The organism is Streptomyces sp. NPDC033174 (assembly GCF_055577795.1).
On record NZ_JBVIPQ010000013.1, the window covers coordinates 1 to 115,343 of the forward strand.

Genomic DNA, 115,343 nt, shown 5'->3' on the forward strand with positions numbered 1-115,343 from the left:
ACGCATGACAGAGCTATCCGAGCTGTTGTCTCAGTAACTTGCAGCATCGCAGGTCAGAGATCTATCTCTATCGCAACAAGAATGAGAACTCACACTCGGAACGCATGGTCGACCAGCTCGCCTCCCGCGCCCTGACCCGCGGTACCGAACGGCGGCGTATCCACGTCCGGCCCGCCGGCGCGGCCGGCCCGGAGAACGGGGACATGCCCGAGGAGAGCAGCGAGGCGCAGCAGGAGGTCGACCGGGTCGCCTCTGTCGTGGTCAACTTCGCCTCCCCCCGCGGCGCCGCCGACATCGCCGCCCTCACACGCTGCCGGGTCATCCGGCCCCAGTCCCTGGTCTGGCTCGAGGGTTATCAGGCCCTGGTTCGGTGGCGTGCCGAGAACGGGATTACCGGCCTGTACGCCGTGCCCTATGACGTCGAGACCGAGGCCGGCGTGACGAAGGGCTATCCCCTGGGCCGGTGGGTGCACCAGCAGCGCAAGGCACTGCGTGCCGGCGAACTCGACCCCCACCGCAAAAACCTCCTGGACGACGCCGGGATGGTGTGGGAACCCGGCGACGAAGCGTGGGAGAACAAACTCGCCGCGTTCCGCTTCTATCGGCGCGCGCACGGGCACCTCGCACCCCGGCAGGACGCCGTCTGGGGCGAGGGCGAGGCGATGGTGCCCATCGGGCAGCACATGGCCAACCTGCGCCGCAAAGACGGCCTCGGCAAGGACCCGCAGCGCGCGGAGACCCGGGCCGAGCAGTTGGCGGAGATCGACCCGGACTGGAACTGCCCCTGGCCACTCGACTGGCAACGCCACCACCGCGTCCTCGCGGACCTGGTCGACGCCGACGGCCACCTGCCCGACATCCAGCCCGGGGTGCTGTTCGAGGGCGACGACATCGGACGATGGCTGGGGCGGCAGAAAAACCCGGGTACCTGGGCGCAGCTGTCGACCGAGCAGCAGGAACGGCTGACCACCCTGGGCATCAAGCCGTTTGAGACCCCGTCTCCCGCCCCGGCAGCCAAACGCACGACGAAGGGCCAGAGCAAGGCGCAGCAGGCGTTCCAGCGTGGCCTGACAGCCCTCACCCAGTGGGTGGAGCGGGAAGGCGCCCACCGGTCTGTGCCGAGGGGGCACGCCGAGGAGATCTCGGTCGACGGCGAAGTGGGGCCGGTGACCGTAAAGCTGGGCGTATGGGTATCGAACACAAAATCGAGGCGAGACAAGCTCGCCCAGGAGCAGCTGGATGCGCTGCGGAAGCTGGGCATCGACTGGGCGTGACACCGCCGCCCGGTCATTGAGCCGGACCGTACGAGACCCCGGAGCCGAGAGGGCCCGGGGTCTCGTACGTGTGGCTGCAACACGGTGGTGCAACACCGGCCCTAGAAGCCAGATGCGGCACGAACTGACAGGTCAGGGGTGCGACACGGCTCGGGTGTTGCATCAGGTACCCAAAGGCCCGGCTACCAGTGACAGGGGATGGCAACCCGGGCTTCCGCCAGGACCAAGATCAGCCTTGGGCTGACTGCGGCACTCGAGACGGACCGGCGGGTGGGCGGTCAAGGAGCGTGGCGAAGAAGCCGGCGAGCAGGGGCTGAGCGCGGTCGCGGTCGCGGAGTTCGTCGTGGCCGAACCGAAACACCTCGTATCCGCCAAATTTCAGGTCGCGGTCGCCAGCCATGGTTGCGGCGTATTTCGCGCTGTCGGGTTCGGTGCCGCCGTTCCGGGTGAAGTGCTGCATGCCGTCGACCTCCAGCACCACACGCCGATTCCCCGGGAGCAGCATGAGGAAGTCCATCCGCAGGTTCTGCATGGCGTGCACGCCGCGTTCGCGAAGGGTCTTGGGGTCCCAGTGCAGCCAGATCTCCGGCAGGAGGGCGGGCACGTCGTTCAAGTGGTCCCGGTTGGCATGGTGGTAGTGCCAGAACAGATTCTTCTGTCCTGGGGAGTTTGGTGGCAGTGAAGTCTCCATACGGCTGTAGAGAGCCCGCGCCGCCTGCTCCTCATCAGTGATATGCCGGGTTTCGTGCCACCAGGACAAGAGGTGCCGCCAGAGCAGGCACTCCTTGCCGACGGGGCGGTCGTAGACCAGCACCTCGTCGGCGCGTTCGGCTACCTCGATGTCGTTGTCGAGGGCGCTGGCGAAGCGGATGTCGGGCTTGCCCAGGGTGGCGAAGATGAGGTTGCGCGGTCGGCGTGCGGTGCCGCGACCGTGCTCGACCAGGCGCAGCTCGCCGCGCTCGCCGAGCTGGGCGTCGACTGGGCGCGGTAGAAGGCCGGTGCCCCTCGCGCTGGCCCCAGTCAGCCAGCGCGAGGGGCTGTGGTCTACCGCCGGAAGCCTCGTCGAGGGTCCCTGATGCTGCGGTTGTCGAACGGGTCGAACCAGGCGGCCTCCCGAAGGTCGCCAACGCCCATGAACTGGTTCGCGGAGTGGTCGGGATCCTCTATGCCGGTGAACTTGGAGTGGAAGAGCATCAGGACGTCGTGGTCCTGGAACAGCAGATCGGAGCACCCGTCCCAGCTGTAGTCGTCCTCGTGTTCCGGGAGGTTGTTGTGGTCGTCCTCTGCGGGGCGGTCTTCCAGGTAGGTCGGGGCGTCTTCGATGGCCAGGTGCAGGGCCATCTCCTCCGCGGTGGAGGTGGGGTTGGGCCAGTTTCCCTTCGCGAGGTCGCCGGCCAGGTCGTCGAAGGCGCGCGCCATCCGACGACGCCAGCGGTGGTCGGCCGTCCAGGTGAGCGGGGGCAGCCGGTCGAAGACCCCCCAGGTTGCGGAGTCAGCGTCTGACAGGAACTGGTCCCCCAGACGCTGCGCGTCGTCGTAAGCCTGATCCGCGAGGACGACCAGTGCGGTGTGAAGTACGTCTGCCGTTCGGGGCGTGAGCTGCCATCCGCACTCCTCGCAGTCCTCGTCCTCGCCCTTGCACGGGCAGTCCCGGGTGGCGAAGAGCGCTGCGAAGTTCGGTGTCTGGTCTTCGGCTGCGGGCCGGGTCTGCTGGCCTCGCAGGCGCCAGCCGTGAGTGAACCGGGTGATGACCGGCGCCGCGCTCCAGTCAGCCAGCTCATCCCCGTCTTCGGCGCGCAGAAGCTCCGCGGAGCTCTGCTCTTCCACCGTCTGGGTTCCGGCGACATCCGGGTCCTCGGTGAGGGTCATCACGGCACCGATCAGGTCGCGTGGATCGTCATCACCGAGTTCGGATGCCGGCAGCGGCTCCCAGCCACGGTCGACAGCAGCCCGCAGGAGAGCGTCCTCGTCGGTGACGTGGAACTCGTGCAGGTGCGCGATCCGCACGACTTTTCCCGGCAGGTCCTTCAGCCGCGGGTGCCCCACCGGTCCGGACGGCACGTCGGAGACTGCTTGGTCTTCGGACGGGTCCGGGTCGGGTACCAGGAACAGGGTGCCGGGTTGTGCCTGCCAGGTACCGGACGCGGCTTGGACGACGGCCTGGCGCAGCGAGCCGGCCGGGGCGTCGGGCATCTCGGCTGTGAGGGCCTTCAGTTCGTCTTCGACGGCGGTGGCGTCACGCCAGGCCAGGACTCGACGCAGAAGGCCCACCGCTTCGAAGGCATGGTCGGGGTCCTTGCAGGTGAGGACGGCTGTCAGGGAGCTGGGGCCGTTGTCGTGGGCGAGCAGGGCCACCCGGCTCTTGCTGGATGTGTGCTCACACAGGAAATCGATCGCACGGGCTACGGGCAGCGATGAAGGCATCGCGGGACTCCAAAGGAGGAGGGCGCGCGCCGAACTGGGCGGCACACGCGCACGCGGCAGGAAGCCCGCTGGTGGACACGGTACGAACGCGTCCCCGGACGGTGACAAGAAGACTCGAGGAGCCGGCTGGTGCCCCCGCTACGAACGAAGACCCGGACTCGGCTGCCCCGACCCTACCCAAAACCGACGACGCCCACCCCGCGAATGCGCAGAAACCGCCAACCCCCGCCATACGGTTCCCCGGCCCCTGCCCGCTCTCCACCGATCACGGGCCGGGTCGCCGGGCAGCCGTGGACCGAAGCGGTCGACTTCATCGAGGTCCCGCAGCTCATGCGGCACCTGAGTGTCGCCTGCTTCATCGTCCTGGCGTATCTCACAGGCATGCGGCCCGGTGAGGTGATGGGCCTGGAGAGCGGCTGCTGCCTCGAACCGCCATCGCCGGGGCGGCACCTGATCTACGGCCGAGTGTTCAAGGGTGTCCACGACCAGGACGGCAACCACTACTCCGCCGGGCAGGTGCGGGAGGTCCCCTGGGTTGCCATTCCACCGGTGGTTGCCGCGATCCGCGTACTGGAACGCATCGCCCCGGAGGGGCTCCTCTTCGACAGCGCCCTCCACGCCATCCCACGCGGACGCGTCTCCACCGGCCGGGTCATCGGCTTCGAGGCGATACGCAACCGGATCGAAGACTTCATCGCATGGGCCTCCGGCCTCGCCGTGCGCCTGGACCGTCCCCGTGAAGTCATCCCCCACGATCCGTTCGGGGCGCTGGGCGTGGCACGCTTCCGCCGGTCGCTGGCCTGGCACATCGCCCGCCGACCGGGAGGCCTGGTGGCCCTGGCCGTCCAGTACGGGCACCTGCGCACCGCGGTGAGCGCCGGCTACGCCGCGCGCGGCCACGGCGGCATCCACGAGCTGCTCGACATCGAAACCGCCCGGGCAACCGCCGACACCCTCACCACCCTCCACGACGACCTCGCCGCCGGAACCGGGATCTCAGGGCCGGCCGCCCGGCGAGCGATCCACGCTGCCGCCTAGGCCCCCACGTTCGCCGGGTCCATCCGCACGCACCGCCAAGCCCGGGACATCCTGGGAAACCCGGCCCTGACCGTCTACGACAACCCGCACTCGTTCCTGATGTGCGTCTACAACCGCGACCGCGCCCTGTGCCATCGGCTCGATGTCACCGACGCCCCGAGCCTCGACCGATGCCAGCCAACCTGCGCAAACATCGCGCGCACCGACCACCACGCCGACGAACTCGTGCAGCACGCACAGGAGTTGGAGATACAAGCCGCCTCGGAGGCAGTGCCCGGCCCGTTCGCCGACCGGCTCACCCGGCGCGCCGACCATCTCCGCGACCTGGCCGACCGACACCACCACGCCCGCATCGACCTCCGGGAGCCGACGTCATGAGCCCCGCCCCGGACGAGCGCGACCACATCCGTGCCGCGATGGACCGCATCCTGGGCGGAACGCCCGAGCGCTCCAACGGCGCGCTGACGATCGTCGCCCTCGCACTCGAAGCCCGTGTCCCGCGCAACGCACTCACCCAGCGGCACACCGACCTGAAGAACGACTTCTACGACAAGGTCCGCGCCCGCGGCGGCACCCCGGACAGCGAACAGCGCCTACGCAAGCAGGTCCGTCGCCTCAAGGAGCTACGGGCAACCGAGTTGGACGCACTCGACGGCGGCACGGAAGACTGTGGCACCAGGGCCTCCTGTTGCGCGTGGACTTCGACACCCACGAGCTGTGCGGGAGGCCCTGCTCTCATGTGCAAACGGCCGCACGATCACCCGACCGAGGCCGTCGCCTGCTCAGAACATGCCGTTCTGGTTGCGTGCCTCGTCGGGGATCTGCTGCATGACGTCCCAGTGTTCGGCGATCCGGCCGTCCTCCAGGCGGAAGATGTCGACGATCGCCGTCCCCGGGCCGCCAGGCACCCGGATGCCGTGAACGTGGGCGATCACGTGGTCTCCCTCGGCAAAAATCCGCTTCACCTCGGCGCGTAGGTGGGGGAAGTCCGCTTTGAGGGTTTCGACGAACTCCCGGAAGCCCTCCAGCCCATTGGCGATCCGGGGATTGTGCTGGATGTAGCTGTGACTGAGCAGCTTCGAGGCCGCGTTGTGGTCCTTGTCGTTGATCGCGGCCTGGTAGAAGGCTAGGACGGTCTGCTTGTTCTCTTCGAGTCGTGCGCTGGGCAAGGCTCCCCCTCATGAGTGAACAGCTGTAGCGCTACGACTGTAGGGCAACGGATGTGCAGATACAATCGATCACCATGGATGCCAAGTCACCCAGCAAGCAACAGCCGCGCGGGCGCAATCCCCGTGGCCAGGGCGAACGTCTCCGAGAGGAGGTCGTCGCCGCCACTCTCCTCATGCTCGACGAGGTCGGCGACGACCAGGCCCTGTCCCTTAGGGCCGTCGCCCGGGAGATCCACGTCGCCGCGACGTCGGTGTACCTGCACTTTCCCGACCGCGATGCACTCGTGCTGGCCGCGCTGGAGCGCTGCCACCAGGACCTGATGCTCGCCGTGCAGCAGGCCGAGCTCGCCGAGGACAGCCCGGTCGCCCAACTGCGCGCCCGGACTCTCGTCCTGGGCACCTGGGCACACGACCACCCGGGGCTCTACAAGGTGCTGCACGAAAGCACCCTCAACCAGCGCACGGACATGCGCTTCAAGGAAGAACTGGGACGTACGACCACGGCCGCAGTCCAAAGGTGCATGGACGCCGGCCTAGCCCCGATGGACGACGCCTCTACGGTGGCCCTCGACCTACGCGCCGCCGTGCACGGCGCGGTGTCCATGCGGGTCAACCAGCCCGACCACCACTGGCCCCCGCTTGAAGACCAGGTCGACCGCTTTCTTCGCAAGCTCGTGGGCACGTCACCGACCCCAGCCAACGAAACAACTGGCGCGTAGTCAGCTTGCCCAGCGGTCAAGCGAGCTACGAAGTCCCGAACCCCATCGGGGCCCCGACGCTCACGCCACCGAGACCACCACCCGAACGGGTCGCCTCCCTCGAACCGCTGCCCACCGTGATCGGTACGGCAACAGCCACTGACCCATCCCCTCACCATGCCGCGCACCAGCTGGCGCATCATGCGCACCCCGGCCACCGGTACACAGGCGCCCACGCCCGCCGGAGGCTTGCCCGCTTCAGCCGCGCAGACGCGAGAACCAGCCGGTGGCCTTCTGCTTGGGCACGGGCGTTGCCGTCCTGGGGAGAAGAAGACGCCAAACTGCGCGCCGAGGATGACGATCCGGTGGGGCTGTGGCGGGTCGGTGGCGCGGTAGCCGGTCCGGTGGCGTTCGGCTGCCGGCTGTGCACGGCCCGGCGCACCGGGCAGGGGCTGCGGGCCGGTGCGGTATGTGCCGCGGTGGGAGCGGGTGTGCGTGCGGCATGGGCGGTGGCTGCTGGACGCGGACGCCAACCAGCCCCTGGAACACCTCGATCTGCGGGGCCTTCCGGAGGTGGTGGCGGCGCAGCGGCGGTGGGCCTCGGTGGCGTGGCGGGCGGTGCGGGCCGGGGCGGAGCCGGAGAGGGTGTTCGCGCTGGCGCGGGCGGTGGTGGCCCGGCGGTGGGAGCAGGCTTACGGCTGGGAGCGGGAGACGGTGTGGCCGCAGCGCCTGCACCTAGTTGCGGGCGGGGATGCGGGGGGTGATCCGGAGCGGTGGCGGATCGTGGGTCGGGATGCGGTCGTCTTCCCGGAGGTGGTGGCCGTCGCCGACGCACTGCTGGACCCGGCGATGGCCGAGCTGGTGTGGGCGGACAGCGGTGCCGGGCGTCCGCGGGCGCTGCCCGCCGACGGGATGTTCTGCCGCCGGCTCGGTGAACGGGTGGGGCGGGGATGGCTGGGGCCGCTGGCCGCGACGGACCACGGCGGGCCGCTCATCGCGTGGATGGGCAGCGTCATCCGCCTTCGCCGCGGCGTCGGCGGGCCGCCCGGATACGACAACGACCCGTGGTGGCTGCGGCAGGAACACCAGGCCGCCACCATGGCCGGACAGCTACGAGTGCTGGGCAAGGAAAAGAAGGCGCCCGGCTCGGGCAGGATGTGGCGGGCTGCGGTGCCCGCCGAACAGCGCGCCCAGATCAGTAGCCTCGTCGACGGCGCTCAGGAGCAGCTCATCCAGCTGCGCAGGGCGCAGACCGGTTCGAGTGCGGACGTGGCCCAGCATCTGCTGCGCATCCTCAGTCACAGCGCCGCCCTGATCGACAAGGCCCTGCAGCACACTGTTGTGGCGGCCGTGAATGCCGGGGTGCCGCCGCAGGATGTGGCTCAGTGGGCGAAGCTGCCCCCCGGTCCTTTGGCCGACGCGCTCAAGGCGTACCAGGAGGCGGGCGACGGATAGGTGCTGGCTCGCCGGGAAAAGGGCGCGCTGGCGTGTGGCCCGCTGCTACCGCATCACGTGGCGCCACGCGATCGAAATGCGCAAATGGCTCCGGCGGGCAGCCGGGCCGGTTTGGCTAAGCGGGTGAGCGGCAAAAATGCGGCGGTCAGGCCTGGCGGCAGGCCAGGACCGGTGGACGTGAACATCGGAGCCGGGTTCGAAGCAGTCTTCCTCGACCCCGTCGGGCAGGCAGTGCAGCAGCGGTGGGCGGATGCCGCTCTCGCGGTCGCGTTCGAAGACCTTGATCCGGTGTCGGCGTTCCCGGTGGTCCCGGGACGACGGTGGGGGCCGGGTCTGTGGTGGTCGGCCACGACCGGGCGGCATGTGGCGGCCGGATCGAACGCGATGCGTATCCAGCTGATGGTCCTGGACCGGGCCCGGACGTGACGGGTCTGGCGGGGCGGCCGGTGCGGCTGTTGTGGCGCAACTCCCGTGGGCTGGTGCGTTCCTGGGTGCCGCAGCTCTTCGCCCGCCGTGCCGACGGCACCGCGCTGCTGGCCGACTGTCCCAGCCGCCCCGATGCCGGCGGTGAACGCGCCCTGGCTGCCGCCGAAGCGGTGGGCACGGCGTGTGAGGAGATCGGCTGGGGCTACCGGCGCCTGGCGCCGCTGGACGAGGCGCCGGCAGCGAATCTGAAATGGCTGGCCGGCTACCGACACCGGCGGCATCGGGGAAGAACGGGGCTGCTGGAGGCGGTGGTGGACGTATTTGAGCGCCCGCGGCCGCTCGTTGAGGGGGTGGCAGCGGTCGGTGATCCGATCGAGGTGCTGCCCGTCGCATTCCACGCCCTGTGGGCGGGACTGCTGGTGGCGGCGATCGATGTGCCGCTGCACGAACGCGTCCTGGTCCAGGCCCCTGCGTCCGGGGGCGGACTCGGCCTGTCGGGCGCAGGGGACAGCAGCAGAGGCGGCCGCAGGGCTGGTGCGGGCATCCGGGAGGCTGGGTGAGCGGGGTGCGGCGCCGTGGACGGCCGGTGGTGGCGGTCGGGGCGCAGGTCCGTTTCGGCGGAGTGCGGTGGCAGGTCGTGGCCCTTTCCCGGCAGGGCTTCCACCTGGTCGATGAGGGCGGCGCGGACCAGGTGGTGCTCGCCGGGCACCTGTTCGCCGACCCGGGCTTCGCGATCCTGGGTGCGGAGCCAGTGCAGGCGGTGCCGCAGTGGGGGCTGTTCGAGACCGCCCCTGTGGCGGCGCGGGAGAAAGCGATGGCCTGGCTGCGGCACATCAGGGAGGTCGAGTGCGGATTGCCTGGCGGACCGGACAGCGACGGGGTGATGCGGTCCCAGTACGACCCGCAGAGGTGGACGCTGGCCGAGCGCGAACGTGCCAAAGCCGCTGAGCTGACGGCGCTGGGCTTTGGGCGGGTGTCGGAGAAGACGGTGCAGAAAATGCGGCTGGCGTACCGCAAACAGGGGCTGTGGGGGCTGGTGGACCACCGTTCCACACGGGGGCGAAGCGGTGGCGGGCGCCAGGACGAGCGGGTCGTGACCGCGGTCAAGGAAGTACTGCGCGGGCAGCGGGGGCGCTCCAAGGGCACCGTCAAAGGGCTCATGCCGCTGGTCGCGCGGCTCCTCGAAGACCGGCACAAGGGTGCCGTGGCGATGCCGTCACGGGCCACGTTCTACCGGCTCGTCCATGAAATCACCCACCCCGCAGACCATCCGGCCACCCAGGTACGGACGGTGCCGGTCACCGACGACGGGCGCGGATTCACCCCGACTGTGGCCCTGCGGCCCGGGGAGCAGGTACAGATCGACACCACCCGCCTGGACGTCCTCGCACGGTTCGACGACGGCAGCGTGGGCCGGCCGGAGCTCACGATCGCTGTAGATGTCGCCTCCAGGGCGATCCTGGCGGGGGTGCTGTGCCCGGCCGGAACGCAGGCGGTTGACGCCGCTCTTCTTCTGGCGGAGATGGCGGTGCCGCATCCCGCGCGGCCGGCCTGGCCCGATGCCCTGCGCTTCACACACAGCACGGTCCTGCCGGCAGAGCGTCTCCTTTCTTTGGACGAACGTCTTCGCGGGGCAGCCGCCCGGCCGGTGGTGGTGCCCGAGACCGTGGTGGTGGACCGCGGGAAGGTGTTCCTGTCGAAGGCATTCACAGGCGCCTGCGAAGCACTCGGGATCAGCGTGCAGGCCGCACCGCCGTTCGCCCCCACAGCCAAAGGCATCGTGGAGCGGACCTTCGGGTCAATCAACACCCTGTTCTGCCAGCACCTGCCCGGCTACACCGGCTCCGACGTCACCCGCCGCGGCAAGGACGCGGCACGCGAAGCCTGTTACAGCGTCGCCCAGCTGCAGGAGTTACTGGATGAGTGGCTCGTGCACTATCACCACCGCCCTCACCAGGGCCTGCGGCATCCCATGCTCCCGAAAATCGCACTGTCCCCGAACCAGATGTGGGCAGCCCTGGTCGCGGCCGCCGGATACATGCCCGTACCGCTGACCGGCAATGACTACCTGGAGCTGCTGCCTGTGCGGTGGCAGGCCATCACCGAGCACGGCATCCGCCTGCACCACCGCACCTACGACCACGACCTGCTCGGCCCGCACCGCGGGCAGCCCTCCACCGTGGTCGGCCGCGGCGGGAAATGGGAAATCCACCACAACCCCCACGACGTCCGCCAAGTCTGGATCCGCCTCCCCGGACTCGGGCTCACCGAAATCCCGTGGATCCACCGGGACCACACCCACCAGCCGTTCAACGACCGCACCTGGCAATACCTGCGCACCATCACCGCCCAACAGGCCGGCCGGAACGCCGAACAGGCCGAAGCCGCTCTCGCCGAGGCCCTCGACGCTCTGATGCGCCGTGCCCGGGCAGGACAGGCCACCGCCGAGGAGCAGCACCTCCTCACCCGCACGACCACCGTCCGCACTCCCCCACCACGCCCCTCGGAGAGCCGGTACCAGGCACCCCAGCCGGAGCCAGGGGTCATGTGTGCGGGAGAGGACAGCCTCGACGGCCTCGACCACGGCCAGGAAACAGAAGGCCTCGCGGCGGAGGACGAGACCGTGGACCCCTCAGCGGTGCCGGTGACCGGGTACGGGCTCTACGACGCCGAGGAAGAAGCTCTCAAGTGGTGACCGGCCCCCGCCCGGGAGCGCAAGGCAGTCCTGTCACGGCGCACGGAAAGGACGCCGGAACAGAACACGGTATGAGCGCCCCAGACGGCGACGGGCCAACAGGCGCGGCATGGCCGGTGACGACCAGGCGCGGCATGGCCGGTGACGACCTGGCAGGGCTGGCAGCACTTCGCCACCACCCCTCCCCCGCAACCACCCGCACCCGGAGAACCAGAACGCGGCACGGAAGAACGCCTCGCCTACCACTCCGCGTTCGTCACGGTACGGACCCCGGCCATCGACACCCTCACCACGACCGTGCGCACGCTGATGATCCTGGGACAGCACCAGCAGACCACCGCACGGCCCTCGTTGATCGTCACCGGGCCGGCAGCGGCCGGAAAGACCACTGCTCTCCTGCATACCGGGCGCACCTGCCACCTCGCCCACACCCGACAGCACCCGCCATCGGGCCGCAGCGTGCACGCATCGGTGCCCGTGGCCTATGTGCTGGTCCCGCCCGCGGCGAGTGCGAAAGCCCTCGCGACCGAGTTCGCCCGCTACCTCGGCATTCCCGTGACCGGCCGGATGACGCAGGCCCAGATCACCGACGCCGTCTGCCACACCTACAACCAGACCGGCGTCCGCCTGATCCTCATCGACGAAATCCACCGCCTCAACCCCCGCACCACCACCGGCGCGGAAACCGCCGATCTCCTCAAAGACCTCACCGAACGCATCCGCGCGACCTTCGTGTACGCCGGCATCGACGTCACCACCACCGCCCTGTTCTCCGGGGTACGCGGAGCACAACTCGCCGGGCGGGCCTCCCTGGTGGAATGCGGAGCATTCCCCGCACGCCTGGGGAAACACGAACCCTTCCGCGAGCTCATCACGGGCGTGGAAGCAGCACTCGATCTGCGGGCACACCAGACGGGCACGCTCCCCCGCCACGCCGCCTACCTCCACCAGCGGACCGCGGGACGCATCGGGAGCCTGACCCGCCTCATCCGCCAAGCAGCCATCACCGCCATCAGCGACGGCACCGAACGCATCACCAAAACCAGCCTCGAAGCGATCCGCTTGGACCACCTCGCCGAAACCCACCACCACCCCACCCCGAACCGGCCCACCACACCCCGCCGGTAACCCCCCGAGCCGTCCGACGACCTCACGCCACACAACGCTGTGACCAGAGAAAACACACACCGGCCCTTTAGAAGGCAGGACCACACGAGAGACACCGAAAAACTCTCAACGAAAACGAGAGAACCCCACACCAACAGGCCCACAGCCCGACAAGACCGCGCTCACACGGTCTCAACCAAACCGGGACACCCCCAGCACACAACGACGCCTGCACCTCAACTACACCCCCACGAAACGACATCAGCCTCGGATCTTCGCGTGAAGTGATGCTGCGCTACATCGCGGCCTGTGGCAGCAGACGGTTACCTGCTTCCCGGTGTCCGTTTCTGGTTGGCATGATGGTCCCGTGGCAGAGCCGACCTTTCGATACCACCCTGATCCGCTGGCCTCCGGGTCCGCGTTGCGCACCAACCATGTCTGCAGTGTCTGTCGCATGCATCGACAGATCCGCTATCAAGGCCCTGTCTACGGTCGGCAACCTGATTCCCTCTGCCTTCACTGCATCCACTCCGGGGCAGCGTCAAGCGCCCTGAGCGTCTCAGCCGGAGGCGATGAGGACTTCGACATGTCGGCGGTGTTCAGCGATGCCGTTGACGTACCCGACGACGTACCTCTGTCGGTCGTCGAAGAGATCACCCGACGCACTCCCGGCTTTGCCGGTTGGCAGCAGGAGTCCTGGCTGTACCACTGCGGCGATGGCGCGGCCTTTCTCGGCCCAGCCGGATATCGCGAGCTTGAGGCCCACCCAGAGGCTCTAGCCATGCTCCGTAAAGATCACCAGCGTTACGGCTGGGCGCCGCCGGAAACCGAACAGTTCCTGCGGGGACTGGACCGGGCTGGAGAGCCGACCGCCTACCTGTTCCGCTGCTTGCACTGCGACACAAGCCTGGCATCCTGGGAGATCGGCTGACGCTGCCACGAAGCTCTTCGCTCCGTGTTCGGCGCGCGCGGGGAGCGTTCGCTTGTTCTGATCGTCCCGGCTGGATGGGCAGGCAGCAAGGGACGCTCAGATCCAGTTCCCCCAGCCGAGCGCGGCGATGCAGGCCCGCCTGATGGCGCCCCAGCCACGGCCGCTGCCGAGGTGAATCACTGCCAGCACAAGAAGGAACCAGGCCGTGAAGGCGCCAGCAATGATCAAGGTCCATCGAGAGCCGGGGAAACAGGCGACCACGACCAAAGCGATGACGGTCACGCCGAAGCCCATGTGGGCGGCGGACAGATCTGAGCGCAGTGCCTCGCGCACAGCGTGGCGTTCTTCCGGCATGTCCAGGGTGTACCGAGAAGCCCAGCCTTCGGCGTTCTCCCGCTCAGAGCTGTGCTCCATGGGTAGCCCCCTTTAGATCCAGCCGCGACTGCAATCCGAGCAGCAGTGGGCAAGACACATATCGCCGTCGCTCTCGCGGTCGCGGCATGCCGGGCGGGCCATTCGATCTACTTCACCAGCCTCGACGACATGGTCCGCAACCTCAAAGCCGCCGAGGCCGCCGGGCGGCTGACCAGCAAGCTCGGCAGCTACCTCCGACCGGCCGTTCTCGTGGTCGACGAGGTGGGCTACCAGCCCCTCGAACGCGCAGAGGTAACCTGGTCTTCCAGGTGATCTCAAGCGCTACCACTGCCTCAAGAACCGGCTCGCCGCCATCGAACGCGACACAGACGCGGCCGGAACTTGAGTTCGCGCGTCACTGGGATCAGGCGATCTCCGGGCGCCGGCGCCGACCTTCCGGTGTGAACGTGAATCGATCGGCGAACTGGCCATCGCCACAGCGGACCGCGAGAAGCAACGGCGCTTCCCGACCCGGGGGCCATGACGAATCGGATCCAGGCTCGGTGCCATTCCACAGGTGGAAGGAGATCATCGGCTCTGCGATGTCCTTGGTGACATAACCGAGGGTTTTTCCGTAGAACGGGTTGGTTCCGCCGAACAGCACCGACGGAGGACCGAAGGCAGCAAGAACATCCGCCCATACTCGGTCGTGCTGGGCCCACGGACCGATCATGCTCCGCATTGACGCGTATGTCTCGGCGTCCAGCACTCGATCGGGCTTGAGCCACCCCTGTCGCCATGCGAACTCCGCGTATACGGAGGCCACGCTGGCATCGTGGTCGGATGGAAGTAGACGGCTGATGGCGCCTTTGACGCCAGTGGGGGGCCAAAGGCCTACTTCGCCCCAGGCGTGCTTCTGGTCACCCCAAACTTCGGGCCGTTGCTCAAGGAAGAGCAGATGGTCTATCGCCATCCAAGCGGCGAGCTCCACATCGCCGTACATCCCCGGCCTGCGCAGCACAAGGTTGAACTGATCGACGAGGTAGTTACGCATGCCGTCCGATGATGCGAGCACTGTGTCCACGGCCATCTGGACAGTCTCGCCTACAGCATCGGCGGACGAGCCAGCAGGCGGCAGAGGGCAGAACTCAACCAGAGACTGGTGCACATATCTCTGTACTCCGTGGTGCAGCCAGAGGAGTACGCCGACACCGTCCCTCGGTGCGCCCCCGCCTGACCGGACGCCGCCCGCGCCTGCGGGTCGTATCCGCGTGTCTGTGCGGGGGCTGGCTCCGAGCCGGCCGGGGAAGACAGGACCTAACTTGTGCGGGCGGGACGGAGCCGGCCCCCGCACACCACCGCACCCACCCCTTCAGCGGCCCTGCCGTCCTGGTTCCTCGAGGCGGTCAGAGCCAGCGGTAGTTGGAGTCGTCGAGCCCGGGGAGCAGAGCGGCGTTGGCGTCCTGGTCGGCTTCAGGAGCTGCAAGGCCTGCCACGGGCACAGGTGGGAAGAGGGCCATGTCCTTGGTGTCCTGATAGGGCACCCAGACCAGTTCGCCGGCGCCGGCGGTGTCGTCGTGTTCCACCTGGTGCAGGCTCGCGCGCACCCGGTCGTTGATGTTGAGCCGGAAGACCATGTGCAGTTTGCGCGGCGGGGTGGTTCCCGGGCGGCTGACCATGGCGTCCATCAGCCACGTGAAACGGGGCGGGGCGTCGGCCTGGCCGACGTCGAGACCCAGTTCCTCCATGAGTTCGCGGGCGAGAGCATCCGGGAGCGATTCCCCCGGCTCCACGTTGCCTCCTGGCAGGGTGTACTGCTCGATGCCGTTCTTGACGCGCTTGATGAGCGCGATGTCGTCGCCGTTGAAGACGACTGCGGCAGTGCGGATCTTGATGCGGTGAAACGGTGTCTCGGTGCTCACGGCGCGTTCTGTCCTTCGTCAGTGGCGATGGCGCGTGGATCAGTGGTGCGGTGGTTGCCCATGCCTGGCCGTCGCTCTTGCCATGCGGAGATGTCTCCCCAGGAGCGCATGCTGTCGGTGCCTGCAGGAGGGAAGGGGTTGTTCGCTCCGGCCGGATACAGGCGGGGGTAGTTGCGGACCTCGGTGTAGTCGCGGTCCAGCCGGCGGGCGATCTCGGCGCACGCCCGCAGCGTCACCCGATCACGGCGAGGCCACTGCCGGGGCAGCGGGCGGGCGGGGCCGAAGCCGGGGACGGTTTCCTTGCGTACCTGCACTGCGGCTTGCACCGCTTCGCGGAGGTAGATCTTTGCGGGCCGGCCTCGTGCAGAGCGTCGTTTCTCCAACCCCTCCGTGGCCGCTGGCCAGTGAGGCCAACGCGTCCACTCTTTGCTCACCGTCGCCTCGCTCACCGCCGTCCTTGACCAGCGGAAGCTACTGGCTGGGCGGATCGAGGAACTGCTGGAGGCCTCCGGAGTACGCCGCAGGCTCGCGGCCGGGATCTTCCTGCATGGCTGGGCCGCGGCGGCGCGTCTCGGCCCTGCGTGGGGTCAGATGCGCCAGGTGCGGATGCGGTCGGCGGCGTGGTAGACGGTGGCCTTACCGGCCTGGATGTCGCGCACCAGGTCGACCATCGCGCCGTACGGGGGGTCGATTCCCTCGCCAGAGGCGTGCATGTAGGCGGCGGTGACCTGGCAGGCGTACAAGCTGTTGCGGTACGGCAGCGGCTGCAGGCGGATCAGGGTGTGCAGGAGGGCTGCGGCGCGCCAGGCGGGGTCGGGGTCGGCGGTGGTGGGGCGGGGGATGCGGGTCTTGTGGCGGGCGACGGCGGCGACGAGGGCGGAGTAGTCGGCGACGGAGACGTCTTCGGGGACGGCCTGTTCCTGGACGTCGAGGAGCCAGGGGACGTCGATGTGGAGGATCATCAGGCGGCGTCCGCCCCGCGGTCACTACGGGCGGGCGGGGCTTCGTCGGGGAAGGCGTCGTCGAACTCGTCCCGGTGTGCATCGCCCCAGGAGACGGCGTAGCGGACGAACTGGCGGCGCTGGCGCTCGCGCAGCGGCAGGTCGTGGACGTACTGCTTGAGGGACTTGCCTTCGGCGGCCGCGGCGGCGCGGACCTCCTCCAGCTCCTCGTCGGTGAAGGTGACATTCAAGGACGGCATACCTCGATGGTACCTACTAGGTACCTGAGGGGCCAGGGCCGGTTTGGTCTCTGCATTTCCGCAGGTCACGGCGTGCCGGGGCCCTCGGCGGGCCAGTGGCCCGTCAGAGACAGGCGTTCGCGGCTTCACGGGGTTTTGGACCACACATGCAGGGTCCCGGTGACGGACGGGCTCGCGGTGACGCTCACGGCTTGGTCGATGTGCTCGATAACCGCCATGGCAACGGATCCTTCACTGGTCACGGAACACACTGCCGCACCGGGCACGACGCCCCGGCTGTTGCGCTTGTCCGCGTACTCATGCGAGTGCTCAGTGAGGTACGGATGAACGAACGTGCCCAGTTCGACGACGGTGTGAGTATCAGCCTCGAGACCGCGCCATGCCGAGGTGCCTGTGGCTTACTTGACGAGGTGGAAGTGTGGGTGCTGCAGCCAGGCACCGAGGAACTCCTGGTCGCCAACATGTCGGATCCAGCGGTCGCCGCCGCCCGTGTCGTAGGAGACTTCTCTGACGGTGCCGGGGAGAGATGCCACCAGCGCTCGTGCTCGGGCCAGGTCTGCGACTTCCTTCGTCTGATCGCGAGGGGTGGGGTATCCAAGGACGCCGTCGAAGTCGATCATCGCGTTGAGCCGGCGAGCGAAGGCAAGGGCGAGATGGCCGAGCAAAGTGTGGTTCACCTGCCCCGAAACGCCGGCGGCGAGTACGAGACCCTGAACTGGCGGCGGTGAGAAAGCCGAGTAATCCTCGTCTACTGCCGGGATGCAGTCGTCCTCGGAGAGAAAGAACATGCCCGCCCCTGCGGAATTGAGGGTGGGCATCTCAATGACTGCAGGCTCTCGGACTCGGAAGGCCAGGTCGCCACCAGTCTCAATTTCGACTAGATCACAGAACGCCTCCAGCCACGGGATCACACTGGCGCGTATCTCTTCGAAGATCCAGTGTTCGAAGAGCCACAGTCCCACTGCCGGTCCCGCCATGCTGCCCCCTGGATCGCGCGGCCCAGTGCCGTGTGGACCTGGTTCTACCAGGTCCACACGGAGAGCCGATCGATTTTGGGTCACGGACCCGCTGGTCAGGCCGCGTTGTCGCGTTCGATAGCGGCGAGGCGGTTCTTGAGTCGATAGCTGGGGCTTTGATGGAGACGACGTCGCAGTGGTGCAGGAGTCGGTCGAGGATGGCGGTGGTGACGCTCCGGGGTGGTACTCAAGTCGCCTCCCTGCGCTTGTATGTTGGGGCAGGCAAAGCCTCGATCGCCCCGGACAACTGATCGCGCACGACAAGCATGCCATCAAGGCACAGGCGTAGAGACGTCCCTGGTCCCCTTCTCGCCCTGGTCGGGTGGTGAACCGTGGTCCTGCGCGGCCTCGCGTCGCAGGGTGTCGGCGTACTCGTGAAAATGCGCACCTGAGTACGGATGAACGTGCTCAGGCCCAAGCGGTTCAACGGAAGGCGTTGGCGTTCTCCGAAGCCCACTGCCGGAACGGGCGGGCGGGCGTTCCAGTGATCCGTGCAACCGTGTCGCGCACCATCAGCAGCTCGTCGTTCACGTCTCCGCCCGTGACCTCGAGCACCGCTTCCGCGGCCTCGGCGCCGAAGACCGCGGCCATCTGTGCGTGGGCCTGCTGGCGGCTGATTTCGGCGAAGCAAACCTCCCGCCCCAGTGCTGCCGCGATGGCCTCGACCTGTTGTCGGGCGGTCACCGGCTCTGGACTGGTCAAGGCATACGTGCACCCGTGGTGGCCGGGCTCGGTCAGTGCCACCCGTGCCACCGCCGCGATGTCCGCAGGAGGGATGGTCGGCAGCGCGGTCTCGGCGTACGGCGCGCGGACGGTCTCGTGGCCACGGATGGAAGCCGCCCACATCAGGGCGTTCGAGGCGAACTGCGTCGGCCGCAGGATCGTCCAGGCCATGCCGCTTGCCTTGAGCATTTGCTCCACCGCCAGGTTCTCGCCGGCGGGGCCGAGGTGCGGGTGGGTCTGGACGGTGATGGACGACACCAGCACGACATGCTCCACACCCGCCTGCCGGGCGGCTTCGAGTATGTCGGCGTCCGAACCCAGACGTGACACAAGAAACAGCGAGCGCACCCCTTCGAACGCGGGCTTCAACGACGCCAGCTCTACAAAGTCGCCCTCCACGGCCTCGACCCCATCGGGGAGGGCGGCCCTGCGGCATCACGGGTGAGCCCCCTCAGCGGCCCGACACCGCGCGCGCAGCTCCTTCAGCAGGGCACTGCCTATATTTCCGGTCGCTCCGGTCACGAGGATCATGGGCGTGTCTTCCCGCCATCAGATGATCAAGTAGGCGACACGCTAGAACCTCAAGCATGCTTCAGGTCAAGGAGCGCCTGGCCACTCCCGCGGCTGGGCACGTACATCCGTACGCGACTGGGCACGTTCATGTGTACGCCGACACAGGGCCTGTTCGGAGCTGGCGCACCACTGGCTGGCCAGCGTGTGGCTGTCAGCTCACGCCGAGTTCTGAGCGCCGCCGTGCGTCGGCTGTCCTGGCCGCATAGGCAAGGCCGGTGTCCAGGCGGGCGGCCCTGTCAACATCTTGGTCTGCCGGGCCGTCCTTGGCTGGGGTGAGGTCGGCCAGGAGCAGGGGCATCTGGTTGCGGACGTCTTTCCAGGGCGCGCCGAGGGCGAGGCTGTGCTGGCGGAAGGCGGACACGGTGCGGTGGTGCCCGAAGCAGGCGGCCAGGATCGCGAAGGCGTGCGTGTCCTTAAGGACGGTGGTGGTCTCGCTCTCGTGCAGGTCGCTCGCCTGGTCCATCACGTCGTGCACGGTGAGGGTGCCGGTCTTGAGGGCGGCCAGGAGTCTGCGTCGGAGGGCGGCCTCCTCCCGCGGTACCGCGCCGACGGAGCGTGGCCGGGTTCCCGCGAGGAAGCTTCGACTCAACTCGGTGTCCAGGACGGCAACTGAGTCCAGTGCCGCCCGCAGGCGCTCCAGCACGGTAATGGCTGCCGGTAGCGGATCCGGACCCTTTGCCTCCCATGTGCGGTGCAGGGTGCGCATGCGGTCCGCCGCCTGGGCCCGGTCGGCAATCAGCCGCCCCGTGGGCTGCCCGGCTGCGTCCCGACGCAGCCGTGTCCGGCGCGCATTGCGGGCACGTCGCCGCTGGTAGCAGGCCTCACACTCCGCACCAGGTGCCGCGATCCGGATCTTCCCCGACCCGCAGATCACACAGCCGACCCGCGAGATCAGCACCTGCACGGGTGGCCGCCCGGTGCGGTGCTCTGGATCCAGGCGCCCTCCGCTCTGCCGGACCGTTCCGTACTTACGCCGCCGCCCCCGGCCACCGGCCCACCCCCTGACATCCCGGTTCGCCTTGCTGCGCGTCCTACCCGGCGCCGAGGGCCTGCACACCGCATCACCGCCGGCCCCATCGTCCGGCTCGGCAGCGGATGTGTCCCTTGGAAGGCGGTCGGGCCCCGCCGCACTGTGTGCGGCGGGGCCCGACTCATGCGTGGCCGAGGCGGGATTTGAACCCGCGACCTCTGGGTTATGAGCCCAGCGAGCTACCGACCTGCTCCACCCGGCGACCTCCACCGTAAGACGCCAAGGACACGCCGCGCGACGGGTTTTCCCCCAGGCCCTTGACACCCGTGGTCAGCTACGGCCGGCGTGCCCGGGCGGGGTCTTGCGGTTCATCCGAAGGCTGGAGCGGGGTTGTCGCCGGTCCAGTCGCCGTCGAAGAGGGCGGCAACGAGGCGTTCCTGGTTCGCGTCGTGCCCGTCCCCGTCGCCGACACATACAGCCCCCGGCTCCCGGGACGGCGCAGATGCCGCACCGCACGGGCCCCGGACCTGATCAGGGAATAGAGACCGAACGGGCTCATGGGACACAGCAGTCGCAGTGGCGGCGGTACTCACCGGCCCATCATCACGCACAGCCCCCAGTGTCTGCGGCCGAACCCTGTGGGTGGGCGTCGCACCGCGTCATGGGTGCGGCTGTTGCCGGTCGAGTCAGCTGCCGGTGTACCGTGTCCCGTCGAATTCGTAAGGCCATGAACTCCTGGCGGCGACGGACACCTCTCCGGAACCGGCGGGGACCTTCAGCACCGTCATCACCAGCATGCTCTGGGTATACGCAGCCCAGCGGATGCCCGTCGTACCCGTCCAGCCGCTGCTGGTGAATTCGCTGTACCGCCCGGGGCCCATGTCGATGGCGGTCTTGTTCACGGCCACGCACGCAACAAGGGCGCCGCCGTCCGCCGTGCGCCACAGGGGCCCGTGCGGTGTCCGCGTGGGCGTGCTGGTGATGTCGACCGATGCGGCGCCGAACTGTCCACGCACCTTCCGCTCGGCCGCCGCGAACTCGGTGCGGCCGGAATCGATCTCCTTGCTCCAGCGCGTCTTCTTCGCCTGAATGTTGTTCCTGCCCGTCACGTAGTCCCCCATGAGGCCGCAGACGGAGGAGGGAGGCGCTGCAAGGTTGGAGGTGTCGCCGCCGGTCACGGCCTGCCCGTCAGGCTTGGTGGCCGGCTTGGGCAGAGCGGTGGTCGACGGCGCCTGGACCTGGAAGGTCTTACGCCAGGGGCCGCCTTGCCGCTGGCGGTAGAGGGCCCAGGTCAATGAAGCCGACTTCTTCGTGTCGCCGACTACCCAGCCGGCGGACTCATAGGCGCCCAGGATCCAGCGGTCGTTGCGGTCCTGGCCGGAGGCGGTCCAGGCGTGGACTCCCGGCGCGGTCTCGGGCGAGTTGGTCGGTTCCGGTGGTGCCTTGGTGCCGTACTTCGCGGCGGTCTCCACCGCGGCCAGAACCTTGTCCAGCCACGGGCCCTCGGCGACACCGCGCCAGAACGCGGCGTCCTGACTGTCCACGTCCATGCGCCGGTTCAGATCCCTGACGATCTGGCGTGCCTGCGTGGTGTCCAGCGGCTTGACCTGCCGGGCAGGGGTGTTCGAAGACGCACCGGGCGCCTTCGCGTCGGGCGGCACGTCACAGCCGACCACCATGAGCAGCAGCGCAGCGACCATCGGTATGGAACGTCTCATCAGGCCCCCTGGTAGTGATCAAGTGCCGATCCTGCCGCAGCGACGCAAAGGTGTGCACTCTCGCGTCTGCGCACCGGATGGGATCCGGCCAAGCGAGCAGCCCCTCAAGGTCACCCATCAGTGGACGCGGCCGCGCACCGGGCCGGGGCGCACGCTCCCCGCACACAGAGGGAGGGGCGGCAGGCGAAGGGCGCGGCTGGGGCGGTCACCGCCGGCAGTGAAGCTGGTGCCGTTCCGTGGCGAGCTGGCCGATGAGGTCTACATCGCTGGAGGGCAGGGGGCGCCCGAGGAGCCGTGAGACGTCGCGGTGGAGGCGTAGCGCGGCGCTGTCGTCGTGCGCAACCAGGAGGGTGGACCACAGGGGTTCCGCAGGGGGCGTAGCGGCTTCAACCAGGGCGAGCAGTTCGACCTTGTCCGTGTGGTCGAGACGGCCGAGTTGGCGTATGCCAGTCTTTTCCTGGAGTTCCAGCCATGTGATGGTCCGGCGTTCGCGGGCCGCCTTCTTCAACGCGCCGCGGACGGCCGGGGCGAGCTTCTCCACCTTCTCGACGCGAGCCTGGTGGGCGGCGCGCTGTCTGGCCTCGGCCAGGGCTCGCTCCACAGCCGCGGCCTGCTCAGCCCGCTCCTGTTCCGCAGCCCGGCGCCGGGCCTCGCGCTCCCTTTTCCTGGCCTGTCTCCTTTCCTCACGTGCACGCTCTTCGGCGGCTCGCTGTACGACTCGAATGTGTTCCATCTGGGCCGTGAGGGCAGCGACGAAGTCCTTCTCCTCTTGCGAGGCGTCAGGGTCGTCCTTGAGCAGAGTGACGGCCTCGTAGTACAGCTCCTCGGTCGGCTTCTCCTTCAGCTGCTGCACCACCTTCCGCCGGCGCTGCGCGTGTGCCTCCAGCCGCCACTCACACCTGCGCAGCGCGAAGCGCAGCCGGTTGGCGTCGTCCGGGGCCAGGTTCGTTTCCAGGAGCCGCTGGATGGCGGTGGCAGAAGCCCGGATGCCCCTCGGACTGCCGTGGTCGATGTCGAGGTGGCGCAGCACCTCCTGGACAGGGTCGCTTCGCCGCGGGTTGTGGGCGGTGTGGCGGGTAATGGTGACGATCTCCCGCTCGGCCGACGCCCTTACCGTCCGCGGTGCGGCGGCCGGTGCACGGACGACGGCGGCCGGCTCGGTCCTGGAGATCAGGCCGTCGGGGGTCAGGGCGATGTCGTCGAGGTGTTCCCAGCGGCCTGTGCCCTGGCCGTGGATTTCGGTGCCGAACTGCATGATGCGGCCGCCCCCGGGACGGTCGTCGAAGCGCACGCGGTGCAGGTAACCGCGCTGGCTGAGTGCGTAGGGGTCGCGTACGCCGGGGCCCAGGATGGTCTCCCACGTGCTGGGGGCCGGTGGTGGTGGCCTGTGCCTGGACCAGCTCGGTCAGAGCGTCGACGAACGGCTGCGCAGCCGTCCCCGGCGGCAGGGCGGCAGCGGCCTGCTTGAGGCGCTCGTGCGCGGCGGGGAAGACGCCCTTGGCCCACGCGTCCTGTTCCTTGACTCGCTTGCTGTCCTCCTCGAAGGCGATTTCCATGATCGTGAGCGTCGGACAGTCGGGAGTGTGCCACGTCTCGCTGATACCGCCGCCGGTCTTCACGACGGCTATGCGGGTGTTGTCGGCGCCTGGCAGAGCAAGGCAGTCGGTGCAGTCCACTCGTTCCGTCTCCGGTCGATCGGTCATGGCGCGGCTCCTTTCACGGGAGGTCCAGACTGCCTCTGAATCACCGGCTGGGCCAGGGTCCGACCAGCGCCCACTCGCTTGTGCTGGTCGGGCTATGGGCATTGGAAGGGAGGTCGTTCAGCGTTGGGCGGTGCGCGAGGAAAACCTCTTAGCGGTCTTCCTCCGCCTGCTCGGTGCGGCGATGCCGACCTCGTCCCCTGCCCAGCGCCGGACGATCCCAGTGGCGGGCTTCTCCTGGGCTGGCTGCGGTGTGTTCAGCAGAGCCTTCGCGGCGGCAGGTCATCAACGGCGCCCACGGCGACCCACTGGGTGCCGTCCCATTCCTCGATCACACGCGGCGCGTCGGGCTCGACATCCGCCCCGCGGTGCCAGCCCGGGGCGAGCGACACCGCCCGCAGCTTCCCCACCGCTTGGGCACATCGCTCTTCTCGTCACCGCTCGGAACGGACATGACGCCGATGCTTCAGTTGTCCAGGGCCTGATCGACCTGGCTTTGTCCACGAGATCGGGTTCTGGCTCAGGTTTTGTGGCGGGTGACGCTCTGTCATTGCTCGATATCGAACAGCGGGATGGATGGTGATGGCGGAGCAAGGACTGTTCGAAGGCGGTTGAGGTTGGCTCGCCACTGCTTCCAGTCTTCCGGGTCGACCCAGTTCGAGGCTGGCCCGGCCTCCTCGCTGATGACGCGAGCGAGGGCCTCGTCAGCGAGCGTCCGGAGATCGTCAGGGAAGGCGGGCAGGGGTTCTTCAGGGCCGTAAGGTGTGTCGATTGGGTCGCCGCCAGGGCATTGCGCCGCAATCAGCGCGGCGGCGGCCACCGCCTCTTCTCCTTCGGCGAGCCAGCCGGTGGCGTCGACGGTGCGCGTGAGGATGCCACGTACCAGTGCCTCGCGCTCCTCGGGCCTGGCGTCGTCGAGAGCATTGGCGAAGTCCGCGGCCGTGTCGTTGTCGAAGGGGCCAGTGTCCCAGGTGCCCATGTTGATCTCCTCGTGTAGCTGCGCAAGGATCCTCGCATCAGCCGCCGACATTGCGATCACTGTGCGAGCAGTACGCGCTTCCGCAGGAACACTGTCGGCTCGTCTGAGCAGGGGTCACCGTCTTGCTGCGGCTCGAGGATCGGCGCGGGCCAGGCGCCCGGCTCCCGAGCACGGCACATGCGCACCGGCGGCAGTCCTCCGCCGGGACTGACGTGGAGAGGGAGTTGGAGAGGCGATCAGGGCCTCACGGCCGGTGGTGGGCGCGCCAAGCCTCGCACAGCTCCTTGAATTCCCGCTGTCGTTCGGCGAGCAGGTCGAGGGGCCGTTGCAGGTGGCAGTCCAGGACGTGCACGCCGTCGGCGATGGGCTCAAAGCCGATGCGTGACCAGGTGTCCGCGAGCTTGGCGGCCGCCTCGCGGTGCTCGGCTTCGGTCAGGTCGCGTCCGTCGGCCGAGCCGGGTTCGCACGCGACCGCGACGCAGTTCTGGCGACAGACGGCGGATGGCCGCGCCCGCCAGGACCGGGCCCAGTCCGAAACCGCGCCACGCAGGTTCCAGGATGACCCGGTCCATGACCAGCAGGTCCCCCACCGGATGGGCCAGTGCCTCCTCGAAGGCGCTGTCCCACTCCCCCGTGGCGGCGTCCAGCACCGTCTCGCCGATTCGGCAGACGTCCCCGGTGTAGGAGTCCATCGCTTCGAAGGGGTGATCGGGGCCGTCCATCCGCACCCGTGCAAAGACTCCGGCCTTTCTGCCACAGGGGCAGAAAGGCCGGAGTCTCACTTGCGATGATCTATTCACAAAACATCTTGATGATCACCCAAAGACGGAGTTGCGGTAGGGATTCCAGATGGGAGCCTTAGCTTCCTCCATCTTCTCCAGCAGGCCGTCTACGCCGTTCGATGCCGCATATTCAAGCTCATCGCCATACACGGGGACTGCCATCAAGAATTCAACATGTCGACCATCGGTCAAGGATACGGGAGCGGGATAGTTATCCATGGGCTCGAGGAGCATAAAGCCTGCAAGAGGGGATCCCTCTATCAAGCCTTGAGTCGCCCTATAGGTGTGACCCGCGCTCATCTCATCCCCGGTCAATTGCGCGTAGATCCCGAGCCGCGCCAAGGGGCTTGCGATATCGTCGAATTCTGGGGTCAAGGCAGCAAAAAACTCCCGCCGATGCTCGGCCTGTCGCCCCGGGAGAGGATAGTCGCTGGCTCCCACGGTTGCGTAAAAATTCACGCCTTCGGTGGCATCGCTGGATCGCCATTTGAGAATTCCTACCGTGAAGGCATCCTTCTGAAAGGCGGCTTCACGGTCTGGCGCGCCCCACTCTGCCACGTAGTAAGAGCGAACGTCGGCATGGATCGTCACGGCTTACCTCCAAAAGGCCACCATACACCAGAGGGCCACCCCGAAGGCCACCACTGTCCAGGGCCGTCCCCTAGTAGCCTATCTTGCTTGCTCGCATTGCAGGATTTACAGGCCCCTGTGGTGTTTCCTGGACGATTAACGCGATCCGACCGCACGTCCCGACTGCTCAGCCAGCCACCACTATCCCAGTCCGACTTTTGCGGATCAACATGCTCGAATTCTGCAGACGGCGCCTGGCCACAGTAGGGGCAAGTAGGCGACTTTTCTATCGCAGTCTTCCGCACAAACGTGGTCGGGCGCTTATACATACTACGGAAATATTTAGGTGTCAAATCTTCAGTACAGTTATGGACCAGGACCGGCGCGCTTCCTGCGAGCACATAGTACGTGTGGAGGTCGGCGACAGTGAAGTTGTAGACGGTTGCGGTCTGGGTCCACCGCTTGACTGCTGCAACTTGGACGTGGGTGCCGGAACTGGTGCGGAGCCACTGGCCGGGGGTGAGGTCCTTTGCGTCGACCCATTTCTTGAGGGTTGGGACCCAGAAGGGGTGGCCGTCGGTCGCGGTGACTGACGAGACTTCGTCTCCGTCGCCTTCATCGAGCGTGATCTGGACAAGGTTCTTGGTCCCCTTGCCTCTAATCGTGGCCGTGACTTCTTTTGCGGCCGTCTCGCCGGTGAGCGGGTCTGTGGCCAGGACCGTGTCGCCTATCTCGACGTCTTCGATGGGCTCGGTCGTGCCGTCTTCTTTCTCCACGAGGGTGTCAGCGGTGAAGCTGTTCCGGAGACACGTACCTCGGGTAGCCGCCATAAGGATGGCACTGAAGGTGATTTTCGCTGAACCTTCGGCGCTATTTCCGTTCCAGAAGTCACTGCCGATATCGCCAGCCCTGGACACTGTTCCTTCGACAGCATTCTGGCCCATGTTCTGGGGAAGTCGGTTCCACAGGTCACCCAGGGCTTCCTTGCAGGTTCCGTCCCACGTGACACAGTTTCCTATGTTGCCGAATTCTGTGGACGCCGCATCCCATACAGAATTTCCGAAATTGATTACTTCTTTATCGAGTGCACTGTCGAAATCTCTTACCCAGCCGGTCCAGCCCCCGTCGCCGCTATCCCCACTGTCGCTGTTATTGGTCCCACCCCCTTCGGGGGCGAATTTTATGTTCTTGGTCCGGGGCGCCGGGTTGTTGTTCTTGGGAAGAGCTGTGTCGTTCTCGCAGCGACCGTTCCCACCGTCGAGGCACATGCCGGTGGGGTCGGAGTATGTAGTCGGGTTGTTCCCGGCGTAGCCATAGCCGTTGAGCGTTTGAGGCTTGTCGATTTCCAGGAGTGGATCGACGCTGATGAACTGCCCGAGGTTGGGATCGTAGTCGCGTGCGCCGATGTGAGTGAGGCCGGTTGTGGTGTCGATGTCTCCGCCGACGAAGCCCTTCTGGCCGGGCCAGAAGGCGGGTGTGGCGCCGCGCTGACCGCCGTACGGGAGGGTCTTGCGGCGGTTGAAAGTGAGGGTGGCGGCGCTGACCGAGAGGGTGTTGGTGTTGTGGTGGTCGGAGACGAGGAGGCGGACCTTGCCGTCGGTGCTGGTGCGGATGGCGGAGCCGCCAGGGACCGTGTAATAGCGATTACCGATGAGGGTGCTGGTGGCCTTGGCGAGGACGAGTTCCTGGCCGCCGGGCAGATACAAGGTGGTGGCAGTGGGTTCACGCTTGAGGAGGCGGGTGCCTGCGGTGTCGTAGAGGAAGGAGGTGACGGCGCCGGAGATGGTGGAGGTCTTGAGTTTTCCTTCTTCGTTCCAGGTCAGGTCCTGGACGGCGCCTTGGGCGGGGACCTTCTTGGTGAGGTTGCCTGCCTCGTCGTAGGCATAGGTGTCGCTTCCGGTTGCTCCGCCGGTTGCGGTGACGCTGCGTACGGCGTGGGCCTGGGCCGCGCCTGCGGTGGTCGGGTACGTGTAGGTGCGGGTGGTGTCGGCCGTGATGGAGCCAGCCTTGTGGAGTGTTTCCGTCTTGCGCTGGACGGTGTTGGTGAACGTCCAGCTGGTCCAGTACGGGTCGACGGTGCCGAGGGTGGGGGTGCCGGAGCCGTTGACGGGCTTGGTCGCGCAGGCGTCGCCGGTGGTCCAGGCCTCGGTTATGCGCCGGGCCCAGTCGTAGGCGAAGCACTGGTCGTCGGCGATGGTGCCGTCGTTCTGCTCGTCCCGGACGCGGGTGATGTTGCCGGCCGGGTCGTAGGTGTAGTCGATGTTGGAGAGTGTGGAGGGGGCTGCGGCGTCCCGGTCGATGGTCGATTGCATCAGCCGGCGGGTGGAGGTCTCGTAGGTGAGGGTCTGGTACACCATCTTGCCGAGGTTGCCGAGCTGCGCCTGTTCGAGTTCGCCGAAGGGGGTGTAGCCGGCGCCGCGGAGGTAGACCTGGGAGAGAGTGCCGTCGACGATGGCGAGCTGGTCCTGGGCGCCGTAGTGGCTGGTGACGGTTTCCGCGGGCAGCGCCGTGGTGGCGTTGGTGTTGCCCGTGCTGAAGGTCGTCGTCTTCGGCAGGCCGTTCACCGGTGTCGCGGTGGTGGCGAGCGTGTAGGTGCCGGCGAGTTCCTCTTCGCCTGTCACGGTGGGGATGGTGACGGTGGTGCCGGTGGGGCTGCCTGCGGGGTCGTAGCCGGTGACGGCTGTGGTGTAAGCGGCGTTCGCTGTGATGGAGGAGTCGTAGCGGACGGACGTTGCGGGAAGGCCCTTGCCGCCGGGGGCGGTGTCGTAGGTCCACTCGGCGAATTTGGTTCCGGTGACGGAGCCGGTGCGCAGGCTGGTCCTGCGGCCCAGTTCGTCATAGGTCGTGGCGAGCGTCTTGCCACGGGCGTCGGTGACGCTCTGGGGTCGGCCATCGGCGCCGTAGACGGTGGTGCTCTTGCCCTTGTCCGGGTCGGTGGTGACCGTCTGCCGACCGCGCAGGTCGTAGGTGTACGTCCAGGAATTGCTTCCGGTGGCGTCGGTGAGCGTGGCCAGACGGCCCGCCTGGTCGTATGCGCGGGAAGTCTTCTCGTACTGGGTCGCAGCCGCACCGATGAGGGGGGTGCGGTCCTTGTACTGGCGGTGCTCTGTGGTGCGGCCGCGGACGTCGTTGAGGGTCAGGGAGGCTGTTCCGCCGGCGGGGGGAACGGTGGCGGTCCAGAAGTCGCCGTAGGTGTTGGTCGTGCGCCACTTCTCCACGTTCAGCGACAGAGTGATCGAGGCGGTGGTGCGGCCTCGGCCGTCGTACTCGTTGAGGGTGGCGCTGGGGATCTGGTTGTCGGCCACCGAGTAGATGGTTCCGGAGACGGCGTCGCCGTTGAAGAACGGTGCGTTGCTCCGGTAGGCGCGGCCGTGGGTGTCGTAGAAGGAGTCGCTGATGACGCGGCCGGCGGTGCTGATCGCATCCGTCTGGGTCTGACGGCTTCGCAGCAGTGAGTCGTAGATGGTGATCGAGGTGCCCCAGGTGCCGTCTTCGTACAGCTTCTTCGCCGTGACGGTGGAGGGGGCGGTGTTGGAGAGGTTGTAAGTGAAGGTGGCGTTGGGCTGCTCGGTGGTGGCGCGGCCCGCGCTCCAGCCCTTAAGCAGACGGCCGAGGGAGTCGTACTGGCTGCTGCTGGTGCGACTGTTGGCGCCAGTGGCAGTAAGAGTCAGGCCGCGGATGCCGTCCAGCGTGGTGCTGCTGACGTGGCCCTTGGCATTGGTGACGGTGATCTTGGTGGGCTGGGCGCCGGCGGCGGGCGTGTAGGCGGTGGTGGTGGTCTGGTCGTCCTCGCCCTTCGCGGTCAGGATCCGACCGTACTGGTCGTAGGTGGACTCAGCCGTGGTGTCCCAGACGGGTGCACTGTCGAGGCCGAACTTGGAAGCCTGCTCCGTCTTGGTGACGTGTGCCTTGCCGACAGCAGGCGCCGCTCCGGATGCCTTGCTGTCATAAAAGGTCCGGGACTTGCTCGTGACCTCGCTGTTGGTCGGGGTGAGCGTGCAGTTGCTCTGGTTGCTGGTGGTGATCTCGCTCGGGTAGGAGATCAACCAGTTGGCGGTGTCGGGGGTGACGTAGCTGGTGCGGGTGCACTTGCGTTCGACGGTCCCGGCTCCGTCATCGCCTTCGCTGGTGAGCAGGCCGTAGGTGTCCTCGTAATCGCGGCTGGTGGTGAGGGTTTGCCAGGTGGTTCCGTCGTCCAGGAGGGTCTGCGCCTTCTCCGTGGCCGTGCCGGAATGACGGGCCACCTTGGCGGGCAGTGTGGGTGCCGGGTCGTTGGGCTTGTCGGGGTCGGTGATGCCCTTGACCGACTGGGTGGCCGTGGCGGAGGACTGCCACGGGTAGTAGTAGGTCCTGGCGACGACCTTGCTGCCGGTTCCGTCCTTGTCGAAGGTCCAGTCGCCCGCGGCGCGGCCGGCGAAGTCCTCGCGGTCGGTCAGACCGTTGATCGTGGGCACGCTGCGGGCGCTGCCGTCGGCGAGGGTGTCACCGGCCATGCCGAGGAAATAGGTCTTGGAGGTCTTGACGCGGTTGGTGGCGCCGACGTAGGTGCGCACGGTGCCGTAGCCGCGGAAGACGTTCCAGGAGCGGTGCTTGTCGAGGGTGAACTCGCCGGTGTCACGGCGCCAGTTGGGTCCGCCGACGTATTCGTACGTGGTGGTCTTGGACTGCGAGCCGGTGCCTGCAGTCGTGTCGTCCTCGATGATCTGGGTGACGAGGTACTTGTGGAACCAGTCCTTGACCTCATCGACGGCGCCGTCCGGCGTCCACCAGGAGGGGTAGCAGCGCTTGCTGTTGGTGTCGACGGCAGGGAGCGTGCTGGCGGTGCATTCGGTCGGGCTGTAGGAGACCAGGGTCTGGCCGCCGGTCTCGTTGGTGATCTTGGTGATGCGCTTCTTGTTCAGCGGCGGGCGGCCTTCTGCCGCGTTCACGCGGTTGGCCATCATGTCGCCGCCGAAGACGGTCGCGGGCATCGTGATGTTGGCCAGGGCGCCGGCCTGGCTGATGCGCTGGACGGAGTCGAGCCACAGCGAGGGCGTGGAGGTGTCCCCGGTGGGCGGGAAGGACTGGGCGAGGTTGAAGGTGTCTGCCGGCTGCAGGGCGGTGTCGACCAGCGAGTACGTCTTGATGCTGGTGAGGCGCTTGCGGGACCAGAACGACGGCGAGGCCTGGAGACACTGGGTGCCGGCGGTGCAGTCGACGTCCACGGGGACGTCGGGCCAGCTCGTCGCGTGCGCCTCGTCGAAGGTGCAGTCCGCCGCAACGCACCGGTCGGCCACAGTGAACGTGACGCGGCCGGCCGGAAGGGCCGTGGAGTACGCCGCGCCGGCGCGCAGACCGTAGTCGATCCGGGTCAGGTAGCCGCCGCGGGTGTAGGGCGTGGGGGCGTCCGTCTTGCTGTTCTGTGCGTAGTAGCCGGTTTCCTTGGCGTAGGACAGGGTCATGGCGTTGCCATGGGGGTCGACGACGTAGTCGAGGTTCCAGCGCCAGCCCTGCTGTTCGGCGGAGGAGGCGTAGTCGCTGCCGTGGCCCTGCTCGCCGGTGTGGTTGCCGTATACCGGTACGGAGAAGACGGAGTTGGTTTCACTCTTGCCGGTGGTCCAGCCGGGCAGGCGGTTCTTGCCGAACCAGTACTGGGTGCCGTCGAGGGTGGTCACCTTCCAGTACTCGAAGTCGTCATCGCCGGAGTTGTTGTCGGTGGTGTCGTAGATGCGCTGGACCCGGTAGCCGTCGTCGTTCGCGAGCTTGAAGGTGCTCTTGGCCGCGTCCCAGACGAGTTCGTTGGAGGAGCCGTTGAGGGAGAGGGTGGCGTTCTCCGACTTCCAGCACAGGTCGCCGGTCTTGACGGTGTTGTTGCCGCCCTGCTTGTCGTTCTCGCAGGGCGCGTAGCGGCGTTCGATGAACCCGGGCGAGTACTCCCAGCCTTCGCCGATCCAGGAGGTCTGATTGTTCGTCGATGCGGTGCGGCCGTCGACGGAGGAGGAGTTGTACGACAGGCCGACCTTGGGGGTGAGTCCACCGGGCGACGGAGGGACGTCGATGGGCACGTTCCAGCCGAAGCCGCCTGAGTTGCCGCCGGCGGACCAGGAGCCGGAGGGCGCGAGGGAGGTGGCTTTGAACGAGCCCTCGTCCCCGCTGGTACCGGCGGTGGCGGCCAGGACTGTGGTCGCGCTGGCCGTAGCGGCCATCGTCGACGTGCCGGACGTCTTCTCGGCACTGGCCGTGGGCAGGGGGGCCATGGCGGTGAGGGTGTGGGTCTTGCTGTTGTTCTTCGTTGCCAGCGGGGTGGTCTTGCGGCAGGCGGGCTTGCTCGGGGTGGTCAGCGCGCAGGCCGGGAGGGTGGCCAGGTGGAGGCGGGAGGACCAGCCGGCGCCGTAGGCGTCACGGATGCTGCTGTAGTCCACCTCGACCTGCACAGGGCCTGCCGCGGTCTGAGTGTCCGCGTTCTGGACCGACATCAGCAGGCCCTTGATGCCTGCCTTCTGGGTGGACTTGCGGTCCTTCACGGACACCCGCAGGTGCTTTGCGGCAGGCTTCGCCGACGTGCTGGTCGCCTTCTTTGAGGGAGCGGCGGGTGCAACCCTCAGGGGCAGGCCTCCGATCTTCGCGGCGGCTGAACCCGATGGGGAGGCGGGCAGGCTCAGGTCGGCCCGTCCCGATGTCGGCCAGGTGACCGGCGCCGGCTTCCAGGTGGCCGAGTTCCGCTTCACGAAGCGAGCCTTCGGCTGAGGCAAGTCCTTGCCCTCGACCGACTTAGTCTTCGGAACAGCGGGAGGCTTGAATTCCCCGTCTGCGGCGGCCCAGGCGGGCGCGGACAGCAGAGAAACGCTGAGCGCCATCGATATCGCCCCGGAAATTCCCGTACGCAGACGCCGTCCCGGCTGTCTGCCGGGCCGAGCGTAAAAGGGCATGGCAAAGCCACGGCGGAACGACATCAGGAAACCCCACCCCGAGGAAGCGCTAAACAAGAAGAACTCCCGCATCCAACAGCATCAACCAGCTGTGCGGCAACCACTTCCTGGGCAGTGCCGGTAACCGGGCGTCAGGTTGAGCACCAAACCCTCACATGTAGGGACCTGTCGCCACTCTCCACGCCGTCTCACCAGGTGCTACATCGCGCCAGGCGTGTCCAGGATGTGGCGAACCGGCCCCTCTGGAGGGCCGGTTCACTCCCCGTGGGGGAGACCGGAACCGTCATCGTCGTGCCTTTCTCCAAGGGAGTTCATAGGAAATGGGCGGGTGAGGTCACGGCAGCAGTCGGGTGGATAGAGTCACCGGTGAGTTGGGGCGGGCGCTGTACGTAGTCTGCGGCTCGGAGATGGCGCAGGCCGGCCCCGGAAAGGAATCCCCATGAAAATCCCCGGACTCACGCAGCATCGAAGACCACGCCGGATTGCGATGCTCCTTGCGCTCAGCCTTCCCCTCTCGCCTGTGACTGCCTTGCCGCTCTCCGCGCCGGCCGTCGCTGCGGAGAGCAACACGGCTTCGCCACGGGCGGGTTCGGAGGCCACCGCTTATGCGGAGGCGGCGAGGACCGGTCAGCGGGTGGAGGTGATAGACCGGCGCGAGGAGACGCTTGAGGTCTTCGCGAATCCGGACGGCACCACGACGCGCCGCTCGTACACCACTCCCGTCTGGTCGAAGTTGGAGGGCGTGTGGCGCAGGACTGATCCGACGCTCGCCAAGCAGGCCGACGGCAGCATCGCGCCTCTCTCCCCCGCCTTCGGCATCACCTTCTCCGGCGGCGGGACCGCCCCGCTGGCCACCATGGACAAGGCCGGCAAGAAGCTTTCGCTGACCTGGCCGACGGCTCTGCCCGAGCCGGTCCTGGAGAAGAACACCGCGCTCTACCGCTCGGTGCTTCCCGGTGTCGACCTGAAGGTGATCGCCGAGGTGGACGGTTTCGCCGAGCACCTGGTCATTCACACCGCCGAGGCAGCAGCGAACTCTGCCCTGAAGAGCATCAAGTTCGGCATCCACACCGAGGGTGTCACCGTCGATGACGATGCCGGTGACAACCTGCTCGCCAAGGACGCGGCCGGCAACATCGTCTTCAGCGCACCGCAGCCCAAGATGTGGGAACAGCCCGCCACACCCGACACCGCGACCGGCCTGGCCCCCCAGATGACCCAGGTGAGCGCGGTCGGGGAAGAGCCGGAGACGGCAGAGCAGCCCCAGACCGCTTTGGTGGGCGCCGACGTCTCCGGGAGCACGCTCATCCTGACGCCCGATCCAGAGCTTCTGGCATCGGCGGACCAGTTCCCGCTCGTCGTGGACCCGCCGTTCACCGGCGGCTACCGGGAGCGGTGGGCCGTGGTGTACTCCACCTTCCCCAGCGAGTCCTACGTCAACGGATCCGGCTGGCACTCGGACAATCCCGCTGACGAGCCGCGGGTCGGCTACAACGGCACGGGCAAGACCCGCTCCTTCTTCGCCATGAACACCACCGGGCTTGAAGGCTCCACCATCATTCACGCCACGTTCGCCGTCCAGGAAACCCACTCCTGGGGCTGCGACGCATCCGCCGCAGGGCTCACGGAACTGTGGGCAACCGACAGCATCAACACCGCCCCCACATGGAACAGCCAGAACACCACCTCGTTCTGGAACAGCAAACTGGATGCCGACGCATACGCCCACGGCAACCCCACGTACTGCCCCGGCGTCCAGGGCCATGACTACCAGAGCGCGGCCCTGACCAGCTACGTGCAGATGGCGGCGAACAACAGCCTCGGATACCTCACCTTCGGCATGCGTGCCGACGCCAGCCACGAGGGCGACGTCGACAGCTTCAAAAGGTTCCGGAACAACCCGGTCCTCGAGATCGACTACAACTACAAGCCGACCGTCGACACCTCCGCTGCCTTTGAGGGTACCTGGGCCCTCGGCGGAGACGGCAACAAGCAGGTCGCCTGCGGCGGTGTGATCGGCAACAACGGTCTCGCCCTGACCGCCAAGGTCACCGACAAGGACGGCGGCAACGTCGGCGCCTACTTCACCATCCGTAACGCCGGCGGCACCGTCGTCTCCTTCGGCTCGAACCCATCACTGGACACGGTTGCTTCCGGCCAGACCGCCTCGGTCACCATGCCGCACTCCCAGCTGGCCAACGGAACATACTCCTGGACGGTCCAGGCCAAGGACCAGGAAGGAACAGCAAGCGCCGTCACCACCGCGTGCTCCTTCAACGTCGACCGCGACGGCCCTGCCGACCGGGTCACCGTGACGAAGCTGGGCGGCTCGGCAATCAGCGCTGCCAGCTTCCCGGCCCGCAAGGCAGCCGACCTCAAGCTCCATCACGCCGCGAGCGACCTCGCCGGGTTCTGCTACACCATGGACTACGAACTGTCGACGTCCAGCACCCGCTGCTACCGGGGCACCTGGGTGGACGCCCTCGCGGACAACACGGCCCGCATCACCGTCACTCCCACCGGACGGCCCCTGAGCAAGCTTCACGTCGTCGCCTACGACGACGCAGGCAACCACTCCCCCGTCGACGGAACGCTCGACACGGTGAGCCTCAAGACGACTCCCGCCGACTTCGTCTACGCCCCACTCACCGACCCGGGATCCCCCGGATACCGGCACGACCTACCCGGTGACGTGACCGGCGACGGCCACGCCGACCTCGTCGCCACCACATCCTCGGCCAAGCTCCTGCTGTACTCAGGAGACGGAACCGGAGAGATCAGCTCCAGCGGCACACAGATCGGCGACGGCGGATGGAACGGCGCACTCATCACCCACCGCGGTGACTACGCCAACTTCAGCGACCGCACCTTCGCACCGGATGGCTACGAGGACTACCTCGTGCGCCTCCCCGACAACAAGCTCTGGCTCTACCCCAACAACGGACTCGGCGTCCCCATGGTCGACACACGCCGAGAGCTCATCCACGGCTACGACGGTGACTGGAGCCGACTCAAGCAGATCGTCTCCGCCGGCAACATCGACGGCAAGCCAGGCAACGACCTGGTCACCATCGAGTGCATCGACGACCCCTGCTCCAACGCTCAGGTCTGGCTCTACAGCGGAAAGCTCTCCACCGACGGATCACCCGACCAGGCCGAACCCTTCGACCTGATCAACCGCACCAAGATCGGCTTCAGCGGCTGGGCGTCCTACACCAACCTCTCCGTCGGAGACCTGACCGGAGACGGCATCGCCGACATCATCGGACGCAACCCCAACATGGGACAGCTCCTCCTCTTCGCCGGCGAAATCATCAACGGCGCCTACTCCTTCAAGCCCTACACCGTCTACGGCACCAGCGGCTGGGACAACGCCAACAGGCCCCGTCTCACCTCACCCGGCAACATCCACGGCAAGGTGAAAGAAGAAGAGCCCTACAAAGACGACGACGGCACCCTCACCCCCTACAGCCGTTTCCAGCCGACCACAGGCGAAGGCTACGGCGACATCTGGGCCACCACACCAGCGGACGGCCGCACCGTCACATACGCCGACGCCACAGGCGCCACCAAAACCACCACCTGCCCCACCGGCTGCCTCCTCTTCTACCCAGGCTGGCCCTCCGGCGGCGCCAACCGCCTGCCCAAACTCATCGGCAGCAGCAGCTGGGCCACCTCCATAACCAACATCTACTAACCCCCCAAACACGAAGCAGAGAACGCCCCGGCCGACGGCAGAACAACGTCCCGGCCGGGGCACTCCCACAACGGCACCTCCCCGGCGGCGCGGCACCAGGCTTTGGCACCTCGGCGCCTTTGGCAGTGCGGCCGATGAAGCGGTCCAGGCCAAGTCCCATGCCAGCCGTAGGGCGGCGCGTCAACATCGAGTTGGTTTTAAGATCACATCTTGTCTGTAGACAGGGACCTGAGGAGACAGTGACTCGTAGGGGGCGGTGCTCTCCGGCGACTACCAGCTCCCCTGCTCCACGCGCTCCGCCAAACGCGGCCGCCGTCGAGAAGCGGGCCGCCGCCGCCCGCGCAGATGGCCGACCACCAGGGCGCCAGTCACGCCCGGATCGGCGCGAACCGGGGTACGTCCTCGAGCCCGACGTCCAGGCGCAGGCGCTGGAACCGGAGTGGGTGCCGGAAGACGCCTCCGCGGTCGATTGCGCAGTCGGCGCTGACCTCGGCGACCAGGCCGGGGTGGACCCCCAGGCCGTGACCCCATGCGCGGGCCAGGCGACCTGCCGGCCGGCGTCCGGCGTCCGGCGTCCGGCGTCCGGGCGCAGGGTGCCACAAAAGTTGGACCGGCGCTGATCAAGGCCCCGTGGGGCCCAGATCAGCGCGGAGCCAAGGGAGGAACTACTCCTCGGAATCGCGGCCGTCCGCGTCGACTTCCTGCTCGACGTCGGTGACCTGAATGTTGTCGGCGCTGGTGTTGCCCTCCGAGAGGACGGATACCGGGACGCGCTTGGCGTTGACGAGGTTGAGGACGTCGGTGTCGGCATGCGCCGGCACGGTGGCAGCCAGCAGGGCGCCGCTCGCAGCGGCCACGGCGAGGATGCCAGAGGTGATCTTCATGGCCTGCGTAACGACCGGCCCGTACGACCGTCACCCGCGGCACCCGCCAAACTTGCGGGCCAAGGAGCCGAAGGCGGGAGGTTGGGCGGTATGCGACGCGCAGGCCGGGCTGCGGCCACGCGTATGCGCGGTAGACGACGAGGGTGGAGTCGTTCAGGTCGACGTCCACCTGATAGATCACCCGGCCATCCGCCGGGTCCTGCCGTGCCAGGACGGCGGCCAGCCGCCATGCGTGTCGGCTGACCACACGTAAAGCGCGGGGCGGTCCCCGCCGGGCCAGGTCCAGATCCGGGGCCTGGGGCCGTCCTCGGGCCGCCACGGCCGCGCCTCGACCGGCTCGGCGATCTTCGCCCGCTCACCGCGGCCCGCCTACGCCGCTTCCTCTTCCGGAGGGCGACCCTGCTTCTCAGAAAGCGGGCGATCTCGCGGATGAGGGGGTGTCAGGGCCTTTACCTGTCCTGCTGCGACGACGGTGCAGCTTGATACCGCTGCTCCAGCGGGGCTGTGTGCTCATGGGGCAGGTACAGGGTGCGGTCGGGCGCGAGGATGACGGTGGCGTCGGTCAGGCCGTTCCAGCGGTGGCCGCGGCCGTTGTAGCGGGGGGTGAGGTAGGACCATTCGAGGTTTCCGGCGATCATCGCCTCCAACGCGTCCACGTAGGCGTGGAGGCCGCTGTCACGGCCTGCGAGGCCGGCGCGCAGCCTGGTGGTGAGGTGGTCGAATTCGGCTTCGGTGCGGTGGACGGTCGCGGCAATGCGGTCGACGGCGGCTTGGAGGTCGCCGCCGAGCGGCTTGACGCGGAGTGGGTCCGGTCCTGGTGGGAGCAGGCCGACGCGGCGCTGACGAAGCTGCTGCTGTCCTTCCTCCCGACGCACGGCTTCCCGCCCGGCCACAACGCCGTGATGCCGCAACCGACGACAGCCACCAGGCGACGGACGCGCTCGTGGACCTGACGCCGATCCCATCTGACCTGACCACGCTCTACTGGGTGATCAGCGAGGCTTCGCTGCCCGACGTCGACAGCGGGTACTTCATCCACTCACCTGCGACGGCGGCGGAGCACTTCCGCGAGTACGGCCCCGCTCCGATTGATGGCGAATCGATCGCGCTGGTCTTCGCCAGCGACGGCGGGGGCCATCTGTTCGCGATCGGAGACAGCGGACAAGTCTGGAAGTCCACCACGACTTCCTGGTTGGACGACTACGAGGTCGCCGCGTCCAGCTTGCAGGAGTTCCTCGAACAGCTCGGCCGGCGGATCGCGAACCAGCCCTGATCATCGGCCGAGGAACAAACCGGCACCCTGCCCCACGGAGGTCATCGCACTCCAGACTGGGAATCGCGAGCAGGTGTGGGGTCACCCCTGAGCAGGGTGGCCGAGACGCCGCTAGGGTCTGCTCTCCGCCGATGCTTGCAGAGGTGCCCGGTCCAACGCCATGCGTGCTCGCAGCAGCAGCCCTAGGACTGCGCTCTCTGACGGCCATTCGGAGCCCATCAAACGGTTGCAGCTCAGGTGCACGAAACTTGCGGCGTGATGCGGCAGGGGTGTCGCGTGCTGTCCATCATGGCGAGGTGCGACCAAGCTTTCGCGTACGACGCCCAGTTTGCGGCGCCGGGAGTTGAGGATGTCGGCCGCAGCCATGCCTCCGGCTTGGGGAGGTGGATGCTCCGGACGGGCCAGGAGGTGACGGAAGTCCTCCTTGCGCCGCCGATACTCCCACCCGGTCTCGCGATTGGCGACGACGTTCTCCCCATACCAGTGAAGGCGTTGGGCTTCGTCGAGTCCCAGACCGGCGAGCAGATCGTCGGTGTTGAGCATCGCCAACAGGGTGGGATCGATGTCCGATCGCGCCCGCTGCCGAAGGTGCAGGAGGTCGGCGACCGCTCGACTGTCGGCGCAGAAGAGTCTCTCCGCCGCCGTCGTGCCCCGGAGGCCGCCGTACCGTTCCATCTCGCGCTCATAGGTGTCCAAGCAGAAATGTGCGCAGATTCCCTCGGTCATCAGCCCTGACGCCCATGAGAACAGCTGTGGCGCGAGTTCGTGGGTCAGCCGCCCGGGATCTCCACGGAAGCGCAAGCGGACATGGAAGTCGGGATCGGCGTAACGGATGAAGAACCAGTCTTCTGCCAGACCGCTCTGGCATACGAACTGGCAGAAGGGAGCGATGTGGCCGGTAATCAGGTCGTCCGCGAATACCTTGGGGCAGTACAGCTTCGTGAACAGCCAGTCGCTGCCGGGTGGGCGCATCCGCTTGCTCAGGGGGATCAAGGGGACAACCGGCACCGCAGGTACCGCGGCCGACGGTGCAGCCACGCGTGGGGTCTCGCTCGCACCGGCGCCGCGCTGCGCCATCGGTACCACCAGCTCGATCACGTGATGCCCCTCCGGGCCGCGGGTCCATGCCTGCTCGGGGGACGGCAGGGCCTCCTGCAGCAGGGCCCCTTGTCCGCGGTCGTAGACGGCGCGCAACTGCTCCACCTGGGCTCCGTTCTGGAGGTCCAACAGCAGTCGGTTGTCTCCCTCGGTCAGGTAGACATACCGGGGGACCTGCCACGCCTGCTGCCAGTCCCTCAAGCCCCGCGCGAAGTCGTCGGGCGACTTGGACGGCAGTTGGCCGTCGAGCCGCCACTGGGCCGGAGCGAGAACGATCCGGCCCCGTTCCACCCGCGGCAGGAACGGGAAGTCCGCAGCTGGCCCCCAGTCGAAGCCGCTGAACTGCGCCACTCCCGCCCGGGTCAGCTCATCGAGAAAGTGGCACACAGCGGGCGCCTGGAACGAGTTCAGCATGTGTCCCGCGCAGGCGAGCACTTGCGTCTCCCCCGCGGGCCACCACAGGCGGAACCGGCCGTCACGCACCGATACGGTCAGGTCCGCGACGGGAATCACGCGTTCGGGCGGCCCTCCCGCCGTGGCGCCTACGGTGATCTCGTGGTCACGGACTAGGGGACGGACGGCCACATTCGCCGAGCGCAGCCGGTGCGGCAGATAGCTGAGTTCCGCCCACAGGCGGTCGGGGGCGCGGGTCTCCTCGGCGTCGGCGGCCTGGCGGAGCACCGTCTCGGCTTCGGGACCCAGCAGCTGTGCGAACCTGCCGAGGTTGCGTCCGGCCGCGGGCGCCCCGAGGTTGGGGCCAACGATGATCTGGAACTCACCAGCGTCGAGGGATGATGGGGATTCGGCGGCGACGAAAAGCGCGATGTCCAAAGAGGGGGGAAACGTTGCCTGCTCCGGCGAGCAAGTCCGCAGCCGAGCCAGGGTCTCATCGGTCAGCCGGACGACCTGGCGGTGCTCACGCATGGCGTCCAGGGCCAGGTCGCGCAGGGTTCGTTGGCGTCGCGCGAAGGCGGCCGCGTCGATGCTGGCCGGAAGGGCGCCCTGGCTGTGGAGCGCCGGCGGACCGAGGCCGAAGTCCGGGTTGATCAGCTCCAGCAGAGGCACTTCACGGCCCGCCCCGTAGCGGTGCTCGAACGCCTGCCGGTACGCGTCCAGGTGCGGGGGACCGGCCGGCCAGGGGCTCAGCGTCAGCAGCAGCTGCGCGGCACGAACGGCCTCCTCCCCGACAGCCTTGTTGATCTCACGGCCCGCGAGCGGGAGAGCCATGTCGACCTGGATCGGGGTCCTGGAGAAGTTGGAGTGGGCCGATCCGGCCAGCGCCAGCAGCTCGCGGTGCGCGGCAGGTCCGCGCTCCGTGGCGAGTCCGCCCCAGGTTTCCATGGCGTCCAGTACGCGTCGCACGGAGGCGCAGGCTTCCTTCGCGGCGGGTATCGCGCTGAGCCTGTCCAGCACGTGATGCGCGGGGCTGGCCACGGTGAGCGGAGGACGCAGATCGGTCAGCAGAACCGTTTGCTCCCACAATTGATCGATCAGTCGCCCGGCCTTCTCCGGGGTCGCACCCGGTGTGGAGAGCAGCCCGTCGACGAGCTCGTCGTAGGCGATCGGAGTACGCGCCAGGGCGAGCGCACGGCGCACCGCCGGCCCCGCGCGAATCGAAACCCCAGGGTCGGACTCGGCCGATCTTCCGCCGGGTGCTCGCTCCACGAGGAACACGCGGCCGGCATGGCAGAAGGCTCCCGAATGGGCAAAGAAGCGCAGGTGTCTACGGATCTCCGGCCGCGCCTCCAGCGCGAACACCAGACTCAGCAGCCATTCCATGTCCGGCCGCGTCTGTATCACGGGCGCCTCGGCGGACAGCGCGAGGTCGGTGCCAGATCCCCAACGGGCGAGCCCGACCCCGGCGAACAGCCCATAAGGTGTCGGCCTGGTCGACATCCTGATCAGGTAGCGAAGGAGCTTGCCGCGGAGAGCGGACACCTTCCCGCCATCGGCCTCCGCTCGCTCCAGCGCCTCGAAAAGGTCATTGCTCCCCACCGCCAGCGCCCTGCGGACGCGGGGGTCACGAGGCATGAGCTCCGCCGCGTCCGCGGCGGAGCGGCTCCCGTCGGATCCCGCGGCCCCCTCACCGCCCAGGGAGAGATACGCCTCGACGGGAAGCAGCGGCGCCCGTACCAGGATCCGGTCCAGCACCTGGTAGCGGGGCATCGCCCGAGACCCGGGTCGGGGCGTGCTCCGGTCGCGGCGCACGGTCGGTTTCGTCATCAGAGAAGTCCTTCCGTCAGGCGAGGAGGAAGAGCCGATCCCAATCCGGCCGCACCCCGGTACTCGCGGCGAGGAGGGCCAGAGCGACGCCGGGTGAACCGATCAGGAGTCCGGCGTGGTCGATCCGCCGGTTTCCGGGCTCCAGATCGCGGTAGCCCAGCAAGGAGTCCGGCTCGTACCGCTCGAGAATCTGATCGGTCAAGGTGTTCGCCCACCGAGTGAACTCGGGGCGCCCAGTGTCGTGCGCGAAGCGCAGGGTGACCTGCAGCAAGCCCGCGACGCCATGGCAGAAAGTGGGCGAATCGATACCACGTTCGGCGGTGTCCCGCCGATAGACCTCGGCCATGCCGTCGATCGCCAGGTCGCACAGGCTCGGTTGCCCCAGGGCCCGGCCGGCGAGCCAGAGGGAACGAGCCACCCCGGGGGTGCCGTAGCACCAAGCGGTATGGCTCGTCGGCGGCCTTTCGAGCTTTCCCTCGGACGTGAGGGGAATCATCGCCGGCCAGCTCACTCCCGTGTCGGTCTCCAACCGATGGGCGACCAGCCATTGAGCCAAGTGCCAGACCGTTTCCGACAGGCCCGGAATCTCCACGCCCTCTTCCAGGGCGAGAGCCATCAACGCCAGTGGGCCCGGCACTCCATGCGCCAGCCCGCAGTTGAGCACGCCATGGGGATACTGTCGCGCCGTAGTCTCGTCGCCCATCAGATGCGACGGAGTGTGCCAACGAGGAAGCCCGTCTACCTCTCGGGCCATCGAGACCAGACCGGTCAGCACCGCGTGCAGCCCGTCGGCCGCTGCGCCGTCCTCCCGACGCGCGAGCAGCCGGGCACCGATGCCGGTAAGGCCGGAAATGAGGTCGAACACGCCGACATTCAGGCCGCCCTGCTGGGCCGACAGCTCATCGGAGAGCTGGACTGTCCGGGGGAGCAGGGCGGCATCGATGGCGTGCACCAACCTTTGGTAGCGGGTGTTTCCGCGGGACAGTGATTCCGCGGCGAAGGCCAGGCCGCTCAGTCCCTCGAAAAGTGCCGGGGGCGGCCAGGCCACCTCCTGCACCGCGTTCGCCGCCGTACGCAGGTACCGGTGTGCGGCGATGTCCCAGCCTTCGTCCGGGAAGCAGGAGTCGGCGTATCCGCACATGAGGGCCAGCCCGGCGTCTCCTTGGGCCAGGCTCCACGGCACCCAGCGGGCGGTTAGCGGAAAGGCCGTCTGTCCGGCCGCGGCGGCCGTCGCCGCCATGACGCGCTCCGGGGTCCGCACCCGCTCGGCGACGTCCCGGGCGACTGCCGACGCACGGGCCGTACGCGCTGACGAGAGCGGCGGCGTCGCCCACGCAGCAGCCCCTTCCACCCTTTCGTGTTCTTCCTTCACCTGTCCACGCCCCTGGTCAAAAGCACCTGCGGGTGGGGCAGGCGCCTTGCGTGGGCAAAGGTATGCATCGCGCCGGACAGGTGTACTGGACACAGGTGTTACAGGTGACTTCGTTGCACTGCGTGGCGCAGGTGACACAGGTCTGGCATGTGTGCTGGTTGCACTGGGTTTCGCAGGTATGGCAGGTGGCCTGGTTGCACGTCTGCGCACAGGTCTGCGGACACGTCTGGCAGGTCCCGTAGCCTTCGCAGGTATTGCCCTGACATGTGTTGCCGTTGCCCGGGCAGGTATGAAATTGAACGTGGGTAGGACAGGGGTAGGCAGGTTGGGTAACGCCCCCGCCGCCCCCATTGCACCGCTGATCCGCCGTGAGATAGGTCCGCGGCCTTAGCCAGAGCTGCGCCCAAGCAGACAAGCCCGATGCCTCGATCGCCTGCGGACCGACCCTGATGTCCATGTCGAACTCGTCCGGAGGCTCGCCCGCCGGACTGATCCGGCTGTACTGGATACTCGCGTCCCGTTTGATGTTCGCGCTTGTGGCGTCAAGACCCACGAAGGGCGGCTGGTCAGCCGAGATCGGTTCGGTGTGGACGACGTCCTCGGCTTTGAACTCGGCGAAATAATCGAGATCGGTCGAGAAGTAGATCCGCTGATACCCTTCCCGATCACTGTTTCCCAGCAACCCTCGCAGATTTACCGTGCGTTGCGCGGGCTCCGACGGATCGGGTGCGACGTGCTCCACGAAAGGATCTTGGCGCCCGCGCTCATCGTCGCCCGATCGCCCTTCGCCGTGAGGTCGTGGCCGTTCGTCTCCCACCGCGTCCTCCCTCTGGCGCCAGCCCCGGCCGGGGAGCATCCCCTCGCGCCTTGGCTCTGGAGAGGGATGAGAGATGGAGCAGGCAGGACACGACTACACGACCTGCGCAGCTCCATGCGTGGACCTGGGCATGACTGAATGGTCGAGGTGACTGGTTGAGGGCCTCTGTGCACGAGGCCGGTTGGGAGCAAGCGCGCCGCAGACTCGGCCGACAAGGACCGGTCCCCACGCCTTGCCTAATATCCAATTGATCAATAAATGCACCTTTTGTCAAACCGGAAAGAAGCGGGAGACGGTTTCGGCGCTGTCACCGGGCCAGGGGTACAGCCCTATCTCCCGGCAGGTCCGTTGCCGCGGACGTTCCTTCGCGGGTGTTGTCGAGCAGTTCCTTCTCCAGGACGGTCGGGGCCTGCTCCGGGTCGGCCGGCACCAAGCGGTCGGCCCACTCGCGGGCGGTGGCGCAGGAGTCGGGTTTCACGCTCTCCGGGGCGCCGGTGTGCCAGTCGTGGCCGCCGTCCCACCGCTGGGCGAAGTTCGCGACGCCGTCTCCGGCGGCTCCTCAGCAGCGGGGCGCAGGAGTTCGGCAGGGACGGCGCCGAGGACCAGATGGGCGCCGTCGCCTCCCTTGGCCTGGTTCTCACGTAGGTCGGCGATGTTGCTGGTGGTGGACTTGTGATCCCGGCGGCGTACTTCGCGCGCGAGGTACCAGCACAGGGCGGCGGCCGGGGAACCGTCTGGCTCGGCGGCGGCGAGTTCGGTGAGCGCCGCGATCGGTTTGACGACGTGGCAGGCCGGAACCACCGCCGGCGGTACGCCAGGGCGCCATGCCGCGATCGCATCGCGGTCACGCAGGGACCAGTACGGCGCCGGCTGCCCGAGTACCGCCGCGAGCGGGGCCCACCTCGTCTCGTACTGCTCGTGGCCGCCGATGTCGTACGCGATGAGCCGCGGCACCTCGTGGTCGACCACCTGGGTGCCCGCCTGCGCCACAACCACACACGCATACCGGCGGGCGAGGCGCTGGCCGTGCCGGTCCACCAGCGCGTTGACGACCGCCGAGACTGTGGCGTTCCCGTCGATCAATGAGTGGGCCAGGCCCACCCCGCCGCGGCCGGTGTCCCATCGCAGCACCGCATAGCCGCCGACGAACTCCACCCCGTCGAACCAAGCCTCCTCGCCGGAAACCACCCGACCCTCGAGCCACCGCCCTCCCGCCGTGCCCAAACCGTCATCGTCGTCCTGCGCCGAACGCCGACTCAACAAACCCACGCTCCTACTCCCTCCCCCGACAAAGCACGCGGTTCCGCCCGGCCCGATCAAGGCCCAGCGCCATGCGCCAACCCCATCACCCTTCCCCACTCAACCCTCCAATACTGGCCTTCTTACGGGCCCACTCCCGCATCGCCCGGGTCGCGGAGCGAGAACAGGCCACCCGGATCACCTGGTGCCAAGTAGAGCGATCCGGCGGGCCCGTACAGGGACATCTGCTCGTTGAGCGCCATCGAGACGTACTCCATGCGCAGCACGTCGGCGGCGACGTGCGGGTGGGCGCGCAGCCGCTCTTCGTGGCGGTCGCGGGAGGCGCAGTCGCCGGAGAACGGGCACATGGCTTCCCTGTCAAGTCTGTGCGTGTTGCGCTGCTACTTCTGTGCCGCACTCGGAGGCGTCGTAACCCGTGTATTCGACCTGCCACTGACTCCGGACGGTAGCCACTGGGGTGTCCGGGTTCGTTAGCTGTTGCTGCGGGGCTTGGGAAGGTGGAAGGGGAGGAAGGCCAGCTTGATCTCTTGGTTGGGGTCGCTGGTGGCGGTGAAGACGAAGTCGTGCCGTTCGCCGGGAACCTGCCGCCCTTCCCGCTTGTAGCTGGGGTGCTCGCGGAACTTGGCGATGGCCTTGGTGATTGCGTCGCTGGGCACTCCGGAGCGAATGAAGAGGACCAGGGCTGCTTTGGTGTCGCGCCAGGTCAGGTAGCTCAGCAACTGGTCGAGTGTCTCGGTGATGGTCTTGGGGCCGCGCCAGATCTTGCACTCGCCGATGAAGATGTGCCGGTCCTCGACGCGGATGAGGATGTCTGTCTTGCCGACGTTGTTGAAGACCTCGCCGGCGGCCTGTCCCTCGAAGTGGCTGTTCAGCTGGACAAGGAGCAGGTCTCGGATCTGCTCCTCCCCCATCTTCGCGACCGTGGTGGGGGCGCGTTCGAGCTGGTTCCGCTGGTGCCAGAGCACTTCGAGTGCGGCTTCGTATTGCATCTCGTCGAGGGCCGGCTCCGGCCGGAACGGCTGAGCGACGGGGGTGGTTCGTCGAGGAACGATCCGCTTTCGGGTGATTGGGGCCGCGTAGGTGTCTGCGTCGGAGCGCTTCCGCATGGGGAAGCCCAGGGATGCCTGGAGGTTGCGGTTGGCCAGGGCTCGCTCCTTGCGGGCCTGGACTTCGCTGACGATCCGCTGGCCTGCTGCCTCGTTGTATGCGTGGACCTGCCTTGTGCTCCAGTCCAGCCATTGCTGGATGTCGTCGAGCTGTTTGTCGACACCCTGCCGGACGACGCTCGGGGCGGGATTGACCGGTCCGCTCCAGTGGATCCTGAGCTCGCCGCTCCTAACCGTGGCCGTGGGCGGACTGAGCGTGAAGTGGTCGGGCCGAAGCCCCAGGAGTTCCTGGTCACCGGTGATGGGAACGACCAGGGTCACGGTCGTCACCTTGACGTTGACGGCCTCGCCGAAGTGGCGGGTGGTCATGAAGCTGTCCTCGATCGGTTCGGCGGTGATGCCATCCCGGTCGAGGACGATGGGCTCGACGATGAACCGTTCCCTGAGTGCCTCGTAGACGTCAGCCTGCGGAAGCGTCAGCAGTTCGTTCTCGTTCCATCCGGCGACCGCGCTGGCGATCTTGCCGAGCTGGTGGTTCAGGGTTTCGGCGAGATCGCCGTTGCTGAAGAGCCTGTTGCCCGGGTTCATGGGCCCAGTGTGAGGGGCGGCAGTGACAAACGGCCCCGGCCTGGCATCCGGCTCCTTCAGCTCTGGCAGCCGCAGCCCGCGGTTACCTTCGCCTCGCCGACGGCGGTGTGGGGTTGATCGCTTCTTCCCCAGCGGTGCAGCAGGCGGCGACGTTGTGATCACCATGGGTTGTGGGGACGCTTGCCCAGTCGTCCCAGGGAAGACGTATCTGGACCGGAAGCTCGACGACCCGGCCGGGCAGGGCGTCGAGGCCGTCCGTCCGAAACGAGATCGAGCGCCGGATGCGGGGCCTCCTGGGCGACCTGCTTCCCGCCCCACGGCTAACCTGCGAGCCAACGCCGCCGGGGGTCACCGTCATCAGACTGTGGCCCCCGGCGGCGTTCGAGGTTTCCCGGAAACGTGCCCCTGTCGGCCCCTGGGCTTCAGCGGCCGAGGTGCCGGGTCGTCCAGCCGGCCTCGCGCCACTGGTCGGCGTCGAGGGTGCCGCGGGCGTCGATGACCTTGGGTGTGGTGGTGCGGGTGGCGAGGCGCTTGGGGTCGATGGTGGTGAAGTGGTGCCACTCGGTCAGGTGCAGCAGCAGGTCCGCGTCGTCGACGGCGGCGATGGGGTCCTCGACGTAGTCGAGTTCGGGGTGGAGCTTGCGGGCGTTGTCCAGGGCCTTGGGGTCGGTGACCGTCACGGTGGCGCCAAGGTCATGCAGGGCCTGGGCGACAGCGAGGGCGGGCGAGTCGCGGATGTCGTCGGTCTCGGGCTTGAAGGCGGCGCCCCAGACGGTGATCCGCTTGCCCCGCAGGTCACCTCCAAGGTCCTCGCGGGCCAGGTCGATGACGCGCTGGCGGCGGCGGGCGTTGACGGCGGCGGCCTCGCGGAGGATACCGACGGCCTGCCCAGCGTCGAGGTCGTCGGCGCGGTTGATGAAGCCAGCGAGGTCCTTGGGCAGGCAGCCGCCGCCGAAGCCGAGGCCGGGCCGCATGCCGTGGCGGCCGATGCGGTGGTCGTGGCCGAGGATGTCGGCGAGCTCGGCGACGTTGGCGCCGGAGGCTTCGCAGACCTCGGCCATCGCGTTGATGAAGGAGATCTTGGTGCCGAGGAAGGAGTTCGCGGCTCCCTTGGCGAGCTCGGCGGTGGGCCAGTCCGTGACGATCGTCGGCGTCCCCGACTCGATAATCTTCTCGAACGCCTGTCGCAGCAGGGCCTCGGCCCAGGAGTGGGTTGTGTTGAAGCCGAGGACGAGGCGGTCCGGGCGGAGGGTGTCGTCGACCGCGAAGGACTCGCGGAGAAACTCCGGGTTCCAGGCGACCTCGACGAGGTCCCCGGCGGGCGCGTGCTCCCGCAGGATCTCGGCGACGCGGGGTGCCGTGCCGACGGGGACGGTGGACTTGACCGCGACGACGGCCGGGGTCATCAGTCCGGGGGCCAGGCGGCGGACGGCGTCGAAGAGGTGGGTGAGGTCGTAGGCGTCGCTGCCGGGCTGGTTCGGGGTACCGACGCCGATGAAGTGCAGGTCAGCGAAGTCGGCGGCCTCGCCGTAGGAGGCGGTAAAGCGGAGCCGGCCGGTCGCGGTGTGCTTGGCGAGGAGGCCGTCGAGGTCGCGTTCGTAGAACGGGGCCTTGCCGGAGTTGAGGGTGTGGACCTTGTCGATGTCACAGTCCATGCCCAGGACCTCGTGGCCGAGTTCGGCCATGCAAGCGGCGTGGGTGGCGCCGAGGTAGCCGCATCCAATGACGGTCATCTTCATGCTCGGGGTGTCCCTTCGGGTGGGGCCGCCGTGGGCGGCCCCCACCCTTGCCCCGCCCGGAAGGGCGCGGTGGTCAGGAGGGCCGGGCGGCCAGATGGCGGTGGATCCCGGCACGGATGTATGGCGGGATCGTGAGGATGTCGAGGTGCTCGGGGGCGAAGAACTGGAGCTTGACGCCCTCGGAGAGGGGGAGGCGAGTCTCGTCGCCGTCCCAGCTGGCGGCGAAGAAGGTGATGATCTGCCCGGAGCCGTGTTCGTCGCGGGTCTCGAACAGCTCGGTCAGCGAGTCCGCGGCCAGGCCGGCTTCTTCGTCGAGCTCGCGGACGATCGCGGTGGCCGGGAGCTCGCCGGGGTCGCAGCCGCCTCCCAACAGGCTCCAGTGGGCGGGCCAAGCGATGGCAGGGAGGTCATCGCGGAGGTGGAGGAGGAGTTCGCCGCGGCGGTTGGTGATGATCGCGACGGCTCCGCGGGCGGCGGCCAGCTCCTCGGTGGCGGGTGTCTCGGAGTGCATCCCCTCACCGTAGTAACGGAGTTGGGGATCATGCGGCAGCCCTCACGGTCTGTTCCGAAAACCAAGCAGCTGCCATGAGAGCCTGCATGCGGGTACGGTCGAAGCGGCCGCCGGGCTTCAAACCCCCCTCGAGCAGGGGCCGGAATGCGGGCGGAGCGTCGGTGAGGGCCATGCGGATCTGGGTGTCGGCCCAGGCCGCGAGGTTGTCGTTGAGCCAAAACGGGACCGGGGAGGCGAACCCGAGCTTGTCCCGGCTCCCCCAAACCTCGCGAGGCAGGCCGAGGGCCTTGGCGGCGTCCCGCAGGATCCGCTTGCCCTGGGCCGGATCGGTGATCTTGTGCTCGACCGGCAGACGGTAGGGCAGCTCGACCAGGTCGCGGGCCAGGTAGGGCGACCGGCGTTCGAGCGCGTAGGCAGAAGCGAGCTTGTCGCTGGTCATCACCAGCGGCCTCCAGGCCGTCGCCAGGTCCGCCAGCGTCAGGCCGCGCGCGAGGTCTCCACCCGCGCGCGCCATCGCGTCGGCCACCAGGTCGCGGAGGCGGCCGTCGGGGTCGGGCCCGCGGAGGATCAGCCGGGTGACCGCCTCCGCCGGGTCCAGAGGTTCGCCGGCGGCATGCAGGAGCTTGGCGGCCAGCGGCCGGTAAGCGTCCAGGCCGGCGTTCAGCACGGCGTCGGGGCCGAAGAGGACCAGGGCCTGGCGGACGTAGCCCATCAGGAACTCATCCGGGCCGAGACCGCCGACCACGACCCGCAGACCAAGATCGGAGATCTTCCGGTAGGCCATGTGCTCGGAGAACGTGGACGCGTTCCCCATCGGGTAGTCCAGGGCCCGCATCATGTGCGGCAAGGCGGTGGTGAAGTCGACCTGGTCGGGCTCAACCACCACCAGCTCCGCCTTGATGTCCCGGGCGACCACGGCGGCCGCGGAGCTCAAGGAGACCGTCGCCTTCCTGCGGCTCACCGACGCGGCCGGCCATCCCCTGACCTTCACCCCGCAGGACTTCCGCCGGATGTTCATCACAGACGCCATCCGCACCGGCCTGCCGCCCCACATCGCGCAGGTCATCGCCGGCCACGCCAACATCAACACCACCATGGGATACAACGCCGTCTACCCCACCGAGACCATTGAGGCCCACCGGTCTTTCATCGCCCTCCGCCGCACCCTGCGCCCGGCCGAGGAGTACCGGACGCCGACTGACGCCGAGTGGGAGGACTTCCTTGGCCATTTCGAACGCCGCAAGCTCTCCGTCGGCACCTGCGCCCGCGCCTACGGCACCGCCTGCATCCACGAGCACGCCTGCGTCCGCTGCGCGCTCCTACGCCCCGACCCTGCCCAGCGCGGCCGGCTGGTGGAGATCCGCGACAACCTGACCGACCGGATTGCGGAAGCCGACCGGGAAGGCTGGCTCGGCGAGATCGAGGGACTCCGCATCAGCCTCGCGGGGGCCGAATCCAAGATCGGCCAGATCGACGCGGCAGCGTCCAGCGGCCCCGTACTGCTGGGGCTGCCGACGCCACGATCCGCACTGCAGGAGTGATCAGGCACCGAGCAGGCACCTACTCCCTGGTCATCTCGTCGCTTCCGCACCAACGCCCGGCTGCGGCCGGGTCCGCATACCCCAGCGGGCAAGAGATGGGCCAGCAGCACCCAGCATTGCGAAGAACAACGCCAGCAGCAGCCAGCCCGCCGTGCCGAGGCCTAGCACCACCGTGGTGAGGATCGCAGGGGCAAGAGCCTGGCCCGCGTTGAAGCCGAGGCCGAGGACACCTTGGTACTGGCCCTGAGCATGGCCGGGGGCAAGACCGAAACCAAGGGCGAAGCACGCCGAGGACTCCCAGACCTCTCCCAGGCTATGGACGAAGATCGCCGCCAGGACCAGCCCTGCCGCGGCCCAGACAGGGGCGTACGCCGCCAGCGCCATCATCGGACAGCTGACGAGGAAGAGCAGCCCCGCAGTGCGAAACGCCCGGCCGCCGTCGTACGGGGTCTCGATACGGGAGCCGATCCTGGTCTGCATCAGCACACAGAAGAGAGAGTTGACGGCGAACAGCGCGGCCACCGTCCAACGCGGCGCTTCGGTGTGCTCAGAGATCCAGATCGGCAGGAGCAGGGAGACCACCGGGTACTGCAGTCCCATGGCCCCGTAGAGGGCGGTGAACGTCAGGAACGGACGGTCCGCGAAGACGAGCCAGCGCCGCTGCCGCGGCGGCGCTGCCAGCACCGGATAGCGGGGCAGCAGAAGCAGAAGCACCGCGCACACGGCGAAGCTCGCCGCGTTGCCGAGAATCAGCGTGACATAGGCTCCGCGGGTGTCCGCGGCCAGCGCCAGCCCGGCACCCACTGTTCCCAGGACGACCCCCAGGTTGACGAAGGTGCGCAGCTTCGCCCGGAACATGGCCGGTCGCTCACCCCCGACCCGGGCCACCAGGGCCCCCCACGCCGCCCCTCCGACCGCCGCGGCGATCTGGTCGACCGTCGCGATGATCGTGAGTGCGGCCCAGTTCTCGACGAGGACGAGGGCCGCCATCGATACCGCCTGGACCGCGAGGGCCAGCATCATGATCACGCGTGCGCCGCGCCGGTCAGCGAGATGACCCCCAGGTATCCCCGCGCACAAGCCGATCACTCCGGCGATGGTGAGCGCGGCGCCGACCTGCACCGCAGGCAGGCCCACGACCAAAGTGAAATAGAGCGCCGACGCCGCGTTGAACAGACCATTGCCGACCCGGTTGACGAAACTGGCGGCGACCAGCACGCGCTCCGGCCCACTGTCCCCCGCCATCCGGCCTATTCGACCTGCCAACCCCGCCTTGATCATGGACCGCAGGCTAACAGCGCCGCAGAACCCGCCGCAGTCGTACGAAGATCGCGTGCCCTCCTCCTCCCCCCTCCCCCGAAAACGAAGAAGCACCCCGCCGGAAGCGAAGTGCGAACGTTGATCCCTCACTCGGAGGCTATTCAGTTAGTTCAGAGAAGTGGCCAGACCAAGAAACGAGATAGCGCCATTCCAGATCGGACGGGGCATGGGCGCCTCCATGAGCGGCCCCCCTGGGCAGATGTCCAGCCTATGGCGGGCAGGACGGGTCGGCCATGCCAAGGCGTCTGCAACCCACTGGAGGTAGTCAGGTCGGATTCAGCGCAGTGATGCCCGTGCCCGCGTACAGCTCGGGCTCCAGCGACAGGACCGTGAGCGGCTCCCCCGCTTTCACCGCGTTCCAGGCGATTGCAGCCGCATGAGCCACCGACCAGTCCACGCTTCTCCAGTCCATGGCGTCCACCGCGTGCGCCGCGGTGAACGGAACGTTCTCCGCGAACCGCAGGGATGCCGCGTGCTTGCCTGCGCGCGCTCGTCCTCACCCAGCCGCCGTGAGAGTCAGAACGGCAGAACCCACTCGCGATCGTCAACCACCTCAGTTACCGGAGGGCCTGCGGGCGGCCAGGGACCGGGAATGGCTTCGACTGCACGTTGGACATCAGCCGCCGTCATACCGGTGACAACGAGGTCCATCCCCTCCAAGCCGGGCTCCAGGCAGAGCAGCAAACCAGCGGAAGAGAACCAGCGAACGGGCGGCCCCATGGGCTCGAACCACGCTGGATACGGCGGCAAAGCCACCCGAGCGAACTGCTCCTCCAGACAGGCAACAACCTCGGGCGTTGCCTGACAGGTGCGGCCCTCAGTCCCACCGGCCGCGGCGGCTTCGCTCAGGACGGTTTCCACACAGGCCAGCGACAAGCGGTCGAGGAAGTCAAGTCGGCTGGAACCGGGCAGGCGATCACCGAACAGGGCGACCGGTGGATCCTCACGGGAAAGATCGGCCAGGGCCACACCCCACCCGGCGCAGCCCTGGTTCTCGCTGCGGAACACCAACAGTTCACCGGAAGGATCGAGCAGCAGCTCGTCCGGCTCCAGCCACGGATTCTGCTGCGCAACCAGGTCACGCCGTCGACCGAACAACGCATACGCCTCCCTGAGAGCGACTGGGAGACGCAACCCAAGACGGTCCTCAGCTCGCTGCACATCAGCCGATGTGAACCCATCAGCCAGCGACACCGGGGCGGACCAGGCAGCAGCAAAGCCTCGGACGAATGCCCATGCATCCGCCCGCGCCGGGCACCCACCAGCCAGTGCCTCAGCTACATCGAACCTGTCAGACATGCCGTGACCCTACGCGGCGGCCGCCCCTGTATCGGATGGCATGGTGACCGTCACGAAATATCCGCCACAGCCTTGAAAAACGGCCGGGGTCGCTCCTCGCCTCACTGCTTGGTCTTTGAACTGTGTGAGGAGGGTGGGGAACGAGGAGCGGTCCTTGATCACCGGAATGTAGGTTTTGGCCATGACTGGTGACTGGCGGAGGGATCGGATCGGGACTGCGCTGAGGGGTGAAAACCCGACCGTGATGCGACGGTTGACGTCGGGGTTCGCGGTGATCGGGGATGTTCAGTTCCTGCCGGGCTACTCGGTTCTCCTCGTGGATGAACCGGATGTGCAGCGGCTGTCGGACCTGCCGAAGGCAAAGCGGCTGTCGTTCCTGTCCGACATGGACCAGCTCGGCGAAGCCGTCGAGTGTGCCTGCCGGCGGCTGGACCCGACTTTCCGGCGGGTCAATCTGGAGATCCTGGGAAATACAGACCCGTTCCTGCATGCGCATGTCTGGCCGCGGTTCGAGTGGGAGCCGGCCGATGTGGTGGGTGCTCCGGTGTGGCTCTATCCACGTGACCGGTGGAGCGACGAGCAGTTCAGTCTCGGTCCGCAGCATGACGTGCTGCGAGATGCGATCGGCAGCGAACTGGACCGGCTGCGCTCGATGACCTGACGTTGTGGGCCCGCCGACCGTCAGGTCGGCGGGCCCGGTGATCGGTGACGGTCAGCCGATGCTCACTGGAGGCGTCTGAGCGGGGACGATGTCGGTGACGCGGTTGGTGATCGTGGGGCGGGCGGCTTCCTGGGCGGCGAGCAGGGCGACGATCCTGACAGGCTGATCGCAGTGAACCTCCGCCAACTTGAACGCATGTCAAAGGGCTGGTGTGACCGGTACTCAGGGTGCTCACGCTGGTTGTGGGCGGGAGTCTGTGGAGTAGATCGTCTGTCAGCGGTCGGCTTCGAGGTTCGTCAGAACGAGCAGGGCGCGCAGGACGGCGGAAACGGGGGTGAAGGCGAGGTTGAGGGCCTTCTTCTTCGCCTTGCGGATCGGGGTGCGCACCGCGCGCCTGATCCGGGTCTTGGCCTTGCGCTTGGCGTGGAAGTGGCCGTCGCGACGGGCCTGGGCCACTTGAGAGGACTGACGCCGGTACACCGGTGCCTGAGCAGGCCCGCGATACCGCCGTCGAGCAGTGGTTACTGGACGGCTTCAAAGAGTCGATGGCCCGCAGCGGCGCCGCGTTCGCCGCCGAACCCAGCAGTACCGACGCCTTCCAGGAGCAGCGGGCTGCAGAGCAGCAGGCGTGCGCCGAGCTTGAGCGGCAGAAGCGGGGCCAAGGCCGCGTGAGCCAGCCGGACCGCTGCACCCGCTCGACATCACCTTCAGCAAGTCTGTCTGACTGGGCGGCAATCTCTCGGGTCGGCTCGGGGCGTCGCCTTGGCGTTCGGCAGCACCCGGGCCGGGTGGCAGTGCAGTAAACCGCGGCCAGGGGCGCGGACTAGGGTTGAGATCAGTCCGCGCCGGCATGGGTGCGCGGGTCAGGCCCGGTGCCCAGAGCGCTCTGGGGCAGTACGACCGGACCGTCCTCGGCCCCGGTATTCCGTCGGAATACCGGGGCCCTCGCAGGGCGGACACCGCCGGAGAGGCGCGGTGCGCTACTTCCAGAGCTCGGCGACCCATTCGGGGTGGTCTATGAACGGGTTCCGGTTCTTCTGTATGCCGTAGATCTTGTCGTTGCGGGTCTTCTCGAACGCATCCGGCGGGTCGGCGTCGTGCCACTGCTTCAACACCGACAGCCGTCCCATCGCCGGGGCGCTACCGTTGCCGACCTGGTCATTGGCTTCGAGGTCGGGGAAGCCGTCGGACCCGTCGTAGCGGACGGCCATGTAGAGGATCATGCGGGCGACGTCGCCCTTGACGGCGTCGCGGGGTTCGAAGGAGTCGCTGTCGGAGCGGCTGTCGGGCGCTTGGTCGACCGGGTCGCCGCCGTTGTCGAAGTCGAGGTTGCCGCGGGTGGAATTGACGGAGGAGTCTTCGGGCCGCAGGTGGTGAATGTCGGTACCCGGTCCGGGGCGCGTGCCGAAGTCGCCGTGACTCTTGGCCCACACGTGTTCCCGGTTCCAGTCGTCCGCACCATCCCCGTGGGCGTCCTTGGCCTGGGAGCGGCCGCTGTACAGGAGGATGACGTTCGCGGGGGTGTCGGGGTCCTCGTCGGTGGTCTTCAGAGCTTCCCACACGTCGTCGTAGGAGAGCTTCGTCTGCTCGCTGATGATCGCGTGCAGGGCGGTCTTGAGCTCGCCGCCGGTCTTGCCGGCAGCGGCCTGGTAGTAGTCGTCGTCCAGCGGCATCGCCACCGCGGCACCGGCGTGGCCGGCCTCGCGTGCGGCGGGCGGGGTACTGGCGGTGGCGAAGGCTGCGGCCGGAACGACGAGCGCGGTGGCCGCAGCGGCAGCCAGGACGGGACGGCGCCAAGGACTGCGCTTACGGTGAGCGGACATGATGTGGGGGGTGTCCTCTCCTTCTCGGCGGGCACACCGCAGAATCTCTACGGCTTCAACCGACGGTCAGATGACCAAAGGGGGTGCCCAACAAGCGGATGTCAGCGGGTAGTTCGGGGGATGAAGCCTGCCAGCATCCGATCAGGAGCGAGTGGACACCGCGCGCCCGTCCTGTGCCGACACGGTGAAGAGCACGTCGCGACGCGGGGGCCCCAAGCAGCTGGCTCGCCCCGCCGCGCCTGGGACGTGGACCACGGCAGGCTGCGGGCGACGTCGTCAGACCGGACAGTGCGAGGCGGAGTGTGCTGCCCAGCGACCGTCGGGTGTGCACGGTTCGGCGAGCGGCGGGCGACCGCGCGGCCGTGTACACAGCCGACGGGCTGGCCTGGCCCAGGTGGCGAGCCTTCATCTCCCGGCCGCGTGTCAGCACTGCGGCCAGGGCTCCGGGTGAGCGGTCCATGGCCATCTGGCGCTCCTCGTGGGCGAGCCGAAGGCGTAGCTCTGGGGAGGCCCGGGCGATCCGGCGCCGCTCAACGACGGGAAGAGATCGATACCTCGTCAGGAGCTGTCGCTGGTGGGCGTCGCGCTCGAGTTCGGCCGCGGTTGTCATCGTCCTCCCCGTCCTCAACCTGCTCGGCTTCCAGTCGGGGGCGGTCTGGCCGGCGATGACGATGAGCTGGTTGGTTCTCGGATGGCGTCTTCGAGTCGGCCGTATGCGGCTTTTGAGGTCCGGTTCCACGGCTACCTCCGAGACGCTCGCCAGCGTGGTGGTGCGCTGGTAGGGGGCGGTCCGCGGCTGGGTTCGCGGGGTGGCACGGCCCGGTCGGAAGGGGGCGGGGGACACCGGGGCTTCTGACTGGGCCGTGCAGGTAGGGCGTGGCGTACGGTCCGGAGTTTGTCCCGGCTGCTATCCCGCTGCGGTGATGAGGGTGAGCGCTGCGGCCACCGTGTCGTGCAGCGTGGTGCATACCGGAACGCCGTGACGGCGGGCGACATAGATCAGGTAGCGGTTGCGCTCGGGGTTGGGGCAGTCAGGCGGGCAGCCGAGTACAGCCCTGCCGGTTGCCACGTCCAGGCCGAATTCGACGTTGGTGGTCATGCCAGGGAGGGTGCGCAGGTCGCGGGGAATCCAGAAGAGGATCGCGGAGGCCGCCGCGCGGGCCTCGGTCTCCCAGTCGACTTGGTCCTCGTAGCGGTCGGCGCGCTCACCGTGCCGTGACTCGGGGCTCAGGGCGGTCAACTGCTGGTTGCCGGTCCACTGCGCGGCCAGCGCCTCGATGGCGGCGGGCCGCCATGACAGAACGGGTGCGCTCTTGTCGGGAGTGGGTCCGGCGAGGAAGACCGACGGGCCGTCGGCTGGGAGAGTTTCGCGGGCCATGACCACGTTGACGGCACTCATGAGGCGGCTCCGTTCTGCGCGGCGACGCGGGCTGCGTGCTGCGGTGTCCAGGGCAGGGGTAAGCCGTCACCCGCCTGACGAGGAACTACGTGAACGCGCACGTGGTAGACGGACTGCGTGGCCTCGGCGCCCTTGCTTGTGATGAGGTTCGCGGCATGGTGCTCGGCCATCAGCTCGGCAGCGTGGCGCATGACCGTGGCAGTCACGTCCGGGTCGGCGCCGGCGTCCTCCACGTGAACACGCGGCAGGACCAGGACATGGCCCTCGTTGACCCCGCCGCTGCGAGGCCGGACCGCGAGCGCATCGGGCCATTCCCGGACGATGACGGCCCGGGCCTTCCCGGTGACGATGGCGCAGAACACACAACTCTTCATGATCAGGGCTCCTTGGTCTGGTCAACGGTGGCGATGGCGGTCGCCGCAGTGCTACTGGCCGGCGTGGGAGGCGCGGCGGGTGGTCGCGTCGATGAGGGCCAGGGCGTGGTCGGCGGTGCGGCCGGGGGCCCGGTTCCACGGTCCGATCACTCCGGTCCAGCCTGTGGACCGGAGTTCGGTGATGAGCCAGGCTGCGGCGCGGTTCATGGTGTCTTCGGAGCCGTAGCCGAGGCGGTGGGCCGTGAGCAGGGCGCCGCAGAGGCAGCGGGCGCCGGCGGCGTTGCGGAGCTTGTAGCGGGTGTTCTGCCATCCCCACTCGGCGAGGACCTGGCGGGCGTAGGCGAGGTGTGTGGAGGGGCGGAGATCGGTCTGTCCGATGCGGCGCCAGGCGTGGAGGCGGTCGGGGAGGACTGCTCCGAAGCGGCCGGGTAGCGGCCGTGCAGTCGGAGGCGCCGCCGGTACGGCTTTCAGGGCTGTGGTGATGAGCTGGTCGATGGGGATGGATAGCAGGCTGCGCCAGTCCTCCGCTTCGTGGCCAGACCTGGAAGGTTCGGTCCTTTCGGTCCCTGTGCGCGGTGTGGGTTCGGGGGCGGTCGTGGCCCAGTGGGTGACGATCTGCTGCCAGGCGGCGGTGTCGTAGAGGCGGGCGGCCTCGAGGTCGAGGGTGTCGGGGGTGAGGAGGGCGGCGGTCGGTATCGGTGCGGGGTCTCCATCTAGCGGTCCCTGGTGGTGAGGGTGGTGTCGGCGGTGCGGAGTGCGCGCTGCAGGGGGCTGTGTTGCTCGGGGATGGTGGGGTCGATGCGGGCGATGAGGAGCCGCCCGTCGGGGAGACGGGCGGTCACTGCGTGCGGGCCGTACGGTCTGTCGACGACCGGGGCGGTGCGGGGCACTGTTACTCCCCTGTGCTGCGGCGGCGGATCTGCTCGAGCACGTCGTCCAAATCGTCGTGGCGGATGAGGACGTCGCGGTCGTCGTTGCCGTCGGCGGGAGCGACGACGCCGAACTCCTCGAGGGCGGTCATGAGGGCCATGACGCGGTCCCAGCCGATGCGGAGCTTGCGCTGGAGCATCTGCGGGGAGCCGTACTGGGTGGAGACGATCAGTTCGGCGGCGTCCTCGAGGAGCTCGTCGACCAGGCCGGCCGCACTGCCGCCGTTCTGCGTCGTGGTGTCCGGGGTGCTAGGCGGGGTGGTGCTGTCGGGGCCGTCGGTCCAGACGTAGAGGCCGCGGCCGGGCTTGGTGATGTTGTCGTGGGCGGCGTACCAGTTCTGGATGGCGGTGTCGGAGGGCGGGGTTTCGCCGGGGTAGAGCGTTTCGAGGCGGGCGCGGACGTCGGCGACGGTGATGCCGTCGGCGCCTGCTTCGCGGACCCAGTTGATGCAGAGGTCGCGGCGGGGGTGGCGGCGGTCCTTCTTCGGTTTGGTCAGGTCGACGGCGGCCTGCATGGTGAGGGCTTCGGCTTCGGACAGGACGCGGTTGAGGGTGGCCGGGTCGATCTCGGGCTCAGCGGCGGTGTTGTTAGCGGCGGCGTACTGCTGGCCGCGCTGGATGTAGGAGTCGAGGGACGGCAGCGCAGGCATGCTGCCGGTCGCGGCCGCCGGCCTGCTGCTGGTGGCCGGTGCGCTGGGTGTGGTGCGGGTGGTGCCGGCGGGGGTGGGCAGGCCGAGGGCGTCGAGCAGCCATGCGATCCGGGCGGGGTCGGTCCAGCGGGTGGAGTAGCCGTAGGGTTCGGCGTCCTGCTGGGCGTCCTTGTCGAGGTCGGGGCGGATGTCCCAGCGCTCGCCGGCCAGGTCCTCAATGACGGTGGCTTCGGTGCCGTTGGGGTACTCGTCGTCGTCGTAGGCGTAGTACACCTTCGTCTTCTCCGGGCCCTTGCCGGTCTTGGAGCGCTGCTTGTCCAGGACGTAGAAGGCACCGTTGCCGGGGAGCTTGGAGAGGTCGACGCGCTGGTAGTAGTCGGGGAAGACGAACTGGCCTTCCTGCTTCTTGGGGAAGCGGCCGCCGATGACGGTGTCGTACTGGGACATCACTTCGCCGCCGCCGGTGTTGGGGCCGGTGCCGCGCTGGGCGGCGTCGATGTAGTCGACGGCGGCCTTGCGGCCCTTCTTGATGCCGCGGGTCTTGGCGACGATGGCCTCGGGAACGCGGGACATCAGCTCGGGGTTCTCATCGGTGATGACGATCAGCGCGGGCGTGGTGGAGCTGGGCTTGACCTTTCCGCCCTTCATGCGGCGGGCGCGGCCGTCGCCGACGGCCACTGACGCGGACAACAGGCGCACGGCTTCATCGACGGTGATGGCGACCCAGTCGAGGATCGGGCGGTCGATGAGCCGGCCGTGGCGGTCCTTCCAGCCCTCGGCCCACGGACGGAGCCACCGCTTGGCGGTGTTGCCCTCGGCCATGTCGATCATCCAGATGACGGCGTCGGTGCAGCGGGTGATGACCGAGATGATGACGTGCAACAGGACGGACTTGCCGGAGCCCTTCTTGCCCGCGATGAAGATGGAGTTCTGCCTGAACTTGACCTCGAACGGGTCGCCGGATTCCAGGTCGCCGAGGGTCAGTGGCTCATTGATGGTCAGCGGGTGGTAGTCGGCGGGCAGCGGGATCGGCTCGGACATGACGTCACGGGTGGACACGTACAGGACGGCGTCCGAGGCGAGGCCGCTGTCACCGGGGCGCAGGTCCAGGGCTCCGGAGCGCAGGTCGCCCTTGCGGGTCTCGATGGTCGGCAGGAGCTGCAGCAGGCCGGGGAAAGGGGTCTGGGTGAGGCGCAGGGGCAGGGCGTAGCCGCCGCGGGTGGTGAACGGGTCGAGGACCTGTACGCCGCGGGCTCCGGCGTCGTGGAACAGCTGCTCCCACTCGCCCATTTCGGCGGGTGCGTCGGCGGCGGCTTCGGCGGCCCACTGGGCGGAGATGATGTCGCGGCGCAGGGCGCGGTCGGCGGCGTAGGCGGGGGTGAGGACGGCGGTGGCGATGCTGATCGTGGCGGCGGAGGCCAGGGACCAGGGTGTGTGGTGGGCGGTCCAGGTGAGCCAGGTGTAGGCGGCGGCGGTCCAGGTGGCGGTGAAGCCGGTGTGGTACCAGCGGCGCCAGCGGGGGGTCGGGTAGCTGTGGTCGCCATCGCCGGTCCAGGCGGTGCGCATCCAGCGGGAAGCGGCGGCCGCGCAGATCCCGGCGACGGAGCCCAGCGCCATCCAGCCGACGGGCAGGGAGCCTCCGAGGTCTTCGGCCACGCCCAGTGCCAGCCCGCCTGTGTAGACGAACGCGCTGGTGAACAGCGGCGTGGAGAGGGTGCCGTGCCGCCAGGGAATCGGCTCGTGGTTGCGGGGGCGGGTGAACACGGGGCGGGTCTCCTCGGGATGGGGTGTACGGGTTGAGGGCGCGGGGCTCTGGGACCGCCGATGCCGTACGGGTCGGCGGCCCCAGAGAGGGGGGTCACTCATTGGCGGCGATGTCCCACTTGCGGGCCTGAACGGTCGGGTTCTCGATGTTCTCGATCTGCTCCTCGTGGAGCTGCCGGAACAGAACGGGGATCTCGGTGAGGCGCTGCGCAAGGTTGCTGGCGTAGCTGGCGGTGTCGTCGTACGCCTCGGCGATAGCCGGGTTGACCTTGAAGTTCTCGCGGGTGGTCTCACCGGCGTGGCGGACGACTTCACCGATCGCTTCCTGAAGGGTCGCGAGCGCGTGGAGGGTCTGTTCGTAACCGACCATGTTCTCGGCGGGGCTGGTGAGCAGCATGACGCCGGCCTGCCGTACGGCGTCGGCGGCCTGCTCGAGCGGCGCTGCGTAGGTCATGGGTGCTGCTCCAGTGGTAGTGGGTGCGGGGGTGCTGACGGGCTGGTGCGGGATCGTCGGCGCGGGATCGTTCTGAGCGGGATCGTTCTGGGCGGGGGCCGGGGCGGTGGTCTGCGGTGTCGTCGGGGTGGTGGAGGCGGAGGTGTGGCGGTACATCCACTTGTTCAGCCAGGCCCAAGAGCCGGTCGCGGCGAGCGCGCGGGCGGCGGGGCTGGTGAGGGCGTGGAGGACCTTGGCGAGGGGACGGGCCCAGTTGGGGCCGGCGTGGGTGTAGCGGAGGGTGCCGAGCTGCATGTGCAGGGCGAGGAGGCTCTTGGTGCCGTACCGGACGGCGTACGCAAGGGGCTTCGACATGACACGGCCGGTGGTGCGCAAGGCGGTACGGGTGGGGCTGATGACGCGGCGGATCCGCATGCGGGTCTTCTTGCTGGTGTGCTTGCGGAGCTTGACGCCGGCGAGGTAGGTGAGGCGCCGCATGCGGTCCATGTGCGCGGTGGGCTTTTGCGTGACCAGCTTGTGCTTGCCCTTCGCGGCGTGCCGGGCGCTCTTCTTCCCCGCCGGGGCTTTGATGACCTTCGGCTTCAGGTGTGCGGTCTTCGGCCGGCGGGTCTTCTTCAGCAGGGTGTTTGCGCGGGCGGCCTTGCTCTGCGGGCCGAGCTTGCGGGCGTTGGGGCCGGTGAGCGTCTTCGGGGAGCCCTTGAGCGCATTGCCGGGCGCCGGGGCGTGGGCCTTGCGGGCGGCGATCCTCGACAGCCGCCCGGCCTTCCCCGCCGGGGCGGTGGTCTGGCCCGGCGTACGGCCGGAGCCGTTCTTTCCCGCATTGGGCTTCACCGGGGCGCCAGGGGTCTTCTGCCGTGAAGGAGGGGGAGCCGTCGTTTGTCCGGTACGCGCAGGTCGCCTTGGAGATGGCCGTCGAGTGGAAAATGCCCGCGGTCGAGCGCTGGCTCGTCGCTTGGTTGGCAGCATCGGGTTTGCCACATCTTCGGATGCGGTGGTCTTCACGCTCACGCGACGGAAGGGCCCGGCTGGACGGGCGGGCATCCGGTGATGTTCGCACAATGGCGGGCAACCACACCGGAATCTGTTTAGGGACCGGATCCGGGACCGTGGAGACATGGAGTCCGGACGGGGGCCTTACACGTGTCGGCGATCTCGACAAAGCGGTATGGGCCATGGCAGTCAACGGGGGCTGGGTCTTCGCCGCCGGCCCGCACACAAACTTCCTTGGTCGCGGCCCGACCAGCAAGGCGCCCTGGCCCAAGCTTCCGCATACGGCGGGCATCTCTGCAGCTGATGTCACCAGCGGCGGTCATGTGGTCTGCGGAGACGAGCTCGGCGTGGTCCGGGTGTGTCAGCCGGGCAGCCAGTGGGTCGAGCTGCCAGCACTCCGACAGGCCAAAGTGACAGCCGTGGCGATCGAACACGGACGGGTTAGCGTGGTTTGGGAGGACGGCCGGGCGGCCTGCAGGGTTCCCGCTCTCGGGGACTGGCAAGCCCCCCACCACCTCGGCGGGAAGATTGTCTGCGCTGCTTGGGCCGCCGACGGGCAGCTCGCCTTCGCTCTCGACGGCGACACGGCGGTACGTGTTCTCGATGAAGGCACCAGCCGGATGGTGTGGCGGCACCCAGGGGTGCGCAGCGTAGCTTGGTCGCCCGGCGGGCGGCTCGCCACTGCCGGTGCGGACCAGAAGATCCGCACCGCGCTGCCGGAGCGGGATGCGGAGCCGGATGAGGTGGGCACCGAGAGCCGCGTCACAGCCATGGCTTTCGTAGATGACAACTTTCTCGTGACCGCCCACGGGCGGGAGTTGGTGCACTGGGATCTGGCCCGGTCCGGCAGCGATGATCCCACCTTCGAGGCCGACGATGAGATCACCTCCGTCGGCCTGGCACCGGATGATCGCGAACGCTGCGCCGTGGGCACCCGGCTCGGTCTTCTGCGGGAGTACGACGGCAGGGGCGTTGCAGCGCAGTGGACTCCTCCCCGTGCGGCAGGAGCGGTGACTCAGTTGGTCCGGCACCGTCGGGGGTGGCTGGTCGCCAGCTACGGCGGAGCCTACTGGTGGAGCCCAGAAGCCGGGGCGCCCCGTCGCCTGTCCAAGCGGCAGTGTCTGGCGGTGGCAACGTGGAGGGGCGGTCCGGTGTACGGGCTGGCTGATCACGTCGTGTGGCAGGAGGACGTTCAGGACGGAGGGCATACCACTCTGTTGACGTTCGAGACGCCGGTTCGGGATATCGCGGTCGGCGCGGACGGTTCCCTGGCAGCTCTGGACCGTGAAGGGACGGTGCAGGTGATCCGTCACGACGGCTTTCCGTGGGAGTGGAAGGCTGCTGCGGGTGACCGGCTGCTGGCTTGTCTGCCGGACGGTCCGCTCGTACTATCCGCAGCGGATGCTGTCGTCTTCCAGGTGCTGTCGTCCGGCCTTACTAAGACAGACATATGCACGGCTGCGTCCTGGTGCGCTATCGGTTGTCGCGGACGACAGCGGCAAGCTGATCGCGGCATACCCCGACAGCGGATTGGTCGTGCTGGGGCGCGGCGAGGTGGGGACTTTGAAAGCGCCTGTTGTCGCCGAGGCCCCTGGGCACTTCACTGTGGCCGCCGCTGCCTCGGGTCGGATGGTCGCCGCGGGCCGCGGACGGGTGGCCGGCTATGACTGGGGCGACCCGGCGGCGGGCGGGCCATCGGCCGGAACGGTGAACCTGCGGGTCACCCAGGAGGAGGGCGGCTGCCGGGTGCGGTTCCCCGGCGGAGGGAGCACCGTGCTTTCGGACGTCGAGCTCGCCAGGCTTCAGGTACGTGCTGGCAGTAACGATGTGGGCCAGCTTTCGGACGCTGTTCACCTCGGCGGACAACTCGGGGATCAGCTGTGGTTCGCTGGGCTCGACCGGGAGATCGACAGGGCACGCGGGACGGATCCCGACCGGTCTGTCCGGCTGGACTGGGTGATTGAGGACGGCCCGCTCGTCGACCATCCATGGGAGCTCCTTCATCCTGCTACAGCGCCGCTGGGTTGGTTCGACACGCCAGCGGTCACCATGGTCCGCACAGTCGAACGGGGTGCCGACCGTGTGTCCGGAGCCGTCACGGGTGTCCGCGGGAGCCGGCCACGGATGCTGGTGGTGCGCACGAACGACACCCTGCTGAAAGGGGTGGACGTCGCCTACGACCGGATGCGCCGTCGGACCCGGCGCAGCAACGTCCGGCTGGTCAGCAGCATGCCGGAAATCGTGAACACGGTCGAGGACCTTGACCGTGCTCTCTGGACCACGGACGTCCTGCATCTGTGGGCGCACTCCGGGCCCGACCAGGTGCTGCTCCCTTCCGGGCAGGTCTCCGTTCCCGACGCAGCGGAGAAGATCGCCGGTACCGGGGCGCGCCTGGTCGTGCTGGTGGGGTGCAGTTCCGCGGCCCTCTGCAGGGAGCTCGTGCGGCGCGGCGTGGAGGCAGTGGTCGGCATGCGCACCGCCGTGTTCAACCACACCGTTCAGCCGCTGGTTGAGGAGCTGACCGCACAGGTTCTGGCCGGAGTGCCCGTGGACCTCGGCTTCGCTGAAGCGCTGCGGCACTACGTGCTCACCGGGCAGCCCGGCGCCCCTGCGGTACCGCTGCTGCATCTACGGGCCGGCTACACCGGAACCCTCTTCCCTCGGGCCTTCGAAACCGTACAGACATTCCCATGACATGGAGGTACCCGTGCCGGACACGCTGGTGTTCCATGAATCGTTCGACTCCACCCGAGCCACCACCGAGTACCGGGACGACCACCCGAATCTGGCCCAGGCGCAGGCCGAGGCCGTGGTGAGCCTGCTGCTGGGCCGGTCACTTTCCGTCAACCACACCTACGCCTTCGACTCCCGGGGCATGCTCGATCTGGCCGATGTCGTCTTGGAGACCTGGGAGCAAGCCAAACAGGAGGCGCGGAACGCGACAGGCGACGGAGCAGCTCGGCTGGCCCGGGCACGCCCCCTGGTTCTGCACCGATTCCGACAGCCGACCTTCTTCGCGGCCTGCTCCGATCAGCTACGCCGCTCCGACCTGGCGGACAAGGAGAGGTTCTTCAAGCTCTCGGCGTGGGAGCCCATCAACCAACTGCCTAAGGTCCGGCAGGCCCTGGCCGATGCACTGGATCAACGCGCCGCAGGCGGCACGATGCCGCCTTTGCCGGCGGAAGTCCGGGAGGACCCTCAACTGGCCTGTTACCTCGACGTGCTCCTCAGGCTGAACGGGTACTTCGAAGAGACCAGAGAATACGGCCGCAGCCGGGAAGCCCGCGAGCCGCAGACGGGGCTCCTGGGATACGTCACGCACCTGCTCGCATTCTCCCCGGAGCGAGTCGCTGAGCTGGCAGCCGGTCGTGATTGTCCGGAACAGACCGCCCTGCAGCTGCAGACCATGGTGCGGACGAAGGCGGAAAAGGACGGCGCTGCCATGGTGAACCGACGCTGGGTGCACCCCGAAGCGGACCTGGCAGAGCAGGACCCGCTGCTCGGCGACCAGCTACGGGAACTGGTCGACACCCTGTACAACGCCGTGGTGGCGGAATCGGCGTGTGCGCAGTTCGAGTACATGTCCTCAGTTCCGCGTGTGGACGGCCGGGACGAACTCAAGCACGTCAACGCCCTCGCGATGGCGCTCATCCACGACACCCGGCTGGCCAAAGGCGAGCTCTCGGCACCGGAAGCCTCCGTGCGGATGGCGGGGATGTTCGCCGCGGCTGAGGCGGTGCCCAACCTGTCGGTTGCGCCCCTGCGTACGGTCTTCGAGGCGTACTGGGCACTGGTGGCCGACGATGAACGCTGCGATGCATGGCAGGGATCCTGTACGGATCTCAACCGGCTCATCCGCCGCGACGCGCCCGCCGACCAGGAACTGCGTGATGCCTGGCAGTCCCATCTGGCCCAGTTGCAGGCCTCCCTGCCGCACGTGGTGGGGATCGAGCGTGGACGGTTGACGGTCTCCGTACCGTCGGGCGACGTCGACTGCATGCAGACCCTGGACGTTGGCGAGCTGTCCCACGAGGACCTGGACCGCTCGTTCGCCGCGGGCGAATACCTGGACGACCTGGCTCGCTCGGTCGCCGCCGGGGAAGGACGCGATAAAGGATGACGGACAGCCTGCAGCTCCTGCTCGCCGCCGACCGACCGGAGCCGCCTGAACCATCGCTGCTGGGTTGGCTGGCCGCCCACTGCGCCGTCGCCGATCTGCCGGCGGTCGTTCAGGTGGCGGCCTCCGCTGGAGAGATGGCACCCCACACGGCATGGCCGGCTATCAGCGACGCCGTGTACGAGGTGTACGCCGACCGGAGACCGGACCAGCCCCTCGGGCTGCCCAGAGCCCCCGACTCGCTGGCAGCCGGTTTGCGTCGCCTCGGCAGACCACCCGGCGCCACTCTTCAGGAGCTGGCCGATCAGGAAGTCGCATACCTGCTTCCCTTTCTACCCGACCCCTCTGCCGAAGCGCGGTGGCGGTCGGTCATGGCGATCCAGCAGGCGGCACACACAGAATCCGACTGGTACGCCACTGCCCTGGCGGCCAGAGTGGCACCTTACCTGGACGACGACAGCCGGTCGGGGCTTGCGACCCTTGCCGACCGCCTCCACAGTCGCTGGGGCACCCGGCTGACCGAACTCGCCCAGGTACGGACGCCCTGGCCGTCAGCAGCGGACGAGCTGGAGGCATCACACCCGAGCCATCCCGCGGCAAACGACGCCGCCGCGACCCTGGACGACTCGACCGTGGCTGAGGTCTGCCACCGGACCATTGCACGCCTTTCCGAACGCTATACAGCACCACCGGAAGCGGACTGGATTCCCTTGCCTCCTCTCCACGAGGACGCACATCCGGTACCCGAGCCGCCCAGGCGAGTCCTTGACCTGCCGGGCCTGCTCGGCCGCGAGGCTCCCCGCCATTGGGTTGTCAGCACAGGCCTATCTCAGAAAGACAGCCCGCGCGCGCCTCTGGAGCGCGAGAGGTGCCTCAAGCCCGCCACCGACTACTGGTTTTGGTTCGAAATCGACAAGGGAGAGGTCGAAGGGAACATTGTTCTCAACCCGGTGGGGGTCCAGCTGCCCACCGGAGACCTGACGGTGGCGCTGTTCACCTACGATGGCCACATCGAGGTGCTCAACGGACAAGACACTGGCCAACTGAGGCTGCGGGACGAGCGAATCGAAGTCCTCAACAGACCCGCCGGCAACCCCAAATTTCGCTCACGCCTGTTCTTTCCGATCCGGACCCCCGCACAACCCGGCAGATACCGGCTGCGCTGCCACCTGTACCACCGCCAGACCCTGCTCCAGTCCCAGCTGGTCGAGATGCAGGTCGAGCCGGCCGCCCCGGCCCGGGCAAACGCCCTCACGGCGCAGATCGACTACACATCCGCCATCGCGCTCCCCCAGGATCTTGCCGACGTCCAGCCGCTGACCCTGTCGGTCTTCGTCAACGACAACCGTGACGGCACACACACCTTCCGCTTCCTGGGAGAGGAGGCAGTGAAGACGCAGACCGTTCTCGGCGAGGGCCACATCCAGCGCATCATCGAGGAGGCACGGGGCGCGCTACGCAAAGCCTCATGGGGATGCATCAACGAGGAGAGAAACGGCCTGGTTTTCCGGTACAGCGACGGTAGCCCGCACGACTACGCCAAAGACTTGATCAATCTGGCGTGCAAGGGATTCCGGTTGTGGGCGGCGATTGGAGGGAAGTTCGCCCTGGCGGCATTCGCCGGGACAGATGACGAGAGTCCGATCCGGCAGCTGGCGAACCGGTTGCGCAAACCTGGCGTCATCGAGATCGCCAGCGGGGACGGCATCGGGATGGTCGTACCGGCAGCGCTGATCTACGACCACCCCCTCGACTGGGCTCGAGATGGTGAGATGCGCCTATGCGAACAATTCAAGAAAGCCCTCAAGGACGACAACGACCTGGCAGACCATCCATGCTTCCAGGGCAACTGCCCTTCATACCCCGACGACTTGGTCGTGTGCCCCAGCGGGTTTTGGGGCTACCGCCAAGAGATCGGACTTCCCCAATCGATCGCGTCCGCATCCGAACAAGCGCCACCCTCCCCAGCGTACGGAGGCCACTACATCGATTACACCGGACAGCCCAGCTGCGTCATCGGAATCGCCCAGGAGTTCGCTGGTCGGCACACGGAACGTGTCCGCGACCGTTATAACGGAACGATCCTCGCCGACCGGGCACCGTTGCTGGAGCAGCTGTGCAAGAGGCGCGTTCCGCCGCTGCTCTACTTCTTCTGCCACGGCGATGTGATCAACCACAATCCAATGCTCCGAATCGGAAGTCAGGGATTTATCTCATGGGAGATCATCATTAGCAAAATGTACTGGCCGGAGAGCCGTCCGCTGGTTTTCCTGAACGGGTGCCGTACCGCCGTGGTCGGGCCCTGTCATGCGATGGGGTTCGTTGAAGCCTTCATCCACAATGCCCACGCCTCGGGGCTGATCGGCACGGAGATCATCACCTACGAGTCGCTGGCCGCCGAGTTCGCCGAGGTCATGCTCTACCACTTCATGGACAAGCGCTCCTCGATCGCCCAGGCCATGCGCGCCGCCCGACTGGCCTTGCTCTCCCAGCGAAATCCCCTCGGCCTGATCTACGTGGCATACGCCCCACCCCACCTGCGAATGAGAGCAGCGTGACCACACCGCGGGCCACCTCAGTAAGCATTGGAGGACTCCTGATCCACCATTGACCTTTGCCTTTGTTCACCGTCCGGCGGGATCTGCTCGGGCTTCTCGGTCAGCTGCGGGCGCCGGCCGTCCAGAAACCACTCCATGGTCCAGCCTTGCTTTGCAGCACGAGCACGAGCACGACCAGCAACAGGAAATAGCCGAAGAACCCGATCGCCAGACCGATGCCATAGGCAGCAAACAATCGGGTCTTTGCCGGGAAGAGGATCAAGATGGTGCCCCCACCCAGTGCCCCGACAATGGCCAGCACATCGGCGACAGCGACCGAAGACCGGTACCGGTTCACGAAATAGGTACACCAGCCGATAACCATACCGAAGAACATCGCCCCGAACTCGATGAATGTCATCTATCCCCTTCGAATACGTTCGCTGACACCGCAACCGAACGCCGTACGAGAAATCGGAAGAGCATGTGCCACCCAGCACCGAGCGCCAGCCCGGCAGCAGCGGGGGCGACTCCGGCAGAGCCGGCGACGTAGAAGACGATTCCGGCTCCCGCGCCGACCACGACCACCTGCGCCAACAACAAGATCGGCCCGAAGGATCTTCGAGTCAACAACCACCACCCGACTACAGCGCCGAAACCAATCGCCCCGGCCACCAGCACTGTGCCTCTCTCTCCGATCACACGCCCAGAAACTGCTTACGCCCTATTGTCCTGACGACTGTCGAGAACTCGCGGACCGAACAAGGATGTCGAGTTGAAAGAACAGCGACGCCGAGACCGACTGGCCGCCTATCATCATCTGATGGCCGAGCGCCCCCACCTTTTTATCAACCCACCGAGGGCCGCCTACGAAATCCTGTTCGACGAGACGGATCAGGAGTTCGTCGCGGATCAGGACGCCGCCGAGAACCAGAGCAGAAATCTACCGGAAGAGCATTCGGACATTGGAGTGATCTACCAGGACCGCTTCATCATGCTGCTTCGTGACGCAGTACGCTTCCGATCCGGCCACCGCGGTGCGTACATCCGGGTGTGTGGTGCCCGCAACGGAACCGCTGCCGCTGTACTCCCCCTGCTTTCCGACGGCCGAGTCGTACTCATCCGCATCTTCCGGCACGCCGACCGAAGCTGGCACTGGGAAATCCCTCGCGGGTTCGCGGAAGAGGGCTCCGACGGCTCAGACACCGCCCGCCGTGAGCTGGAAGAGGAACTAGGATGCCGCACCGAAAAGATTGAGCGGCTCGGCGCAGTGAACGGCGACAGCGGCCTGCGGGCCGCCACTGACGACATCTACCTGGCGCACATCGAAACTGAAGCCTTTGATGCGGTCGCGCCTGAGCACGCGGCCGAAGAAGGGATCGACGAGGTTCTCGCGGTCAGCCCCCAGGTCTTGCGGGAGATGATCCTCAACGGACAGATCATGGACGGGTACACCCTCGCCGCCTACGCATTCGCCACCGCCGCTGGCTTGCTTTCGTAAACCTCCACGCACCGTCAGCCGGGCAACGTCCACGGCCGGTTCCCCACCCACTTCAGCGTGTCTGACACCAAGGTCCTTCCCCGCTTCCCACGTCTTGGTCGGGGTGGACGCCGAGGAAGTCGATCCTGCCGCCGAGGTAGGCAAGGAATCTGGCCCAGACATGTAGCCGACCGCCGCCGCGGGGTTACGGCCGGCCAGCGCCGCAGCAGCGGCCCGCCCAAGGCCTCCGCCTGCCTTGAGCCTCACAGCGAAGTCGTTTGGGTGGCCCGGGGGGCGCACGTCGCGGAAGGGGTGGGGCGAGCAGTTGGTAGGACCCCGGTGACAACCAAACGAGGAATTTCGGTGGCGGTTCGGGCGTGGGAGACCACCCAGATGCTGTCCTCGTGCTGCGGTGGCCGCCGGGGTTGCCAGTGGCGTCGCCGACCAGCAGGAAGCTGAAGGGTGGGCCGGTGGCGGTGTAGACCGCGGCCTGTGCGAGGTAGTCCTGTTCGATCTTCTGGCGTGTCCAGGTCTTGTCTCGCCATTTCACTTCTGTCACCAGGCGGCTTCCTGGTGCTGGGGTGTAGATGACGTCGGCGCGCCCTCCTGCGACGTCCCACATTTCACGCTGGACGGTCCCTGGGGTGCAGATCCCTGTCAGGTGCTGGTGGAAGTCGTCCTGCAGATGCTTCTCCGCCCAGGGGGTCATCTTGCCGTTCTTGTCCTTGGTGGGTGGGCCGAGGTAGGCGGTGCGATCTCCGTAGAGGTTGGCCTGTGGGTCGAAGCGGTCGTAGAGGAATCGCAGGAAGTTCTGCAGCAGGTCAGTGGCGTAGTGGCTGTCGGTAGGCCTCCATGCGGGGCTGGTGGCGAGGATGCCAAGCAGGGCTTCCAGGTGTTCGTCAAAGCGAGTGTTGCCGGTTGGGGTGTAGCCCTTGGCGACGTACTGCAGACGGTCTTCGAGCTGGTCGAGGAGACGGGGGTCGATGTCGTCGCGGAGACCGGCGGTGTCAGCGTGGAAGAGGGCGGCGAGTGCGGGGCGGCCCTGCAGGTGTTTTCCCGGCATCCCCTCCGGGGGCTGTCTGCCGTGGTCCTGCAAGCGGCGGGTACGCACGGCCATGTGCAAGGCCTCGGCGTCGGGGTGGTCTGTGAACAGTGAGGGCTTGCTCCAGGTGTTGGAGCAGTCCCTCCCGTCTGGCGAAGGAGGCCTCGATGGTCGGGCTGATCACGCTGGTGAGGCCGGAGGGCTGCGGCGCAAGGATGCTGCGGCTCGCCTGGTACACCTGCAGGAGGTCTGTAAGTGCGCTGGCTGGGTTGTACCAGCTGGGCAGATCGAGGTGGGCCTGGGCCGTGCGCAGGGTGGTCACGAGGTGGGACCAGGCGGCTTGTGTCTGGCCTCGGGTGGTGAGCCAGTCGAGCTGGTGCATGCCGCTGGTCCAGGCAGCGAGGTTCGCGGTGGCGTCGTCCAGTCGTTCTGCTGCCTCCGCGATCTCGTCGCGTGCGGTTTTGGTGGTGGGGTCGTCTTCGAGGGCGGCGAAGGCGAGGACGGCCTGGAGTGCCGCAGCGTAGGCGGCGGCGTCGAGGCGCGCTTCGTGGTCCCGCTGCCACACCGGTCCGCACTCGGTGCAGAATCCCGTCGATCACCTGCCGGTGGTCCCGCCACCTGAGGCAACGCCTGTTGCTGACCGGCAGGAACGGCCGCAGCCGTTCCCACAAGGTCACAGGAACCCTGATCCCTACTCGGTGACGAAGGGTGCGTATCCGACCGGGACCTCGCTCACCTGGAGGTCCGAGAAGAGCAAGGTCACGTTGTGCGCATTGGTTCAATGCGCACCTGCTGAAAGTCGATCCCGAGGGTCTTCGACCAGCGGCGGGTCGCCTCGGACTCAGGAAGGAGTTTGGCTCCCGGGTACAGGGCGTGCCACTTCAGGCCTCAGACGTATCCGTCGAGGCCGGCACCGGCTTCGTGGTCGATGAACCGGTCATCCAAGGAGACCCGCCAGGTCGCCGCTGGCACTGACGTCTCGCACCGGGCCTCAACGCAATACCGGAAGAGATACCGCAGGTGGGACGGCGCGCTGCCGGTACGGGGATCAGCTGTCGCGTAGACGAAGACCTCGTAGTCGCGCATGTATTTGGTGTATCCGTGGTGCACGACAGCGTGATCGAAGGTCTCGTCCAGCATCTGCTCAAGTACGGCGGTATCCATGTCGCCCTTCTACCTCACTCGGCGAGACCTTCGATAGCGAGATTCGAGGGTGTTGGGCGCCGTTGCCTCATAGATCGCCCGGACAGGTCCTAGTAGTGCTTTGTTAGCTGGTCTTGTCTCGGTGGGTGTCTGGTAGTTCGCTGGCTGCATGAGGGCTGGAGAACTGGCGGCGGTGCGGGCTCGGCTGGAGGAGTTCGCCTCTGAGGTGTTCGCTCCGCTGGTGCGGCGAGACCAGCGGGCCAAGGGCTCGCTGTATCTGCGCGGGCTGCTGCTGGACGGCCGCAGGAAGTCGATGCAGCCCATGGCTGACCGGCTCGGGGTCGATCACCAGCAGTTGCAGCAGTTCATGACGTCCTCGACCTGGCCCGTCGACCAGGTGCGGGCACGGCTGGCATGGCGGGCGGTGGCCGCGGTGCGGCCGCAGGTATGGGTGGTGGACGACACCGGCTTTCCCAAGGACGGCTATTCCTCGCCCGGAGTGGCCCGCCAGTACTCCGGCACCCTGGGCAAGGTCGGCAACTGCCAGATCGGCGTCAGCGTCCACGCCGCGTCCGACACCGCTTCGTGCCCGCTGTCCTGGCGCCTGTTCCTGCCTGCCGCCTGGGACGGGCCTGAAGCCGAGGCCCGTCGGCGGGCCTGCCGGATCCCCGAGACCGAACACCACCGGCCCAAGTGGCAGCTCGCCTTGGACATGCTCGACGAACTTGCCACCATTGGTCTGCGGCCCGCTGTCCTGGTCGCGGACACCGGCTACGGCGCGAACGCCGACTTCCGGCGTGGTCTGGACGAGCGGGGCCTGGCCTATGTCCTCCAGGTCAAAGGCGAGATGACCGCACACGGCGAAGACGCGGTGCCACACCAGCCCGACTACGGCGGGCTCGGCCCCCGACCGCTGCCCCGTTACCGCACCCGCCCCGCGGCCTTACGCGAGCTTGTACTGGCCGCGGGCCGCAGCCGGGGCCGGACCGTGACCTGGCGCAAGGGCTCGAAAGCGGCGATGAACTCACACTTCGTCCTTCGGCGGGTCCGGATCGCCGGCCGCCGCCCCAAACCGGCCGACGACGGCACGATCCCGCTGTCCTGGCTGATCGCCCAGTGGCCCGAAGGCGAGAGCGAACCGGTGAAGTACTGGATCTCGAACCTGCCCGCCGGCATCCCCGCCAAGGACCTCATCCGCCTCGCGAAAGCCCGCTGGCGCATCCAGCACGACTACCGCGAGCTCAAGACCGGTCTGGGTCTGGACCATTTCGAGGGCCGCTCGTTCACCGGCTGGCACCGGCACGTCACCCTCGTGACCGCCGCCCACCTGTTCCTGACCGAACAGCGGAGGACCCCAAAAGCCCCTTCCAGGGCCTGACCCTCTACCAGGCCCTGGACCTCCTCCAACACCTCATCGCCACCTCGACCGGCACCTGCCCCACCTGCCAGCAGACCGTCCCCTGGCAGCCATACGACACCACCTAACAAAGCACTACTAGGAGGTGTGCCGTGCATGACCGCGGACCGACACAGACGTCAGGTGTAGCTAGTCGCTGGGCGATCCGCTTTACGCCGGGGCGAACGCCCGCCGACTCAGCGTTCTCGCAGGAAGCTCAAATGCCTGTTGGGGCGCTCCATGCACTTCGAGTCCAGCCGCCGAACGGCGGATTCATCCCGCTCACCACCGTCCGAGCGCCAGAGGCGGCGCTCCGATGACTGCTGCGCACATGGGCCTGGTGTTCGGGGCCGACGGCCTCGATGGTGCCGAAAAGCTCCTGCTGCTGGCCTACTGCAACCGCACCGACGATCACGGCTACTGCTGGCCGGGGCAGAAGCGGCTCGTGGATGACTGCGGGACGTCAGCAGCCACAGTCAAGCGCGTCAAGAAGATCCTGGTCGACAAAGGCCTCATCAGCTCAGTACGCCGCGTCCATCCGGTCACAGGCGATCCGATCACGAACATGACGCGGGTGAATCTGCGGCTCTTGGAGCAGATGGCCCGGTCGAAGACCGCTTATGACGACAACGTCATCGAAAAGCTCACGTTCGCAGAAGGCACGCCGCCTCCGACGAAGCGCTAGAAAGCAAAGAAGGCCACTGATCAGCTGAGGGCTCACCATGAGCCCAACCCTGACCTGCTGATGGCTCAACCTGAGCCCAACCCCGGCTCAACTTGGGCCCACCCCCCGGTCAAGATGAGCCCACCCCCGGCTCAAGATGAGCCACTAACCCTCATTGATCCCTCAGAGAACCCGCAGCCATCCCTCCATCCTTCCGGTCGGTCTTCCTCTGAATGTCTCTCGGGCGAGCCGAAACGGGACGGAGGGATGGATGGGACAAGCCGCAGGGCCGAGAAGAGGACCCAGGAGGAGGCAGCCGGCACGCCCCAGACGGCGTCGGACACCGCTGCCCCGATGGTTTCGGCGTCACCCGGACTGAATGTTCTCAACTCGATCGCACAGGGGTGCGGTCCGGAGTTTCTCCTCACGGGGAAGGTCTTGCGGGACCAGGCGGTGGTCGTGACCGGCTTGCTGACCTCAGGCTGGACCCCCGCCCAGATCCGTCACATCGTTGCCGGCCCAACATGGCCAAGCGACATCAAAACGAGTCGCGAGGCGATCATCGCGGCTCGTCTGCAGCGGGCAGCCGAAGGCCCCGTGCCTGCCACCGCTCCCCCGATCCCCGCACAGACATCGGCTGACCCCGATAAGTCCTGGGCCGACCGGTCAACAGAGGCCACCTGGACGCCACCAGCATGGACCGGCAAAGTCCAGCGCACTCTGGCCGAGTGCGTCGACTGCGGCAGCCCTGCCGTCGCAGACAACCACGACAGGTGCCCAGCATGTCTGGGCTGGCCCGAGTGCGCCGGCACCTGCGGATTCCCCGGTACGTCGAAGCGACGCGTCCACCCAGCCGAACCGAGCGGTCTGTGCTCAGCCTGCAAAGAATGGCACCACAGCCTCGGCTAGAAATGAGAGCCGACCAAGGCGGCCTGGAGCTGAGTGAGAACCGTCGGCAGAAGGACGTGGTGGAGCGGGCCGCGCTGGAGGGGTGGCTGGACGGCGGCCGGCGCACAGCGTTGTCGCTGCTCGCCGACTACGGGCATGTTCACGCGGTCCGCACGCCCGACGACGCGTACGCCGCGATCCTCGGCAAGTGAAAGCACGCCGTCGCCCGCCTGGACGGCGACGTCCACGACCAGATCGAGGACCTGGTTGTTCTTGCCGCCCGCAACGACGACGTCGCGGTCCTCAACCTCGGTGCCCGCGAGCTCCGTAAGAAGGCTGGGGAACTCGCCGACGGGCGCCCCTACGCGCTCGCCGGCGGGGAGCGGCTCGAGCTTGCCGCCGGTGACATCATCCGGATCAAGCGCAACGACTACCGCAGCCGCCGCAGCGGCGACGTCGACATCCTCAACGGCTACCGCGGACAGGTCACTCGCACCTCCCCGGACGGCGTCGAGGTCGAATGGCGCCGCCCTGCCGCTGACGGCGGGCACGCGATGGAACGGGCCTGGATCACCTCGGCGCAGATCGCCGACGACGCTCTCATGCACGGCTACGCCATGACCATCGCGGCCGCGCAGGGCCTGACCGCCGACTACGCCCTGGTGTATGGCGTCGGCGCGGAGGCCAACTCGCTCTATCCCGCTCTCTCGCGGGCCCGGGAGGCCACGCACCTGTGCTGCCTGCCGACCTCGTCGAGAGCGACGAGGTACGTCGGCGGCTCGGCGAGGCACGCGACGCAGAGGAACTGCTCGACCGGGCCTTCGCCGCGTACGCCGACTCCCTGGAAGGGAAACCGACGACCGCATGGTGACCGACGAACTCGCAGCCGCGCCGGAGTCGGCACCTGCTCTGCCGCATCAAGCCCCCCCGAAGAGTCGATGACGCGTGTCTGGACGCCCTGCGCGAGCAAATGCTTGCGACCGGGCCGGCTCCTCGTTCACAGCAGCCAGAGCCGGAGTTCCCGCCGTGGGACGAGCGCGAATACGGGCACGTCGCCACCCAGGCGGCTCACCTCCCTGATCGCCGAGCACACGGCGCACGCCTCCCGCGCCGAGCGCTTGGCCGACGACACCACCCACAAGGCAGAGGCCAAACGCGCCGCGCTCGCCGCCGACGCCACCCCTGGTCAACTCTTGGCCCGTGAGGTCGCCGCGATCCTCGACCGCGCGGACCGGCTCGCCGCAACCGCGGCCGCCGAGAAGGAGAACGAGCAGAGGGCCTACGCGGTGATGCACACCGCCGGCCATCAACGAGCTCCAGGACAAGCTTGCCGCGATGCGGCAGCGGCTCCCCGACATCGAGCGGATTACCGACCGTGTCGTGACTCAGGACGCCGACGACGCCGAGCGCCAGGCGGTCCAGTACCGCGAGTCCGCCCGAACTCACGGCGCGGTGGCGGCCAATGTGCAGGAGGAGAGCGAGCTCCGCTCTCGAATGGCGTCCGAGGCCCCCGCCCAGCACGCCCGCGAAGCCCAGCAGCGTGCCGTACGGCTTCGGGCCGTCCAGCGTCAGCAGCATCAGCACGCCCGTGACACGGCGCGGCAGACGCAGAACGAACACGTCTACCGGCAGCCTGCCCAGGGAAGCTCTGGCCCCTCACTCGGCCGCTGATCCGAAGCACCAAAGGCAAGGCGCTGCAGCCCCGCCGCACCTGAGCGCCGCTTGGTCCTGTTAGCCCCACATGGCCAAGCGGGCCCGTCCCGGTCGGGGCCAGGGCGGCTACTGGTGCTGTCCAGTGGCGTTGTTGCCTGTGCCGTCAGCGCGGGTGTTCGCGTTGTTGTTCTGGGCGATTTGCGTGTCGCTGTTGATCGCCGTGTTCAGCAGGTCAACGTCGGCGAGGATATGGACATTGTTCAGGGTGCCGTCGAGGATTCCCGCGTGGGCAGGAGCTGCGGCGAGGAACGCTGAGACCACGGTCAGGCTTGCCGCCGTGAGAATGTTGATCTTCTTCATGCCCGATCAACGACTGTCGCTCGGCCGGGATACTGACGCGCAGACCAGTGGCAGTGGAAGTCAAAGCCAGTTCAGCAGAGTCGGAACCGCCTCGGTGAGGCTCCTCTTCGCCGAGCTGCGAGCGGCGGGTCTCCTGGAGATGGACGATTCGGCAATCGACGGCTCGCAGGTCCGGGCGCTCAAAGGGGGGCTCACACTGGACCTTCGCCGGTCGACCGGGGCCGGCCCAGCAAGCACCACCTGATCGTCGACCGGCACGGCACCCCGCTCGCCGTCACGCTGACCGGCGGCTACCGCCACGACGTCACACAGCTCCTGCCGCTCCTGGATGCGATCCCACCTATTCGGGGCCTGCGTGGACGCCCGTGCACACGGCCACGCAGGCTGTTCGCCGACCGGGGTTACGACTTCGACAAGTACCGCCGCCTGTTGTGGAAGCGGGGCATCAAGCCGCTCATCGCCCGTCGCGGCGTCACCCACGGCTCGGGCCTGGGCAAGACCCGCTGGGTGGTCGAGCGGACCTTCGCCTGGATCCACCAGTTCAAGCGGCTGCGCATCCGCTACGAGGTACGCGCCGACCTGCACCTCGGCCTGCTTCCACTTGCCTGCGGCATCATCTGCCTGAGACGACTCCGAACCTCATTCTGAAACGATCAGTTATACGACTGCCTGCGAAAATCCTTTCCCGCGCTGGTCCCGCAATTTTTCCCGCGCCTTAGGTCGAGAGCACACCTACAGTCAACGGGAAGAGTCCCTCGGCCTGTGATCCACGAGGTCTGCATCCGGGCAGGCCGGCGCCGGAGCAGAGGTCACTCGCGTACGCCCGCCAGCTCCACCGCCCTGTGGCGCAGGGAGAGGCTGGCCGGAGCGACCGCCGAGATCACGGAGAGCACCGCGCAGGCACCCAGGGCCGCGGCGAGCGTCGCCCACGGGATCTCGATGGACGTGCACACCGAGAGCAGGCCCAGCGCGCTCCACATGCCCATCAGGTTGAGCCCGGCGACCAGTGCTCCCAGCAGTCCGCCGACCATGACCACTATCAGTGCCTCGGCGCTCACCAGCCGCAGCACCTGCCACCTGGTGGCGCCGGCCAGCTGCAGCACAGCCAGCTCTCCGACCCGGTCGGAGGTTGCCATGACCATCGTGTTGGCCAACGAGATGCCGGTGTAGAGGAGGGCGATCCCGAGGACCAGGAAGAACCCCATCCGGGTCGTCCGGTTGGTCTCCGGATACGCTGCCCGCACCCAGGCGTCCTTGGGGAGGACCTCCCCGCCCGACGCCCGTACCGCCTGACTCAGACCGGCGGCCACTGTGGCCGTGTCGGCACCGTCCGCGAGGCGTACGTCGACCCGGTCGACGGGCGCCGCCGAGGCGTTGCGCGGGGTGACGTAGACGCCGTTGTTGCCGGTGCCGATGGTCATGACCGCAGCGATCTTCAGGGACTTCCTCGTGCCGTCACCGAGCCACACGTCCACCCGCTCGCCCACGGTGTGCTTCTCCCACTCCTCGTTGACGATGATCGAGTCGTCGTCCAGATCGCCCACCTTCCCCGCGGTGAGCGGGAGACGGGCCGTTGCCGCGAGCGGTTCCGGCTCGACGGCCCTGGCATCGGACCTGATGAGCGCCACACCGTCCTCCAGGACGTACACGGCGCTCGACGAGCTCGCCGAGACCTCGGCACCGGACACGGCCCGAAGCCGCTGCAGCGTCGCCTCGTCGAAGCCGACGTTGCCCGCCGGAGCGACCACGAAATCGGCGGCCGTCCGCTCGCGAACCTCGGTGGCCTTCGCCTCGTTGAGGGTCGCAGTGGCGCCCAGCAGTGAACCCGCCAGCGCGACCGTGACCAGCACGGGCGCCGCGACGGCGGCGGTGCGGCGCACCCCGGAGGCGGCGTTCTCCCGCACCAGCATCCCGCCCGCGCCTGGCAGTTGGGCCGGCAGCCAGGCGATCAGCCGGGCCAGTGGCCGCACCAGCACCGGCGCGAGCAGCGCGACCGCTGTGATCAGCAGCATCGGCCGACTCACATAGGTCTTGCGCTGCAGCAGGTCGCCCGGGTTCGTTACCAGGGCCAGGGCCAGCGTCACCGCAGCGGTGATCAGCAGTGCCGCGCCGAACAGCCAGCGGCCCCATGTCATGGGCCGGGTGTCAACGGACGCCTCGCGCAGTGCCTCGATGGGACCGGTGCGCCCCGCCCGCCAGGACGCGGCCACCACGCCGCACAGGGCCACGAACAGGCCCGTCCAGAACGCCATGTGGTAGGGCCAGCTGTAGTCGCCGATGGTGAACCAGCGGGGCGCAAGGCTCTCGTCGACTGCCCACTCGGCGAGCTTCGGAGCCCCGTAGGAACCGAGCACACAGCCGGCGGCCGAGGCGAGCACACCGACCGTGAGCGCCTCGTAGACGACCATGCGGCGGATCTGGCCCGGGGTCGCCCCGGCGGTGCGCAGCAGCCCGAACTCGCGGCGCCGCTGGGCCACCGCGAACGCGAAGGTCGAGGCCACCACGAACACCGACACGAACCCGGTGACGCCGCCGGCCGTGCCGAACATGGCGTTCATCGCGGTGAGGGCCTCGCTGTCCCGGTCGGGGTCGGCGTCGGCGTACCGGCGCGCGTTGCCGGTGAGGACCTGGACGCCTTCGCTGCCGCGTACCGCCTCGCGCACGGCCGCCGCATCGGCGTCGACCACGAGCTGGAGGCTGCGCGGCGACAGTTCGGCGGCACGGGCATCGGTGTAGAACACGGCGTTCTCGAAGCCGAGCCCGGCCACGGTGCCGACGACGCGCACCGTGCCGCCGCCGTCGGTCCGCACCCGGGTGCCCGGACGGGCCCAGTCACCGCTGACGACGACCTCGTCCGCGGCCTCGGGCGCACGTCCCGCGTCGAGGTGGTACGGCGCGAAGGCCGCCGTGGACCAGGGGTGGCCCACCAGATCGGCGGGCCCGCCCTCGGCCCGCACGGCGAACGACCGGTCCTCGACGACGGTCCCGAGGTCCCGCAGCTTCGCAACCGCGTCGTCGGGCACCGCACGCGGCTGCGCGAGCTTCTGGGTGCGGTCGCCGATCGAGGTGGGCACCTCAAGGGTGTCCCGGCCCTTGACGACGACCGGCGCGGCGGCGAACCGCTCCGGCCCCCGGCCGGGAGCGTCCAGCGAGGACGCCAGCGCAAGCCCCATCACGGCGATCAGCGCCACGCCCAGGGAGAGGGCGACGAAACTGCCGACGAAGGTGACCCAGCGGGTGCGCAGGGTGCGCAGCGTGGTGCTCAGCGTGGTGCTCAGCACGGCGCCGCCTCGAGCTTGGTCATGCGCGCCGCGATGTCCTCGGCGGAGGCGCCGATCAACTCACCGTTGACACGGCCGTCGACGAGGAAGACGACGCGGTCGGCGTAGGAGGCCGCGACGGGATCGTGGCTGACCATGATGATCGTCTGGCCGTCCCGGTCGACCATGCCGCGCAGCAGGCTCAGCACCTCGCGGCTGGTCTGCGAGTCGAGCGCGCCGGTCGGCTCGTCGCCGAACAGCACTTCGGGGCGGGTGATCAGGGCGCGGGCCAGGGCAACCCGCTGCTGCTGGCCGCCGGACATCTCCGTCGGGCGGTGCTGCGCACGGTCGCCGAGTCCGACCTGTTCGAGCACCTCGCGTACCTGGGCCTTCTTCGGGCGGCGGCCGGCCAGCCGCAGCGGCAGGGCCACGTTCTGCTCGGCGGTCAGCGAGGGCAGCAGGTTGAAGGCCTGGAACACAAAGCCGATGCGCTCGCGGCGCAGCAGGGTCAGCTTGGTCTCGCTCAGGCCGGTCAGCTCGGTGTCGCCCACGGTGACCGAGCCCGACGTGGGCCGGTCCAGGCCCGCGGCGCACTGCAGCAGGGTCGACTTGCCGGACCCGGACGGGCCCATCACGGCGGTGAACGTTCCCTTCGGGAAGGCAAGCGATACCTCGTCGAGGGCGGTGACGGACGTACCGCCCGAGCCGTACCTCCGGGTCACGGAGCGCAATCGGATCGCGTCGTTGCTCATGTGTTCCCCCACCAGTACCTGCTCCTTGGCTCGTTGGTTCCTCCACGAAACCGCGGAAGCCCCGGGTGACGCAGTACGGCGCGAACGAGACTTGGGGTAGTGCCAGGCATACCCCCGATACGGACCCTGGACCGATGGCACCGGACCGGTGGGGCCACTTACGGTCATGCCCATGCACCCTCGGAATGTGTGGCAGGCCATGTCCCGGCCGGGATTCCTGCTGTCGGCCTGGCCCTGGCGCTCCGCCGCGTATCTGCTCACCGGCGCGGTGACCGGCGTCGCCACCTTGGTGGGGATCGTGACGGTGGCCACGGTCTGTGGTGCGCTCGCCATCGTCTTGGTGGGGCTGCCCCTGCTCGTCGTGGTCGCCCTGAGCGGGATCCCAGTGGCCTGGGTGGAGCGGCGCAGGCTGCGCCTGATCGACCGCAACCCGGTGTCCGGTCGGCACCAGGTGCCGACCGCGCCGGGGCTCTGGGCCTGGCTGACCACCCGGCTGCGCGAACAGGGGACCTGGCGGGAGCTCGGGTACGCACTGTTGTTCGCCGGGCTGCTGTGGCCGGTCGACGCCCTGGCGATCACGGTCGCCCTGCTCTTCCCGCTGTCCACGGTCGCCACCCCGCTGCTGATGACCACGGTCGGCGACGGCCACGAGGCGAAGGTGCTCAAGCAGTGGACGGTCACCACATGGCCGACCGCTTTCGGCGTCGCCGTACTGGGCCTAATCCTGATGGGCCTGGGCGCATACGTGCTCGGCGCCACGGCGGGCGCCCGCGCAGAGCTGGCCCGGCTGCTGATCGCCTCCCGCGAGGGCGAGCTCGACGCCAAGGTGGTCGAACTGGCCCGCTCCCGCGTCCGGTTGGTCGAGGCATTCGAGGCCGAGCGGCGCCGCATCGAGCGCGATCTGCACGACGGCGCCCAACAGCGCCTTGTGGCCCTGACGATGGCCCTCGGGCTGGCCCGCCTCGACGCCCCGCCCGGCCCGCTCGCCGACCAGCTCACCAAGGCCCACGAGGAGGCGGGCAAGGCGCTCGCGGAGCTGCGCGAGCTCATCCACGGCATCCACCCCAAGGTCCTCACGGACTACGGCCTTCAAGCTGCGGTCGCTGACGCCGCCGACCGCTGCGTAGTTCCCGTCGATGTCGATCTAGAACTGCCGGGCCGGCCAACCCAGGCGGTCGAATCCGCTGCATATTTCATGGTCTGCGAGGCGCTGGCCAACATCGCCAAACACAGCGGGGCCGACCGCGCGCAGGTGAGCGGCGGTCATCGCGACGGACGCCTGTTCCTCGAGGTGCGCGACGACGGCTGCGGCGGCGCGGACGCCTCGGCGGGCAGCGGCCTCACCGGTCTCGCGGACCGGGTGTCTGTCCTGGATGGCAGACTTGCCCTGACCAGTCCGCCGGGTGGACCGACTCTTTTGCGTGTGGAGTTTCCTTGCGAGTTGACCAAGGCGGCCGATCACTCCGCGTAGTGCTGGCCGAAGACAGCGTTCTGCTGCGGGAAGGGCTCATCGGCCTGCTCAGCCGCTGCGGCCACGAGGTGGTGTCGGCCGTCGGGGACGCGCAGGCACTGGTCGCCGCGGTCGAGGAGCATGCCCCCGACATCGTGGTGACGGACGTACGCATGCCGCCCGGCTTCCAGGATGAGGGCTTGCACGCGGCAGTGCGGCTGCGCGAGAAGCGCCCCACACTCCCGGTCCTGGTCCTGAGTCAGTACGTGCAACGGACGTACGCCGCCGAACTCCTGGACTCCGGCGACGGATCGGGTGTCGGCTATCTGCTCAAGGACCGGGTGGGCCAGGTTGAGGAATTCGTGGAAGCGCTGCACAAGGTGGCGGACGGCGGGACGGTGGTCGACCCCGAGGTGGTGCGCCAGTTGCTGCGCCGCCGCCGCAATCCGCTGGAGCAGCTCACCCCGCGCGAACGCGAGGTGCTGGCACTGATCGCCGAAGGCAAGTCCAACGGCGCGATCGCCAAGGAGCTGGTGGTTTCCGAAGCCGCGATCGGCAAGCACATCGGCAACATCCTCACCAAGCTGGACCTGCCTCCGACGGACAAGACCCACCGCAGGGTCCTGGCCGTCCTCACTTACCTGCGGGCATGACCCACCGAGGGCACCGAGCCGCCATGCCTGGCTGACATCAGCAGCAAGGTGCGGCGGGGGCATAAGCCCGTTTTGCCGGTGTTGAATACTCGACATGGGTTGCCGACACTGCCGACCTGCGGAAACACTCCGGCCGACTCGAGTGTCGACAGGCCCCTCCCTTGTGGACACTTCGGGAAGTGGGCGCTTCCTCTGCGCGTGTACGTCGAGGCGCTGTCGGCCGGGACTAGCCCGGCCACGGCGCACCCTCGCTACAGGACTGATCGGTGCCTAACTCCTCCGCAAGCGGAACATGTCAGAGGCCCGGGCGTTGAGGAAGCACTTGTTCGTGCGCATCTTCTCGGTGTAAGTCCACCCGGACGGCCTTGTACAGGCCCAGACACCGTTCCGTGGACTGATCACATGGAAGGCGGTCTTGATGCCGGGGCCGCCGCAGGCGGTAGTGGGGATGACGTGGTTGTAGGTGTACCCCGGAGGCACAACACAGGCGTAAGGGGGTGGAGGACGTCTGCCATCCGGGGGTTGAGGAGGTCCGCCAGCCTGAGCCGGAGCGGGAGACAAGAGCACGGCTGCGGCACTCAGCGAAACAGCCAGCGTCAGATGCTTTCTCGACTTCATGGCGACTCCTTTCTGAGCCAGCCACACGCCGTAACCCGGGAGGGTTCCCGACAGAGGGTGACTGACGTCGTCACCGCCCTCCGACAGTAGGGAGGACCATATGGAGGCACCAACTCGGTTAGGCCACATGGGTGGCGGCCCTCGAGGAATATCCGCCCCGGAATGGGGGCCGGCGAAGATGAGTCCAAAAGCCGCCGCGGGATGATCTTGGCCGGCCCCCAAGGTGCGCCGCCGGATCGACCCCGGACCGCTCTTCCCCTGGAAAGCCGTGTCGGCGTTCTGGACCGAGCTCAGCCACGGACGGGAACCTTAGGCCGTTAGGGGCAGACCTCGCGGAATTCGATACGGGTCAGGCATCGACTCTCCGGCGGACGGGCAGGATGCGCACTCAGGGAGAAGGTGTCCTGATCGTGCGGATGAGGGTGTGGTCGAATGGAAAACGCTGTGCCGACGGATCGCCTTGAAGACTTCGATTTCGAATGCATCAGCGAGGTCACCCCGTCCTTCGAAGTACCGATGCGCGCCTTCCTACGCCGCGTCGGCCTGCCGCGGCTCTTCGACGAACTGATCCGTCCGACCCTGGACGAGGGCTCCGCACTGGTCGCCGTGGCCCAGCGCACCCGTCCGTGGCCGCCGTGGGGAATCGGGGCACGAACGATCTCGGCCGTCGAGATCGCACTTCCGCTGGCCGAGGGGACGGCCGGCCTGACGAGCGTGCTCACGGCCCCGGAGGAGAACACCGAGATCGGGCTCCTGGCCGCGGTGCACGCCACCCTTCTCGACGGACTGGCGAGGCGCGGCGTCGAGCGGGTCCACCTGACCGTCCGGGAAGGCGCGGCGTTCAGCACGTGGCTACTGGGCGAGGCGGGCTTCGGGCGGAGCGACAGTCTGGTGCTCACCGAGCACTCCCGCTATTGGCTGCACGACGCGACCATCGGAGCCCACCGGCAGGCCATCGGCCTCGGTGACGCCGGTGTGGACGATCTCCTGACGGGCGAGGCCTTCAAGAACGGCGGTTCCGGCGGCAAGAACAGCGCGTCTGCCGCGGACGATCGCTACGCGCGCGCAGCGTTGTTCCTGCTCGGGGTGCACCGGGCCCTGGAACCCGCGTGGCGCGAAGAGCTTCCCGCGGGTGAGTTGATCGCCAATACCGGACCCGGAATGGTCGCCTCGTGCCTGCCGCCGGGTGGAGTCCCGCTTGGCGCCGAGCAGTAGCGGCCGGGGAACCGCGCCGCCGTGCCGACCGTCGACATCGTCATCCGGAGCCATGCCAAGGACTTCGCGTGGCTCCGGCACTGCCTGTCCGCCGTTCGGCGCCGCTGTACGGGATTCCGCCGTGTCGTCGTGGTGGTGCCACGGAAGAGCGCGATGCGTCTGACCCGGTACGGCATCGAGGCCGACAGCATCATCCGGTGCCCGGACTACGCCGAGGACTACCTCGGCCAGCAGGTCACAAAGGTCCTTGCCGACCGGCTCACCGACGCCGATTTCATCGCGCACCTCGACTCCGACTGCGTGGTCCGCCGCCCCATGAACCCGGCGGACCTGATGGACGGAGCGGGCCGCCCCCGCATGCTGTACACCCCGGATCGCCACTTCCGGCGCGGGGCGCCCTGGCGGGCGGCGACGGAGCGCTTCCTGGGGCACCGTGTCAGCTGCGACTACATGCGCCGCCAGCCGCTCGTGTACCCGCGGTGGCTCTATGAGGAGCTACGGGAGCACAGCAGGCGTGAGCACGGCGTGGAACTGTCCGCGTACATCCAGGCCCAGCGTCCCCTGGGGTTCTCCGAATTCAACGTGCTGGGCGCGTACGCCCACCGGCATCACAGGGAAGCGTTCGCGTGGACGCTGCATCCCAGCCCGGCCTACGACGAGACGCTGACCCGCGTCTTCTGGAGCTGGGCCGGCATCACGCCGGCCGCCCGGAGGGAGCTGCGAAGACTCGACCAAGAGGACGACACGACACTCGGGACGGGGGTCGGGGATGTTCCGGCCGAGTCGTGACGTGGCGGTGTTCGCGTCCGTGGTGGAACCCCCTCTCCTGGACGCACTCGCCCGGGCCATGAGGGCGGCCGAGGGCCGCCCGGCCGAGGTCCTCACCCCCACGGGCCGCCGGGTGGACCGCCACGTGCGGCGCACCAGCACCGTGTGTGTTCCGCCGGTGGTCTCGGAACCGGTACGGCGCCGCTTCGAAGCCCTCCGCGAGAAGCTGGCGGATCGCTTCGAGGTGCCCCTGGGCCCCTGCGAGACACCGCAGTTCCTGCGCTACGAGTACGGTGACCGCTTCGTGCCGCACACGGACGTGACGGCGTCGGGCGGCGGGCTCCCGGCCCTTCGCCGCCGGGTATCGGCGGTCCTGCACGTGGCCCAGGATCCAGTGCTTTCCCCGTCCCGCGGGACGGATTCCGAGGCGGCGTCGCGCGGAAGCCTGACGTTCTTCGACACGTCCCCGGACGTCACCTGGAAGACCTGCCGGGTCAAGGTCGCCGTCGACCCGGGGTCCGTCATCGCCTTCCCTTCGGACGCGGTCCATGAGGTGCCGCCGGTACGGACGCGCAGCAGGCTCACGGTCGCCGTCTGGTTCTGGGATCCGTAGGGCGGCCGGTCCGGCGGGTACGGACGCCGTCATCCAGCAGGACGGCATCATCCTCGCCGACCGGCCCGGCTCTCCCTCCCTTTCGGTCCTGCACAGCTGACTGGCCGACTGGGAAAAGGCCGGACGCCCGGCCTTGGAGACCTACACCCCCGCCCTCACCCGCACCACCGGCGGCTGGGACCTGCGCCTGTCCCGGTAGGGGGACGCCCGGGTGCCCGGCCGGGAGGCTGATCACCTCCCGGCCGGGCACCCGGTCATGCGGCGGCCGGGACCTGGTCGTCCTCCAGCACGCGGAAGTCGACGTCGAGGCGGGTGTCGTAGTCCTCCGGGGTGATCCCGAGCTCGTGGGTGGAGTAGGCGCCGAACCGGCTCGGGTCCCCGTGGCCGGCCGGCGCGGCGACGCCGCCGGGCGAGGGCGGTCTCCGGCCTCGGGGAACATCGGTACAGCCGTTAGCGCTAAGCCGTTGATCATGGTCTGATCGCGCTCAGAGCAGCCGGACTGGCCCGGGTGAATCCACCATGGGCCGCAGGGATGATGGGGCATGGAGTGCGAGGAGAGCCGCGGGTGGGCTGAGACCGCCATCACCGGATTGCACATCCGTGGCGATGGCGCCGCTGGGATACGTCTTCTCGGCTGGGAGGGCGTCTTGCCGCTGTCGGTGGTCAGGGTGGTCGTGGTCGGGCTGCCGGTCGGACGATCGTCAGCTCCCGCATCTACGAGGGTTCGGGGTGTTGACGCGGTGGCCGGGCCCGTGACCTCGGGGCAGCAGACGCGTTGAGCCGGTGAACACGTGCACTTGTACCCCGAACCGGCACTCGTGCTGGCGGCCTCCCGATTCCTGCCCGGCACCGGGGGGCCGTCGTGTGTCGGGGCCGGGGGAACATCGGTCACGACCGTCGCCGGTCCTTGGGGCTCCTAGGATGGCGAGGATGAGGGCAAGAACCAGTGACATCGAGAAGGCGGCTGGTGTGCTGCGCGCCGGGGGCCTGGTGGCTCTCCCGACCGAGACCGTCTACGGCCTGGGCGCCAACGCTGAGGACCCCGCCGCGGTCTCGCGTATCTTCCAGGTCAAGGGACGCCCGGCTTCCCACCCTCTGATCGTCCATATCAGCGGCGCGGAGCACCTGGACGACTGGGTCCAGGAGGTACCCGCGACGGCCCGCCTGCTGGCCGAACGCTTCTGGCCGGGGCCCCTCACGCTGGTCCTGCGGCGCGGTCACCGGGTGCCCCTCGAAGCGACCGGCGGCTTGGAGACGGTGGCCGTGCGCGTGCCCGACCACCCCGTCGCACTCGCGCTGCTGTCGGCCTTCGGTGGCGGTGTCACGGCCCCATCCGCCAACCGCTTCGGCTCGGTGAGCCCCACGACCGCGGACGACGTCCGTGCCGAGCTCGGTGACGTCGTCGACTTCGTGCTGGACGGCGGCCTCTGTGAGGTCGGTGTCGAGTCGACCATCGTCGACGTCACCGGCGAGATCCCGACCATCCTACGGCCCGGCGGGGTGACGCGCGAGGACCTCGAAGCGGTGCTGGGGTGCCCGCTCGCGGTCCCTGCGACCAGCCACATCCGGGTGCCGGGCCAGCATCCGTCGCACTATGCGCCGCGTGCTCGGGTCGTCCTGGTCGAGCCGGAGAAGGTCGTCGCCGAGGCGGAGCTGGCGCAGGAACTGGGGCACCGGGTCGGCGTCTTTCTTCCTGCCGCCTTCGCCGACGCTGAGGTGAAGGTGCACGCGGTGGTGGCGGTCCCCGGTTCGATGGCCGCCTACGCGCGCGGGCTGTACGGGTTCCTGCGCAAGCTCGACCAGCAAGGGTGCGACCTCATCGTCGCGTCACTGCCGGCGGAGGAGGGGCTGGGACTGGCGATCGCCAACCGGCTCCGCCGCGCCGCGGGGCCCCGGACCACCGTGTGACCAGAGCCGACGCCGTGCCTTGCTGCTCCCGGATGCTGGAGCCGGGCGGATTCGTGGCGGATTCGGCTGAGCTTCCGTCGCTCTGGCAGGCCGGGCACAACTCGTGCCGCCCGTTGTCGGTGACGACCGTTCCCCAACCCCGGCACCTCGCAGCCCGCGGCCCCGCGCCAGGTCGGCGCGGGGGGCGGTGCTGGGCGGTGTGGTCGGCTCCGTGAGCCATCGGGTGGTGCCCTTCGGGAGTGATCGAGCGGTGATCCGACCAGGGCAAATCACGTAGGGGCAGCCACGGCCGGGACGGTCAGGACGCGGCAGGGACCGCCGCATCGAGGCCGCGAGAGGCGACGAGCTGTGCACTGCCGTCGGCCAGCCGGTAGGACAGCCCCACCACACCGAGGCGGCCGGCGGCCACCCGCTCAGCCAGGACGCGGGAGCGTTCGAGCAGCAGGTCCACGGTGTGCTCGATGTGCTCGGCCAGGATCTCTTCGGCCCTCTCGCGTCCGGCGGCTCGGGCTGCCAGCACGCTCGGGGTTACCCGTTCGACGACGTCGCGGACGAAGCCGCCCGGCGTCTGGCCGTTCTCCAGGGCGGAGCAGGCCGCAGCGACGGCTCCGCAGGAGTCGTGGCCGAGGACGACGACCAGGGGCGCGTTGAGGACGCTGACTCCGAACTCGATGGACCCGAGGACTTCCGTGCCGGCGACGTGCCCGGCGGTGCGGACCACGAAGAGGTCGCCCAGGCCGCGATCGAAGATGATCTCGGCGGCCAGCCGGGAGTCGGAACATCCGAACAGCACGGCGAAGGGCTGCTGGCCCGGTGCGGTCTCGGCACGGCGGACGGCGTCCTGGTTCGGGTGTTCGGGGGCGCCCGCGACGAAGCGCTGGTTGCCGGCTATGAGCAGCTCGAAGGCGTCGCGGGGCGTCGGGTTCTGGATCTCGGTCATGGCGGCAGCCTACGAGTCGGCAGCAGCCGTCGCACCGCCTGGGCCCGCCGGAACTCACCAGGTCGGGCCACACCGACGGCCTTGTCGTCACCCCAGGCGCCGCCCGCGCTGTCGACCGAACGAGGGCGGACCGCCCGGGATCACTCGCCGTCCCCGCCGTTGCGGGCCTGCGCCAGCAGCGCCGCCACGACGTCGTCTGTCCCGTCCTCGGTCTGTTCAACGAGCGTGTCCACCACGTCGCCTGTGCCGGGACCGGGGACCTGCCGGGTGAGGCGTTCCATCAGCTCGGGGTCAGTGCCGCTGCTGGGGTCGGTGAGGTCCACCCGGGACGGCCGACGCGGGGCGATGATCTCCGGCCCGGCCGGTGCCTCGGTCGCCTCCGCTTCGGCGAGCGCGCGGTAGACCGAGCCTACCGAGGGGTGCTGGCCCGCGTTCTTGCCCGTCTTGATGGTCAGCTTCTTCGCGATCTCGGGGACGGGTACGCCCTTGTCCTTGAGCGTTGCGGGCGAACAGCAGCATGTCGTCGTCGATGACCTTCGGCCGTCCACCGTGGTTGCCCTTGTTGGCGGCGGCGTGCTGGCCCGCCCTCCAGGGTCTTCTCCCGGATGTAGTTGCGGTCGAGCTGGGCCGCGACGGCGAGGACGGCGAAGAACATGGCGCCCATGCCGTTGGGGTCGTAGATGCCGGTGAGCGGGCCGGTGAGGAGTTCGAGCTGGACGTCGGCGGTCTGGAGCTGGTTGGACAGGGTCATCAGCTCGGCTGCGTTGCGGGCCAGGCGCTTGAGCTCGTGGACGGTGAGGATGACCTCCTGGTCTGGGGCGGCCTCCTTGATGTCGTACGCCAGCTTCAGAGCCTCCTCCAGCTTCGGCCGCGTCTTCACCCGCGTGGAAATGTTCTAGGAGAAGATCCGCTTGCAGACCGGTTCGAGCGCGTCGAGCTGGCTCTGCAACTCCTGCTGGGCGGTCGAGCATCGCGCGTACCCGATCCGGATCGGCTTGGACGCCGCGGCGGCGGCAGGCTGAGCCTCGACGGGCGGGCCTGCTTCCACGGCCGCCCGGGACTGCGGTCCTCGGGCACGAGGACGTCGAGTTCCTCGCGGAGCGCGGGGACGAGGATGAAGCGGGCGGTGTGGTATTTCGTCGCGGTCTTCCCGCCGCGGGTGCGGCAGGAACTGCCCGCCGGGGCTTCACACTTCGCCGGCGTTTGCCCACACCCTTGCGTGCGCGGCCGAACGCCTTCCCGGGGCCTATGGGGCCGCCCTCGACGCCCTGGACCGGCAGATGGTCACGGACGCTCGCCGCCGCCTGGCCGCCGCCGAGCAGCGCATCGCAGGCGGGCAACTGCCAGCACTCGCCGAGTTCGACGCGATCCGCGGTCTCACCGGCTACGGGGCCTACCTGTTTCGCCGCCGCCCCGACAGCGATACAGTCCGCGCGATCCTCGACTACCTGATCCAGCTCACCCAGCCGCTCACCCACCGGGGCGAGACCGTGCCCGGCTGGTGGACCGCCTCCGGCCCATCCGGCCGCCCCGACGACCGCTACCCCGACGGGCACGCCAATACCGGCGTTGCCCACGGCATCGGAGGAGTCCTTGCCCTCCTCGCGCTCGCCGCGCAGCACGGGACCATGGCCGCCGGGCACCGCGAGGCCATCCGCAGCATCCTGGACTGGCTGGACCGCTGGGGGGTCAACATCGGCCGGGGACCGGCCTGGCCGTACTGGGTGACCCTTCCCCTACGCACCGACCACCTGCCCGTGGGGCCGCAACGCCCGTCCTAGCTACGGCACCGCCGGTCTCGCCCGCGCCCAGCAGCTCGCCGCCATCGCCCTCGGCGACCGGACACGACAGCAGCCGCCGAACACGGCCTTCTGGCAGCGCTGACCGACCCGAAGCAGCTCCACACGACCACCGACAACGGACTGTGCACGGCTTCGCAGGCCTCGCCCACATCGCCGCCCGGGCCGCCTCGGACGCCTTGCCCACCACCGCCGGCCAACTCCAGGCCGTGCTCCCCGCGCTCCTGTCAGCCGTGCACCCTCCTGGCCGCAACCCGGCCACCGCCGCAACCGTGCTCCTCCACACGCAGGAACCTGACCCGGGACTCCTCGACGGCGCCTCGGGTATCGCCCTGGCCCTCCTGGCGCCGGCCACCAGCACGCCACCCCGAACGTCCTGGGACACCTGCCTGCTCATCGCCTGAAACGGCGCACCGCACGGGGACAGCCCACCCAGCCACCCGCCGCACACCCACATGAAGGACCTCACCGATGCAGGGCACCTGGCACCAGATCAACGTCACCTTCGCCGACCGCGCCACCGCACAGCAGGCGATCCCCCAGACACTCGGCCCCGCCCTGATCAAGGCCGAGTACCGCGGGGAGATTTCCACCTGGTGGTTCATGAACAAGCAGCCGTGGAAGCTGCGCGTGCGCACCGCCGGCGACGAGACCCCCACCCTGTGGGAGGCCCTCAGCAAACTCGTCCAAGCCGATCAGGTCCTGCAGTGGAATCCCGCCATCTACGAACCCGAGACCCTGGCGTTCGGCGGGACCGAGGCCATGGACGCGGCCCACGAGCTGTTCCACACCGACAGTCGCCACCTGCTGACCTACCCCGTCCAGGCCGGACACCTCGGCCGCCGCGAGACCGCCGCCTCCTTGTCAGTGCGATGATGCGCGCCGCCGGCCTCGACTGGTACGAGCAGGGCGATGTCTGGGACAAGGTCGCCGCCGAACGTCCCACGCCGCCCATCCTGGCCTCCGAGCTGGACGCTGCCGTGCGCTCCCTGCTGACCGTCGACGCCCGCAGCCTGTGCCGGGAGGACGGCCCACTCCACAGGCATGCCGACTGGGTCCGCGCCTTCGTGCGGGCCGGGACCGCGCTCGCCATCCTCAACCACGAGGGCCTTCTGCGCCGAGGTCTCCGGGCGGTCCTCGCCCACCACGTGATCTTCCACTTCAACCGGGCTGGCCTCCCCCTGGAGGACCAAAGCGCCCTGTCCACCCTCGCCCGAAAGGCCATCATGGGAACGACTGACTCCATCGCGTCCACACCCGCCGACACCTCCGCCGCCGATAGCGTCGGCGCGGTGAACACCGACACGCTCACCACCCCCGACGCCACCGCGGAACAGCTCCGCAACGCCCTCGTCGACCAGATCCGCAAGGAGGGCCACGCCACCAACCCGGCCGCCGAGGCCGCGCTGCGCTCCGTGCCCCGGCACCTTTTCGTGCCCGACGCCTCGCTCGAGGAGGCCTATGCCAACCAGCCGGTCCACGTGAAGTACGACACCGACGGCACGTCCATCTCCTGCGCCTCCCAGCCCGCCGTCGTCGCCCTCATGCTCGACCAGCTCGACGCCCAGCCCGGCGAACGCATCCTCGAACTCGGCGCCGGCACCGGCTACAACGCTGCCCTCATCGCCCACCTCGTCGGCGACACCGGTCACGTCACCACCATCGACGTCGACGACGACCTGGTCGACGGCGCCCGTAAACACCTGGCCGCCGCCGGGTACACCAACGTCGAAGCCCTGACCCGCGACGGAGCCATCGGCCACGCCGACGGAGCGCCGTACGACCGGATCATCGCCACCGTCGGCGCCCACGGCATCCCGCACGCCTGGCTCGACCAACTCGCGCCGGGCGGACGGCTCGTCGTTCCCCAGCGGCTCAAGGGCAGCGTCTCCCGCTCCATCGTCTACGAGCGCCGAGACGGCCGATGGGTGTCCCTCAGCAGCGAGATGAACACCTTCATGCCGCTGCGCCGCGGCATCGCCGACGACGACCGGCGGATCATCCCCCTCACCGCGGACGGGACCGTACGCCTGCAGGCGCCGGCCGGAACCCCCATCGACGCCGAGGCGCTGGCCCGCGTACTCGAAAAACCGCGGGTCGAGGAATGGACCGGCATGACGGTCCGCGCCATGGAATCGCCCGAGTGGATGGAGCTCTTCGTCAGCTGCTCCTTCGACTCCGGCCTCATCCGGATGCTGTTCCCGGCCGCCGCGAAGGGCACCACCCTCACCGAGGACCCCTACCCCTCCTCCACCGCGGTCATCGACAAGGGCGCCCTGACCTACCTCGCCCGGCGCCTCTCGGACCAGACCACCCCCGAGGGCGGCAAGCTGTGGGAGTTCGGCGTCATCGGCCACGGCCCCGGCAGCGACGAGCTCGCCGCCAAGGTCGCCGACGCGATCCGCACCTGGGACCACAACTACCGCAGCCGGAAGCCCGACTTCGAGCTCCAGTCCCTGCAGACCCCGGCCCCCGAGGAACGTCCCGGCCGGTTCACCGTCGACACGCCCCTGAACCGGATCGTCATCGACTGGAACTGACCATGCGCCCATGACCGTGTGGTGCCCGCCGCCCGTTCTTCGGCGGCGGGCACCACACGGCTGGCCAACCCCTCGGAGAACTTCATGGACCCACACGGCCAGTTAGCCCGACGCTTCCCCCTCGTTTCACGCTTCCGGCCCGCCTGCCTTCCCCTTCCCAACCGCGTCCAGACCCTCGTGACGCTCGCCGATTCCGCCGCCGCCGGAACAGACCAGGGCCTCGCTTCGGCCGTCTACAACCAGGCCGCCCTCATCGCCTCCGATGTCGGCCTTTCCGACCTCGCCCGCCAGATGTGCCACCAGCACGCCGACGCCTACCTGCACGCCACCCCGCTCCCCGCCATGACCGCGATCCGGGCCCTCGAACCGGTCGTCAACCTCGCACGCCTCCAGATCCGCGCCGGGCACCCCGACGACGGCCTCGACCGTCTCCTGCGCCTCTCCGAAGCCGTCAGCAACGGCACCGCCGACCGATTTGACGACGTGCACGTCCCCGCCGACCTCGTGCAGACCGAAGCCGACCGGCAAGAAGTCCGAGCGTGGCTGTGGCGTGTCCTCCTCGCCGACGGCTCACGCGCCCTCACCGGAGCTGGCCGGTGGGCCGAAGCCCTCGCGCACACACGCGAACACCAGGGCATTGGCAAGCGGATGTTCGACGGCCGACAGATCGCCGTCGTCGCCGCCCTCACCAGCGGCGACACCAGCCACGCTGCCGAACTCATCGCCGAGACCGCCGCCGGCGACCCGTGGGAGCACGCCGTCACCGCCTGCCTGCACGCGCTGTGCCACCGGGCCTCCGACGGCCTGGGCCACGCTCAGGAGAACGAACTCGAGGCCGCGGTCCTCGCCGTCCCCGTCGAGCAGGGCATGACGGTCTTCGACACCAGACTCCGCCTCACGGCCCTGGCCACCATCGCCTCCCCTGCAAGCCCGGCCGCCCAGCGCATCACCAACCAGCTGCACCGCCACATCACCGACGCTCGCGACGGCTTCGCCGCACGGGAAGCGCTGGCCGACCCTCTGTTCACCAAACTGGCCCCTCCGACGCAACTTGCGGCCTGCCGTGACCTCGTCGAGGCCTGCGCCCTGGGCTCTGGCGCCATTCCAGTTCAACTCCGTCGCACCCTGGACGCAGCACTTCAGCGGAGCGACCGCGTGATCCGCGACAGCCTGTCGGCTTCCTGATCCGTCTCCGGTGTCGGAGCCCAGCCTGCCAGCCCCACGGACACGCACGAGCCCGGCGACCGTACTGAAGCCCACAATCCCCCACCCGAGTGACACAGCCCTGTTCGAGCGAGTTTCAACGCCGCCAGCGCAGACACGCCAAGCCCACCCAGCCCAACCAGAACATTCGTTCACCATTCGCCCCCGATTCGGCCGTGACGCACCCGATCGGGAGCCGTTCTTAGAGCACCAGTACCAGCCGTGCGCCCATCCGGAGGACCCTGTGAATCCGCAGCCGAACCACCTCGAAGCCCCCGCTGTATTCGAACACTTCAGGCCCGTCCCGTACCCGCGCCCGGCGTGCGGGCGCCGTGTTGACGCCCGCTCCTTCGGCGGCCGCGACTCACGACCGGATGCCGGGAGGGCTGCGTGAGCAAGGACTCGACGGCCGGATCCAGCGCCGCGGGGGTGTCGGATTCCGAGCGGCTCCTCTTCGGCGGCGAGCTCGCCTACGACATCGGATGGGACCGGCACGAGGGCGCCTGGCTCAAGCTCGGGCTCTGGACGATGGCGAGGCAGCTGCCCCGGCTGGTCGGGACCGGACTGCGGCTCGCCCACCTGGCCGATCCCCGGGCCCTGCGCCTGGTCCTGGCCTCCGAGGCCGGCCGCGGAATCGCCCAGGCGGTCGGCCTGGTCGCGGTCAACAGCGTGCTCGGGCACATCCTCGCGGGCGGCAGCACCAACCAACGCCTTACCCAGGCCGTGCCCGCGCTCACGGTCGTGGCCGTCACGGCGTTCCTCGGCTCCCTGCTGCGCTCGGCCTCGACGGCGGCCACCGGAGCGCTGGAGCCGAAGGTGCAGCGGGTGGCGACCGAGCAGTACCTGGGGCTGGTGCACCGTACGGAACTCGCGGCGATCGAGGACGACGAGTTCCACCGGCTCCTGGATGCGGCCCGGTACGGGGCGGACTCGGCCCGGCGCATGATCCGCTACTGCACCAACACCTTGAACGCGGCCGTGTCGTTGATCGCCGCGGCCGGTGTGCTGACCGTCCTGCATCCGTTGCTGCTGCCCCTGCTGGTCCTGATGACCCTGCCGAGCGCGTGGAGTTCGCTGATGATCTCCCGCCAGAAGTACATCTCCTTCCACGCCTTCGTACAGCACGCCCGGGCCGGGCACCTGCTCGGCCAGCTGCTGACCCAGAAGGAAGCGGCGGCGGAAGTCCGCGTCCACGGCGTCGGGCCGTTCCTGCTGGGCCACTTCCGAACGATGGCCGAGACCAGCGAACGCGAGCAGACCCGGCTGGCCCGCCGGGCGGCGCGGATCGGACTCGTCGCCGACGGCGCCGGCGGCATCGCCACCCTCCTCACGTACGGGGCCCTGGGCGCCCTGCTGTGGGGCGGGGCCATGGACCTCGCCGTCGCGGGCACGGCCGTCCTCGCCATCCGCACCGGCGCCGCCAGCCTGGACACGCTCGTGCTGCAGATCACCGAGCTGCACCAGGAGTCGCTGTTCGTGGCCGACTTCGAGCGGCTGTGCCGGGAGGCCAAGACCCGGGCGATCCCCGTGGGCGGGCGGGCGTTACCCGAGCAGCTGCGGGAAGTCCGGTTCGAGAAGGTTTCCTTCACCTACCCCAGCAGTGGAAGCAGCGGCGACGCACCGGAACCGACGCTGCGCGAGGTGAGCTTGTCGTTCCCGACAGGGAAGATCATTGCGCTGGTGGGTGAGAACGGCTCTGGCAAGTCCACGCTGGTCAGGCTGCTAGCCGGCCTGTACCTGCCGGACGAAGGCAGCGGCACGATCTGGTGGGACGACATCGACGCCCGCACCGCCGACCGCGACCAGGTCTTCGGCCGCGTCGCGTTGATGTCGCAGGACTTCTACCACTGGCCGTTCACGTTCCGGGTGAACGTCGGCATCGGCCAAGCCGGCCAAGCCATCGACGATCGAGCGGTCGAGGAGGCCGCCGGCTTCTCCGGAGCCGACCAGGTCCTCGACGACCTGCCGCGCGGGCTCGGCACGCTGCTGGCCCGCGGCTACCGCGGTGGCCACCAGATCTCCGGCGGGCAGTGGCAGCGAGTCGGCATCGCGCGTGCCAAGTACAGGCGGGCCGAGATCCTGATCGTGGACGAACCCACCAGCGCCCTCGACGCCGTCGCGGAGCAGCGGGTCTTCGACCAGATCAGGGCGCTGGCCGCGACCACCGGCCAGACGATCGTGCTCATCACCCATCGTCTCCATTCCGTGCGTCATGCGGACCTCATCCACGTCCTCAAGGACGGCCGGGTCGCCGAGTCGGGCACCTTCGAGGAACTGATGGACCCGGCCACGGGCACCGGGGACTTCCGCGACGCCTACCTCGTCCAGGCCGCCGCCTTCGATGCCACGATCCCCACCCAGTCCGCCGGCGACCACGACGCCCTGCGCACCGAGGACCACGCATGACCGCCGCCACCACAGCCGAGGATGTCGGGGTGAACCCCCGCCTTGTGGCGGGATCCCACGCGACCCGGTCGCATGCCGACCGACAGGCCGGGGCGCCTCCAGACTCCGCCGAGCCAGGGGCTTCGCTGATGCTCGTGGATGGCCATCATCTCCTCTACCGGGCCCACTTCGGGTTTCCCCGGAGGGTGACCGCGCCCAGCGGGGAGGACCTGACCGGCCTGTTCGGGTTCGTCGCCCTGCTGCGCAAGGCCCACCGCGAGCACTGTCCGGGCCAGGAGATGTTCGTCGTCTTCGACGCCGAGGACGGCGCCGCCGACCGCACTGAGAACGTGCCTGGCTACAAGGCAGCCCGGTCAGGCGCCGACCACAGCCCTGTCGTCCACCTGCCCGCGGTCAAGCAGGCCCTGGACGCGGCCGGGGTGCGGTGGCTGGAGCAGCCCGGCTGCGAAGGGGATGACGTCCTCGCCACCCTGGCCAAGCTCGCCGTCGTCACCGGCCGGGAGGTGCTCGTGTTCTCCGGTGACCGCGACCTGTACGGGCTGCTGGACGGGCAGCGGGTGCGGGTCCTCAACACCCAGCTTCCTACCGGGCGTCAGCTGGTGACGGCTGCGGACGTGGCCGACCGCTTCGGTGTCCATCCGGTGCAGTGGCCGGACTTCCGGGCGCTGACCGGGGACGCTTCCGACGGCATCCCTGGGGTCGCCGGCGTCGGTCCGGTGACCGCCAGGCAGCTCCTCGCCGGCGGGCGCCGCCTGGAGGACCTGCCCGAGACCGCGTCCGGGCGGTCCGGGACGGGGCTGGCTCGGGCCCGCGCGCAGTGGCAGGAGGTCTTGGCCTGGCGGGAGGCACTCCGTCTGAATGCGCACGTCCCGGTTCCTGACGACCTGCTCACCGGCTGGCCCACCCCAGAGCTGGTGCCGGCAGGCCAACTGCTGACGGAGGCCGGCCTGTGGTGACGCTGCCCGGCCCCCGGCCTTCTGCCCGCGGGAAGGCGCCCGCGCTCGGGCCAGGGTTCAGGCTGTACCTGAGCGGGGAGTCCGCCGGGCTGGTGGGGACATCGGTGCACCTGGTGGCCCTGCCCACGCTCGCCGTCCTCGAACTGGACGCGACGGCAGGGCAGGCCGCCCTGCTCGCCTCCCTGGCCCACCTGCCCACCTTCCTCCTCGCCCTCCCGGCCGGCGGCATCGTCGACCGGTACACCACCCGGGCCCTGCTGGTGGGAACCGACCTGGTCGGCGCCGCCGTCGTCACCGTGGTCCCCGTGGCGGCGCTGGCAGGGGTGCTGTCGATGCCCGTGCTGTACGGGGTCGCGCTGGTCCTGGGTGCGGTGAGCGTGCTGCACCAGGCGGCGGCCATCGCCATCGTTCCGCAGCTGGTCGAACCGGCCCTGCTACACCGGGCCAACGCCAAGGTCGGGGCCGCGTTCGGGGCCGCGGACACCGCCGGAACGTACCTGGGCACCCTGGTCGTCGCCGTCGTCGGCGCGGCCAAGGCCTTCTGGCTGGACGCTCTCTCGTATCTGGTGTCCGCCTGGTGCGCGGCCCGGATTCCGGAGCCAGGCCGGCCGGTGCCGGCCGAGGGAAGGCCCAGACGGCGGTTCGCCGGGGAAATCTGGGAGGGCCTCGCCTACACCGCGCGGACTCCGCTGGTGAGGGACCTTGTCCTCGCCCTGACCCTGACCGGTGTCGGCGTCGGTGTCACCGGCGCGCTGTTCGCGTACTACCTGCTGACCACCCTGGAGGCGGGTCCGACCGGGTTGGGCGTCGTGATGGGCGTCTCTGGCGTGGGCGTGCTCGCCGGCGCTCTGGTGGCCCCGCGGATCGTGGCCCGCTTCGGCCCCGGCCCCACCCTGCTCGCCGGATTCGCGACATGCCCCGTGGCGGGCGTGCCCCTGTTGATCGCCGGGCCCGGCCCCGTCTGGCTGGCGGTCCTCGCCGCGGCCGGAGGTCTCCAGCTCGCAGCCGCAGCGGTGGCGGGTACCACCCAGAGGTCGGTGCGCCAGCAGATCTGCCCGCCCGGGTTGCAGGCGCGGGCACAGCAGACCTCGACCTGGCTGGTCTCCGGGAGCAAGCCGTTCGCGGCCCTGGCCGGCGGCGCTGTGGCCACCGCGTACGGGGCGCGTACCGCGCTGGTCGTCGGGACGGTGGTGCTGGTCTTGCCGGTGGCCGTGTTGTGGCGCTCCCCTGTCAGCCGCCTGACCGCGATGCCGGTGCCCGCTCCGCCCTCCGGCGACTCCGCCCTCGTCGGCCGTGACCGCCCGCCCGCCGACGCCGCCGGAGCAGACCCGCACCCGTGAGCGTCGCCGCCTCTTCACTCCGCCTTCTCTCCGAACTGTGAGGCCCTCTTGCCGCCCACCCGCTCGCACATCCACGATCTTGTCACCGCCTATCTGGAACGACACCCGGCCGAAGCGCCGCTGCTGGCACCCCTGTTGCAGGCATTGGACGACGGCGGGGACCTCACGAGCCGCTCCACCCTGCCCGGGCACGTGACGTGCAGCGCGGTCGTGGTCGACCGCCACCGCCGTGTCCTGCACATCCGGCACAACGCCACGGGCAAGCTGCTGGCACCCGGCGGACACGTCGAGGCCGACGATCGCTCGCTTCTAGAGGCGGCGCTGCGCGAGGTCCACGAGGAGGCCGGCATCCCGCCCGGCGCCCTCTGCGCCACCGCCGCGTACGGCGGCCTGCCCTTCGACATCGACGTCCACGACATCGACGCCAACCCGTCCAAGGCCGAAGGCGCGCACCAGCACTACGACTTCCGCTTCGTCCTCATGCTCGCCGACGACGACGTGGAGATCTCGGTGCAGCGCGAGGAGGTCTCGGCCGCCACATGGCTCGCCTTCGACCAAGTCACGTCCCCGATTCTGCGGGCGAAGCTCTGCGCCTCCGGGCTCGACGGCCGCATCGAGCCGGTCAACGCCTCGGCCTTGATCGACGACGGGCACGGCCGATACCTGCTCCACCTGCGCGATGACCTGCCCGGCATCTGGGAACCGGGAGCCTGGTCCCTGCTCGGCGGAGGCCGCGAGCCGGACGACACCTCGCTCGAAGACACCATCCGCCGCGAACTGCGCGAGGAAGCCGGACTCGAGCCGGGCGTCCTGGAGCCCTTCGCCGTCGAGCTCGCCACCGGCACCGATGGCCTGACCGTACCGCTCCAGATCTTCACCACTCGGTGGAACGGCGACCCGGCAGGCCTAACGCTCACCGAGGGCGTGATGCTCGCCTGGTTCCACCCCGACGCCATGCCCCGTCTCCGGCTGAGCCCCTCCACCCTGGATCTCGTACGCCAGCACGCCGAGCACTCGGCCCGCAGCAAGGCGGTGGCTTCCCTCCCTGAAGGCGTCGGGCCGAAGGCCGGTAGCACCAGCGTTCCGCACATCGTCGGCGTCCACCTCTATCTGGAGCGCGACGGCCAGGTGCTGCTCGGCCTGCGGCACCCCGATGCCGCGTACGCCGGCGGCACCCATCATTTCCTCGCCGGGCACTGCGAGCAGGAATCCGCCGTGGCCTGTCTGGTGCGGGAGGCGAAGGAGGAGGCCGGCCTGCTGATCGAACCGCGGGACGTCGAGTTGGCGCACGTGGTGCACATGGTGGACAAGCCCGGCGCGCAGCCCCGTATCGGGTTCGTCTTCCGTGCGCGGCGGTGGACGGGGACGCCGGAGGTCTTGGAGCCGGACCGGTGCGTCTCCTGGGGCTGGTGGCCCGCCGATGCCCTCCCCGAGCCGATCGTCCCCTACACCCGGGCCGCGATCGAAGGCATCCGGTCCGGACGTCCCTACACCGAACTCGGCTGGGTCTGACCGCCCCGCACCCCGCCCGCCGTCCCTGACTACACGTAAGGAGTCGTACGTGCTCGATCCCCTCGTGTCGCCCGCCCGCACCGAAACCGCCCCTGATGAGAGAACGGAGGCCGCGCGGGCGGAGATGGTCGCCGGGCTGGAATCCGCCGGCCACCTCCGGCCGGGCCCGGTCCGTGAGGCCTTCCTGGCTGTGCGGCGGGAGGTGCTGATGCCGCAGGCGTACGTGCGGCGCAGCAAGCCGGACGAGACTCCGCCGCGCTGGGACCTGCTCGACTGGGGCTTGCCTGCGGACCGGGAGGAGTTGCTCGGGCTGCTGTACGGCGGGGAGAGCGTGCTGATCCAGCACGACGGCGAGCCGATACTGGGCCGGGTGCCGGGCCCGCGGTCGGGCGGGTCGATGACGGCGATGTCCAGCACGGTCGGCATGACCGTCGCCCGCCTCCAGCATCTCGACCTGCGTCCGGGCCAGCGGGTCCTGGACATCGGGACCGGCGCGGGGGTGACCGCAGCCGTTGCGTGCCTGATCGCGGGGGATGCCGGGGTGGTCACCATGGACCGGGATGCGCACGTCACCGCCGCCGCCCGCGAGCGGCTGGCTGAGCTCGGTCACCGGCCGACGGTAGAGACGGGGGACGGGCAGGGCGGCTGGCTTCCAGGGGCCGACTACGACCGGATCTTCGTGTCGTACTCCGTCACCCGGGTGCCGGAGGCCTGGCCGCAGCAGCTGGCCGCCGGCGGGCTCGCGCTGGCGAGCCTGTCGACGTCTTCGCCGTCCTGGCCGGGCCTGGCCGTCATCACCAAGACCGCCGCCGGACGGACGCGGGTTCGCCTGGAGGCGGTGAAGCTCGGGCACCGCGCCGGCCACGGCTGGAGTCAGATCTTCCTCAACGCCCGCTTCCGGGAACGGATCGATGCCGCGGACGGCGGGAGCCCCCGCACCACCCGCACGGGTCCGCCTTCGGACGAGGCGCGGGGGATGTGGCTGGCCCTGGACCACCTGCATTCCGGCCTCGTACGGAATTGGGCCGCCGACCACCTGGTCATCGGTGCGCCCGACTGCGGCTCCTGGGTCACCGCACGCCCGGACAGCGCGGAAGCCTGGACGGTCACGGTCTGCGGGCCCCGCGACATCTGGGCGGAGATCCAGGACACCGCCACCCGCTGGCAGGCCGCCGGATCCCCGTCCTCCTACCAGCTGCGCCTCGAACCGGACGGGACCCAGTGGGTCAGTTCCGGAACCGGGCCGACCGAGTTGTCCTGGCCACTGTCCGCCGCCCCGAATCCGGCGACAACCGTCCCGTCGCAAGCACCCGAACCCAGCCTGTCACCGGAGGAGACCACCCCATGAGCTCGCCCACTCCCGCTGTCATCACACCCCGGTCCGGCGCCTGCCAGTGCGGCAAGATCCAGTTCACGGTCGCCGGAGAGCCCGACTACCCTCACACCTGCAGTTGCCGGGACTGCCAGAGGCTGTCGGGGGCACCGATGATGTCGTGGGTGTCCTTCCCGCTCGACGGCCTGGCATGGTGCGGCGGCGAGCCGTCTTGGCACTACACGTGGCCGGACTCCAAGCGTGGCTTCTGCCCGAGCTGCGGCAGCCAGGTCTGCGCCCTCGACGACGGGGCCACCAGCATCGCGGTCACCTTCTCCGCGCTGGGCAACCCGCCCGACCTGGTTCCGGTCAACCAGAGCTTCCCCGAGACCGCTGTGCCCTGGCTGCCCCAGGTCCCCGACACCCGCGACCGCCCCCACAGCTGAACGCCACAGCCCTGAGACACCGTTCACGCCCGCACCACGCGATCGGAGACACGTGACCCTGTTCGACTCGGTCGACTACCACTACGCCCGTTACCGCCCCAGGCTGCCCGACAAGGTCGTCCAGCTTCTGGTCCAGGAACTGGACGGGGTGAATGCGCCCACGCTGCTGGAGCTCGGAGCCGGCACCGGACAGGTCGCCCTCTACATGCTCCCCGCCTTGCCTCCCACCGCCCACCTGGACCTCGTGGACCAGGAGCAGGACATGCTCCGCACCGCGCTCGACGAGCTCCAACCGCACCTGGGCGGGCGCACCGCCACGGGGCACGTCATCCCGGCAGAAGAGTTCGCCCCCGCCCAGCCCGCGTACCAGGCCGATCTGATCACCTGCTGCCGGGCCTTCCACTGGATGGACCGCCCCGCGGTGCTGGCCATGGCCGACCGGGTGGCGGCGCCGCAGGCCGTCGTCGCGGTCATGGGAGACGGCAGCCTGTGGACCCTGCCGAGTGGACGGCCGCGCTCAAGGACCTGATCCAGTCCCACCTCGGAGAGGACCGCCGCGCCGGCACCACCGGCGCCTACCGCGAGCCCGGCCGCCACTACGAAGACGACCTGGCCGACTCCGCGTTCAGCGACATCACCGAGCACCGCATCCCCTTCACCCGCGCCTGGACTCCCCCCGATGTCCTCGGCTACCCGGCACACGGTGCCGGCGCAGCACGCTTCTCGTCCGCGATCCGTTGCTGGTCCCGGTGCAGGGCGTCTGCTCGGGCCTCGGGGGTGACGGTCTCGCCGAGGGTGATTGCCGTCGCACCGGTGACTGGGGTCAGCGAGTAGCGGAGGGGAGATCGGCTGGACTGCGTCGGCAGGTGCAGGCGGGCGACGCCCGCCGGGAGCTGGGCACGCATCGCTCCATGCCAGCGGATCCAGAGTGCAGGGCGTCCGCGGAGAGCCTCGTCACGGAGCTTGTCGATGGCGGTGCTGGCGTCCGCGCGGTCAATCTCCACGGCGATCGGAGGACCGTCCTCGCGGATCAGACGAAGGTCCAGGTAGGCGGACCAAGAAGGCGACCAGTAGGAAACGCATCCCCCACCCATCAGGCGAGGCGGATCGATGTAGCGCATCGGCGCCTCAGATCTGACCCGCCAGCCTGACTCATGAGCCCACTCGGCTACCGCGCGGGTGATGCGCTGGGTTGCCTCCTTGCCGGTCAAGCCGGTGAAGGAGAAGCGAGTGTCGGACAGGTACGCACGTAAGGCAGCGGCGAGGCTCTCGGATTCGCCTGCTGCCGTCGGTTCGAGGCCATCCGCTGATTCTCTGCCTGGGCACTGACAACGGCCTGGACCCGGCTGCCGCCCAGCTGGAACGTGCGCGATACCGGCGGGGAAGGCACCACGGCATGACGTGGACCTTGTCCGAACCGATGCTGACCGTGGCCGTGGACAGTCCTCTTCTGCCTCCAGGGTGGGCAGCGGAGCCGAAGCTATCGAGGCCGCAGCCGGGCGGCTGCCGGACGCGACCGCGATCGACTGCGTTATGTGACCTGTGGGGGTGTCTCAGCCCCAAGGTGTCTCAGGCGGCGCAGCTCCCGTAGCCGAGACGTGACGGGCGTCGCGGCCACGTGCCGCAGCGGCCGCTCAGAGGTGGCCGTCCAGAAACTTCCGTACCTCGGTGATGGTCATAGGCCCCGTGCCGTGCGCCACCGCCTCTCCCTCCTTCAGCAGGACGTAGGACGGGGCTCCGGTGATCCCGTATCGCTCGGTTGCGGCCGGACAACGCGTGATGTCGGCGCGGACGGCCGTCAGGCGGCCTGCGTACTCGTCGGCGATGCCACCCACGACGAGGTCCATCACCCGGCAGGGCTCGATTGCCTTGGGCCATGTCCCGGTGAAGTATGCGAGGACCGGAACTCCGCTCATCCCGAGGATGAAATCGAACTCCGCGTCCTCACGGGGTCGGTGAACCCGCTTCGCCATGGAAGCTCCTGACTTCACGTTCCGTCATTACATCCCCATCATCCCCCGCTCTGTGTGCCAGGCCGGCCCGGTCGGTCGTCCGGTTGACCTGCCGGAAGGGAGGCACGGGGCCGTCGCAGAACCACGGTGGTCCTCTGCGCGAGCGGCCCGGCCCCCCGTCCCTGGCGACCCGGCCTGGCCGCCCCGCCGGTCACCCAGCTGCAGCCCGCCGCGCGCCCGTGGGTCAGCTCGTGCAGGGCAGCGCCTTCCACGGCGACATGAAAGCCGTTTTCCAGGGCATAGCGGCCCAGATCGCCAACCAGATGCTCGATGAGCGGGCCGGTGCGCATCGTCAACCGGATCCAGTCGAGCCGTATCCGCCACCGCGCTTCTCAGAGACAGCGCCCTGGCTTCCCGAGGCCTTGTCTGGTCTTCACATCAACCCCCTGTCTCAGCTGGCTCATACCGCTCTTCCCCGGGCCGCATGAGCCAGCTGATGCCACCGAGAACGAGGCGCGATTCCTGGACCGCTCGCGGACGCGGTCGTGGACGGTCGAAGTACGCGTCAGCTGACCCGAAGACCGACCGCCAGCGTCAGTTCAAGGACCCGGTGCGGCGATGCGAGATCCGGAAACAGCTCCCGCAGCTGCGACATCCGGTACCGGACTGTCTGGGGATGGACGAACAACGCCGCCGCCACCTCGTCCCGCCTGCCCTGGTGCAGCAGCCACGCCCGCAACGTCTCCTCCAGCCGCCGTGCGGTCGCGACGGGCAAGTTCCGCAACGGTGCGAGGGCTCGGGCACGCAGGTCTGCGAACGCGCCCACGTCGGCGCTCAGCACCAGCTCGGGCAGGTGGTCCTCGGTGTCGCGAATATCAGAGGAGAGGGAGCGCGCGCGTACGGCTCGTGCGTACGAGGCGGACGCACGAGTCCATGGCCGGGCCGGGCCGACCACGGCGGTGCGGTCGGTTAGCTGCCGCAAGAGATGTGACCGGTCGGCATCGGGGACGAGCAGCACACCGGTGGCATCCGGCAGATCGTCGAGGACGAGGGTGCTCGGGTCGAGCGCGCGGTAGGCAGGCCGGGCCTGGGCGGCGGGCAGCAGGACCGCGGTCAGCGAAACCGGAGGCTGCCACCCGGCCCGTTGAACAGAGGCCAGCAGCACGTCCGGGCTCGCGCCGGCGAGGAGGTCGCGGGCCAGGTGTTCCAGGTGGCGCTCGTGGGCCCTGCCCCGGGCGGCCAGTTCGTCGGCGTGGCCCGCGGCGCTCGCGGCAGAGAGCTCGTCGATGTAGGCGAAGGTCAGCTCGGCGAACTTGGCGACCTCGGCGGCGGGCAGACCTGCGGGTACGGCACCCGCTGCCAGACATCGCCAGGCCACACGGGCGCCGACGCGGTAAGCGCTGAGTAGGGCGTCCATCGAACGGCCGTCGCGCACCTCGCCGCGGCCCAGCTCGTAGGCTGCGTCACCGGCATCGCCGCCCGTGGCGTTCCCGCTCGCGAGATCCAGGTAGTGACCCAGGGCGGTGCGGACGGCTCGGCGGATCGTGCCGCCCATGCGGCCCGAAAGGGCGTTGGCGTAGGAAGGGACCTCGTCGATGATCGCCTGGACGACCTCGTCGGCGGTGGCCTTCAGCGCGGCCCGAAGTGCGGTGACCGTCGTCTCATCCAGGGCCAGTTCGCTGGCCCTCCGGATTGCATGGCTCACGTTTTGTTCCCTGCGAACAATTCAGCCGACCAGATTTACGTCCTGCGGTCAGGACTTTACGCCGTGAGGCGCAGCAAGCTGGAGTCATGACGAGTGCAGCCCTCCGCAGCAGGGCGTGGAAACTGCTGGAAATGGTCACGACGCCGCTGCTGCCGTCGGACTACCTCGACCTGTTCAGCCCGCTGCGTGCGGGCGCTGACCTGCGTGGGCGCATCGAGGCCGTGCACCCCGAGACGGGTGACGCCGCGACTGTCGTGATCAGGCCGGGACGGGGCTGGCGCGGCCACACAGCCGGCCAGTACGTGCGGATCGGGGTCGACGTCGACGGGATGCGCCTGTGGCGTGCCTACTCCATCACCTCGCCGACAAACCGCCAGGACGGCCGCGTCACGATCACCGTGAAGGCGATCCCGGACGGCAAGGTCAGCAACCACCTGGTCCGCAAGGCGAAACCGGGCACGCTGATCCAGCTCGACCAGCCGACCGGTGACTTCGTGCTGCCGCAGGCCAAGCCCGCCAAGGTGCTCTACCTGACGGCCGGCAGCGGCATCACGCCCGTGATGGGCATGCTGCGCGACACCGAGTTCGACGACGTCGTCATGGTCCACTGCGCGCCACAGCCGCACGACGTGATCTTCCGCAACGAACTGCACGACCTGGTCGCGGACAAGAAGCTGCGTCTCACCGAGCTGCACACCGACACGGACGGCATGCTCGACATCGCCCGTCTCGACGAACTCGTGCCCGACTGGGCCGAGCGCGAGACCTGGGCTTGCGGGCCCGCGGGGCTGCTCGACGCCGCCGAAGAGCACTGGACCGAGCACGGCGTCCAAGAGCGCCTGCACACCGAACGCTTCCGCCCCAGCATCGTCGCCGCCGGCGACGGCGGCGAGGTCACGTTCAGCACCACCGGCAAGACCGTCGACGCGGACGGCGCCACGCCGTTGCTGGACATCGGCGAGGAGGCCGGCGTGCTCATGCCCTCCGGGTGCCGCATGGGCATCTGCTTCGGCTGCGTCACGCCGCTCAAGGCAGGCGCCGTCCGCGACCTGCGCACCGGCGAGATCACCGAGGCCGAGCCGGGCGTCCTCATCCAGACCTGCGTGTCCGCCGCGGCGGGCCCCTGCGACATCGAACGGTAGGAGCAACTTGACCGCCATCGACCCCACCGCCCACCTGACCGCGAAGCAGATCGAGGAGCTCGGCCGCGAGCTGGACGCGATCCGCGACGAGGTGATCGCCAGCCGCGGCGAGAAAGACGCCGCCTACATCCGTAAGGTCATCTCGGCGCAGCGCAAGCTCGAGCTGGTCAGCAGGGGCGTGCTGCTGTTCTCGATCTTCCCGCCCGCGTGGCTGATCGGCACCGTCGGTCTGTCCGTGGCGAAGATCATGGACAACATGGAGATCGGCCATAACATCCTGCACGGCCAGTGGGACTGGATGCGGGACCCGAAGATCCACTCAGCCACCTGGGAATGGGATCACGTCTCGCCGGCCGACCAGTGGAAGCACTCGCACAACGAGCTGCACCACACGTACACCAACGTGATCGGCAAGGACAACGACCTCGGCTACGGCATCATGCGCGTCGACGAGGACCAGAAGTGGCACCCGTTCCACCTCGGCCAGCCGCTGTGGAACTTCATCAACGCCTGCTTCTTCGAGTACGGCATCGCAGCGTACGACCTGGAACTCGGCAAGAACCTGCACAAGCGCCGCCGCAAGAACCCGGAGTTCCGCGCGCGGGCCAAGGCCGTGGGCCGCAAGATCCGCAGGCAGGTGCTCAAGGACTACGTGATCCACCCGCTGCTGTCGGGCCCGTCGTTCCTCACCACGCTCGCCGCCACGTTCACCGCGAACCTGGTCCGCAACATCTGGTCCCACTCGGTGATCATGTGCGGGCACTTCCCCGAGGGCGTGCAGGTCTTCGAGCGCCGGTCGATCAAGGGCGAGACGCGCGGCCAGTGGTACCTGCGCCAGATGATGGGCTCGGCGAACATCAGCGGCAGCAAGGCCATGCACTTCATGACCGGCAACCTGTCGCACCAGATCGAGCACCACCTGTTCCCGGACCTGCCGAGCAACCGGTACGCCGAGGTCGCGGTGAAGGTGCGCGGGCTGTTCGAGAAGTACGAGCTGGAATACGTCACCGGCCCGCTGCCCAAGCAGGTGTTCTCCGCGTGGCGCAAGGTCTTCCGGCTCTCACTGCCGAACAAGAAGCCCAAGGTCAAAACGCCGGACCGCGAGCAGGAGCTCGTCGCCGCCTACTGAGGTTGAACTCGCGGTGTCGTAAGGGCTGACGGGCCGTGGTCCGCTGCGGGATCACCCGGGCATGCGGTATCCACAAGGGGGCGGGTTGGCCGCCGAACGGCAGCAGTTCCGCGAAGGGTTACGGCTTGAGGCAGCCGAACGGTTCGCGCGGGGTGAGGCAAGCTCGGTGATCGCCAAGGACCTGCGGGTGAGTGTCCGCTCGGTGCAGCGGTGGCGGCAGGTGTGGGAGGAGGTGGTCCGCGGGCTCTGCGGTCGCAGGGGTCGGCGTCGCTGCCGAGGCTGAGTGAGGCACAGTTCGCGCAGTTGGAGGCGGAGCTGGTCAAGGGGCCGGCCGCGCACGGCTGGGAGGACCAACGCTGGACCCTGGCGCGGATCAAGACGGTGATCGGCCGGCGTTTCCACCTGACCTACACGATCCAGGGCGTGCGCAAGCTGCTGGTACGCAACGGCTGGTCCTGCCAGGTCCCGGCCCGGCGCGCGATGGAGCGGGACGACGACGCCGTCACGGGGTGGGTCAAGGAGGTGTGGCCCTGCGCGGAAGACTCACGGCGGCCCGTGGAGCCTGGCTCGTCTTCGAGGACGAAGCCGGCTTCTCCATGACGCCGCCGCAGCCCAAGACCTGGTCACCAGGTGGCCGGACCCAGGTGGTGCGGGTCCGCGGCCGCTCCCGCAGACGGATATCCATCGCCGCACTGACCTGCTACAAACCCGGCCACCGCTCAAGGCTGATCTACCGTCCTCGCCGGGACGACGGCCGGCGCGACGGACGCAAGAGCTTCTCCTGGCGCGACTACCGGGACCTGCTGATCGCCGCACACCAGCAGCTCGGCGGCCCGATCGTACTCGTCTGGGACAACCTCAACGTCCACAAAGCCGCCGACCTGCGGAAGTACGCCGAAGTCCGGGACTGGCTGACCATCCACTACCTGCCGCCCTACGCACCCGACCTCAACCCCGTCGAAGGAATCTGGTCCCTTCTGCGACGCGGCTGGATCTCCAACGTCGCCTTCTCCACCCCCGAACATCTCATCCAGCACATCCGCCGCGGTCTATGGCACATCCATTACCGCAGCGACCTCATCGACGGCTGCCTTGCCGAGACCGGCCTGACCATCAGACCACCTGAACAACGGCACGCGACACCACGAGTTCAACCTCAGTAACTACTCCCGCGGCCGCCGCCCCCGGATCGTGTTCATCGAGCCCGCTGAAAGGCAGATCCGCATCCTCACCACCGCGCAAACGCCCGCCTCGACACGGCCCTGAACGAAATCGCAGCCGACCCTGACGCCGTCAAGGCGCACGCGATGGCCTCAGCGCTGCGCGACTACCAACACGACGGCCTTCGAGTGGTGTTCTACGCGACCGCCCTCGGCAGCATCCTGATCATCACGTACGTCGAAGTCGACTGAGCCGACGACTGCATCGTCCGTACCGTCACCCGCGGTCTCCTCTAGCCCACGCCACCAGCACCCTCACGGTCCTCGCGATCGCGTACGCCAGACCTAAGGCCGTCCGTAAATGATCTCTGACTCGTGAGGGACGCGGTCGGTGACCTGTCCAGCCGCTCCCCTAATTGGCGAGGTTGAGATTGTGCAGGCGGGTGATGCCGAGCATGGCGTGGTGGACGCCGTCGCACTTGAGGCGGCAGTCGCGGAGGATCTTTTAGGTCTTCGTGCCGGCGAAGACGTGCTCGGCGCGGGCGTGGACCTGTGGGACTTGTTGCGGGCGTGTTTCCAGTCGGGGCAGGTCTTCACCTTTGCGGCGACGGTGGGGCATCACGAGCCCAGTGAGCCTTTTCTAACTTGCCTCAGCTGCTGCGCAGTTGACCTGACAACGTGGTGAAGCCCCTGGTAGATGGGTTTTCGATGAAGAGAAGTGTGTCCACCAGAGGCTTCACGTGCTTGTCTACCCCTCGGGCGTCGACGTGTCCAGCTCTGCCCTGCGAAGCGCGGCGGCGCCGTCGGGCCATCGGCTCACGCTGGCGGCGGAAATGTCACTTGTAGGGCGGCATGTTGTTGGTCGGGTCTCCGGGACTCCAGTCCATGTGGGCCACGAGGACGGTCAGGAGGAGTACCACCGCGATCAGGATGAGCACCCCCACCCAGAAACTGTCCGCAGGTCCCGGACGGTGCGGATCCGGTGAGCTGTCCGGCCGGTCACCGCCACCCTCATCAGCACGGTCCCCGGCGTCACTGTACCCATCGGGTGCCACGGCCCCTCCTTCGATAAGGCCATGGCACCGCACCGCAAGGCAGGCGTCAAGACCGCCCGCAGCGTCAGGTTCCTGGGGCAAACAGGGGCGTGACCACCAGCGGGGCAGGCCGGTTCAACGCGTTTGACCACCAGTGCTGCAACCGCTGGTAGTCGACCCCGAGCCGATCAGCCAAATTCTCATCAACATTTGGAGGCCCAGCAGCAACCAGCTGTTCCCAGCTCCCACCGACAAGTGCTCTTCGTTCTGGGTTCTGGCACACATTCCGTGAGGACGATCACCGGGGTTCTGCCACGGTGACGTCGCGTCATCTGGGACCGTGGTGCGGTGTGATGACCTCATGGCGGTGCTGTTTCCTCACTTCAGCGCGGTTCTGGTGGAGCGGGTTTTCACAGAGTGCAGTGTGGTGCACATCGTTACGAGAACCCGTGATGACGCCGCTTTGTGCCCGGACTGTGAGCTTCCATCGAGCCACGTGCACAGCTGCTACGACCGGACGGCGTTTGGGTCCTGCGCGGCGGCACGGCTGACGGCGCCCGCCCGCTGTCAGGCGTCGGTGACTGGGGGCCTGCTGCTGCTGCGGCGTCGGCGGATGCTCACCGCGGTTGCGGCGGCGAGGGGAAGACAGAACAGGACAGGTCCGGTGAAGACGCCCCATCCCCAGACGGCCATGCCGAGTGCGGTGAAGGGCAGGGCCGCGAGGAGGACGGCGGGTGCCGTGCGCAGCCGGGCGAACGCGGGGCGTCCGGCCAGGACCAGTCCGGCTGCTGCCGGTACGGCGAAGCGGAGGGCGTCGGCTGCCTCCGGCAGGGGGCCCAGGGTCAGCACGCCGGTCAGGAGCGCCGTCCACACCAGCACGGCGGCCAGTCCGGCCGCCGTCCGGACTGGCGGCTGCGGGCGCATGTCGGCCGGGCAGAGCAGGGCCGCCAGTGCGGCGAGGAACAGCGGTGTCCTCACGAAGAACATGAGCTCGAGGCCTCCGCCGAGCCTGTACAGGTCGATGACCGCGGTCGCCGCGCAGCCCGCCGTCACGGTCCAGACGCCTGCGGTCCAGCGGCCACTCAGGGCGGTCGCGGCGCCCAGCACCATGACGAAGTGGGTCGCCGCCAGCATGATGAACGGGATGGCGAGTTCTGCAGGCAGGGTGGGTGCCGTAACGGCAGGCAGCATCATCCCGGTCCACCAGATCGCGCTCGCCCCGACGGCCGCGATGGCGAACGGGGCTACCGCCGCGAGGAGCCGCCCGGAGCGCCGGGCCGAGCCGATCCCGAGCCGCATGCGCAGGGCGTGCCCGGTGACGTCCAGGGCCTCCCGGATCCGGGCGGCCCGGCCCACTTCGCGCGTGGCCTCGCGGTGGGCCATGGCGATCTCGTCGCCGAACTCCCGGCGGAATCCGGCCGGGTAGAGCCTCAGCAGCGCGGTCACGCCGTCACCGTCCCCTTCGCGAAGCCGGCCGGGCCGGGTGCGGCCTTCGCGCCGAGTCCGAGGCGCCGGGTGGCCTCCTGGGCGGTGCGGGCGATCCGGGCCGCCTCGGCGGCCAGGACCTCGCGCCCCTGTGGCGCCAGCGCGTAGCTGCGCCGCCTGCGGCCGTCGACCACCTCTTCCTCGTGGACGGCGATGAGCTGCTGGTCGAGGAGCCGTTCGAGGGCCCCGTACAGCGTTCCGGTACGCATCTTCATGCGGCCTTCCGAGATCTTCTCGACCTCCTGGGCGATCGCGTACCCGTGCCGTGGGGCGTCGGCGATCGCGGTGAGGATGAGGAGAGTCGGTTCGCGTAGGGCTTGGGTGTCCACGCAAGCCACTATAGATCGGTAGCCGACATATGTCGATGGCCGACCTGTATGGGATCGCGTGACGCCTTTCCTCCTGACGGTCTTGGTTTGGGGAAAAATAACGGGCCGGGGTCAATAGGCCTCCGCCAACTAAAGTCGCAGGTCAAAGGACTGGCTTGACCGGTTCTCCGGGTACTCGTGCCGGTCGTGGGCGGTTGCCCGAGGAGTAGATCGTCCGTCAGCGGTCGGCTCGCCGTTTCTGCTCGCTGTTACGTCGTTATGTTCGCGGTGACCTGCGGGTCCTGGACACGATCGTCGACCTGGCTTCGCTCGGCGCGAACGACGGCGGCGCCAGGTCGCGGACGGCCGTCACGATCATCGCCGCGCCGGCCATGGGCCGGGCGGAACGCCAGAACCTGCTGCGGGAGGCGTTGGTGCACATGGCCTGCGAGTTCGGGTACGTCGACGCGGAAGTAGATCTGCTGGATCAGCGAGCGGTCGAAGGGCAGCGGAGCTCCCGCGGAGTCGGCGCCCTCTGCGTGCAGGACTGGAATGGAATCCGCCCAGTGGCGCAGAGTCTCGCTGAGGTAGCAGGTGTGCGGGTGCCGGCGAGTCGCCAGAGGTGTCAGGGCGGGGAAAAGATAGTCGGCTTCGGCGGGCGGCAGGCTCACCTGCAGCTGGTCGCGGCGCTTGCGCCGCGTGCATGTTCTCCCAGAACCTGATCCGGATACCGGAACTCGTGAACAGAACCACCAGCGTGGCGGCTGGTCGCTCGCGTACGAACCCATGCAAGGTGGCGGCATCCTTGAGAGGGAGAGCGCATGGGGCAGGAGTCACCGCCAAGTACAGGTGCGCCCAATGGGAATGACCGCCCCGGCCGGTCTCGCGGAAACCGCCTACAGAACTGGCAAACTCTGCTGGCTGCCGTGGTGACTGCAGCCGCAGCGATCATCGGCATCGTGCTCACAAACCGCTCTGACGACTCAGAACCGTCGCCGAACCCGAAGGTCGAGACCACCGCCGAGAGGCGGCAGGAGGCATTCATCACCAAGGCGTGGTCGGGCCCGCATCCCAAACTGCCCCCACCGGCTGTGATGGTGCACCTCGAAGGCGGGTTCAGAAACCTCGAGCCTGGAACAGCCGTAGTCGGCCGCCTGGGACCCGAGATGGCAAGAGACAAGGTCGAAGAAGAACCCACCCAAGGAGAACGGTGGGTAATCGCCAACGCCGTCCTGGACAGAGCCCGCAGCACGTGGAAGGTGGATCTCCGGCTGCGGCGTCCAGCAAAGAGGATCCTTTACCAAGTCGGCACCGCCTCAGAAGATCTGTGGGAGGGGTGCACGGCAGAAAGGGAGTGCCTTTCAAGCCCGCATGAAAACAGCTCAGACGATGGCACAACACAGACCCCATCGCCGGACCGGGACGAAATGAAAGCGTCGGTAGAAGGGTTCACCCCGACGACTCCCCTCACCGACGCCAAGACCGGACAGAAGTATTCGTCACCTCCCAGCCAGGAGTGAAGGGTCCGTTTTGTCGCGCGGGGTCAGCGGGGTGGGAGGGGCGTTCCTGTCGTCGCAGTCATGCACCAGGTGTAATTGGCGCTGGACGCCGACCGTGCGTGCCCCTTTTCGGGTTACCGGTCTCGTCGATCACCAGTACCGCCTGCTGTGTGCGTGGTACGGCTGTCGCCCGGCTTCACAAAGTGATCGGCGGTGGAAAGGCTCGGGTCCAGTCGGCCACCGGCAAACGGCAACCGGCAACCGGTCCATGGCCGCGGAATGGGTGGGCCGACGAGGTGCACACCGGCGAGGATCTTGCCGTCGTAGAAGACCCAACCGAGGCAATGGGGCGCAGTCGTTCTCCTACCTGCGCTCCTGCCAGTGGGTCTGCGCGTGGGCGCCGGTGAGCAGAGAGGCAGCGGCGCACAGGCATCGGGGTCATCGCCGGGTGGCTTCGTGGGGAACATCGCGCGCATGGCGTCGAGATCGAGTTCCAGCGTGGTGCACTGCTCTTCCTTGGCGTGTCCAGTTCCTCTCGCAGAGCAGCAGCAAG

General features: G+C 68.5%; 98 protein-coding genes, 1 tRNA gene and 9 pseudogenes (1 of these 108 running past the window's edge). 47 read left to right on the forward strand and 61 right to left on the reverse strand.

What is annotated here, in order from left to right; translation table 11 throughout:
• Window positions 1–89 precede the first annotated feature (89 nt).
• Window positions 90–1,274, forward strand: a pseudogene (locus ACZ5VC_RS30655) (helicase associated domain-containing protein); the annotation flags it as partial.
• 229 nt (window positions 1,275–1,503) lie between these two features.
• On the opposite strand, the gene ACZ5VC_RS30660 reads toward ACZ5VC_RS30655, so the two are convergent.
• Window positions 1,504–1,965, reverse strand: a complete 462-nt coding sequence (locus ACZ5VC_RS30660) for a hypothetical protein (RefSeq protein ID WP_469123234.1) — start codon at window positions 1,963–1,965, stop codon at window positions 1,504–1,506.
• 72 nt (window positions 1,966–2,037) lie between these two features.
• Between ACZ5VC_RS30660 and ACZ5VC_RS30665 the strand changes: the two genes are divergently transcribed.
• Entirely contained in the window at window positions 2,038–2,265 is a 228-nt protein-coding gene (locus ACZ5VC_RS30665; RefSeq protein ID WP_469123235.1) for a hypothetical protein, read from the forward strand.
• A 53-nt stretch (window positions 2,266–2,318) separates the two neighbouring features.
• Here the strand turns inward: ACZ5VC_RS30665 and ACZ5VC_RS30670 are convergent, their stop codons facing one another.
• On the reverse strand, window positions 2,319–3,698 hold the full coding sequence (locus ACZ5VC_RS30670) for a hypothetical protein (RefSeq protein ID WP_469123236.1): 1,380 nt from the start codon (window positions 3,696–3,698) through the stop codon (window positions 2,319–2,321).
• Between the two features lie 330 nt (window positions 3,699–4,028).
• On the opposite strand from ACZ5VC_RS30670, the gene ACZ5VC_RS30675 reads away from it, so the two are divergent.
• A complete protein-coding gene (locus ACZ5VC_RS30675; protein WP_469123237.1) occupies window positions 4,029–4,736 on the forward strand; it encodes a hypothetical protein in 708 nt (235 codons plus the stop codon).
• A gap of 99 nt (window positions 4,737–4,835) precedes the next feature.
• Window positions 4,836–5,114: a hypothetical protein gene (locus tag ACZ5VC_RS30680; RefSeq protein ID WP_469123238.1), complete on the forward strand. Its 279-nt coding sequence runs from the start codon at window positions 4,836–4,838 to the stop codon at window positions 5,112–5,114.
• 404 nt (window positions 5,115–5,518) lie between these two features.
• Here the strand turns inward: ACZ5VC_RS30680 and ACZ5VC_RS30685 are convergent, their stop codons facing one another.
• Window positions 5,519–5,905 carry a nuclear transport factor 2 family protein gene (locus ACZ5VC_RS30685; RefSeq protein ID WP_468714905.1) on the reverse strand — a complete coding sequence of 129 codons (387 nt, stop codon included), beginning with the start codon at window positions 5,903–5,905 and terminating at the stop codon, window positions 5,519–5,521.
• Between the two features lie 74 nt (window positions 5,906–5,979).
• Here ACZ5VC_RS30685 and ACZ5VC_RS30690 point away from each other — a divergent pair, with 74 nt between their 5' ends.
• The 7 genes from ACZ5VC_RS30690 to ACZ5VC_RS30720 all read left to right on the forward strand — a co-directional run bounded on the left by ACZ5VC_RS30690 (window position 5,980) and on the right by ACZ5VC_RS30720 (window position 13,217).
• Entirely contained in the window at window positions 5,980–6,624 is a 645-nt protein-coding gene (locus tag ACZ5VC_RS30690; protein WP_468714907.1) for a TetR/AcrR family transcriptional regulator, read from the forward strand.
• A gap of 474 nt (window positions 6,625–7,098) precedes the next feature.
• The gene (locus ACZ5VC_RS30695; RefSeq protein ID WP_469123239.1) at window positions 7,099–8,058 is read left to right on the forward strand and encodes a DNA-binding protein; all 960 of its coding nucleotides are present in this window, start codon (window positions 7,099–7,101) and stop codon (window positions 8,056–8,058) included.
• A gap of 177 nt (window positions 8,059–8,235) precedes the next feature.
• Window positions 8,236–8,484, forward strand: coding sequence for a hypothetical protein (locus tag ACZ5VC_RS30700; protein ID WP_469123240.1), 249 nt, complete (start codon window positions 8,236–8,238; stop codon window positions 8,482–8,484).
• A complete protein-coding gene (locus ACZ5VC_RS30705) occupies window positions 8,481–9,044 on the forward strand; it encodes a TnsA-like heteromeric transposase endonuclease subunit (RefSeq protein ID WP_469123241.1) in 564 nt (187 codons plus the stop codon). Before ACZ5VC_RS30700 ends, ACZ5VC_RS30705 begins: the two co-directional genes overlap by 4 nt.
• The gene (locus ACZ5VC_RS30710) at window positions 9,041–11,179 is read left to right on the forward strand and encodes a transposase family protein (protein ID WP_469123242.1); all 2,139 of its coding nucleotides are present in this window, start codon (window positions 9,041–9,043) and stop codon (window positions 11,177–11,179) included. The genes ACZ5VC_RS30705 and ACZ5VC_RS30710 overlap by 4 nt, the downstream gene beginning before the upstream one ends.
• A 141-nt stretch (window positions 11,180–11,320) precedes the next feature.
• Window positions 11,321–12,307, forward strand: a complete 987-nt coding sequence (locus ACZ5VC_RS30715; protein ID WP_469123243.1) for a TniB family NTP-binding protein — start codon at window positions 11,321–11,323, stop codon at window positions 12,305–12,307.
• Between the two features lie 346 nt (window positions 12,308–12,653).
• Window positions 12,654–13,217: a CbrC family protein gene (locus ACZ5VC_RS30720; RefSeq protein WP_469123244.1), complete on the forward strand. Its 564-nt coding sequence runs from the start codon at window positions 12,654–12,656 to the stop codon at window positions 13,215–13,217.
• A 96-nt stretch (window positions 13,218–13,313) separates the two neighbouring features.
• Here ACZ5VC_RS30720 and ACZ5VC_RS30725 read toward each other — a convergent pair whose 3' ends face one another.
• Entirely contained in the window at window positions 13,314–13,631 is a 318-nt protein-coding gene (locus ACZ5VC_RS30725) for a hypothetical protein (protein WP_469123245.1), read from the reverse strand.
• Between the two features lie 45 nt (window positions 13,632–13,676).
• Between ACZ5VC_RS30725 and ACZ5VC_RS30730 the strand changes: the two are divergent.
• Window positions 13,677–13,977: pseudogene (locus ACZ5VC_RS30730) on the forward strand (ATP-binding protein); the annotation flags it as partial.
• A gap of 18 nt (window positions 13,978–13,995) precedes the next feature.
• Here the strand turns inward: ACZ5VC_RS30730 and ACZ5VC_RS30735 are convergent.
• From ACZ5VC_RS30735 to ACZ5VC_RS30805, 15 genes and pseudogenes are all read right to left on the reverse strand, one after another.
• Complete coding sequence (locus ACZ5VC_RS30735; RefSeq protein ID WP_469123246.1) at window positions 13,996–14,661, reverse strand: hypothetical protein; 666 nt, start codon at window positions 14,659–14,661, stop codon at window positions 13,996–13,998.
• A gap of 316 nt (window positions 14,662–14,977) precedes the next feature.
• Complete coding sequence (locus ACZ5VC_RS30740; RefSeq protein WP_469123247.1) at window positions 14,978–15,493, reverse strand: NUDIX hydrolase; 516 nt, start codon at window positions 15,491–15,493, stop codon at window positions 14,978–14,980.
• Entirely contained in the window at window positions 15,490–15,807 is a 318-nt protein-coding gene (locus ACZ5VC_RS30745; RefSeq protein ID WP_469123248.1) for a hypothetical protein, read from the reverse strand. The genes ACZ5VC_RS30740 and ACZ5VC_RS30745 overlap by 4 nt, the downstream gene beginning before the upstream one ends.
• 273 nt (window positions 15,808–16,080) lie before the next feature.
• A complete protein-coding gene (locus ACZ5VC_RS30750) occupies window positions 16,081–16,455 on the reverse strand; it encodes a toxin Doc (protein ID WP_469123249.1) in 375 nt (124 codons plus the stop codon).
• Entirely contained in the window at window positions 16,455–16,694 is a 240-nt protein-coding gene (locus tag ACZ5VC_RS30755) for a hypothetical protein (RefSeq protein ID WP_469123250.1), read from the reverse strand. The genes ACZ5VC_RS30750 and ACZ5VC_RS30755 overlap by 1 nt, the downstream gene beginning before the upstream one ends.
• Before the next feature lie 398 nt (window positions 16,695–17,092).
• On the reverse strand, window positions 17,093–17,671 hold the full coding sequence (locus ACZ5VC_RS30760) for a DUF6368 family protein (RefSeq protein WP_469123251.1): 579 nt from the start codon (window positions 17,669–17,671) through the stop codon (window positions 17,093–17,095).
• A 462-nt stretch (window positions 17,672–18,133) separates the two neighbouring features.
• A pseudogene (locus ACZ5VC_RS30765) lies at window positions 18,134–18,964 on the reverse strand (NAD(P)H-binding protein).
• A gap of 193 nt (window positions 18,965–19,157) precedes the next feature.
• Complete coding sequence (locus tag ACZ5VC_RS30770; RefSeq protein ID WP_469123252.1) at window positions 19,158–19,649, reverse strand: hypothetical protein; 492 nt, start codon at window positions 19,647–19,649, stop codon at window positions 19,158–19,160.
• A 515-nt stretch (window positions 19,650–20,164) separates the two neighbouring features.
• A tRNA-Met gene (locus tag ACZ5VC_RS30775) sits at window positions 20,165–20,238 on the reverse strand.
• Between the two features lie 424 nt (window positions 20,239–20,662).
• Window positions 20,663–21,694, reverse strand: coding sequence for a hypothetical protein (locus ACZ5VC_RS30780; protein ID WP_469123253.1), 1,032 nt, complete (start codon window positions 21,692–21,694; stop codon window positions 20,663–20,665).
• A 205-nt stretch (window positions 21,695–21,899) separates the two neighbouring features.
• Window positions 21,900–22,985, reverse strand: coding sequence for a hypothetical protein (locus ACZ5VC_RS30785; protein WP_469123254.1), 1,086 nt, complete (start codon window positions 22,983–22,985; stop codon window positions 21,900–21,902).
• Window positions 22,986–23,651: 666 nt separating this feature from the next.
• A complete protein-coding gene (locus ACZ5VC_RS30790; RefSeq protein ID WP_469123255.1) occupies window positions 23,652–23,804 on the reverse strand; it encodes a DUF6087 family protein in 153 nt (50 codons plus the stop codon).
• A 137-nt stretch (window positions 23,805–23,941) separates the two neighbouring features.
• Window positions 23,942–24,373 (reverse strand): DUF4259 domain-containing protein, encoded by a 432-nt coding sequence (locus ACZ5VC_RS30795; protein WP_469123256.1) that lies wholly within the window; start codon window positions 24,371–24,373, stop codon window positions 23,942–23,944.
• 815 nt (window positions 24,374–25,188) lie between these two features.
• Window positions 25,189–25,746, reverse strand: coding sequence for a suppressor of fused domain protein (locus ACZ5VC_RS30800; protein WP_469123257.1), 558 nt, complete (start codon window positions 25,744–25,746; stop codon window positions 25,189–25,191).
• The gene (locus tag ACZ5VC_RS30805) at window positions 25,743–32,234 is read right to left on the reverse strand and encodes a polymorphic toxin-type HINT domain-containing protein (protein ID WP_469123258.1); all 6,492 of its coding nucleotides are present in this window, start codon (window positions 32,232–32,234) and stop codon (window positions 25,743–25,745) included. Before ACZ5VC_RS30805 ends, ACZ5VC_RS30800 begins: the two co-directional genes overlap by 4 nt.
• Window positions 32,235–33,153: 919 nt before the next feature.
• Here ACZ5VC_RS30805 and ACZ5VC_RS30810 point away from each other — a divergent pair.
• On the forward strand, window positions 33,154–36,330 hold the full coding sequence (locus tag ACZ5VC_RS30810) for a hypothetical protein (protein ID WP_469123259.1): 3,177 nt from the start codon (window positions 33,154–33,156) through the stop codon (window positions 36,328–36,330).
• Between the two features lie 665 nt (window positions 36,331–36,995).
• On the opposite strand, the gene ACZ5VC_RS30815 is transcribed toward ACZ5VC_RS30810, so the two are convergent.
• Together ACZ5VC_RS30815 and ACZ5VC_RS30820 are read right to left on the reverse strand one after the other, a co-directional pair.
• Window positions 36,996–37,214 (reverse strand): hypothetical protein, encoded by a 219-nt coding sequence (locus ACZ5VC_RS30815; RefSeq protein ID WP_469123260.1) that lies wholly within the window; start codon window positions 37,212–37,214, stop codon window positions 36,996–36,998.
• Window positions 37,215–37,663: 449 nt separating this feature from the next.
• The gene (locus tag ACZ5VC_RS30820; RefSeq protein WP_469123261.1) at window positions 37,664–38,089 is read right to left on the reverse strand and encodes a hypothetical protein; all 426 of its coding nucleotides are present in this window, start codon (window positions 38,087–38,089) and stop codon (window positions 37,664–37,666) included.
• 68 nt (window positions 38,090–38,157) lie between these two features.
• Between ACZ5VC_RS30820 and ACZ5VC_RS30825 the strand changes: the two genes are divergently transcribed.
• Window positions 38,158–38,487: a hypothetical protein gene (locus ACZ5VC_RS30825; protein ID WP_469123262.1), complete on the forward strand. Its 330-nt coding sequence runs from the start codon at window positions 38,158–38,160 to the stop codon at window positions 38,485–38,487.
• Between the two features lie 111 nt (window positions 38,488–38,598).
• Here the strand turns inward: ACZ5VC_RS30825 and ACZ5VC_RS30830 are convergent, their stop codons facing one another.
• The 10 genes from ACZ5VC_RS30830 to ACZ5VC_RS30875 form a co-directional block, all read right to left on the reverse strand.
• Window positions 38,599–41,808, reverse strand: coding sequence for a lantibiotic dehydratase (locus ACZ5VC_RS30830; RefSeq protein WP_469123263.1), 3,210 nt, complete (start codon window positions 41,806–41,808; stop codon window positions 38,599–38,601).
• Window positions 41,809–41,824: 16 nt separating this feature from the next.
• Window positions 41,825–43,048: a lanthionine synthetase C family protein gene (locus tag ACZ5VC_RS30835; RefSeq protein WP_469123264.1), complete on the reverse strand. Its 1,224-nt coding sequence runs from the start codon at window positions 43,046–43,048 to the stop codon at window positions 41,825–41,827.
• 148 nt (window positions 43,049–43,196) lie between these two features.
• On the reverse strand, window positions 43,197–43,922 hold the full coding sequence (locus tag ACZ5VC_RS30840) for a hypothetical protein (RefSeq protein WP_469123265.1): 726 nt from the start codon (window positions 43,920–43,922) through the stop codon (window positions 43,197–43,199).
• 382 nt (window positions 43,923–44,304) lie between these two features.
• The gene (locus ACZ5VC_RS30845; RefSeq protein WP_469123266.1) at window positions 44,305–44,475 is read right to left on the reverse strand and encodes a hypothetical protein; all 171 of its coding nucleotides are present in this window, start codon (window positions 44,473–44,475) and stop codon (window positions 44,305–44,307) included.
• The gene (locus ACZ5VC_RS30850) at window positions 44,472–45,221 is read right to left on the reverse strand and encodes a hypothetical protein (protein ID WP_469123267.1); all 750 of its coding nucleotides are present in this window, start codon (window positions 45,219–45,221) and stop codon (window positions 44,472–44,474) included. The genes ACZ5VC_RS30845 and ACZ5VC_RS30850 overlap by 4 nt, the downstream gene beginning before the upstream one ends.
• Window positions 45,222–45,379: 158 nt before the next feature.
• Window positions 45,380–45,604, reverse strand: coding sequence for a hypothetical protein (locus ACZ5VC_RS30855; protein ID WP_469123268.1), 225 nt, complete (start codon window positions 45,602–45,604; stop codon window positions 45,380–45,382).
• A 123-nt stretch (window positions 45,605–45,727) separates the two neighbouring features.
• On the reverse strand, window positions 45,728–46,951 hold the full coding sequence (locus tag ACZ5VC_RS30860; RefSeq protein ID WP_469123269.1) for a hypothetical protein: 1,224 nt from the start codon (window positions 46,949–46,951) through the stop codon (window positions 45,728–45,730).
• 422 nt (window positions 46,952–47,373) lie between these two features.
• Window positions 47,374–48,690: a UDP-glucose dehydrogenase family protein gene (locus ACZ5VC_RS30865; protein WP_469123270.1), complete on the reverse strand. Its 1,317-nt coding sequence runs from the start codon at window positions 48,688–48,690 to the stop codon at window positions 47,374–47,376.
• Window positions 48,691–48,763: 73 nt separating this feature from the next.
• Window positions 48,764–49,201, reverse strand: a complete 438-nt coding sequence (locus tag ACZ5VC_RS30870) for an NUDIX domain-containing protein (RefSeq protein WP_469123271.1) — start codon at window positions 49,199–49,201, stop codon at window positions 48,764–48,766.
• Window positions 49,202–49,229: 28 nt separating this feature from the next.
• Window positions 49,230–50,135: an asparagine synthase-related protein gene (locus ACZ5VC_RS30875; RefSeq protein WP_469123272.1), complete on the reverse strand. Its 906-nt coding sequence runs from the start codon at window positions 50,133–50,135 to the stop codon at window positions 49,230–49,232.
• On the opposite strand from ACZ5VC_RS30875, the gene ACZ5VC_RS30880 reads away from it, so the two are divergent.
• Window positions 50,101–50,742 carry a tyrosine-type recombinase/integrase gene (locus tag ACZ5VC_RS30880; protein ID WP_469123273.1) on the forward strand — a complete coding sequence of 214 codons (642 nt, stop codon included), beginning with the start codon at window positions 50,101–50,103 and terminating at the stop codon, window positions 50,740–50,742. The two genes, ACZ5VC_RS30875 and ACZ5VC_RS30880, sit on opposite strands and share 35 nt — an antisense overlap.
• Before the next feature lie 30 nt (window positions 50,743–50,772).
• Here ACZ5VC_RS30880 and ACZ5VC_RS30885 read toward each other — a convergent pair whose 3' ends face one another.
• The 3 genes from ACZ5VC_RS30885 to ACZ5VC_RS30895 form a co-directional block, all read right to left on the reverse strand.
• Window positions 50,773–52,023 carry an MFS transporter gene (locus ACZ5VC_RS30885; RefSeq protein WP_469123274.1) on the reverse strand — a complete coding sequence of 417 codons (1,251 nt, stop codon included), beginning with the start codon at window positions 52,021–52,023 and terminating at the stop codon, window positions 50,773–50,775.
• Window positions 52,024–52,327: 304 nt separating this feature from the next.
• Window positions 52,328–52,474, reverse strand: a complete 147-nt coding sequence (locus ACZ5VC_RS30890; RefSeq protein ID WP_469123275.1) for a PIN domain-containing protein — start codon at window positions 52,472–52,474, stop codon at window positions 52,328–52,330.
• Between the two features lie 104 nt (window positions 52,475–52,578).
• Window positions 52,579–53,160: an SMI1/KNR4 family protein gene (locus ACZ5VC_RS30895; protein WP_469123276.1), complete on the reverse strand. Its 582-nt coding sequence runs from the start codon at window positions 53,158–53,160 to the stop codon at window positions 52,579–52,581.
• Window positions 53,161–53,542: 382 nt separating this feature from the next.
• Between ACZ5VC_RS30895 and ACZ5VC_RS30900 the strand changes: the two genes are divergently transcribed.
• A complete protein-coding gene (locus ACZ5VC_RS30900; protein WP_469123277.1) occupies window positions 53,543–54,022 on the forward strand; it encodes a diadenosine tetraphosphate hydrolase in 480 nt (159 codons plus the stop codon).
• Window positions 54,023–54,073: 51 nt separating this feature from the next.
• Here the strand turns inward: ACZ5VC_RS30900 and ACZ5VC_RS30905 are convergent, their stop codons facing one another.
• Window positions 54,074–54,208 (reverse strand): hypothetical protein, encoded by a 135-nt coding sequence (locus ACZ5VC_RS30905; RefSeq protein WP_469123278.1) that lies wholly within the window; start codon window positions 54,206–54,208, stop codon window positions 54,074–54,076.
• Between the two features lie 87 nt (window positions 54,209–54,295).
• Complete coding sequence (locus ACZ5VC_RS30910; RefSeq protein WP_469123279.1) at window positions 54,296–54,478, reverse strand: hypothetical protein; 183 nt, start codon at window positions 54,476–54,478, stop codon at window positions 54,296–54,298.
• A gap of 26 nt (window positions 54,479–54,504) precedes the next feature.
• Between ACZ5VC_RS30910 and ACZ5VC_RS30915 the strand changes: the two genes are divergently transcribed.
• Window positions 54,505–54,825, forward strand: coding sequence for a hypothetical protein (locus ACZ5VC_RS30915; RefSeq protein ID WP_469123280.1), 321 nt, complete (start codon window positions 54,505–54,507; stop codon window positions 54,823–54,825).
• Window positions 54,826–55,002: 177 nt separating this feature from the next.
• Here ACZ5VC_RS30915 and ACZ5VC_RS30920 read toward each other — a convergent pair whose 3' ends face one another.
• The 7 genes from ACZ5VC_RS30920 to ACZ5VC_RS30950 form a co-directional block, all read right to left on the reverse strand.
• On the reverse strand, window positions 55,003–55,845 hold the full coding sequence (locus ACZ5VC_RS30920; RefSeq protein ID WP_469123281.1) for an endonuclease I family protein: 843 nt from the start codon (window positions 55,843–55,845) through the stop codon (window positions 55,003–55,005).
• Between the two features lie 907 nt (window positions 55,846–56,752).
• A complete protein-coding gene (locus tag ACZ5VC_RS30925) occupies window positions 56,753–57,244 on the reverse strand; it encodes a nucleoside 2-deoxyribosyltransferase domain-containing protein (RefSeq protein ID WP_469123282.1) in 492 nt (163 codons plus the stop codon).
• Entirely contained in the window at window positions 57,241–57,618 is a 378-nt protein-coding gene (locus ACZ5VC_RS30930; protein WP_469123283.1) for an HIT family protein, read from the reverse strand. The genes ACZ5VC_RS30925 and ACZ5VC_RS30930 overlap by 4 nt, the downstream gene beginning before the upstream one ends.
• A 51-nt stretch (window positions 57,619–57,669) precedes the next feature.
• Window positions 57,670–58,314: a DUF6197 family protein gene (locus ACZ5VC_RS30935; RefSeq protein WP_469123327.1), complete on the reverse strand. Its 645-nt coding sequence runs from the start codon at window positions 58,312–58,314 to the stop codon at window positions 57,670–57,672.
• A 17-nt stretch (window positions 58,315–58,331) separates the two neighbouring features.
• The gene (locus ACZ5VC_RS30940; RefSeq protein WP_469123284.1) at window positions 58,332–58,508 is read right to left on the reverse strand and encodes a hypothetical protein; all 177 of its coding nucleotides are present in this window, start codon (window positions 58,506–58,508) and stop codon (window positions 58,332–58,334) included.
• 2 nt (window positions 58,509–58,510) lie between these two features.
• Window positions 58,511–60,961: a DNA translocase FtsK gene (locus ACZ5VC_RS30945; RefSeq protein WP_469123285.1), complete on the reverse strand. Its 2,451-nt coding sequence runs from the start codon at window positions 60,959–60,961 to the stop codon at window positions 58,511–58,513.
• A gap of 94 nt (window positions 60,962–61,055) precedes the next feature.
• Window positions 61,056–62,246 (reverse strand): hypothetical protein, encoded by a 1,191-nt coding sequence (locus ACZ5VC_RS30950; protein WP_469123286.1) that lies wholly within the window; start codon window positions 62,244–62,246, stop codon window positions 61,056–61,058.
• 1,506 nt (window positions 62,247–63,752) lie between these two features.
• On the opposite strand from ACZ5VC_RS30950, the gene ACZ5VC_RS30955 reads away from it, so the two are divergent.
• Genes ACZ5VC_RS30955 through ACZ5VC_RS30965 form a run of 3 tightly spaced genes read left to right on the forward strand, consistent with a single transcriptional unit; the run spans window position 63,753 to window position 69,080 of the window.
• Window positions 63,753–65,099: a CHAT domain-containing protein gene (locus ACZ5VC_RS30955; protein ID WP_469123287.1), complete on the forward strand. Its 1,347-nt coding sequence runs from the start codon at window positions 63,753–63,755 to the stop codon at window positions 65,097–65,099.
• Between the two features lie 13 nt (window positions 65,100–65,112).
• Window positions 65,113–66,525, forward strand: a complete 1,413-nt coding sequence (locus tag ACZ5VC_RS30960; RefSeq protein WP_469123288.1) for a hypothetical protein — start codon at window positions 65,113–65,115, stop codon at window positions 66,523–66,525.
• Window positions 66,522–69,080: a hypothetical protein gene (locus ACZ5VC_RS30965; RefSeq protein ID WP_469123289.1), complete on the forward strand. Its 2,559-nt coding sequence runs from the start codon at window positions 66,522–66,524 to the stop codon at window positions 69,078–69,080. Before ACZ5VC_RS30960 ends, ACZ5VC_RS30965 begins: the two co-directional genes overlap by 4 nt.
• Before the next feature lie 100 nt (window positions 69,081–69,180).
• Here the strand turns inward: ACZ5VC_RS30965 and ACZ5VC_RS30970 are convergent, their stop codons facing one another.
• Complete coding sequence (locus tag ACZ5VC_RS30970; protein WP_469123290.1) at window positions 69,181–69,480, reverse strand: hypothetical protein; 300 nt, start codon at window positions 69,478–69,480, stop codon at window positions 69,181–69,183.
• 402 nt (window positions 69,481–69,882) lie between these two features.
• Between ACZ5VC_RS30970 and ACZ5VC_RS30975 the strand changes: the two genes are divergently transcribed.
• Entirely contained in the window at window positions 69,883–70,560 is a 678-nt protein-coding gene (locus tag ACZ5VC_RS30975; RefSeq protein WP_469123291.1) for an NUDIX hydrolase, read from the forward strand.
• A gap of 184 nt (window positions 70,561–70,744) precedes the next feature.
• Here the strand turns inward: ACZ5VC_RS30975 and ACZ5VC_RS30980 are convergent, their stop codons facing one another.
• The gene (locus ACZ5VC_RS30980; protein WP_469123292.1) at window positions 70,745–71,656 is read right to left on the reverse strand and encodes a hypothetical protein; all 912 of its coding nucleotides are present in this window, start codon (window positions 71,654–71,656) and stop codon (window positions 70,745–70,747) included.
• A 616-nt stretch (window positions 71,657–72,272) separates the two neighbouring features.
• Window positions 72,273–72,745 (reverse strand): annotated as a pseudogene (locus ACZ5VC_RS30985) (YxiG-like protein).
• 148 nt (window positions 72,746–72,893) lie between these two features.
• Here ACZ5VC_RS30985 and ACZ5VC_RS30990 point away from each other — a divergent pair.
• Both ACZ5VC_RS30990 and ACZ5VC_RS30995 read left to right on the forward strand, forming a co-directional pair.
• Window positions 72,894–74,102 carry an IS701 family transposase gene (locus ACZ5VC_RS30990; RefSeq protein WP_469123293.1) on the forward strand — a complete coding sequence of 403 codons (1,209 nt, stop codon included), beginning with the start codon at window positions 72,894–72,896 and terminating at the stop codon, window positions 74,100–74,102.
• Window positions 74,103–74,436: 334 nt separating this feature from the next.
• Window positions 74,437–74,805: a helix-turn-helix domain-containing protein gene (locus tag ACZ5VC_RS30995; protein ID WP_469123294.1), complete on the forward strand. Its 369-nt coding sequence runs from the start codon at window positions 74,437–74,439 to the stop codon at window positions 74,803–74,805.
• Between the two features lie 884 nt (window positions 74,806–75,689).
• Here ACZ5VC_RS30995 and ACZ5VC_RS31000 read toward each other — a convergent pair.
• A complete protein-coding gene (locus tag ACZ5VC_RS31000) occupies window positions 75,690–76,280 on the reverse strand; it encodes a hypothetical protein (RefSeq protein ID WP_469123295.1) in 591 nt (196 codons plus the stop codon).
• A 125-nt stretch (window positions 76,281–76,405) separates the two neighbouring features.
• Between ACZ5VC_RS31000 and ACZ5VC_RS31005 the strand changes: the two genes are divergently transcribed.
• Window positions 76,406–76,543: a hypothetical protein gene (locus ACZ5VC_RS31005; RefSeq protein ID WP_469123296.1), complete on the forward strand. Its 138-nt coding sequence runs from the start codon at window positions 76,406–76,408 to the stop codon at window positions 76,541–76,543.
• 464 nt (window positions 76,544–77,007) lie between these two features.
• The gene (locus ACZ5VC_RS31010) at window positions 77,008–77,343 is read left to right on the forward strand and encodes a hypothetical protein (RefSeq protein ID WP_469123297.1); all 336 of its coding nucleotides are present in this window, start codon (window positions 77,008–77,010) and stop codon (window positions 77,341–77,343) included.
• 108 nt (window positions 77,344–77,451) lie between these two features.
• On the opposite strand, the gene ACZ5VC_RS31015 is transcribed toward ACZ5VC_RS31010, so the two are convergent.
• Window positions 77,452–77,685, reverse strand: coding sequence for a hypothetical protein (locus tag ACZ5VC_RS31015; RefSeq protein WP_469123298.1), 234 nt, complete (start codon window positions 77,683–77,685; stop codon window positions 77,452–77,454).
• A gap of 100 nt (window positions 77,686–77,785) precedes the next feature.
• Here ACZ5VC_RS31015 and ACZ5VC_RS31020 point away from each other — a divergent pair.
• Window positions 77,786–78,333: pseudogene (locus tag ACZ5VC_RS31020) on the forward strand (IS5 family transposase); the annotation flags it as partial.
• Between the two features lie 161 nt (window positions 78,334–78,494).
• On the opposite strand, the gene ACZ5VC_RS31025 reads toward ACZ5VC_RS31020, so the two are convergent.
• Both ACZ5VC_RS31025 and ACZ5VC_RS31030 read right to left on the reverse strand, forming a co-directional pair.
• Window positions 78,495–80,966: an ABC transporter permease gene (locus ACZ5VC_RS31025; protein WP_469123299.1), complete on the reverse strand. Its 2,472-nt coding sequence runs from the start codon at window positions 80,964–80,966 to the stop codon at window positions 78,495–78,497.
• On the reverse strand, window positions 80,960–81,697 hold the full coding sequence (locus ACZ5VC_RS31030) for an ABC transporter ATP-binding protein (protein ID WP_469123300.1): 738 nt from the start codon (window positions 81,695–81,697) through the stop codon (window positions 80,960–80,962). The genes ACZ5VC_RS31025 and ACZ5VC_RS31030 overlap by 7 nt, the downstream gene beginning before the upstream one ends.
• A 199-nt stretch (window positions 81,698–81,896) precedes the next feature.
• On the opposite strand from ACZ5VC_RS31030, the gene ACZ5VC_RS31035 reads away from it, so the two are divergent.
• From ACZ5VC_RS31035 to ACZ5VC_RS31060, 6 genes are all read left to right on the forward strand, one after another.
• Complete coding sequence (locus ACZ5VC_RS31035) at window positions 81,897–83,168, forward strand: sensor histidine kinase (protein WP_469123328.1); 1,272 nt, start codon at window positions 81,897–81,899, stop codon at window positions 83,166–83,168.
• Window positions 83,168–83,800: a response regulator transcription factor gene (locus ACZ5VC_RS31040; RefSeq protein WP_469123301.1), complete on the forward strand. Its 633-nt coding sequence runs from the start codon at window positions 83,168–83,170 to the stop codon at window positions 83,798–83,800. The genes ACZ5VC_RS31035 and ACZ5VC_RS31040 overlap by 1 nt, the downstream gene beginning before the upstream one ends.
• A gap of 1,062 nt (window positions 83,801–84,862) precedes the next feature.
• Window positions 84,863–85,633 (forward strand): hypothetical protein, encoded by a 771-nt coding sequence (locus tag ACZ5VC_RS31045; protein WP_469123302.1) that lies wholly within the window; start codon window positions 84,863–84,865, stop codon window positions 85,631–85,633.
• 21 nt (window positions 85,634–85,654) lie between these two features.
• On the forward strand, window positions 85,655–86,422 hold the full coding sequence (locus ACZ5VC_RS31050) for a hypothetical protein (protein WP_469123303.1): 768 nt from the start codon (window positions 85,655–85,657) through the stop codon (window positions 86,420–86,422).
• Between the two features lies 1 nt (window position 86,423).
• Window positions 86,424–87,014 carry a 2OG-Fe(II) oxygenase gene (locus tag ACZ5VC_RS31055; protein WP_469123304.1) on the forward strand — a complete coding sequence of 197 codons (591 nt, stop codon included), beginning with the start codon at window positions 86,424–86,426 and terminating at the stop codon, window positions 87,012–87,014.
• A gap of 930 nt (window positions 87,015–87,944) precedes the next feature.
• On the forward strand, window positions 87,945–88,922 hold the full coding sequence (locus ACZ5VC_RS31060; protein WP_469123305.1) for an L-threonylcarbamoyladenylate synthase: 978 nt from the start codon (window positions 87,945–87,947) through the stop codon (window positions 88,920–88,922).
• Between the two features lie 298 nt (window positions 88,923–89,220).
• Here the strand turns inward: ACZ5VC_RS31060 and ACZ5VC_RS31065 are convergent, their stop codons facing one another.
• The 4 genes from ACZ5VC_RS31065 to ACZ5VC_RS31080 all read right to left on the reverse strand — a co-directional run bounded on the left by ACZ5VC_RS31065 (window position 89,221) and on the right by ACZ5VC_RS31080 (window position 90,910).
• Window positions 89,221–89,862 (reverse strand): carbonic anhydrase, encoded by a 642-nt coding sequence (locus ACZ5VC_RS31065; protein WP_469123306.1) that lies wholly within the window; start codon window positions 89,860–89,862, stop codon window positions 89,221–89,223.
• A 140-nt stretch (window positions 89,863–90,002) separates the two neighbouring features.
• Window positions 90,003–90,410 carry a hypothetical protein gene (locus ACZ5VC_RS31070; protein ID WP_469123307.1) on the reverse strand — a complete coding sequence of 136 codons (408 nt, stop codon included), beginning with the start codon at window positions 90,408–90,410 and terminating at the stop codon, window positions 90,003–90,005.
• A complete protein-coding gene (locus ACZ5VC_RS31075) occupies window positions 90,314–90,742 on the reverse strand; it encodes a recombinase family protein (protein WP_469123308.1) in 429 nt (142 codons plus the stop codon). The genes ACZ5VC_RS31070 and ACZ5VC_RS31075 overlap by 97 nt, the downstream gene beginning before the upstream one ends.
• Before the next feature lie 15 nt (window positions 90,743–90,757).
• Window positions 90,758–90,910, reverse strand: coding sequence for a hypothetical protein (locus ACZ5VC_RS31080; protein ID WP_469123309.1), 153 nt, complete (start codon window positions 90,908–90,910; stop codon window positions 90,758–90,760).
• 145 nt (window positions 90,911–91,055) lie between these two features.
• Between ACZ5VC_RS31080 and ACZ5VC_RS31085 the strand changes: the two are divergent.
• From ACZ5VC_RS31085 to ACZ5VC_RS31135, 11 genes and pseudogenes are all read left to right on the forward strand, one after another.
• Window positions 91,056–92,065, forward strand: a pseudogene (locus tag ACZ5VC_RS31085) (lanthionine synthetase C family protein); the annotation flags it as partial.
• 67 nt (window positions 92,066–92,132) lie between these two features.
• Window positions 92,133–94,201, forward strand: a pseudogene (fxlM, locus tag ACZ5VC_RS31090) (methyltransferase, FxLD system).
• Window positions 94,202–94,285: 84 nt separating this feature from the next.
• Entirely contained in the window at window positions 94,286–95,386 is a 1,101-nt protein-coding gene (locus ACZ5VC_RS31095) for a hypothetical protein (protein WP_469123329.1), read from the forward strand.
• A 408-nt stretch (window positions 95,387–95,794) separates the two neighbouring features.
• Entirely contained in the window at window positions 95,795–97,810 is a 2,016-nt protein-coding gene (locus ACZ5VC_RS31100; RefSeq protein WP_469123310.1) for an ATP-binding cassette domain-containing protein, read from the forward strand.
• 134 nt (window positions 97,811–97,944) lie between these two features.
• A complete protein-coding gene (locus tag ACZ5VC_RS31105) occupies window positions 97,945–98,766 on the forward strand; it encodes a 5'-3' exonuclease (protein ID WP_469123311.1) in 822 nt (273 codons plus the stop codon).
• Complete coding sequence (locus ACZ5VC_RS31110; protein WP_469123330.1) at window positions 98,763–100,106, forward strand: MFS transporter; 1,344 nt, start codon at window positions 98,763–98,765, stop codon at window positions 100,104–100,106. The genes ACZ5VC_RS31105 and ACZ5VC_RS31110 overlap by 4 nt, the downstream gene beginning before the upstream one ends.
• Window positions 100,107–100,154: 48 nt before the next feature.
• Window positions 100,155–101,618 (forward strand): NUDIX domain-containing protein, encoded by a 1,464-nt coding sequence (locus ACZ5VC_RS31115; protein WP_469123312.1) that lies wholly within the window; start codon window positions 100,155–100,157, stop codon window positions 101,616–101,618.
• Window positions 101,619–101,667: 49 nt separating this feature from the next.
• Window positions 101,668–102,966 (forward strand): protein-L-isoaspartate O-methyltransferase family protein, encoded by a 1,299-nt coding sequence (locus ACZ5VC_RS31120; protein ID WP_469123313.1) that lies wholly within the window; start codon window positions 101,668–101,670, stop codon window positions 102,964–102,966.
• Window positions 102,963–103,376, forward strand: a complete 414-nt coding sequence (locus tag ACZ5VC_RS31125; protein WP_469123314.1) for a GFA family protein — start codon at window positions 102,963–102,965, stop codon at window positions 103,374–103,376. The genes ACZ5VC_RS31120 and ACZ5VC_RS31125 overlap by 4 nt, the downstream gene beginning before the upstream one ends.
• A gap of 52 nt (window positions 103,377–103,428) precedes the next feature.
• Window positions 103,429–103,905, forward strand: coding sequence for a class I SAM-dependent methyltransferase (locus tag ACZ5VC_RS31130; RefSeq protein ID WP_469123315.1), 477 nt, complete (start codon window positions 103,429–103,431; stop codon window positions 103,903–103,905).
• Window positions 103,866–104,210 (forward strand): hypothetical protein, encoded by a 345-nt coding sequence (locus tag ACZ5VC_RS31135; protein WP_469123316.1) that lies wholly within the window; start codon window positions 103,866–103,868, stop codon window positions 104,208–104,210. The genes ACZ5VC_RS31130 and ACZ5VC_RS31135 overlap by 40 nt, the downstream gene beginning before the upstream one ends.
• Window positions 104,211–105,010: 800 nt before the next feature.
• On the opposite strand, the gene ACZ5VC_RS31140 is transcribed toward ACZ5VC_RS31135, so the two are convergent.
• Together ACZ5VC_RS31140 and ACZ5VC_RS31145 are read right to left on the reverse strand one after the other, a co-directional pair.
• Window positions 105,011–105,349 (reverse strand): thioredoxin family protein, encoded by a 339-nt coding sequence (locus ACZ5VC_RS31140; protein WP_468714921.1) that lies wholly within the window; start codon window positions 105,347–105,349, stop codon window positions 105,011–105,013.
• A gap of 544 nt (window positions 105,350–105,893) precedes the next feature.
• Window positions 105,894–107,033 carry a PucR family transcriptional regulator gene (locus ACZ5VC_RS31145; RefSeq protein ID WP_469123317.1) on the reverse strand — a complete coding sequence of 380 codons (1,140 nt, stop codon included), beginning with the start codon at window positions 107,031–107,033 and terminating at the stop codon, window positions 105,894–105,896.
• Between the two features lie 86 nt (window positions 107,034–107,119).
• Between ACZ5VC_RS31145 and ACZ5VC_RS31150 the strand changes: the two genes are divergently transcribed.
• The 3 genes and pseudogenes from ACZ5VC_RS31150 to ACZ5VC_RS31160 all read left to right on the forward strand — a co-directional run bounded on the left by ACZ5VC_RS31150 (window position 107,120) and on the right by ACZ5VC_RS31160 (window position 110,467).
• Complete coding sequence (locus ACZ5VC_RS31150; protein WP_469123318.1) at window positions 107,120–108,175, forward strand: ferredoxin reductase; 1,056 nt, start codon at window positions 107,120–107,122, stop codon at window positions 108,173–108,175.
• 7 nt (window positions 108,176–108,182) lie between these two features.
• On the forward strand, window positions 108,183–109,304 hold the full coding sequence (locus ACZ5VC_RS31155) for a fatty acid desaturase family protein (RefSeq protein ID WP_469123319.1): 1,122 nt from the start codon (window positions 108,183–108,185) through the stop codon (window positions 109,302–109,304).
• A gap of 61 nt (window positions 109,305–109,365) precedes the next feature.
• Window positions 109,366–110,467 (forward strand): annotated as a pseudogene (locus ACZ5VC_RS31160) (IS630 family transposase).
• A 409-nt stretch (window positions 110,468–110,876) separates the two neighbouring features.
• On the opposite strand, the pseudogene ACZ5VC_RS31165 reads toward ACZ5VC_RS31160, so the two are convergent.
• The 4 genes and pseudogenes from ACZ5VC_RS31165 to ACZ5VC_RS31180 all read right to left on the reverse strand — a co-directional run.
• A pseudogene (locus ACZ5VC_RS31165) lies at window positions 110,877–111,095 on the reverse strand (IS5/IS1182 family transposase); the annotation flags it as partial.
• Between the two features lie 970 nt (window positions 111,096–112,065).
• Complete coding sequence (locus ACZ5VC_RS31170) at window positions 112,066–112,944, reverse strand: hypothetical protein (RefSeq protein WP_469123320.1); 879 nt, start codon at window positions 112,942–112,944, stop codon at window positions 112,066–112,068.
• A complete protein-coding gene (locus tag ACZ5VC_RS31175; protein WP_469123321.1) occupies window positions 112,941–113,312 on the reverse strand; it encodes a PadR family transcriptional regulator in 372 nt (123 codons plus the stop codon). Before ACZ5VC_RS31175 ends, ACZ5VC_RS31170 begins: the two co-directional genes overlap by 4 nt.
• Before the next feature lie 248 nt (window positions 113,313–113,560).
• The gene (locus ACZ5VC_RS31180) at window positions 113,561–114,079 is read right to left on the reverse strand and encodes a hypothetical protein (protein WP_469123322.1); all 519 of its coding nucleotides are present in this window, start codon (window positions 114,077–114,079) and stop codon (window positions 113,561–113,563) included.
• Window positions 114,080–114,217: 138 nt separating this feature from the next.
• Between ACZ5VC_RS31180 and ACZ5VC_RS31185 the strand changes: the two genes are divergently transcribed.
• Window positions 114,218–114,811, forward strand: coding sequence for a hypothetical protein (locus tag ACZ5VC_RS31185; protein ID WP_469123323.1), 594 nt, complete (start codon window positions 114,218–114,220; stop codon window positions 114,809–114,811).
• Between the two features lie 113 nt (window positions 114,812–114,924).
• Here the strand turns inward: ACZ5VC_RS31185 and ACZ5VC_RS31190 are convergent, their stop codons facing one another.
• Window positions 114,925–115,343, reverse strand: partial view of an ATP-dependent DNA ligase gene (locus tag ACZ5VC_RS31190; protein ID WP_469123324.1) — the 3' portion only. It continues 286 nt past the right edge of the window; 419 of the gene's 705 nt are visible here — the last part of the coding sequence; its start codon lies beyond the right edge, outside the window; its stop codon occupies window positions 114,925–114,927.

What these genes read in the sequence shown, in the direction of transcription:
- ACZ5VC_RS30660 (WP_469123234.1), bottom strand. Translation starts at nt 1,965, where the DNA reads ATGGAGACTTCACTGCCACCAAACTCCCCAGGACAGAAGAATCTGTTC.
- ACZ5VC_RS30670 (WP_469123236.1), bottom strand. Translation starts at nt 3,698, where the DNA reads ATGCCTTCATCGCTGCCCGTAGCCCGTGCGATCGATTTCCTGTGTGAG.
- ACZ5VC_RS30675 (WP_469123237.1), top strand. Translation starts at nt 4,029, where the DNA reads ATGCGGCACCTGAGTGTCGCCTGCTTCATCGTCCTGGCGTATCTCACA.
- ACZ5VC_RS30680 (WP_469123238.1), top strand. Translation starts at nt 4,836, where the DNA reads ATGTGCGTCTACAACCGCGACCGCGCCCTGTGCCATCGGCTCGATGTC.
- ACZ5VC_RS30690 (WP_468714907.1), top strand. Translation starts at nt 5,980, where the DNA reads ATGGATGCCAAGTCACCCAGCAAGCAACAGCCGCGCGGGCGCAATCCC.
- ACZ5VC_RS30725 (WP_469123245.1), bottom strand. Translation starts at nt 13,631, where the DNA reads ATGGAGCACAGCTCTGAGCGGGAGAACGCCGAAGGCTGGGCTTCTCGG.
- ACZ5VC_RS30735 (WP_469123246.1), bottom strand. Translation starts at nt 14,661, where the DNA reads ATGGCCGTGGACACAGTGCTCGCATCATCGGACGGCATGCGTAACTAC.
- ACZ5VC_RS30750 (WP_469123249.1), bottom strand. Translation starts at nt 16,455, where the DNA reads ATGATCCTCCACATCGACGTCCCCTGGCTCCTCGACGTCCAGGAACAG.
- ACZ5VC_RS30755 (WP_469123250.1), bottom strand. Translation starts at nt 16,694, where the DNA reads ATGCCGTCCTTGAATGTCACCTTCACCGACGAGGAGCTGGAGGAGGTC.
- ACZ5VC_RS30760 (WP_469123251.1), bottom strand. Translation starts at nt 17,671, where the DNA reads ATGGCGGGACCGGCAGTGGGACTGTGGCTCTTCGAACACTGGATCTTC.
- ACZ5VC_RS30780 (WP_469123253.1), bottom strand. Translation starts at nt 21,694, where the DNA reads ATGAGACGTTCCATACCGATGGTCGCTGCGCTGCTGCTCATGGTGGTC.
- ACZ5VC_RS30795 (WP_469123256.1), bottom strand. Translation starts at nt 24,373, where the DNA reads ATGGGCACCTGGGACACTGGCCCCTTCGACAACGACACGGCCGCGGAC.
- ACZ5VC_RS30815 (WP_469123260.1), bottom strand. Translation starts at nt 37,214, where the DNA reads ATGAAGATCACCTCTGGCATCCTCGCCGTGGCCGCTGCGAGCGGCGCC.
- ACZ5VC_RS30830 (WP_469123263.1), bottom strand. Translation starts at nt 41,808, where the DNA reads ATGACGAAACCGACCGTGCGCCGCGACCGGAGCACGCCCCGACCCGGG.
- ACZ5VC_RS30835 (WP_469123264.1), bottom strand. Translation starts at nt 43,048, where the DNA reads ATGGCGGCGACGGCCGCCGCGGCCGGACAGACGGCCTTTCCGCTAACC.
- ACZ5VC_RS30855 (WP_469123268.1), bottom strand. Translation starts at nt 45,604, where the DNA reads ATGTGCCCGTTCTCCGGCGACTGCGCCTCCCGCGACCGCCACGAAGAG.
- ACZ5VC_RS30860 (WP_469123269.1), bottom strand. Translation starts at nt 46,951, where the DNA reads ATGAACCCGGGCAACAGGCTCTTCAGCAACGGCGATCTCGCCGAAACC.
- ACZ5VC_RS30865 (WP_469123270.1), bottom strand. Translation starts at nt 48,690, where the DNA reads ATGAAGATGACCGTCATTGGATGCGGCTACCTCGGCGCCACCCACGCC.
- ACZ5VC_RS30870 (WP_469123271.1), bottom strand. Translation starts at nt 49,201, where the DNA reads ATGCACTCCGAGACACCCGCCACCGAGGAGCTGGCCGCCGCCCGCGGA.
- ACZ5VC_RS30880 (WP_469123273.1), top strand. Translation starts at nt 50,101, where the DNA reads ATGTCCCGGGCGACCACGGCGGCCGCGGAGCTCAAGGAGACCGTCGCC.
- ACZ5VC_RS30885 (WP_469123274.1), bottom strand. Translation starts at nt 52,023, where the DNA reads ATGATCAAGGCGGGGTTGGCAGGTCGAATAGGCCGGATGGCGGGGGAC.
- ACZ5VC_RS30890 (WP_469123275.1), bottom strand. Translation starts at nt 52,474, where the DNA reads ATGGACTGGAGAAGCGTGGACTGGTCGGTGGCTCATGCGGCTGCAATC.
- ACZ5VC_RS30900 (WP_469123277.1), top strand. Translation starts at nt 53,543, where the DNA reads ATGACTGGTGACTGGCGGAGGGATCGGATCGGGACTGCGCTGAGGGGT.
- ACZ5VC_RS30920 (WP_469123281.1), bottom strand. Translation starts at nt 55,845, where the DNA reads ATGTCCGCTCACCGTAAGCGCAGTCCTTGGCGCCGTCCCGTCCTGGCT.
- ACZ5VC_RS30925 (WP_469123282.1), bottom strand. Translation starts at nt 57,244, where the DNA reads ATGAGTGCCGTCAACGTGGTCATGGCCCGCGAAACTCTCCCAGCCGAC.
- ACZ5VC_RS30930 (WP_469123283.1), bottom strand. Translation starts at nt 57,618, where the DNA reads ATGAAGAGTTGTGTGTTCTGCGCCATCGTCACCGGGAAGGCCCGGGCC.
- ACZ5VC_RS30965 (WP_469123289.1), top strand. Translation starts at nt 66,522, where the DNA reads ATGACGGACAGCCTGCAGCTCCTGCTCGCCGCCGACCGACCGGAGCCG.
- ACZ5VC_RS30970 (WP_469123290.1), bottom strand. Translation starts at nt 69,480, where the DNA reads ATGACATTCATCGAGTTCGGGGCGATGTTCTTCGGTATGGTTATCGGC.
- ACZ5VC_RS30975 (WP_469123291.1), top strand. Translation starts at nt 69,883, where the DNA reads ATGGCCGAGCGCCCCCACCTTTTTATCAACCCACCGAGGGCCGCCTAC.
- ACZ5VC_RS30980 (WP_469123292.1), bottom strand. Translation starts at nt 71,656, where the DNA reads ATGGCCGTGCGTACCCGCCGCTTGCAGGACCACGGCAGACAGCCCCCG.
- ACZ5VC_RS30990 (WP_469123293.1), top strand. Translation starts at nt 72,894, where the DNA reads ATGAGGGCTGGAGAACTGGCGGCGGTGCGGGCTCGGCTGGAGGAGTTC.
- ACZ5VC_RS30995 (WP_469123294.1), top strand. Translation starts at nt 74,437, where the DNA reads ATGACTGCTGCGCACATGGGCCTGGTGTTCGGGGCCGACGGCCTCGAT.
- ACZ5VC_RS31010 (WP_469123297.1), top strand. Translation starts at nt 77,008, where the DNA reads ATGCGGCAGCGGCTCCCCGACATCGAGCGGATTACCGACCGTGTCGTG.
- ACZ5VC_RS31015 (WP_469123298.1), bottom strand. Translation starts at nt 77,685, where the DNA reads ATGAAGAAGATCAACATTCTCACGGCGGCAAGCCTGACCGTGGTCTCA.
- ACZ5VC_RS31030 (WP_469123300.1), bottom strand. Translation starts at nt 81,697, where the DNA reads ATGAGCAACGACGCGATCCGATTGCGCTCCGTGACCCGGAGGTACGGC.
- ACZ5VC_RS31035 (WP_469123328.1), top strand. Translation starts at nt 81,897, where the DNA reads ATGTCCCGGCCGGGATTCCTGCTGTCGGCCTGGCCCTGGCGCTCCGCC.
- ACZ5VC_RS31060 (WP_469123305.1), top strand. Translation starts at nt 87,945, where the DNA reads ATGAGGGCAAGAACCAGTGACATCGAGAAGGCGGCTGGTGTGCTGCGC.
- ACZ5VC_RS31065 (WP_469123306.1), bottom strand. Translation starts at nt 89,862, where the DNA reads ATGACCGAGATCCAGAACCCGACGCCCCGCGACGCCTTCGAGCTGCTC.
- ACZ5VC_RS31095 (WP_469123329.1), top strand. Translation starts at nt 94,286, where the DNA reads ATGGACCCACACGGCCAGTTAGCCCGACGCTTCCCCCTCGTTTCACGC.
- ACZ5VC_RS31125 (WP_469123314.1), top strand. Translation starts at nt 102,963, where the DNA reads ATGAGCTCGCCCACTCCCGCTGTCATCACACCCCGGTCCGGCGCCTGC.
- ACZ5VC_RS31140 (WP_468714921.1), bottom strand. Translation starts at nt 105,349, where the DNA reads ATGGCGAAGCGGGTTCACCGACCCCGTGAGGACGCGGAGTTCGATTTC.
- ACZ5VC_RS31150 (WP_469123318.1), top strand. Translation starts at nt 107,120, where the DNA reads ATGACGAGTGCAGCCCTCCGCAGCAGGGCGTGGAAACTGCTGGAAATG.
- ACZ5VC_RS31180 (WP_469123322.1), bottom strand. Translation starts at nt 114,079, where the DNA reads ATGGGTTCGTACGCGAGCGACCAGCCGCCACGCTGGTGGTTCTGTTCA.